Below are 115,343 nucleotides of genomic sequence, written 5' to 3'. Positions count from 1 at the left end.
AATGGGGAAATGGAATCCGTGATGGACAAATTGCCACTGTTGTAGGCGGGTCGTGGCATGACGCCATTATTGAGAATCAATACTCCCCGTCAGATAACGGGAAATGGTCTGTAGCTATGATGCCGAAATGGTCAAAGGATGACAAATACTCAGGTGCAAACCAAGGCGGTTCCAATATGGCCATCAACAAAAATTCCAAGCATCCTGAAGAAGCATGGCAGTTCATTGAATTTATGCTCGGCAGCGAAGAGAACCAGGTGAAAATGATGTCCGAAGCAGGGTTATTCCCAGCCATGATGATCGATAACAACCCTGCTATCGATGAGCCTTCAACATACTTTAACAATCAAGCAATCCGTAAGGTATATGCTGAATCTTTGGCAAACACTTACCCATTGGCATATACTTCTGATTTCCCTATGGCTAATAAGCTGATGACAGACGTATGGGCCAAGGTATTCCTTAACAATGCAAGTCCTGAGCAAGCATTAAAGGATATGGCGGACGAGCTTCGCAGTAAAACAAAGAGAGAATAGCAATATATTTCTGATAGGATTGGAGGGGACGATATGACATCCAGATTAAATAAGCAGTTGAAGATAGCTCCCTATATTTACATCTCGCCTTATTTTATCCTGTTCTTCGTCTTCTCCCTGTATCCCATTCTGTATTCCATCTATATCAGCTTTACGGACTGGAATGGGTCAGGCGAGAAGACGATGGTGGGATTCGAAAATTATATCCGGTTGTTCGGGGACAAAAATTTCTGGCTGTCCTTGTGGAACAGCTCCATGATCTTTCTGATGTACGTACCTTTGATGCTGTTTCTTGGACTAATATTTGCATCTATGCTGAATTCCAACTGGATGGTAGGCAAAGGCTTTTTCCGAATGGCTCTGTTTGTTCCGAATTTCGTATCCGTAGTAGCCGTATCCTTTGTATTTGTTCTGTTATTAAATACGCAAAACGGATTATTTAACAGCGTGCTTCGAAATATCGGCCTCATCGACAATCCGATTCCATGGCTTGAATCGCCTTGGTGGGCTCGTATTTCAGTTGCGATTATGGTTCTGTATCGTTGGCTTGGCTACAATATGCTGCTGCTTATGACAGGATTGCAAAACATTTCAAAGGATTTGTATGAGGCAGCTTATGTGGATGGAGCGACAAAAATTAAAAGCTTCTTTTTCATAACAATTCCTTTGGTTAAAAAAATGCTGTTATTCTGTACGGTACTGTCCACCATAGGAACCTTCTCGTTGTTCACGGAGCCGTTCATTCTGACTCAGGGTGGGCCTCTAAATTCAACCTTGACTCCTGTTCTGATGTTATATACAGAAAGCTTCCAAAACTTTAACTTCGGTTACGCGTCGTCCATTGCAGTCTGCTTCTTTATTCTGATGATGACAATCTCGTTAATCCAGATGCGCGTATTCGATGATAAGGAATAGGAGGTGGAGTGAGATGGAAAAGGCTTTGAAAGTGCAGCGTGTAAAGCATCACGAGGGTAAGCGGGGGCTCCTGTCCGTAACCACCTTTATCATTATGACCGTAGTTTCGCTTGCGACGATGTTCCCATTATTCTGGTTGTTCAGCTCCTCGCTCAAGGATATTAGCGAAATTTTCGTAAATCCGCCGATGTGGGTGCCCAAGGTATTTCATTGGGAGAACTTCACGGAGCTGTTTGTTAACCGTAAATTCGGTATTATTACCTGGAACAGCTTTTTGCTGGCAACCACTTCTACAGTAATTGCTCTCATTTTTTGCAGCTTGGCTGGTTTTGCATTTGCTAAATATCACTTCAAGGGGAAAAACTTTCTCTTCATCATGGTATTGGCTTCACTCATGATTCCGCATGAAGCGACTATGGTTCCTTTGTTCTCCATCTATAAAGGAATGAATCTCATTGATAACATTTGGGGCGTCATTTTACCGGATTTGGCGAATGCATTTGGCATATTCTTTATGCGCCAATATTGTACCGCGCTCCCTGAAGAGATGCTGGAGGCAGCTCGGATTGATGGCTGCAGCGAGTTTAAGCTGTTCCGTCGTATCGTATTGCCTAACCTGAAATCCGGCTTTGCCGGGCTGGGAATTATTTTGTTCGTGAAGCAGTGGAACAACTTCCTGTGGCCTTCTGTCATTCTCAGATCACAGGAGAACATGACCTTGTCTGTTGCGCTTAAGGCGCTTGAGGACAGCAACAATACCCCGTATCATTTGATTATGGCAGGCTCAGTGATTAGTGTCGTGCCGCTGCTGATTATCGTATTGATCTTCCAGAAGCAATTAATTGCAGGAATGATTGAAGGCGCTGTAAAAGGATGATATTATCTGACAGCTAGGTAAAATGATTCTGGAAAAGCGAAGCGGTCGCACGAAATCCGGAAAAGGATGCAATAATACAGTTTTTTTAAATTAGAAAAAAAGAAATGAGCAAAAGGCTGCAAATGTGCAGCCTTTTTTTTCGGCAGGGACTAGTTTTGAAGAGGATTGTAGAAAAAGCCTGCACATATGCAGCAATGTAGCGCATTTTGAGACTTTTGATAATAAATGCCTGCACATTCGCATGAATTTCTACAGCATCTGAATGAATATAATCAGTTTTTACACCCACTCAACAATATCGCTAAGATTTTTTCTCGTTTTGGATCTTGCAGGATCTTCCTTACGATATCCAAAGGCTGCCATTACTGAAGGTTTATAATTTCCGTTGTCTAATAAGCCTTCGCTTTCAAGCAGGGCATTCACATCATCAAAGCTGAAGCCCTCAATAGGTGTAGAGTCGATACCCATTTGCGCAGCGGCCGTCAGCATATTTGCCAATGCAATATAGGTTTGTTTGGAGGACCAATCCAATAAAGCACGATCATTTTCTAGTAGCTTCCATCTGTTTTGGAAACCTTCCAAGGATTGTAGCAGCATTTTGGCTGTTTCATCAGAAGCTTGTTGAACTGTTTTAATATGATTGCTAATGTATTTTGAATCAAATTTAACATCCGTACGAGCAAGAATAATGATGAAATGACTTGCTCCGCGAAGCTGACGGGCTGCTCCTGTTGCTATTTTCATTAAACGTTCTCTGAAGTCAGGATTTTGAATGATCAGAAATTTCCAAGGCTCAAGACCATATGAGCTAGGTGACAGTCTCCCCGCTTCCAGGATGAAATTGAAGTCTTCGTCTGAAATTTTTTTATTCTCATCATATTCTTTTGTTGCAAATCTGAATTGGAATGCATCTAAAATTTGTTGTTTTTTTGCGATTGCGTCTGACATTTATTTAACTTCCCTTCAATATAGATTATTGATCCATACGTTATTATTATTATAGTAATAAATAGTTATTAAACTTTAAACTATTATAGCAGGTCGGTTTCAATATCACCTAAGCCGGCGGCGTTGACTAAGCAGATTGAATGAAGTGAAAAATAAGAGGGGGTAATGGTATGTCGTTAACATCGACTCTTTTAAATGTATTGTTTAAAAAGGGAGATGCTAAAAGAGATAGAGGACTAACTACACCCTTTACAATTGAAAGAAAAGATAACCTGGATTACTATGGGGATCAAACCGATGACCATTTGCTTGATGTCTATTATCCTAAGGGTACGGATAAACCGTTACCCGTTATTATTTCAGTTCATGGCGGCGGCTGGGTATATGGGAACAAGGAATCCTATCAGTTTTACTGTATGAAGTTAGCCCAGCATGGGTTTACGGTAGTAAACTTTAATTACTGTCTTGCACCAAAGTTTAAATTTCCAGCGGCTTTGGTGGATGTAAATGCGGTTTTTCATTGGGTAAAGCAAAACGCGGGAAAATTTAATATTGACCTAAACAATTTGTTCGTTGTAGGCGATTCGGCCGGAGCACAAATTGCAAGTCAATATGCTGCAATCATTACCAATCCAAGGTATGCAAAAATGTTTAGCATCCAAACTCCTGATGTCAGAATTAAAGCATTGGGATTAAATTGCGGAATATTTGACCCACTTGATCGGGTAAAAAACGAGACAAATAAATTTGTAAATGGTCTTTTGAAAAATTTATTAAAAGATTATCTTGGTAAAGAACTTTTTAAATATGAAAAGGAAATGGATGTTCAATCAAACCTTGTTCCATCCTTTCCTCCGTCTTTTGTTGCGTGCAGTGTGAATGATGGTTTGGTGGGCCATAGACCGGTATTCCTTGATAAATTAAAAGAAGCAGAGATAATTCATATCTACAAGGAATACGGTCATAGTGACAAATCCATTAATCATGTATTCCATCTCAACACAAGAAATAACGAGGCCGAAAAACTCAATCGTGAGCAGATTGAGTTTTTCCGGCAGTATATAGATTAGTTTTCCTGATTTATCCCATTGAAGCGTTTTGTTACTGAGGCCCAAATGATAAACGGCACAAGCAGCAGGGATAAATAAGCCCCTATGAACCCTAGAGCAGCATAGCTGGTAAAAGCGACAATGACGCTGGACAACAAGCTGCCTGCTGCACCGCCTATTGCGACCCCGACATCAATGGAACCTTGAATTTTAGCGCGGTTATGGATCGTAGTCGAGTCAACAACGATAGCTGTTCCGCTGATTAAGCCGAAGTTCCACCCTAGTCCAAGTAGAATTAACGCGAGCGTCAGCAGCAGAGTAGATTCTCCTGGAGCAAAAGCTGCCAGTAGGCCAGCAGCAGTAAGTGTAGCAGCCGAAGCGAAAACCATCTTAACCCGGCCGATTTTATCGACAAGTGAGCCTGTAATGATGGAAGGGAGGTACATGGCGGCGATATGCAGTCCAATGACGATACCAACCGCTGATAGTGTACTGCCGTGATGTTTCATATGGACAGGCGTCATAGTCATGATCGCTACCATAACAATTTGCGAAAGAATGAGAACCGAAGCGCCTACGATGACCCCCATTCGTTGCACCAGCCCCTGAGGAGCATGCTCAGTTTCCTTATGGTGAAGATTAGCTTTGTTGTCTTCGATTAATCGTGCAACCAAGAGTGGATCGGGCTTTAACAATAATATTAGGACAAGTCCGGCCGCAAAATAAGCAGCTGCTGCCAACAAAAATGGTCCTGCAAGTGCGGGCATCCCAAACGACTCAGCCACTTTACCCATTGGAGTAACCAAATTAGGCCCGGCAACGGCACCAAATGTCGTTGCAACAAGCGCAATGCTGACGGCTTTGGCTCGCTGATGCTTTTGGGCAAGGTCAACGCCAGCATAACGTGCTTGCAAATTTGTGGATGAACCAGCGCCATAGATGAATAGAGCAATAAACAGCAATATAATGCTGTTCAGATTAGCGGCTAGAACAACACCTAGAGCACCGATCCCTCCAGTAAAGAAGCCAAAGGATAGACCTGATCGTCTGCCGTATGATTGTGTAATTCGTCCAACCACGTACACGGATAGGGCAGATCCTAGCGTGAACAGCGCTGTAGGCAAACCCGACATGCTTTCAATTCCCAGCATTTCCTGCGCAAGAAGCGCTCCGACAGTTATTCCTGCAGCAAGTCCTGCACCGCCCAACGTCTGGGATAGCAGCACAATAAGAAGAGTCCGTTTGTATAGCGCTTGCTGAAGCTCCTTGGATGCTGCAATTTGGTCTATATTGGATGTTCGAAGCTTAAATATGACATATCCCTGCTTTCTTATCACGGTTTCTAATATACCCTGATGGGGTATGTTTAATCCATCATACACTATGAGGTGGAAGGATAACAACCATTAAATCATCAGCTTATTCTCCTATTTTTTTTGATATTCAGCTATATTTATAATATACGACTAAGCAATAGCGTTTTTATAGGAGGAGAAAGACTTGGAAGAGAACAAGAAAAAAACTATAGATGGAACTTTAATTACCGTAAGTACACTCGTTAATGATCTAAGGCGGCTGGGTGTGAAGGAAGGGATGACCCTTCTAGTTCACTCTTCATTTAAGTCATTGGGGAGCTGGGTCTTGGGCGGTCCGGTATCGGTGTTATTAGCACTCGAAGAAGTTATTGGTAGAACGGGAACATTAGTAATGCCAACTCATTCAGGTGATTTGAGCGATCCTGCAGGCTGGAGTAATCCTCCTGTACCGGAAGCGTGGTGGGATGATATTCGTAAGGAAATGCCTCCGTACCATGCAGATTTAACACCGTTATGGGGAATGGGAATTATACCGGATACATTCAGAAGACAGGCGGGGACGCAAAGAAGTGGGCATCCACAGCTTTCCTTTGCTGCTCGAGGTCCGTACACCGATTTTATTGTAGGGCAGCACAGCCTGGAGAACAGCTTGGGTGAAGCGTCTCCTCTAGCACGTATATACGATAACAAGGGCTGGGTATTACTTATCGGCGTATCGCACCAGTCGAACACCTCATTACATTTGGCGGAGTATAGGGCGAGCTTTTCATCGAAAAAGCCAATCACCAATCAGGCCCCCATGCTGGTTGATTCCGAGCGCAAATGGGTTCGGTTCAATGATATAGAATTCAGTACAGATGATTTCGAGCAAATTGGAAGCGATTTTGAGCACGATACGGGACTTGTCATCCGTGGCCGAATTGCTGGTGCAGAAGCCATGCTAATACCACAGGCGGAATTAGTTGATTATGGAACCAAGTGGATGGAGAACAATCGATTTTAACTGAGCCAATTCAGGATTAATGGTAGACTTCACCCTAAAAGGCGCTCGTCTAGAGTAGGAGGATTAAAATTGTTTAAGAAGATTTCAAGCAGTTTAAGTATAAAAGTTTTCCTATACATAGGCTCTCTGCTACTAGCAACCAGTTTAATTATTTACAGCGTCATTATGGTGGTCATGCCCAAAAGCTACAAATCTGAGTTGTCCGGACAATTCTCAAAAAATCTGGGTGAACTTCTTACGCAGTTAGAAAAATCCAAGTATGAAGAAGCCTCGGGGTATATTTACAATTTTTGTGTAGTGAATCATGCCAGTGTCACTCTTGAAAGCAAAACAATTAAAGAGAATTACGGCGCATTCAGGGAATATGGACTCACCGATTCCAAAGACAGTAAGATGATGATTAGTGCTTTTACTACTTTTCAATTTAAAGATTCAAATGAAACGTACTCATTAAGAGTCTCTGTATCTGAACAACCAGTCAACCAAATCACTGCCTTACTGCTTAAAATGTTACCGTGGATTGTAGCATTAATTTTAATTATTTCTTTCATTGGAGCATGGTTTTGCTCCCGTTTTTTAACAAAACCGATTATCAAAATAAGCAGTATCTCTAAAAAAATGTCTACCCTAGAAATGAACTGGCGATGTGATATCCAACGTCCTGATGAAATAGGGGTGCTGGCAAGTAGCTTGAATAGCATGGCGCACAATTTAGAAACGGCTTTAACCGAGTTAAAGTCTGCTAATGAAAAACTGCAGATGGATATTGATCGCGAACGACGTCAGGAGAAGCAAAGACGTGATTTTTTTGCTGCTGTATCTCATGAATTAAAAACACCAATTACTATTATAAAGGGTCAGTTGGAAGGTATGATTCATAACGTAGGAATTTATAAAGATAGAGATCAATATTTGCGACAATCACTTAAAACAGCGGAATCCATGGAACATTTGGTTAAAGAGATTCTTACCACAGCTAAATTAGAAGCAGAAGGGTTTCAGCTCAAATTGATGGAAGTTGATCTAAGTAGTATCATAATTGATTGTTGTCAGCAAATTGCAGGGCTAGCGTTGGACAAAAATATTCAAATCAGCACTGAGTTGGAGGGGGAAATGGTGATTCTTGCAGATAAACGGCTCCTCCACAGAGCTATATCGAATATAATTAATAATGCTGTATTTCATTCTCCTGGTGGTGCTGGTGTATGGGTTGACCTGTTTTTGAGAAATGGTAGAGGCATCCTTACTGTTGAAAATGGCAATATTTCTTTTGAAGATGAAGACATAGAGCGGATTTTTACTCCATTCTACCGGGTAGAGCAATCGCATAATAGGAATTCGGGAGGCAGCGGATTAGGACTTTATATTACAAAAACAATATTTGATTTGCATAAAATAGGTTATAGAATCGAGAATAGTGATCGTGGAGTCAAATTTAGTGCAGAATTTTCTGTTATCTAACATAAATAAATTGATAAAAATAGTCATGACTTGAATAATGATCATTGGAATACGAAATGTATATTAGAAGGTGATCTTTTGTCAAAACGTATTTTGGTTATCGAAGATGAAATTGCGATACAAACAATTTTGCGTGAGTTCTTAGTTGACTCTGGGTATTACGTCGATACCGCGGACGATGGTATTGAAGGGATCAATTTTTTTCATACCCATACATATGATTTGATTTTATTGGATATCATGATGCCTAAAATTGACGGTTATGCCGTTTGTGAGATGATTCGACAGAAATCCAATATTCCAATTGTTATAGTTACTGCAATGGATGAAGAAGATGACCAAATTAAAGCATTTGAAATGCTAGTAGATGACTATATTACAAAACCTTTTTCTATCAAACTAGTTCAAATGCGTGTAGAGGCTGTTTTGCGCCGTGGAGCTGGTGGATTTAAGCACAAAAACCAAGAGGATAATAACATCCAAACTTACAAAAATATTAAACTTGATAAGGAATGTTTACAGGTATTTGTGTCTGATCAAAAAATTGAATTAACTCGCACGGAGTTTGAACTATTACAGTTGCTCATGAGTCATCAAGGATATGTTTTTACAAGAGAAGCTCTGCTAAATCAGGTGTGGGGCTATGACTATTTTGGTGATGAAAAGGTAGTAAATATTCATATTATGAACCTACGCAAGAAATTAGGGATCGATTGCATTGAAACGGTACGAGGGATAGGATACCGAATGGATAAGGAAAATTAAGAGCGACGGCTAAATGCAGGTTAGTAGTATTTTCATATAAATAAAACTAAATCAAATCTATATCAAAACTAAACTCCAAATATACCCATTTCCCGTATCATGTGGCATATGGGTAAAAAAATTTTTTGGAGGATTTGATAAAATGGATGGAAAATTATTCAATAAGGTAGCTGTGATTCTATTGAGTTGTTTCCTTGTTGCAGGTTGTACAGGGGGGAATAGTAAAAATTACGAGGAAACTAAATCAACCCTAAAAGTACTCTATAACACTGAAGGTAACTTTTACCAGCAATATGGAGATGTATTTAGTGTAAATAATAAGAACATTGACTTTGAAGTTATCAGTACCCAAGGGTTGAACAACAATTTAGAGGGCAAGACATATGAGGAAGCATTTGATGAGCTAGTACAAAAAGAGAATCCAGATATTTTGCTATTAAGCACAGGTAATTATGAAAAGTATGTAGCTGATGGCAAGTTAGTAGAATTAGACCCATTTATTGATAAGGACAAATATAACCTTGAAGGTATTTATCCCGGACTTATTGATATGTTAAAGGAAATGGGAGGAAATAAGTTGTATGGACTTGCACCTACTTTTTATGGAAATGCCTTGTTTTACAATAAAGAACTATTCAGTAAATATGGGGTTGAGCTACCGCATGACGGCATGACCTGGCAGGATATCATAGATTTGGCTCGCCGTTTTCCAGTTGATGGAGATGAGAAGTCACGCGTTTACGGTTTTGGTAATGATTTTCCGATCTCTGTAGATCATTTGGTAAGTATAATTTCGAACTCTGAAGGTCTTATGAACGTAAACCCGGGGACGATGAAAGTGACGGTTGATACAGATTCTTGGAAAAAGGTATATCAGTTGGCTATCGATGCCGACAAATCAGGGGCAATATATAACCCTAAAGATGGCGGATTCATGGGCGGAAGTATTGAAGAATATTATCAAAGTCAAGCGTTTTTGATGGGACGAGTCGCAATGATGATCGGTGATCCTTATACTCTTCAAAATTTAAAGTTAGCCCAAGATACAATGAAAGATTACAAGCCGATAGATGTTGGAATCGTTTCAGGTCCAGTGAATTCGACAGATCCTGCAACAACTATGGGGACAAGTATGAACGAAATTTTTGCGATAAATGCAAATTCTCCTAATAAGGAAGCGGCCTGGAAATTTATTAAATTCGTGAATGGTGAAGATTACGCTCGCATAAAGTCAAGAACGATGAATGGTAATTTGCTAACAAGAATGAGCTTCAATAAAGATTTTGAAGGGCAAAGTCTTGATGTGTTTTATGCTTTAAAGCCCAAAGTGAATGGAAACAATACAAGTTCAGATAAAATTCCGAGTGCCTTTAATGAACAATTCCAATCAATTATAAGTAGAGAGATTGCCTTAATTCAAGAGAATAAAAAGTCACTGGATGAGGCAATTAAGACGATTCAGGCTGAAGGACAGGTTGCTTTGGATAATGCATTAATAAATCAAGAAAAAAATAAGGGGAATCCAAATAGTAGCACAGATAATACGAATAAAACGGATCAAGTAATTATTATGAGAGAAGATGAGAAATAAATAGTTAACGATTGCAGGAACACGCACTGCAAAGGTGATTATGGGTATCCTGAAGCAAAACCCCGAATTGTTGCACGTATAAGTGCCAACCACTCGGGGTCTATTTCGTTACCAGAGCTTATTCACCTTTCGCAGCTGTAACATTGTTAGCATGAGTTGCGAGTTTAGAACGTTTTAAGAAGAATGAAAGAATCAGTGCGACCGCTGTGACGCCTGTTGCAACCAAGAACGTATAGTTGATACCGTCCAGCAATGCTTTTTGAGTCACTTGCTGGGTCATTGCAGCGATTTGTTCTTGTGTAGCTGTTGTACCGGAAGCGGCTGCTTGTGCTTTCAAGTCAGCGGCAATTTCAGCAGCACGAGTTTTTGTGTGTGAGTTGAAGATGGTTACTAAAACAGCCGTACCGATTGATCCAGCAACTTGTGAAATGGTGTTGTTAATTGCAGTACCATGTGGATTTAAACGAGCTGGTAAAGCATTTAGACCGTTTGTCATAATAGGCATCATAACTAATGAAATACCGAACATGCGGATCGTGTAAACAGAAATAATATAAGCATAGCTTGAATCCACTTGAAGTTTTGTTAAGAAAAATGTAGCTGCTGTAGTAATTACGAGACCGATTAGTGCCAAAATACGTGGTCCAAATTTATCGAATAGTTTACCAGTGATTGGCGACATGAGACCCATTACTATTGCACCGGGCAGCATCATTAAACCGGCTTCAAACGGGGCAATGCCACGAACGTTTTGTACATAAGCCGGGGTTAAAATCATACCAGAGAACATGGCAACAGATAATACGGCCGAAATTAATGAACATAGTGCAAACATTGGATACTTATAAGCTGCCAAATCTAATAGAGGCTCATCTAATTTGAATTGGCGATAAATAAACAGTGCTATACCGATTACTCCGATGATAATTGTTCCGTATACCGTAATATCAGACCAACCAGCAGTACTTGCGGAACTGCATCCGTACAATAAAGCACCAAAACCAATGGTTGAGTAGACGATTGACAAGTAGTCGATCGACGCCTTTTTGTTAGGCAATACGTTATCAAGTTTCCAAATAGCCAACAATAAGCTGATGATTGCAAATGGAAGGATCATTTCGAATAATACGTTCCATTCATAGTGCTCAACGATGTAACCGGAAAGAGTTGGGCCAATTGCTGGCGCCAATATCATGGCAAGACCGAAAACACCCATTGCCGCCCCGCGTTTTTCAACAGGGAAGCTAAGTAGCATTACGTTCATCAATATTGGAGACATCGATGCAGCACCTGCTGCCTGAACCATGCGACCAACCAATAAAACACCGAATGATGGAGCATAAGCTGCCATTGCAGTTCCGATGATGAAGATGATCATAGATAAAATAAATAAGTTGCGTGTTTTAAAACGAGTAATTAAAAATGCTGTTGTCGGGATCAGAATCCCGCTTACTAACATGTAGCCTGTCGCCAGCCATTGTACAGTGGAGTAATCAGTGATTTTAAAGTCAGCCATTATAGTAGGTAAAGCGACATTTAACAGCGTATTATTTAAAAAAGCTACGAATGCGCCGACGAATAAAACGATGATCATTAAATACGGCGGTTTCTTAGTTGTTGTTGCAGTATTCATTGCTAAAGGACCTCTCAATCTATTTATGGTGTACTTGAGTTATTTTATACCGATGGTTCATTTTTTTCAACATTTTTATACTGGCAATCTAAAACCGTTGAAATAAAAGCGTTTTCGGGATAGAATCATAGTATAATTAAAAACTAGGGGAACAGGAATATGAACAATAGAAAGAGGAAAGTTCTAGAGTCCTCCATGCTGCTTTTTATTGAAAAGGGCTTTCAGAATACTTCAATTCAGGACATCTTAAATCATGCGGGTATTTCCAAAGGTACATTTTATAATTATTTCAATTCAAAAAATGAATGTGTGCTTGCAATTTTGGAACAAGCCAGATATGAGGCCAGTTTACGGCGAAATGAAGTTTTAGTCGGTCGTAATGAAAATGATGTTGAAGTTTTAATCGAACAAATTGCGATATTGGTGTATGTAAATCAAGAAAAAAATATATTTTCACTTTTTGAGGCGGTTTTTAGTTCTCAGGATTGTGAACTGAAAAATATTGTTTCCCAAAATCGGATTTACGAAATAGGATGGTTATCGGGCAGATTTGTTGACGTTTATGGTGAGGAAATTCGCCCGTATGCATTTGAATGTGCAGTGTTATTTTACGGCATGCTACAGCATTTAATGATGACCTGGAAGGATGCACATATAATGGCATTTGATCCACTTAAAATGACAAGATCAGTAATTCAAAATGTCGAAGCCATACTTAAAGGTAAAATGGACCGAAAAGAAATTATTATAGATGATGAAACCGTGCGAATTCTCCAGCAAAAAATTCAAAAACAAGAAATTACTTTCGAAACAGTTATTAAGCAGCTTTCAGGTTTTATAGAAGGCATTAAATTGTCAAATGGTGACTGTAATAAAAAAGGTGAAGAATTTTCCAGTTATTTGCTTGAAGAACTAAATAGAGAGCATCCACGTGTTTATGTATTGGAAAATAATTTAAAGGCATTTCATGAGTCGTTTATAGATACACCTCACTTAGCGGAAGCAAAAGAAATTGCCAGTCGTATATGGTATCTCCTTAAGGTTCAATATTCCCAAAAGAAATGAGAAGAAAACCATTCATGTTTTCTTCTCATTTCTTGTATCATAAAGCCCAGGTACTGCCCTTCTAGTGTTGTTCTAATGAAATTCTAAGAATAATTGATTATATTGATTATTACGTAAAATTTATCAAGTGGATAATGATGTTTGAAGAACTCATTAATGAAGGGAGGCAGAATTATGAGAATTTTGTTAGTAGAAGACGAACAAAGGTTATCTGATGCTTTGGTTTACATCCTAAATAAGCATAATATTCTAGTTGATGTTGCGAGTGATGGCATAGCAGGACAAGATATGGCTGAGACCGATATTTATGATGTCATTGTGTTGGATCGGATGCTTCCAGGTAAGGAAGGAATTGATATTTTAAGGTGCTTGCGAGCGAATCGAATGACAACCCCAATTATTTTCTTGACTGCCAAGGATGCTGTCGAGTCTAGAGTTGAGGGATTGGAAGCTGGTGCTGACGATTATTTAGTAAAGCCTTTTTCGACGGAAGAGTTTATAGCAAGGGTTCGAGCTCTCGGAAGGCGTTCAACTAACAAGTTTATTGGAGATCAGCTTAGAATCGCATCTCTTACTTTTGATCCGCTTCGTTGCGAAGTTATCTGTGGAAATACGTTGATAAAGCTTACATTAAGAGAGGCCCAATTGCTAGAACTCTTCATGCGGAACTATGGGCAGGTACTTACAAGAGAGCAGATACTTGAACGAGTATGGGGGCTTGAAAGCAATGTTGAAATGAATAGTGTAGATATCTATATCTATTATTTACGAAAAAAACTGATCCAGGATGGCGGGGTCACTATACATACTATTCGAGGGGTAGGTTACTGCTTGAAGGAGGAACAGCATGCTTCAAAAGGTTAGATGGAGATTAACACTGATTAATATTTCGGTAATCGGTGGGATATTGATGATCTTTTCACTGGCTATTTTTTGGGGTTCTCCACGTAACGAAGCGGTAATTATGAATCGTCTCTGGCAAGTAGCTGAGAATGACGGTCCCCTTGATACAGAACATGGTTTTTTAAAACGTGCTGATCGGAATGAGGATTTGGTTTATGTCAAAATGGATCTTGCGGGCAATATAAAGGAGCAATCTTCTTCTGACCAATACAGCATTGAACAGATTCGAACAATGATTCAGACCGTCGCTAATTCAGGGGAATATAGTGGAAAGTTGCCGATGAGTAACCATAATATCTTTTATTTTCTAAAAGTGAATTTAGATAAGGAACAAGGGACAGTATGGGTGATGGACAAAGTATCAGGAGGCCTTTCTTCATTTCTATTAGAGTCGATACCGCTTATCCTGCTTATTTTGCTCCTGGTTTTAGTGGGAAGTTTATTTATTTCAGGAAAAGCATTGATCCCCGTAACAAAAGCATGGGAGAAACAGATCAATTTTACGGCTGATGCTTCACATGAATTACGTACCCCCCTCGCTGTTATACAAACCAACTTAGAGATAGTTTTGGGAAACTCTAACGAATCAGTAGAAAGCCAGAGGAAATGGCTGGATCATATTATGATCGAGAATACCCGTCTGACGAATCTAGTGAATGATTTGCTGACCTTATCTCGCGCAGATAGTAGTGAACATACCCTTTCAAAGAATTCAATGTTGCTAGATACAGTCCTGCTGGAAGCTATTGTACCTTTTGAATCCCAAGCAATGAGCAAGGGAATTGATTTATTGTATGATCTTGAACCGGAAATTTATTTTTGGGGAGATTCGAACAGGCTGAAGCAATTGATTGTTATTTTAATTGATAACGCTTTGCAGTATACAAATCGGTCAGGACGAATTCATGTTCATTTAATTAAGAAAGACAAGAAAGTGGAATTATCCGTTTCTGATACGGGTGTTGGGATTGCAGAGGAACATTTGGACAAAATTTTTGATCGGTTCTATAGAGGAGATAAGGCAAGGGTAAGAAACGGTGGGGGATCTGGATTAGGGCTAGCGATAGCCAAGTGGATTGTGGAAGAACATAACGGTTTTATTCGAGTAAAAAGTATTTTAGGGGAAGGAAGTGTATTTTCGGTTCATTTACCTATTGTTGAGTCATAAGCGAGTACGATCATAGAAACGATGTATGCGTACTCGCTTTTGAAAGTGAACATATTTATTGAGAGGTGTTTTAATAAAGGGCTACCGGGATATTCGCATACTTAGTGGACTTTGGCAGATCGACAACTTTAACTACTTTTTGTTCAGCCAGATTAATCCATACTTCAACAATTCCCTCTCGTTCGCGAACCTTTGAAAGGATCGCTTTTCCCTCTGCATTTTTTGATGGTCTTAATACGGCCTTCGTAAATATGATCTTATATGAGTTTCGATCATAGTCTCTTGGTGACTTATGACCGGCTCTATACTTAACGCCATTCATTGGAATCTCTGCAGCAAACCAAGTGGTGGGCAGCACGTAATTTAAGTATTTATCATGGTTATTTTGAACGACTTTTGATTGGACTGTTGTATCAGACAATGCAATTTGAATAATCTGATTTAATGTATCTTGTTCAATTTTACTAATGGAGATGGTAGCGGAATTTGTGCTATAGACAGCATATAAACTATTGATTGTAAGTCGCTGAATGATATTTGCCATCCCGATAGCAAGCGCTATGGTCATAATGTAGGCACAGAGCAGGAAAATCCGTTTTCTGGTCTTGGTTGTAGCCCAAGAGGAGATTGAGTTTCTGGAAAAGATTCGGAATGGCAGAAACATGCCTGTTTTATTTTTATAATCTACATAACTTGCCCCGAATTTAGCCTCACATTCACATTCCTCTGCTCTTGCAAGCAAGTAATACACAAAGAGCATTGTAATAAACATGATCAGCACGATATATCGCGGCCAAAGGATTAGTAGTCCGAAGCTGCAAATGATAAATGAGGAGTATTGTGGATGACGAACATAGTTGTAAATCCCCCCAGTGACGATGCCCTTCTTAGCCAGTTTGTAATAATATATGTGTATGGCGCCGAAGACAAAGCCTAGAAAACCTGTCAATGTCAGAATAGCGCCTATGATCGTGTGAAGATTTATGAAGATAGATGATGTTTCTCGAACGGCATGGGGAAGAAAGAAGCTGATCAACCATGATAATAAAGGAGATTGATTGAAAAACTGTAATGCAGGTTCATAAATGGAGTAGAAATATACTGCAAAGGGACTAGCCATGTACAAAAATTCAAATGCTATAAGAAAATAGAATAACCACGCTCCCCAAAATGACATTTTAACCGACTTGTTTGAATTGACCGATTGCATGCGCAACACTCCTCAATGTTTAATATATAAGCATCATGTCACAGCAATCTTAGAATTGGATTAGAAGAGATAAGTGTAAATTATTGGTCATCCCGTGCAAAAAAATGATTCAAATCCTGGCTTTATGTTCATGTCTGCGGGGGCTACAATAGCATAAAGTAAAGGAGTGGAGAGAATGAATATTCAGGAATTAAGACAGCATAGGCAGTTTCAGGATAATACCGGACAAGAGACGAATCGTGCAACCTATGAACGTGATTACTCCAGGCTCATTCATTCTCCGACCTTTCGCAGGCTGCAAGGGAAATCGCAGGTATTCGGAGCGGGAACCGGAGATTATTATCGCACACGGCTGACGCATTCGCTGGAAGTTGCTCAAATTGCTCGGGAAGCCGCGCGTAGTTTGCTTCGCGCTTATCCGTCAGTAGCCACGGAAGCTGCCGAGCATCCCGGTCTGATCATTGATCCGGAGGTCGTAGAGTGCGCTGCCATCTGTCATGATTTTGGACATCCTCCCTTTGGACATAAAGGGGAAGAGGTGTTAGACGGCATTCTGGACAACCTGATCGAGGAGAAGACGAAGATTGCCCTCAAGGGACAGCATGTGTCAATTGAGAAGGAGGAGCAGACAAGGGAATCGATTCGCAGGAAATACGAGCATTTTGAAGGCAACGCCCATAATTTCCGGTTGATGATGTTTTTAGAGAAGCGCGAGAATCTTGACGGTCTGAATTTATCCGATGCCGTTCTACTCGGAACGAACAAATATCCATATCCGGGAACCGAGAACAAAAAGGGGATGTATCAGCACGAATGGGCATACATTTCCGAGATTCGGGATCGTTGGGGGATGCCAGCGGGCACAAAGACGTTCGAAGCGCAGCTTATGGATTTGTGCGACGATATCGCCTACTCGGCACATGACTTGGAGGACGGAATTAAAGCAGGAAAAATTGAGGTGCATGAGCATTTCTTGTTTGATTCGAACATTCAGCGGTTGATCGTCGAGAAAATTCTGACGCTGGAGGATGTGTTCTGGAGCAATTGGACCCCTGATCTTATTCAGGTTAAAGTGGAAGAGGTGTTAACGTCCTTCTTAAATATCTGGAAAACAAAAATGCCGATCTGTGACCACGATTATTCACGTACCCGTAGAGAGGTCAAGGCTTATTGGGTTAGCCTGTTCGTCGGCAGCCTGGGCGTTATTGAGGATGATGAATGGCATAAGGTGACGTTTGTCCGGGAAGGACATGAAGACGAGGATATGTTGCGAACGGTTAGCGTGCTGAAAAGCTTTGCCTGGGTAACGATGATTCGCGATTTGCGGGTGCAGCGGCTTCAGAAGCGAAGCGCTTGGGTGATCAAACGGCTGTGGGACGCTTTTGTAGACCCTGTCACCTCCAAATCAATCATTCCCGGGGATTGGCTGCGCCGCTTTGATCGGGATCAGCAGAAGGAGCACCCAATCTGGACCTGGGAGCACATGATTATAGATTATATTGCGGGAATGACAGACGCTTACGCCGAAAAAATCTACAATGAGCTGTATGGTCTTAAAGTAGGTACGATCTATGATTTGGATTAGTGCGAGCGATATAGCAGGAAAAGCTGACTCCGATTAACATCGGGGTCAGCTTTTTTGTGCAACCTTATCCCAGAAGCTTAAGCTCCTTGGCCTGAGCTATTGCTTTCGTGCGTCGATTGACCTTTAATTTGGCGAAAATATTTTTTACATGGACCTTCACTGTACCAATTGCAATGATCAAATGATCCGCAATCTCCTTATTGGAGAGCCCGGCGGCTAAGAGTGCGAGCACTTCAAGCTCCCGCTCGGTGAGGGGCTCTTCGATGATGTGATCCGAAACGGCTGCTCCTGCTTCCACAAGATCAGGGCTTAAGGGATTCCCCTCGCTGGAGCCTTGAAGCACACACATTAATATGGCGTTAGAGGCTATTGCTAGAAGAACTGCCTTGTGATCTGAAGCGAATACACCGCTTGCGAGCCTGTTTTCAAGGTAAAGAACACCCAGCATAGCTCCATGTACAGCCACGGGGATGCACAGGGCCGATCCTGGCCGATGCTTTGCGATATACGGGTTATGAATCAGCCAGCTCTCCTCTTCTTCGTAATAATGCACATCCTCATGAGTACGAAAGACATATCTGATCAATCCTTCGGGAAGGAGGGAGCTATCTTTCATTCCCACAGGTGAAGCGAAGGCTGGTGTTTCAGCATCTACGTATGCCTGAATATATAGCTCATCATCATTGCCTGTGAGCAGGGCGCCTTTACTTGCACCAGCATATTTAATGATCGTATTCATGATTTCTGCAAGCATGGCATCGATGGTTGGCTGATTGGAGATGGCTTCAGTTGTTTTTAGGATGGCCGCAAGATCGACACTGTCCAAGGAATTCGTTACTTTTTGGGTATTTGCATATTCAGAAGCCCGCTCTGTCCCGCTCAATGCTAGCCGTATTGCCGGACTTTCAGAGGTTTGACTCGCTTCCTCCCGCTGCCAATGGAGCAGCTGCTCTTCCAATTCAGCTACTTTGGCAGGTATTCCCCATTGCTTATATCCATCAACAGACATTTGCAAATAAAATAATGCCGATTTTCTCTTGCCACGACCCCAATAGTGACTAGCTGCAAGCTCTCCGGTAAGGCTTGTCACCTGAAAGTCGTCTTGCTCTCTTGCTTCTCGAATAGCTGCATCATACATTTGTTCAGCCTTAAAGTACTGGCGGAAGACACGCGCATACTCGGCTTGAAGAAGATGGAATCTGGGCTGATAATTAGTCGGATTCCATTTTACCCATTTACTGTAGTGTCGAAGATCGCGCTCCAGCTTCTTTTTTGAGCGGTCGCGTATTTTTGAATGCGAAGATTCAGCTAATGATAATGTAGCGAGCAATTGATAAAACAGACATTCCGGCAAATGAGGCAAATGAGTCGCGTATATTTTGTATCGTTCCGCTTCTCGCGCCCAGTGAATGGCATCTTCATACCGACCTAGTAAATAACATAGCTGAGTTTTGTACGTGTTGTATTGAAAAAAGGTAGTAGATGAAGTTTCTTCCTTGCGAATCCGATGCAAAAATTCCTCTTCATCAAAGCCTTCACTGTTAAACGAATCCGGAGCATCCGTCATGCCCTGAAGAGCGAGAATAAATTGCTGATATAAATAAAAGTTCTGTTTCACAAATTCATCATTGGTTGTATCCAGCACAGCCATATAATCCGTGATCGTTCTTGATAATTCAACTAACGATGTTCTGGGGTACTGTGAATTTACGTGAGCACCTATCGCGTAGCTGGCGAACACGTAGTCTCCGGAATCCATACCGCAGCGGAGGGCCTTTGACAAATAGTCATCCACTTCCTGGGGATACCCGGCAAATTGGCAGAGTACACCGCCAAACATCGTGTAGGATTTACTTTTGATGGAGTTAATGTTGTACTGCTCGGATAATTCTACTCCGATCTTGCCAATCAGATAGCCTTTATCGTATTTGCCAAGCGCGTTTCCCATAAACATGCCGAAGGCTGAATAGACGGCCGCGGAAACCGGGGTATTTCCATATTTGAGTGTTAATTGTATCGCTCTGCACATCAGCAAAAGGAACACTTTTTTATTGGTGAAAAAGGTAGAGGGAATGATTGCGAGAATTAGATTCATCGCAGTGATTTGCTCTCGATCCGACATTTCCTCCAAATGCTTGAGTTTGTCATATTTATTTCTCAGGAGCAGTTCAATTCGTTTACTTTCAATAAGCAGCATCAAGTTGCTTGGATTGGGTGAAATAAAAATATGGTGTTCCCGCAAGCTTTTTAGACCTAGATCAGTACCCTCCAGATATTTGCCTTGATTAATGAACTGCATAATTTTTATGATATGTATCCTGCTTCGTTCAACTGGATTGCGGGCATGATGCAGCAGAAATGCGATTTCCTGATCACTTTTGGCGTAATTGCCGCACAGATATTCACATTCTGCTTGTTGGGCATGCAGTTCGAAGCTGAGTTCAAAATCACTTTCCCAGTAATCCGCCGGCAGCAGTTCTACTCCTTTTCTGAAATACGCTAAAGCTACATCGTAAGCGGAAGAGGTTTTGGCGCGATTTCCTGCATCCAGATTAAGTTTTATGAGTAGCAATAAGTGCTGCATATCCGTAATTTTCTCCGAGCCTCGATTTAGATGATTTACCACCTCGAAGGAGTTCTCACCCGTTCCATCGTCATTCTCCCTCAAGCACCTGCCTATGCGGCTATGGATGGACTGCTTCGCGTCATCTTCAATTTGGCTGTAGATTAACTTCTGAATACTGTCATGAGTAAAACGGTATTTACCTGATTCAAAGGGCACAATCATTCCTTCTGCTTCAATCAATGACCACTCTGTATTCATGTCCTGTATTCCATAGTTTACAACAACGTTAATCAGCTCCGGGTCAAATGTGCTTCCTGCGCAAGCTGCGGCAAAAAGCAGTTCCTGTGCAATATTGGGTAGACGATACAATCTGTGCTCCATCAAATCATGGATAGAATAGCTGGGCTCCTGTTCGATAATTTGTCCCAGATTCCATTGCCAGCAGCGATTATCACGATTGTACTTCAGAATATCATCGTCCTGCAGGTGAAGCAGGATTTGTTTGAAATGAAACGGATTACCCTCTGATTTATGATACAGCAGCTCGGTCAATGACATTGCAGTATGGGCATCGCTATTTAGCGTCTCGACTACGATTTGGTTCATCTGTTCAAGGCTTAGAGGAGAGAGGTGAATATGTTTAACAGTCGCTTGCTCAGTAACACTTCCGTCCGTTTCATACCCTGGAAGCTTGCTTTGGTCCGTGTCCAAATGGCGGTGAGCACAGACAAACATTAAATATTGGCACTCCGGATCACTTAGCAGAGCATGAATCAATTGGAGAGATGAATCATCGGCCCATTGCAAATCATCAATAAAAAGGACAAGAGGGTGTTCTTTGGAGGTTAGCGCCTGCACAAATTTTCGAAAAACATAAATAAACCGCTTTTTTGATTCATTGGCCGGAAGCTCCTCCTCGAACGGAACCTCGCCTAATAAGAGAGAAACTTCAGGAATAATAGAAGCAATAACATTGGCATTATTTCCTAACGCTTCTTGCAGTTTTAGCCTCCACAGCTCGGACTGGTCTTGTCGTTCCCCCAACAAATGACGCATCAATCCTCGAAATGCCTGAATAATTGGAAGATACGGGCTTTCCTTGGAGATCTGCTCAAACTTCCCGGTGATATAGAAAAAATGCTGCGATTGCTGGATTTTGTGAAAGACTTCATCGATTAAACTGGTTTTGCCTATGCCAGCTTCGCCTGCAACGTACACTATTTCTGTTGAACCGAAGCAGGTCGAATAGAAGGCTTGGGTCAGAACGGATATCTCATAATCTCTCCCATGCAGCTCAGGCTCAATAAAGAGTGTAAGTTGAGATCGACCTACTTTATCAAGATCAGCAATTAATGATCCGATATTCTGATATCGTTTATCCGGATTTTTCTCTAGTAGCTTCAAGATGATGGATTCCAGACCTTCAGGGAGATCTTCTCTATGATTGGTTAGAGGGGAAGGGCTTTGCGCCAAATGCATATACACCCATTCGAGAGGATTATCGGCGAGAAAAGGCAGACGGCCAGTTAACATCTCGTAGAAAATAACGCCCAAGGAATAGAGATCACTGCGTTCATCTATCGTTCGCAGCATTCTGCCTGTATTTTCTGGGGCACAGTAGGGTAGACCTGCTTCCATAATGCCATCGGATGGACGGATATAACCATGCTTCGAGCGATGAATCGCATAGCCGGAATCGATTAATTGAACTGTTCTTTCGTCTGAAAGAATATGTATTAGCTCTGGCCGTAAATCGAGATGAAGAATATGCTGCTGATGCAGCTTACCCACACAGGCAGCAATAGCCCTCGCAAGTGACAGGAAGGTATCAATAGTCCTAATCTGCATGCGAAAGCTCTCATTATTCATGATTTCCCTTAGTGACATACTGCTTTTTTGCTCCAACAAGAACTCAGGCGCGTGATCATCGATAGGATAGTTTTCTTTCATTTTCGAACACCTCAAACATAAACTGACTGGCAACTACCCTTATTGTAATGTAAGAGCTGTATATATTACAGAAAAATCAAAAATCGGATTATTTGATCAGTCGCCAAAGACAGCCATAAGTCCAATACATAGGATCATAATAAGGATCGGAATGGCATTTACGAGATACGTCCATTTGTAGCTTCCCTTTTTGTACATGATCCAAGTTAATACTATGGCACTCAAAACAATAAATGGATAGCTTTTGATTGCGTAATAAAACAGCAAAATAACCCAATTCGTCTCAGAGCCTGGAGCATCGAACAGCATGACTGAGAACATAGATACAAAATACCAGACAGGCAGGGATAAAAGGTACAGGCTTTGGAATACCACGCTGAGGACCAATGCAGTGTTTTTACCCTTGGAGCCAGGGGCGGTGGGCAGGGTTGACATTTTTTTCTCCTTTCAAGCTGAGGACAGCACTAAGACAATATTTACCGACATCATAAAGCCATCAGACCTAAAACACCATACCCATAAAGAGGTAGCGGTGCTGGAGTAGTTCTCATTACCGCTAAGATAAAAGATACTCCTTTGTAGGTATAGAGTAATCCTTGGATTTGCTTTATTTTATGAAGCAAGTCGTTTTTACTTTTGTAGATACAGGGAGGGTCAGACGGAAATATGGATCAGTGGAGCAATATGGAAACTGCATTGTATGCTTCTATTTTTACTGTTGTTCTTGGTTTAATTTTTTATTTTAAATTGTGGTGGGATGGTCCAGGTGTTGGCTGGAAATTTACAAGGTGGTTTTTTGGCATTCTGGTTTTTGTAGTAATCATTGTTGGAATATGCACTTATTTTATGAGCTGATTATTATATAGGGGGATATTAATGCAAGGTATAAAGAGGGGCAAGAGCAAGTCATGGATGGCTGTAATGCTTGTGTTTGCGATGATATTGGGGCTTTCATTTGGTGGAAATGCTATTGCTGCAAGCTCACCAGTTGTGGATCAAGCACAGGAGCTTAGTTCTGGAAATGTGTTTGTTAATGCTGATTTGCAGCGGTATCAGACGTTTACACCTGCCATTAGCGGGAATTTGAGCAAGATAGATTTAAAAATCTTCGATAGCTTCGGTTCCATTGGATATACTCAGGTAAAGCTCTATAAGGAGAGTGATCTGTCGACACCCATTGCAACCGTACAGCACACTTGGTACGGACCGGGCTGGGTATCGTTCGATTTCTCGGGTGATTCGCCTTATTTGATTAGGGAAACTATGTATCGAATGGTGGTGTCCACTGAAAATGGAGGAACTGCTGGCTTTGGATGGTACAGCTACAGCGGAGATGTATATCCAAGGGGATATTCCCCAGCTCAAGGTCATGATTTTACCTTCAGGACGTATATGATTCCGGATTATGCACTGTCCTTGCGGGAGAGTGAGGTATCAAGTACTCATTCCAGTCTTGTAGCGAACGGTACCAGTCAAACGACGGTCAGCGTGCAGTTGAAGGATGCGCAGGGAAATGCGCTGACCAGCGGGGGAGAGGCGGTCGGAATATCTTCAACGTTAGGAACGGTTGGTCCTGTAACGGATCACAATAACGGCACCTATACGGCGACATTAACAGCGCCGACAACGACAGGTACAGCGACCATTAGCGCAAGCGTGGGCGGCAATGCGATAGGAGGGACGAGCAGTGTGAAGTTCGTGCCTGGAGCACCTTCGGAAGCTACAAGCACGATCGCAGTTGCGAACGGCTCTCTGACCGCAAACGGAACAAGCCAAACGACGATAACTGTGAAGCTGAAGGATGCACAAGGGAATGCGCTGACAAGTGGAGGGACGGCAGTAACGATATCGTCCACCTTAGGCATGGTGGTCTCAGTAACGGATCACAATAACGGCACCTATACGGCGACATTAACAGCGCCGACAACGACAGGTACGGCGACCATTAGCGCAAGCGTGAGCGGCAATGCGATTGCAGGGACGAGCAGTGTGCAGTTTGTGCCTGGAGCAGCGTCTGCTGCGACGAGCACGATCGAGGTGGGCAATGCTTCTTTGACTGCCGATGGAGTAAGCCAAACGATGGTTACTGTGAAGCTGAAGGATGCGCATGGAAATGCGTTGACCAGCGGAGGAGCGGCGGTAGTCGTCAAATCAACGTTAGGCACGGTGAGCGCCGTAACGGACAACAATAACGGTACTTATACGGCGATATTAACAGCGCCGACAACGGTGGGTACGGCAACGATCAGCGCGAGCGTAGGAGGTAGTCCTATAGCGAGTACGAGCAGTGTGCAGTTTATAACCGGAGCACCGTCGGCAACGACAAGTACTATTGAGGTGGACGATGCTTCACTGACCGCTGACGGAACAAGTCAAACGCCGATCACTGTGAAGCTGAAGGATGCGCAGGGGAATGCGCTGACGAGTGGAGGAGCGGTCGTAGTCGTCAGCTCAACGTTAGGCACGGTGAGTGCCGTAACGGACAACAATAACGGTACTTATACGGCGATATTAACAGCGCCGACAACGGTGGGTACGGCAACGATCAGCGCGAGCGTAGGAGGTAGTCCTATAGCGAGTACGAGCAGCGTGCAGTTTATAACCGGAGTACCGTCGGCAACGACAAGTACTATTGAGGTGGACGATGCTTCACTGACCGCAGACGGAACAAGTCAAACGCCGATCACTGTGAAGCTGAAGGATGCGCAGGGGAATGCGCTGACGAGTGGAGGAGCGGAGGTAGTCGTCAAATCAACGTTAGGCACGGTGAGTTCCGTAACGGACAACAATAACGGTACTTATACAGCTATATTAACAGCGCCAACAACGGCGGGAACGGCAACGATCAGTGTCTTAGTGGATGCAGTTGCAGTTACTCAGACCAAAACGGTTCAATTTGTTGTAGGTCAGATCAGTTCCTCGCAATCAACGATCACCGCTTCCGATCTGAACGTTCGAGCCGATGGGCTAAACCAATCTACTATATACGTTGTATTAAGAGATGATTTCAATCATCCGATCTCAGGAAAAAGAATACTGCTTCAGGCCGGCAGCGGATCATCTATCATTACTGTAATTAATGATGTAACCGACTCTAACGGGAAGGCAGAATTCTCCGTTAGCAATACGGCAGCGGAAGATGTAATCTATACCGCTGCTGAAGAAATTAGCGGCCAATCCGTTGGTCAGCCTTTAACGATCGGATTTAAATATGACCAGCCGCCCAAGATCACCTTGATCGCTGATCCGATTGCGCCTACCTTCGGTGATGTGAATGTTGCGGTAACCGCATCTGTTTACGGCGATTACAACAGTATTTCTTCAATAAAATGGGCGGCCGGAGCCCAAGCAGAATCCTATTTTGATACACAAGGTATTGAAATAACGGATCAGCGTTTTATTGTGCAAGAGAATGGCATTTATTCCGTCTACGCCATTGATGCGGCGGGTAATGCTAACGTCAGCTTAATAGATATTCAGAATATCATGCCATTAAGCAGCAACGCGGATTTGAGCAATTGGGTGCTTGCAGGACAGGGCGGAACCCTTGCGTTTGATTTTGACCCATTAAAAACGACCTATACTGTAGATGCTAGCTATTCGGTAAGTGGTCTGAAAATGCTGCTGTCAACAGCGGATAACTATTCAACGATCCTTGTCAACGGAATTCAGGTGACTGCTATCACACTTACAAATGAGTATCCTCTTATAGTGGGCAAAAATTCATTCGAGATTACAGTTCAAGCACAAGATGGAACGATCAAAAAATATAGTCTTGACGTAAATCGGAAAGCGGCAAGCTCTATTAGCCCTGATACCGACTCTCCGAGCTCTGGCAGTGGCTCCAGCTCATACAGCTCTCCGAACACTTCGAGCACTCCTTTGCCTGACAATAACGTGGTGATCACAGTCAATGGTAAAAAATTGTCCGGTTTAGCTTTACTGCGAACTGAAACAAATGGAGTAAAGTCGATTGACGCAAGGCTGGATATGGACGCTATAAAGAAAATATTCGGTTCATCATCCACGACAGAGGATTGGAATCTCTTGATTTCTCTTGAGGATGAGGTAGATAAAATAACTCTAAGCCTTCCTGTAGATGTGGCTAGACTTCTTGCGGAGAAGGAAGCGGCAGTAAACTTGATAACTCCACATGGCCAATATCGGCTACCATTAGCCGAAGTAGTGAAAACCGATTCGGAACTAGCGAGTGATGGAGAGGTTCAAATCGCAATCCAGCTTGCTGCTGGTGAAGAGCTGCAAGGTCTGCAGGATGCAGCCACTAAGGGTGGATTCCGTTTAATCTCGAATCCGATTGATTTTAATGTAAATATACTGGATCTTAATAAGACAAAGGAAATTTCCAGCTTCAACAGTTACGTAGAACGGGTTATTTACCTGCCCAAGGATGTGGGCGCTACTTCTACAGTGATCGTCTGGGATCGACAACGTGGTGTACGTCCGGTACCTACGGAGTTTATCCATGTAGACGGACATCAGGCTGCTGTTATTCGTAGTCTGACGAACAGCGTATATGCAGTAGTATCCAAAACATCGCAACTTACAGATATTCAAGGACATTGGGCCGCAACTGAAATCAGTGAGATGAACAGCAGAATGATTGTACAGGGGGTGAATGGACACCGATTTGATCCTGATGCAGTCATTACTCGGGCGGAGCTTGCTGCACTGCTAGCGGGAGCACTTGGTTTGCCTGAAGTTAAAGCTCAGGCAGGTTTCCGGGATGTAAGTGAATCCAGCTGGTACAGCGGAGCTGTAGCAGCGGTTCAAGCTTACGGAATTATGGATGGCTTCGAGGATGGAACATTTGATCCGAATCGAAAGGTGTCCAGACAAGAAGCGATCGTGACGATTGTCCGTGCGCTGCAGTTGACGGGAACTGATATGGCACTAAATAGTGTTGGTGCGCAGGCAGATTCGACTGTCTATGTCGACAGCTATCAGATTGGCGGATGGGCAAGCGATTCGCTGCGATGGGCACTTGATAAAGGGTTATTAAAAGGCTATGGTAACGAGCTTCGTCCGAAGCAGTTATTAACTCGTGCAGAGACGACCGTGCTTTTGCATCGAATGCTGCTACTAGCGGGATTTATTAACGAATAAAGATAAAAGAGACGAGCTCCAATGCTCGTCTTTTTTTCGCATGTTTTTTAGTGTGTGGAACAAATTCGGGTAGATATGCGTCAGAATATAAAAGAGCCGTGCAGGGGGGCGTGTTATGAGAATTTTGATGATCATGATGGGAATCGTTGTATTTTTAAGTGGATGCTCGACAAGTGTAGATCCGAATCCGATTAAGGGGAATTCAACTATTGATTGGGTTGATTTTGTTAAATTAAATGGGGACTCATACACAGGGTTATACGGCCGAGTGCTAAAAAACCCGGATGATGTGACTGATGAGGTAGTGGGCGAAGTGAAATTTAAAGTTGGAGATGTTGTCACAAATCCGAATTACAAGACCAAAGCTGGAGATGCGGCATTTTTGGAAATAGGCACGAAGCTTTATCGGGTCAACGGTTATAAAAGCGAAGAGTTGATCGCTGCAAAGGATGAGAACCAAATTGGAGGATATCGTCTATATGCAGGTGATGATTTTGTCAAAACGCTACAGCTTCATTATAAGGATATGCCTAAAGATAAGGTTGAGCGAGTCGAGCTTTATCATTTTGATCAAGCAACACCGTTTAATACTCTTTTGAATGACGATAAGGAACGGTTCATTGAGCTTCTGGATCATGGCAAGGATACTCCAAATTATCGCCCTCAAAACAAGGATGGAGATCCGGCATATTATCAAATGGTCTTTTACACCGACGGCCCGTTAGGATACGCTTATTCTATAGCGGACGATGGGGTCAACGTATTCTTCTATCCGTGGGACACTAGAGTTGTGGATGATGAAGTTCGCAATTGGTTGAACCCCTGAGGAGGGGGATTCGGGGAATTCCAATTACCTCAGGGTAACTTCTTTAAATCCTGTAAAAGTGCAGTTATTATCGTAGAGAATTGATAAAATGACGAAAAGCCTGCAAAAGTACACTTTTTCTCATCTAAAAGGCGATAGTTGGATATTTTCTGGGAAAAAAGATGCATTTTTGCAGGTATTGATACTTTTCGAAAAAAGCGTGGGTGAAAACCTGCACATTTGCAGCAACTTCCACATGGAAAGCTGTGTTCTTAGCTAATTCAAGCGAAGGACACAGCTTATTTCAGTTTTTCATATTACTACTTAAGCATAAGCCCCAAGAAACATCTCCATATCATCTTCAACATTGGTGATGCCGCCGATGCCAAATTGATCCACCAGTACGTTGGCCACATTCGGAGAGAGGAAAGCAGGCAACGTTGGCCCAAGATGGATGTTTTTAACCCCGAGGTAGAGCAAGGCCAGCAGAACGATAACCGCCTTTTGCTCATACCAGGCGATATTATACGAAATCGGCAGGTCGTTGATGTCTTCAAGTCCGAATATCTCTTTCAGCTTTAAAGCGATGACAACTAAAGAGTAGGAGTCGTTGCATTGACCAGCATCAAGAACGCGCGGAATGCCTCCAATATCGCCGAGATCCAGCTTGTTGTATTTGTATTTCGCGCAGCCTGCTGTCAGAATGACCGTGTCGCGGGGAAGCTGCTGGGCAAATTCGGTGTAATACTGGCGGGATTTCATCCGGCCGTCACATCCGGCCATCACAAAGAAACGTTGAATATCTCCAGTTTTAACAGCCTCAACTACTTGATCCGCGATGCTCGTCACCGTATTATGAGCAAAACCTCCGACAATCTCCCCGGTCTCCAGCTCAATTGGGGGTGCGCATTGCTTGGCGAGAGCAATTATCTCGGAATAATCTTTAGGTTTACCGTCTATGCTCTCCGGAATGTGCTGTACACCAGGATATCCAGTGTTGCCCGTCGTAAAGATGCGACTTAAGTAGCTCGGCTTTGGTGGTACGATGCAGTTGGTAGTCATGAGAATTGGGCCGTTAAAATCAGCGAATTCACTGGCTTGCTTCCACCAGGCATTGCCGTAATTGCCGATAAAATGGTCGTATTTCTTGAAGGCCGGATAATAGTGAGCGGGCAGCATCTCACTGTGTGTATACACATCAACGCCTGTTCCTTCGGTTTGCTGTAGCAGTTCCTCAAGGTCTTTTAGGTCATGACCACTGATTAAGATACCCGGGCGATTGCGTACCCCGATATTGACTTTCGTAATCTCAGGGTGACCATATGTGCTGGTATTTGCCTGGTCAAGCAAGGACATAGCATCCACGCCAAATTTTCCAGTCTCCATTACCAGTGCAACGAGCTGGTCTGCAGTTAAGGAATCATCCAAAGTTGCGGCAAGAGCCTGGCGCATGAACTGATCTACTTCTCGTTTCGTATGGTTCAGCTGAAAAGCGTGGTACGTATAGGCAGCCATGCCTTTGAGTCCGTAAGTGATTAATTCACGCAAGGAACGGATATCGGCATCTTCCGTGGTCAGCACGCCAACTTGCTTCGCTTTGGCATCAAATGCCTCTTCATCGTTGCTGTGCCAAATCGCAGCATCCGGGAGCTTCATTTTGCTGACCGGGTCAGAGTGCTGATGATCCCAATGCAGCTGTACTTGGGTGCGAAGCGCCAGCGCATCTCTTATTTTGGCGACAAACACGTCCCGATCAAAGTTCGCGTTTGTGATCGTGGCGAACAACGAATCCATAATAAAGACGGAGACTCGGCGTTCCAGTGCTTCAGGCAACTCGGTATCGATGCTTAAGAACGATATGCCTTTCAGCACGAAAATGAGCAAATCCTGAAGGTTGGCAACATCATACGTCTTCCCACATACTCCTACGATCGTGCAGCCAACACCTTTTGATGCTTCTTGGCACTGAAAACAAAACATAGGCACCTGCTGATCTGGTTGATTTAACGTATCTTGATCCATCTAATGAACCTCCTAAGTTTATTTGTGCTAACAGATTGTGAATCCATGCACATCACCAAGTATTTAGAAGCATAGCGCAGGTGGAGAGGCGACTGCGTGATCAGGATCACGAAATATAAATTTGATCCAAAATAACCATAATTAGAAAAAAGGTTCTGGGTTCAGCATTTATGAAAACGCTATTTTTGTAACTATTTAAAGATGTGGTATAATTTTTACGTTGTGGTTATTTCAGACATCTGAATGTATATCTGTACATTGCATTAGGAGGTAACTGTGATTAGAAGAAATAGTAGACTTATAAACAGAATTTTTATAGCGTTATTTGTGATGATTCTGCTCTCCGTATCGCCTGTATCGGCTGCTGCTGTGCAAAAGGAAGCAACGGTCATGAATGGGATAATCGTTATGATGAACGGTGAAAAGGTAAAGATGACTGATCCGGTGCTAATGCTGGATGGGAAGCTTTATGTTCCTGTGGCTCGGATGACGGAAATGTTTGGAGCCAAATCTACTTGGGATCAAGATGCTTATGAATTGACGATACATAATGCTTTTGGAGATAAAATGGTACTTGGTGATGGAGTTCCGGTCGTTTACTTTAATGGGAGTCGTTATTTCATGGATACCGCATCTTTTATGGTGGACGGCAAGACTTATGCTCCATTACGTGATCTAACGGAGATGCTTCATGGAACGGTCAAATGGAACGCGGATGAACAAGTGATTGAGCTGCAAGCGGTACAGCCGGCAGTCGTGACAGAAGAGACAAATTTGACTGAAATCAGCAGGCAGTACCAAGTTAGTGAATCCGATCTTGTAGAGCGTAACGGGCTTAAAAGTGCTGACGACATCAAAACAGGAACAACTCTGCGGGTTATAATTCCATCCATTCTGGATAACGATGCCAAGCCGTTTACTGATAAAGATTATATGCTCTTAGCGAAGCTTACTCAGGTTGAGGCGGGCTATGAATCGTATGAAGGGCAGTTGGCGGTAGCTAACGTTATTCTTAATAGGGTAGCAGATTCGCGGTTTCCAAATGCGATCCGCGATGTTATTTATTCCGGCAAGCAATTTCCGGTTGCACATAATGGAATACTGGACAAAAGCGTGCCAAATGCAAGTGTGCTGCGTGCAGCAAAGGATGCACTGAATGGCAAAAATAACGTGGAGGATGCGATCTATTTTTTTAATCCTGATGTATCCAAGGGAGCATATTGGTCAAGTCTTGAAGTCATAACGACAATTGGCAATCATAGCTTTGCAAAATAATAGGCTTCTTTAAAGTCTGCTAACCCTAATTGGGGGCAGGCTTTTTTAATATATCATCATTAAAACCTATGTTACTATGGAGGTGTACATAACTATTAGTTAGGAAAGTTAAATTTAGGATGGGGGTACATAATGGAGAGCATTTACCCGGAAAATAGGCCAAGCTACGGAGTAGATCGATACGGTTTCGCAATAACCTCTTTTATTGCAGGTATGATAGGTTTTTTAACACTTTTATTTATTCTGACAAATGATCCGGACAATTACTCGGATGGTACAGCAGTCATCGCAATCTTATTGATAATAATATCATCAATTTTAGGTGTGATATTTGGTTCGCTGGCATTTAGCTCTAAGAGAGGTAAAGGCTTGGGTATTGCCGGATTCGTAATAAGCATAATATCCCTGGTGTTTTTTATTTTCTTACTGATTGTAGGTATTCTGGTATCGTAATAATCAACCATTGGAGGAATAGAGTATGCGTATATTGGTGTTAGGAGCTGGCGGAGTTGGCGGTTATTTTGGTGGTCGTTTGGTGGAAAAAGGAGAGGACGTTACTTTTCTTGTACGAAATCAGCGTAAAGAGCAGCTTGAGCAGGAAGATCTGGTCATACGCAGCGTAAATGGAGATTTCAAATTTCAGCCTAAACTGATCACAGCGGAAGATGCTAATTCGACGGGTTCCTATGATCTTATATTATTTTCGACAAAATCATATCATTTGCAAGCAGCAATGCAGGATCTAAAACCGTTTGTTGGTGACCAGACCGTAATACTGCCGCTCTTGAATGGTGTAGCTCATTTTCCGTTGTTGAAAAGTGAGTTTGGAGCGGACAACGTAATTGGCGGGCTTTGCTTTATTGAAACGACCTTGAATCCAGAGGGTCATATTGTACAGACGAGTAAGGCGCATTTTGTTAAGTTTGGCGAGTTTGAAAATAAGAATACAGAAAGAATACAGCGTATTGAGGACGTATTGAGCGGAACGGTGTCTTCTTTTATACGAAGCGACTTTATTGAACGAGATATTTGGCATAAATATTTATATATTGCTACGATTGCAGGCGTCACTACATTGATGCGGGCTCCCATTGGCCCAATTCGGGAGAGTAAGCAGGGTAGAGAATTCATTCGTCATTTATTTCAAGAAATTGAAGCGATTATGCTTGAGCATGGTGCTCCATTAGATCATGATATCGTAGCCAAACATATGGAAACGATGGAGAATTCGTCGTATGAAATGAAATCCTCTATGCTTCGGGATATGGAAAAAGGTCTATCCATTGAGGGAGAGCACCTGCACGGATATTTGCTGCAATTAGCACGGGATTACAGTATTGAAGCTCCGCTGCTTCAGGCTGTTTATCAGAACTTGCTAGTATACGAGGTGTCAAAAGGGTGAATGGATACGGATTCGGAGGGATGCAATATGCTGCCACAAGGCAATTCGAAAAATAATATCGAACGGTTTTCTGGATTTGCGGATGTGTATGATCAATATCGTCCTGAAGCTCCAGAATTTGTAGTGAATATTTTGACAGGTTATCTAGAGAGAAAGCCTAACCTAGTTATGGATGTAGGGTGCGGCACAGGGCTCTCCACCTTGATCTGGAAGGATCATGCGGAGCAAGTTATAGGCGTTGAGCCTAATGATGACATGAGAAGCAAGGCAGAGGATAAACTGCGAATGGCAGCGAATGCGGATCATATTACTTTTGTATCAGGATATTCTAATCAATTGAATACTTCAGATGACTCTGTCGATATCATCACCTGTTCTCAGTCGTTTCACTGGATGGAACCGATAAGTACGTTAAATGAAGCGTATCGCGTTCTACAACGAGGTGGGATTTTTGCAGTTTATGACTGTGATTGGCCTCCTGTTGTGAATTGGCGGCTAGAGCAGGAGTATCTTCAATTAATTGATCACGCGGACGCTCTTGTTGCACAGTGTACAGATAAAGAGATACAAGCAGTAAAACGAAATAAAAATGAGCATTTACAGGTCATTCAGGAAAGTGAGAAGTTTCGTTACACGAGAGAAATCGTATTTCATCATTCAGAAGCTTGTGATGCTGAACGATTTGTTGGTCTTGCCTTGAGCCAGGGAGGAATTCAAACGGTTTTCAAACTCGGAATAGAAGGTTTAGATCTAGCAATCGAATCTTTTCGATCGAGTGTAACTGAACATTTTAAAGGTAATTCGATGGACATTGTTTTTAGTTACAGATTAAGGCTAGGGATTAAGTGAAGCTTTCGTAACTGCTAACATCTTGTCTGAAAATAGGGAGAGCTAAATCCAACATGAGTTGGGGGTAGCTCTTTTTTAATCCCGATCAGTATGGCTGAGAGCATGCATTGGAATACTCATCAGTAGGTTGGGTACAAGCTTGAGTAGATGATCTCTATTGAAATTTGTCTCAAGTTCCATGAATTCTCATCTCCTTCTTTGTAAATACTATGACTGGAATAGGATATATTGCCCAGTGATTGGAGAATGTATCTGATCCAGGGATTTTATTGTGCATTTGAACAATGAAATTCGTCCCTTTATCAATATCTATGTATGGAGAGGGATTATATAATGAAAGCGTATTCAATATAACAAATTTCACTATTTACTTACTTAGGGGGAAGACATATGGAAGGATTAACAATCAGTTGGATTGGTGCACTTGCAGGACTGGCAATTGCAATTATCCTGATATTGAGAAAGCTGAATCCGGTTTATGCATTGTTTTTGGGTGCTATTGTAGGTGCAATAATCGGCGGAGCTAATTTGGAACAGACTGTTAGTGTTCTGGTTAGCGGTACGCAAAGTGTAATGGGTACGGTTCTTCGGGTGCTCGCTGCTGGTGTACTCGCAGGTGTAATGATGGAATCAGGAGCAGCCGAGACGATAGCCCAGGCCATCGTTAGGAAATTTGGTGGCGGTAAAGCGATTCTAGCTCTAGCCCTGGCAACGATGATTATTACAGCCGTTGGCGTATTTATTCCAGTTGCCGTGTTAATCGTAGCACCGATTGCATTGTCTGTAGGGAACAAGATGGGGATTTCAAAGCTTGCACTCCTCGTTGCTTTATCAGGTGGGGGTAAGGCTGGAAATATCATTTCTCCTAACCCGAATACAATTGCAGCCGCACGTGGCTTTGAATTGGATTTGAGCAACGTGATGATAGCTGGTTTTATTCCTGCTATATGTGGTCTGATTATGACCGTTGTTATTGCTTCTCTCATTAAAAATAAAGGCGATAAAGTATCCGATTCAGAAGCGGTTGAGCATGAAATGGATACCTCGAAATATCCACCGTTAGGCAAAGCAATTGTAGCACCTCTTGTCGCTGTAATATTGCTCATGATTACCCCAGTTGGTTCTATTCTAGGAATAGATGCATTAGCTAGCTTGAAAATAGATGCTTTGTATGTTTTGCCAATTGCCGGTGTTGTCGGTATGCTTGCAATGGGGAGAGCTAATAGAATTTTGGAATACTCTACAGCAGGCTTAAATAGAATGACCGCAACCGTCCTGATTCTGATTGGAGCGGGTGGTATTGCAGGTTTGATCTCGGCATCAGATTTATCTGTTCAGGTCGTAAACATCATTGAAGCTTCGGGAATTTCAGGAACCTTCCTGGCACCGATCGCAGGTATCTTGATGGCAGCTGCAACAGCATCTACATCAACAGGTGTTATTTTGACAACAGGTTCCTTCGGACAAGCTATTCTCGATATGGGTACAGCTCCATTGGCTGCAGCAGTTATGGCTCATACAGGGGCAACTGTTATCGACTCCTTGCCACAAGGTAACTACTTCCACGTAACTGGTGGCGCAATGAAGATGAGTATCAAGCAACGTATGGGAGTTATCCCTTATGAAGCACTCGTCGGTTTAACAATGACAATTGTAGCAACGATTCTCTATGGATTTATCCTGTAGGCATAGAAATGAGAAAATCCATTATTGATCACGAACTATAAAATATATGGGGTGAAGACATCATGGGAGAAAAAACATTCGTATTGGCTCCGGACTCTTTTAAAGAAAGCATGACGGCAAAAGAAGTATGTATAGCCATGGAGAAAGGCCTGAAGAAAGTGTATCCTTCAGCAAACTTTATCCATGTTCCAATGGCCGACGGTGGTGAAGGAACTGTACAATCCCTTGTCGATGCGTCCGGTGGACAAATATATGAGAAAGAAGTTATGGGCCCGTTAGGCGGTACAGTTACTGCAAATTATGGCATTCTTGGGGATGGTAAAACAGCAGCGATTGAAATGGCTTCAGCAAGTGGAATAGCTTACGTGACCAAGGAAACGAAAAATCCATTGATCACAACAACTTACGGTACCGGTGAACTGATTCTGGAATGCCTAAATAAAGGGATCAAAAAGATCATCATCGGGATTGGCGGTAGTGCAACTAACGATGGCGGTACAGGGATGGCAGAAGCGCTTGGCGCAAGATTCCTTGATGAACAAGGACATGTTCTTCCACGTGGTGGCGGAAGTCTTGGCAAGCTGGCAACCGTGGATGTTTCCTCCCTTGACCCTCGACTGCAGGAAGTGGAAATGATCGTTGCATGTGATGTAACGAATCCGTTGTGCGGTGAGACTGGGGCTTCTCGAGTTTTTGGTCCGCAAAAAGGTGCAACACCTGAAATGATTGAACAACTCGACGCAGCTCTTGCTCATTACGCGGAAATCGTGAAGGAGCAGCTGCATAAGGATGTACGTGATATTCCAGGCGCGGGCGCGGCTGGAGGCTTGGGCGCAGGGCTGTTGATTTTTACTAATGCCGTCTTGCAGCGCGGAATTGAAATTGTTATTAAGTACACGGAATTAAAAGAAAAGCTAGCTAGTGCAGATTTGGTATTTACAGGCGAAGGCGGTATGGATTTTCAGACCAAGTTTGGTAAAACTCCATACGGCGTAGCAAAGGCTGCAAAAGAAGAAGGTAAAAAAGTAATTGCTATTGCAGGTTATATTGGCGAAGGCATTGAAATGCTCTATGGGGAAGGGATTGACGCAATTATTGGTATCGTCCCAGGGGCAGCTGAGATCGACAAATTGCTCATTGAAGGTCCAAAAAATGTGGAACGGACTTGTGAGAACATTGCAAGAATCCTCAAATTTAACGAATAGAATAGATCGAGTTTAGTGAAAAACTGCCTGGTGATGCCGGGCAGTTTTTTTGTTGTGAAAAGAAAAAATTCCTGCAAAAATGCATCTTTTGTTCAGAGGGAGGGGGGGAGAAGGCAAAAAACTGCAAAAGTGCAGGAATTTCTTATTGCTGAGCCTGAATCATGGCATTTCGGTTCAAAAGCCTGCACTTTTGCAGGAATTTTCTCAAAATCGGGTTGATCCTGCATAAAAAACTGCATTTTTGCAGGAGTTTCATTTTGTTCAAATGCATAAATACCGTGAAGCAATAGGAGCAAGTGTGCTCAAATAGTACTTAAATAGTTCTTAAGAAGGTAGGGTTGCTTATAGATATTAGGTATTATTTAACTTATAGAGCTAGTATCATAGTCGTGGTTATACTGCGTTATTAACTGAAGCAGGAGGGAATTCGTTTGATTGAGATTACAGAGGTATGGGTAGATTCATTGGCTCCCAATAGTGCTGCGATAAAAAATGGGCATGATCTCGTCAAGAAAGGGAAGTTTGTTGAGCTTCATCAGTCTGAGGATCAACAGGTGTTGTTTGGATCATGTGCAGGTAGTGGTAAAACGCCATATATGCCTTCTGCGGATTTTGTTCATCCGGATAAGCCAGTCATGCGCTGTACTTGCCCAAGCAGGCAGTTTCCATGCAAGCATGTACTTGGTCTGCTGTATGCATATGTAGAAGGAAAACTTTTTACATCATCGGCGGTACCTGATGAGCTTGTGTCCAAACGTGAAAAGGCAGAGAAAAGGGAAGAGAAGAAGGCAAAGGAAATATCTGAAGGAGCTGTTGCCAAGCCTAAGAAAGTAAATAAATCGGCATTAAAGAAGAAGATAATGGCGCAGCTTGAAGGGTTGGAGGTGCTGGAGAAGCTCACTCATTCCTTGATACGCCGAGGTTTAGGGTCTTTGGATACTAAAGAACTCAAGGTCATTCAGGATCATGTGAAACAAATGGGGAGTTATTATTTAAGCGGAGCCCAAATTCAGCTGCGTAAGCTGTATCTAATTTTGTCATCGGATGGGGACGCGGAAAATACATATACCGTTGCTGCTGAGCAATTTGCTATCATTCATGCATTTATTAAGAAGGGACGGACACATCTGAATCAGAAGCTAGAAGATTCCGAGCTTGCGTTGGACCATGAATCTACTATAGAAGAGTGGCTTGGCCATGCATGGCAGCTGTCAGAGTTGAAAGAAGCGGGCTTGGTAATTTCTCAGGCGGAATTGATCCAATTGTCATTTATCAGCTACGACGATGTCTCACGTCAAGAGTTTGTGGATGTTGGCTACTGGATTCAAATGGATAACGGGGAGATTCACTGTACAGTGCAGTATCGTCCATATAAAGCGGCAAAGCTGATGCGTGAGGAGGATAGTTTTTTTGAGGTGGCTGTTGTGCCGGAACTCTACCTTTATCCTGGTGATATGAACCGTCGTGTTCGTTACGAATCATTTGCTGCAAGATCGGTGGAGGACCAGGATCTGTCCCAAATACGCGAGTATGCGGCTGTTTCCTATGCCGACGCTGTTAAAAAAGTGAAAAATCAGCTTAAAAATCCGCTGGGTGATCCAACCCCAATTATGCTGCTGCATGTTGACAAAATATGCACGAATGAGGATGATCGGCTGTTCATCACCGACTCACAAGGTGAGACGCTTGAGCTACAGGACATAATGGAAGACTCCACGGTATCACTGTTGAGATATTTATCTGAAGAGAACTTGAGCGACGTCGTCATGCTAGTGGTGTTCGGGCATCAATCGCAGAGTGGACGATTGCGTGTTCAGCCTTTAAGTATAGTAAACAGAAAAGAAATCATACGTCTGCTTTATTAATAGATGAGTCTGTAAAAGGAGGAAACGCGAGAAATGAGCAATACATTGCTGATGGAGCTAAATGAAGAAATCAGACGCCTATATATTGCGGGAAGTGATCTTGCTGCGGGAGATTACAGACTCAAGAGATTGCTGCCGTCGTTTCAGCAGTTGGGAGAACGGGCTCCGGTATTCAAAAAGCTTGGCGAGGGGATTCATGCATTGATCGAAACGGGTAACTGCAGTGGTGCAGATTCCGCTTTGCAACTCCAGGATGTGAACCTGCTCCTGCAGTCGGTTTTACGTACCCAAGGAAAGGGTGCTGCAGAGGGAGAGACGCTTCCGATTAGAACTGAGCCTCTTTTACTCCAGACCCGATTGTCCTACCGCAAGCTATCTGCAGTTCGTGCTGCGCTTACGACTCGTGGTGGAGGGCGTTATGAGGTAATTCAGGACGCATACCGGGAGGGATTATTCCAGGATTTGCGGCTTGTTCCTCTTGCTATTGGGGCCCTTAACGACCCTTATGCTGAAATAGCTGAGTTAGCCATGAACGAAATTTTGCCGTCTTATGGAGGGACAATTGTACCTCATTTGTTGAATAGTTTTCAGCCTGAAGGTGGGAAGCTCGAATCGCGTAAGCTGACCGTCATTGCAAAGAGCGGAGGCGATGATGTACTTAACGTGATTTATAAGGCTGCCGTCTCGGGCTCGGATGAGGTGCGCACAACAGCGATCAGGCTGCTTGGAGGTCATCTGGAATACGAGCAAGCTCTGCTGGACTGGAGCCGCGATAAGAAAAAAGGCATCCGTGAAGCAGCATATGAAGCTTTGGCGGATAGCGGTTGGAACAGTGCAGCAGGTCGTTTGTATGAAGCATCTTTAGGCAAAGACAGTGATCTTGTGAACCCGTCACTGGCCCGATGCCATTCGGTGCTGCTTACTGAGAAGCTTACAGAGGATTTCTCATCACTTTTGAAATCACAGCAGGAGGCATTGGGAGATAAGCAGCAAAGAGATGAGCTTTGGACTCAAGTCAAGCGTTATCTTTGGTCGCTTCATCATAAAGAAAGCCCTGAACTAGAGGCGCTCTATTTAGATGTGCTGCGGCATTATGATCTCTATATGTTCAAATTAGACTGGGTGTTTGTGGCCAATGAAGCGATGAACTATATGAAAAAAGTCGATTCTGAGGAAATACGCCGCCTCATTGAAGCTTGTGCGGAGCTAGATTTGATACATTATGCCAAAAGCAGTTCGTACACACGGGAGACATTTATTAAAGTTCGTCCAATATTATCCGCAAAACGATTATATGAAGAGTACGTCAAGGTATTGGTAGAAGGTGCTAATGCTTCGGCATTAAGCAACAGCTCCAAAAATGGCAAACGTCTGCTTGAGACGATTGAGGACCAGGTGGTTTCCCGGAATTATAGGGCCTACACCCAAGTATGGGCTTATGGAGAGAAGACAGGATATAACTATCATGTGAAGATGCTGCCACAGGAGGAAATTGCGGCAAGCTGGGATTCACGGTGGCTCGATCATTTTATCGAATGGGATCACTTGGCGCTAGTAAGCGCGTTTGCCCGTCCCGATCATCCGCAGGCTGCTTCTTATTTGCTTGGCAAGCTGCAGACCTCACCGGAATTTCGCAATCGTTTTGCCAATTTGACGGTGATGGGACTGGTTCGTGCGGGAGTCAAGGAGGATGTTCTGCAAGAGGCTATAGTTCGTGCAATGGAGGATGAACGGAATACGGAGTGCACCGAGATTGAGCCGTATCTTTTTGAGCAGCTGTGTAGATTGCCTGCGAGCTATGCCGAGCGAATTTCCGCGGTTTTGCCTAAGTTCAAGGCCAATGCGGAAGAACAAATCGAATACATTTTAAAGAACATGCGATAAATCTATTCAAAAGGGAGTGTTACATATATGAGCACGGAGCAAAATTTGCAAGATATTATGCGCCTTCCGGCTGAGCTATTATATCAGGATGAGTTAAAGGCGTTAATTGATGATGATCAGGGAAAAATTCCGGCAGGATGGCAGATGTCTCCACAATCTGTATTGAAATTTATCGTTGGTGGTAAAGCGGGGAACAAGATCATTACTCCTAAATATATCGGGAATTCGCGCATTGTTGAAATGGCAATAGCAACGCTGGTTACAGATCGGGCGCTGCTGCTCATCGGGGAACCGGGAACGGCCAAATCATGGCTGTCTGAAAATTTGGCTGCGGCCATTTACGGCAATTCCGGCTTAGTTGTTCAGGGGACGGCTGGAACTACAGAGGAACAGGTTCGTTATTCATGGAACTACGCCATGCTTTTGGCTCAGGGGCCTACACCGGAGGCTCTTGTGCAAAGTCCTGTAATGAGAGGGATGGAGGCTGGAGGTATTGCGCGTTTTGAAGAAATATCACGCTGCGCCTCGGAGGTTCAGGATGCCTTGATTTCGATTTTGTCGGAAAAGACGATTTCTATACCAGAGCTTGGCAAAGAAATGAATGCACGTAAAGGCTTCAGCATTATTGCGACTGCCAACACCCGTGACCGCGGAGTAAATGAAATGTCGACTGCATTGAAGCGCCGCTTCAATATTATCGTATTACCTGCTCCGGCGGATTTGGAAACCGAAGTGGAAATCGTGAAGAAGCGCGTTGCGGAAATCGCTGCCTCCTACGATCTGCAGGCCGCAGTTCCAGCGGATGAAGCGTTGCACAAGGTTGTAACTATTTTTAGAGAGCTGAGAAGTGGTATGACTCTTGATAAAAAGGAGAAGGTCAAATCCCCTGCAGGTGTCATCTCAACTGCTGAGGCCATTTCACTGCTCACGAACAGTATGGCGCTGGCAGCAAGCTTTGGTAATGGGGAAATGACGGAAGAGGATTTGGCAGCAGGGCTCCAAGGGGCCATCGTCAAGGATGATGATAAGGATCGGCTGGTATGGAAGGAGTACCTGGACAATGTGATGAAAAAACGCGGGGCCAGCTGGCGTGGGCTATATAATGCTTGCAAGGAGATCAATCAATGAATGTAGACCGCGGCGCTGGAGTACATGTTTTTGGCGTCCGGCATCTGTCGCCGGCTGGCGCTTATCATGTTGCTGATTTTTTAGAGCAGATACAGCCTACGGCAGTGCTGATTGAAGGCCCTTCTGATGCGACATCAGAAATCGTTCACCTGACGAACAGCTCAACGAAACCACCTGTTGCTATACTTGCTTTTACAGAGGAGCTGCCGGTCCGAACCGTTTTATGGCCTTTCGCTGTCTATTCGCCGGAATATCAGGCCATGCTCTGGGCACGTAAAAAGGGTGCATATTGCGCCTTTATCGATCTTCCCTCATCTTCCGCAGTCTGCTTGCAGGATGTAAGAAGGGAAGGCGCGGAGACAGCAGATGCTCCGGGATCAGAGGGGGAAAAGGTAGCGGCCAATCTCTATCATCGAATTGCAGAAATTTCTGGAGAATTTGATTACGACACCTATTGGGAGCGAAGTTTCGAGCATAACCTGAGCCCTGATGCATATCATCAGTCGATTTTGGCTTATTCGAGTCAGATGCGAGAGCTTTCGGAAGAGCGGGAGCGTAAGCATGAAAGACTGGAATATGCTTATAATGCTGTACGCGAAGCTTATATGTGCCGACAAATTGCGGAGACCATTGCGGCAGGCCATAAGCTGCACAACATCGTAGTGATCTGCGGTGCTTACCATGCTGCGGCCTTGGCTGATCTGTCTGCTGCTATGAATGATGATGAACTGAAGCAGTTGCCGTCCCGTCAAACCAAGTTGACCCTTATGCCATATTCTTATTTGAAGCTGTCGTCTCTCTCGGGCTACGGCGCAGGTAATATCGCTCCTTATTATTTTGAAATGATGTGGGAGCACATGGCTCGTGGAGCGCTCGGAGATTTGCCGTATCACTATCTGTCCTCCATCGCGAGAGATTTGAGAGCAATGGGGACACATCGTTCAACAGCAGAGGTGATTGAGGCGGTAAGGCTGGCGGAGTCTCTCGCTGCACTGCATGATGGCCTTGCTCCGACCCTCAGGGATTTAAGAGATGCAGCGAAAACGCTCCTTGGTCGAGGGGAGATTTCCGTCATTGCGGAATCATTGGCACGTACGGAGGTTGGCACTGCGATCGGGGAGCTTGCGGAGGGCGTTAGCCAGACACCCATTCAGGATGATATGAATCGTCAGCTGAAGCGGCTGAAGCTTGAGAAATACAAAACAACGGTTGCTAACGATTTGGTGCTTGATCTGCGCGAGAATCGCAGAGTGTCCTCGGAGGATGCAGCTTATCTGGACCTGAATCGTTCGCTCTGGTTTCACCGTCTGAAGCTGCTTGGTATTCATTTTGTCAAAGAAAAAGGTAGAGCCCATAATCAGGCTGAATGGGCGGAGCACTGGATCGTGCAGTGGTCGCCTGAAGTGGAGATCGAAATTGTTGAATCGACGCTTCTCGGCGAGACTGTGGAAATCGCAGCTGGTTTTGTTTTTCAGCAGCGGCTGGAGGGGTGTGGCTCCATGGAAGAGGCATCTGTCCTTATTACCATTGCTTATGAATGTGGAATGATTCATCAGATGGAGGCAGGCCGTCAGGCTTTACAGAGATTGGCGGTTGAAAGTCAAAATGTAGTACAGATTGCCTCAGCAGCCAGAAATCTGTCACAGCTCATACGATATGGAGGCATCCGCAGGATAGATACTACTCCGCTTGTTCCGCTGCTTCAGCAGCTGTTCATGCGTGCCTGCCTGTTTCTGTACGATGCCAGCCAATGCAATGACGAAGCAGCGCAGGCGATGGCATCGGCTATGAATGAGCTGAACTATATGGCAGCAGAACACAGCGAAGAAGTGGATGAGCCGCTGTGGATTCAAGAGCTCACCCGTTTATCTGATCGGGATGATGCCCACCCTCGTCTTTCCGGGCTTGCTTGTGCCATTCTGCTGGAACGAAATGATATTTCTGCGCAGCAATGCACGGCAGAAGTGTCCCGGCGGCTGTCACCGGGTATTCCGGCTGACCTCGGAGCGGGATGGTTTGAAGGCTTGGCTATGCGCAATCGGTATGCTCTCTTATCAAGGATGAGCCTGTGGGAACAGTTAAACGAGTATATTTGCACGCTCGAAGATGAAGAGTTTGTACGCGCATTGGTGTTTTTACGGCGTGCCTTCAGTGCTTTCAGTCCTAAGGAAAAGACGATGGTTGCCGAGCTCCTTGGTGAGCTTTGGGGAACGGATAAGGAGCAGGTGGCGGAAATACTCATGGATGATCTTAAGGAGGACGAGGCCCAGATGCTGAATGAATTGAATGATTTTGATTTTGAGGACTTTTAAATATGGATAATACATTGGAACGTCAGGCTTTGTCCCGTTGGCGGCTTATTCTGGGCGCGGCAGCTGAAGAGGAACTTAGTCGTCATACTGGTAATGGTCAGATGGAGTTGTCCGATGAAGAGCTGATTATGGACCGAGCACTTGCTGCAATCTATGATCAGACCGATGGATCAGGAGAAGGTGACGGGGCCTCCGGATCTAGAAGCAGAGGGGCAGGACAAGGTAAATCTGCACCACGGCTTGCGCAATGGCTTGGTGATGTGAGAACCTTCTTCCCCGAGGACGTTGTTTCAGTTATTCAGAATGATGCTATGGAGCGTAAGGGCTGGAAGCAGCTCCTGTTCGAGCCTGAGGTTCTGGCAACCGTTAAGCCGGACATTCAGCTGGTGGGAACGCTGCTATCGCTTAAAGGCAAAATTCCAGAGAAAACGAAGGACACTGCGCGAATGCTTGTTCAGACCGTGGTGGATGAACTGATCAAGCGGATGGAACAGGATATTCAAAGGGCAGTTATCGGTGCATTGAACCGCAGACAGCATACGCCGCTCTCTTCGCTTAGCGGTATCGACTGGAAACGTACGATCCAGCGCAATTTGAAAAATTATGATGCCGGTCTGCAGCGGATCATTCCAGAAAGATTTTATTTCTTTGATCGAGCAAAACGGAACAAGGAATGGACGGTCATCGTAGATATCGACCAGAGTGGCTCCATGGCGGAGTCCATTATTTGGGCTTCGGTTGTCGGGTCTATCTTTGCCAGCATTCCTGCACTCGACACCCGTGTCGTTGTGTTTGATACAGAAGTGGTCGATTTGACCGAGCAGTGTGCAAATGACCCCGTGGAAATGCTGTTCGGGATTCAGCTTGGCGGCGGAACGAACATCGATAAATCGGTTGCGTACTGTGAACAGTTCATTGAGGAGCCACGTAAAACGTTGTTTATCATCATATCTGATCTCTATGAGGGAGGCAATCAGTCAAGGCTGATCCGTCGTATGCGAGAGATGAAGGAGTCTGGCGTCAAAACGCTCTGCCTGCTCGCTTTATCCGATGAAGGCAAGCCTTTTTATGATGAACAGCTGGCCAAGGCTTTATCGAAGGATGGTACGCCTTGCTTTGCATGTACTCCCGCATTGCTTCCGCAGTTAGTAGAGGGAGCGCTGAAAGGGCAGGATTTAGCGGAGCTGGCCAAGAGGCTGGGGACCAAAGGAATCTAAGCATATAAAAGATAAAAACCTGCGATATGCAGTTTTTACTACGAATTCACTTGATTTCAATGTAAAAACTTTGTATTCGCAGGTTTTTTACGTCATGAATGAACAGAACAATTTTGGCGGAAAGGAGAGACTCTATTTGCTAGAAATAACACGAAATTGGCTTGTTAACGGACAAGAGAGACTATATTGAGTATACTGAGCATAAAATGGGTGAAATCAGAGTCAAAATGGATGAATAAGTGCGGCTGTGTCCGTTAAAATTTGTAGATACAGGTTTTAGTGGAAATAAGGTCCCTGGTGTCCGTCAGATTTTGAAATGGCTCTTAAACTCATCACGAATCATGATATGATAATACAATGTGCAAAGAGTAATGATGTGATGTGGAAGGAAGCAACGAGAATGAGCATAGATTTGAAATTAGAGCCGTTTTTTGCTCGGAAAAAGAAAGAAATCGGCGTGGAGCTTAATGAGGTTCAGCAGAGGGCAGTGCTTCAAACAGAAGGCGCGATGCTGCTGCTCGCTACTCCGGGTTCTGGTAAAACGACAACAATTATTATGAAAATCGGGTATTTGATTCAAGAAAAGGGTGTCGATCCGGCAAGAATCAAGGCGGTGACGTTTAGTCGTGCTTCGGCTAACGATATGAAGACGCGATTTTCTAAATTTTTCCCTGAGTTGCCCTCCGTACATTTCTCCACGATTCATAGTCTGGCTTATGAGCTGGTAAGGGATCATTTTCGTAAGATCAGAACGAATTATCAGATCATTGAAGGGTCAGCAGAGCACGAAGTAGTCATAAGCGGAAGCGGACAGATTGACGAGATGAGAAACGGGCTACCTTTGCATAAGAAAATCATCCTGCGCGAAATGTATCATTCTCTTCATGGCGATAACATAACAGACGATCAGATGGACGAGTTGACGACATATATCAGCTATATCAAAAATAAAATGATTCCTCGCGAAAAATGGTCAGAAGTGAAGGTAAGTGTACCGCTTGCTGAACGCATATTGGAGGAATACGAAAGATTCAAGCAGCAGGACCGTGAGAAGCTTCTGATTGATTTTGACGACATGCTGACAATTGGGTGCAAGGTGATGGAGAGCGACCTTGAGCTACTTCATAAATACCAGCGAAAATATGATTACGTGCTGACGGATGAGAGTCAGGATACCTCGATGGTTCAGCATGTCATTATTGAAAAGCTGGCATCTGCGCATGGCAATCTATGCGTTGTTGCGGACGATGATCAGTCGATCTATAGCTGGAGAGGTGCAGAGCCTTCTTATTTGCTTCAGTTCTCCGATACACATCCTGGAGCGGTCACTCTTTTTATGGAACAGAATTACCGTTCATCGCAAAATATTGTGGATACAGCGAATCAGTTCATTCGGCGCAACAAGCATCGGTATGAGAAAAATATGTTTACGTGTAATGCGGAGAGCGATCCCATTCAAATTCGGACGATGGCGAAATATAGTGATCAGACCAAATATTTGGTGCAGGATATTCAGAAAGTGACGGATCTTTCGGAGGTAGCTGTGCTGTATCGAAACAATGCCTCATCCATTTCGTTAATGAACGAGTTTGATCGGGCGGGTATTCCGTTTTATATGAAGGATGTGGACAATCGTTTCTTTTCCCATTGGGTTGTAGAGGATATCCTCAATTTTATGCGGATGACGTATACTGATAAACGGCCGGATATTCTGGAGAAAATCCATCTGAAATTTAACGGATACATTAGCAAGCAGCAAATGGCCGTGCTTAAGGAGCTTCATAATAATGAGTCCGTATTTGATAACCTGCTAAATGGAGTGCCGCTTCATGATTACCAAATCAAGCCGATCACAGCAAGCAAGGAGACGTTTCAGGAAATGAGAGGAATGCCTCCACTGCATGCTATAAGGGTGATTCGGGATCGATTGGGATATGAAAAGGCGCTTGACAAAATGTGTGAACGTCTCGGATTTCGCAGAGAATATTTGATCGGAATCCTGAACACGCTGGAGGAAATTGCGGACTCGCTTGAAACGATGGAGGATTTTGCTCATCGACTGAAGTATCTGGAATCCGCCCTCAAAACTTCAAAATCAAAACGTGGGCAGAATGCAGTTACTTTTTCTACTTTTCATAGTGCTAAGGGTTTAGAGTTTGAGCGGGTGTACATGATCGATTTAATAGAAGGCATTATACCGTCTTCCGAGGATATCAAGCAGCATGGAATTGGCCGTGAAGAGGCTATGGAGGAAGCAGTACGTTTGTTTTACGTAGGCATGACTCGTGCGAAACGGCATCTGGACCTGATCACGTATCGAGAACGAGATGATGAACAAGTAACTCCGTCTTCATTTGTAACAAATGTGCGAACGATTATGGAACCCTCGAACAAAGAAAGCTTAGCAGGCGCTTCGGCTGGATTGGAGCTCAAAGCAGGGGATGTAATCTATCATACTTTGTTTGGTCAAGGAAATATCGTGAACATTAACGGGGATTTGCTTGAAATATCGTTCAGCAGTGGAATCAAAACCTTGTCACTGACAACATGTCTGGAAAAAGGATTAATCACAAACTAGCAATATAACAGGAGTAATTGACAACAGTTTCAAATAATTGTAGGATATCTCTGAAAATGGAATGCGTCAGCTATTGCACCGACATTTTACTGTTTTATGAACACGCTTGAATACTTTCCGTAGCTAATCTGTCTTCAAGGAGAATCGAAAGATATGGGCGATAACTTGTTTAAAGGATTTAGTCAGTACGGTCTTGATTTTCTGGAAAATGTTAGATTGAACAACAGCAAGGAGTGGTACGAGGAGCATCGCAACGATTATCAGGAATTGCTTCTAAGGCCGTTTCAATATTTAGTTAGTGACTTAAGTGCAGATATTTTACAAATAGATTCATTGTTCGTGGTAACTCCATCGGTTAACAAAACTATATCCAGGCTTTTCAGAGATACTAGGTTTTCCAAGGATAAATCACTCTATCGATCAACAATGTGGCTAACTTTCAAACGTCCGAAAGTGGAGTGGAGAGATGCCCCTGCCTTTTTCTTTGAGATATCGCCAGAGGGCTATCGCTATGGGATGGGTTATTACAGTGCTACACGAGAATCCATGGATGTATTTCGAGAAATGATGGTAGAGGATACTCCAAAATTTATGGAGGCCATTTCGTTTTACGATAATCAGGACATCTACGTGATCGAAGGGGATATGTACAAGAAACCTCTTAACCCATCAATATCGCCGGAGCTTCGTCAATGGCATGATAGAAAAAATATTTATTTAGTTCATAACGAGAGTAATGTGGACAAGCTTTTTTCTCAGGATATCGCTGATGAAGTGCTTAGGGGATTTAAGCTTCTTGAGCCTATCTATCACTATTTGTGTAGGGTAGAGGAGAGGAAACGGACTGCTGCTTCTCCATTCAAATTATGAGTTCATGAGGTGCCTCTCTATGAAAGAGACGAGGATTTATAAGGAATTGGGAGATTGCCAAATTAAAGCGGATGTATATGATCAGGGTATCGGATCTCCTGTGCTCATTTACATTCACGGTGGCGGATTTGTGTTTGGCTCCAGAAGCTGGCTGCCGTCTCAGCAAATTCAATGGTATATGAATGCGGGGTTTTCCATTATTAGCATTGATTACAGACTGGCTCCGGGTACAAAGCTGCCTGAAATTGTGCAGGATGTTAAAGATGCGATTTATTGGGTTCGTCAGCAGGCGGTTCAATATTACAGTTTTGATCCAAACAAAATGGTGCTGGTAGGAAGCTCAGCAGGAGGATATATGAGTTTGCTGGCAGGAACCATTGAGGAAATCAAGCCAAAGGCAATAGTATCTTTTTACGGCTATGGAGATCTAATTGGAGACTGGATCACGAAGCCAAGCAGATTTTATTGTCAGCGGAAAAGGATAACTGCTGCAAAGGCTCAGGTCTCTATCGAAAAAGATATTGTATCTGAAGGATCATGGGATCGTTATGATTACTATATATACTGCCGTCAAACTGGAAAATGGGTCGAGGAGGTTACAGGTTTGGATCGCGTCAAGGATTTGGAGGCTTTGCAATTATTCAGTCCGATCCTCCATTTGACCCAAGATTACCCACCGACAATGCTCCTGCATGGTAATCGGGATACCGATGTAGCCTATGAGCAGTCCGTAATGATGTATGAGAAACTGCAGCAAGTCGGGGTCCCGAGTGAGCTCATTACAATTGACGGAGGGGACCATGTATTTGACCAAAATTTCTATTGTCCGGCAGTTCAGGATGCTTTTCAGAAAGTGAACACATTTTTACGTCATTTTGTGTAATGAACGGCTATACAATTATTGACATATCTCAACAGAGAAATTATACTACATATTGATAATAACTTTCTAAATTAAGGGCAATGACTGACTTATTCATTCACTGGCGAATGAAGAGCACAACCCCGATGCAGCCTGCTAGGGGGGATGTGCTCTTTTTTATTTTCAAATTATTAGGAGGTAAAGATTATGATTAAAGAAGCTGTGTATCATCGTCCAAAAAACAACTATGCCTATGCCTATGATACTAAGACATTGCATCTAAGACTCAGAAGCAAAAAAGAAGATATTTCGATAGTTAATTTGATTTATGGCGATCCATATCGTTGGGCGGAAGACCGTATGATTTCGGACGCTATTCCGATGCAAAAGTTAACTTCAGATGAGCTGTTTGATTATTGGTTTATCGCTATTTCACCGGAAAATAACAGATTTGTGTACATGTTTGAGCTCCATGATGGTGATGAGACTACCGTATACGGAGAGAAAGGTTTTACGTCTAGCGTGGATGATAATCGCTTTTTCCGTTTTCCTTACTTGAATGCTATCGATGTTTTTGATGCTCCGGCATGGGTAAAGGACACCGTTTGGTATCAAATTTTTCCTGAGAGATTTGCTAACGGAAATCCGGGACGTAAAACGAATGTGAATGGAGCATGGGGGGATACCCCGAAACCGGATAGCTTCTTCGGCGGCGATCTGGAAGGAATTACTCAGCATCTAGACTATCTAGTCGACTTGGGCATTACAGGAATTTATTTAAACCCGATTTTTGAGTCTCCAACAAACCATAAATACGATACAACAGATTATTTAAAGATAGATCCGCAGTTTGGCGATGAAGAGACGTTCAAAACGATGGTGAAGGAATGCCATGCTCGTGGTATTCGCGTAATGCTGGATGCAGTATTTAATCATTCAGGTTATGGATTTGCACCGTTCCAGGATGTGCTGAAGCATGGATCAAAATCACGTTATGCTGATTGGTTCCATATTACAAGCTTTGGCGATGGACAAGGGGATCAACCGTCTTATGAGACATTTGCTTTTGTTCCTGAGATGCCGAAGCTGAATACGACTAATCCTGAAGTTAAAGAATATCTCTTGAAAGTGTCGAAGTATTGGATTGAGGAATTCGATATCGATGGCTGGCGGCTTGATGTAGCAAACGAGATTGATCATAAGTTCTGGCGGCAGTTTAGAAATACAGTAAGATCAGTTAAGGACGACCTCTACATCGTAGCTGAGGTGTGGAACGATGCAATGCCTTGGCTGCAAGGAGACCAATTTGATGCAGTCATGAATTATCCGTTCACGGAGTCTGTTATCGATTTTGTAGCTAAACGTAAGATCGGTGCAGAGAAATTCGCTAATGAAGTCATTAGTCATCTTGAGCTTTACCCGGACAACGTTACAGAAGTTCTGTTTAATCTGCTCGGAAGTCATGATACAGCGCGAATTCTAACAGAGTGCCAAGACGATAAGGGACGATTGAAGCTTGCTTTCCTGCTGCTGCTTACTTATCCAGGAAGCCCAAGTATTTACTATGGTGATGAGATTGGTTTGACCGGAGATGGTGATGATTTTGCATACTATCGCAAATGTATGGAATGGGAGGAAGAGAAACAAGATCAAGATTTGCTGTCGTTTATGAAACGGCTAATCAAGATCAGAAAAACATACAGTGCATTTACCGACAATGCCCGTTTCGGCTTGCTTGAGGCCAACAATGATTCTGGCCTGCTAGTATTTACAAGAGGGCAAGGAGCTCAGCAAATGATCGTCGCACTTAACAATGGAGAGGCTCCGGTTAATGTCATTGTGCCAGCTACTTATAATAACAGCACCATTCGAGATGCTTGGAGTGAAAGCAATGAGGTATTGGGACAAAAGGCGTTGAGCTTTACGCTAGAACCACAGCAATTCAGAATTTACAGCGTGGAATCATAATCATTATTCACTTATCATATTCTCATACTAGCGAATTCAGGCGAGTTTTCCTGAGTTCGCTTTTTTTGGCTGGAGAAAAGAAAAACAATACTGGCATTAGGATATTGTATAATACTCTATATTGTTATTTTATGGCTCGAAAGCTTGGAGGGAGTGACATAGATGGGAAGCGGAGTAGATAAAAGTGTGCTGAGAAGATTGCCTAAGATCGATTTGCATCTTCATTTGGATGGAAGCGTTAGGCCGCAAACTTTGCTGGAGTTGGCTGAGGCAGAGGGATTGACGCTGCCTGCAGCTGACGTTGATCGTTTGTTGCCGTTTATGCGGGTGGAGGGAGATTGCCCGAGTCTGGTAGATTATTTGAGTAAATTTGATTTGGTGCTGCCTGCGATGCAGACGGCTTATTCATTAGAACGGATAGCTTATGAAGTTGTGGAGCAGGCGGCGGAGCATAACTGCAAATATATTGAGGTACGGATGGGTGCGCGGCTTCATCTTCAAAAGGGCCTTAGCCTGGATGAGGTGATAGAATCCTTTGTGACAGGCCTAAGTCGAGGCGAGGCAACGTATGGTGTTAAGGCTCGAGGTATCATTATCTGTATGCGGAACCATGCACCTCAAGACAATCTGGAGGTTATTGAGGCGGCTGCTCGTTTTATGGAACGTGGAGTGGTTGCTGTTGATTTAGCCGGACCAGAGGACGGATATCCGCCTGAACTGCATCAGGAGGTATTCGATCTGGCTAAAAAACATGGGCTTCCGTTTACCATTCATGCAGGTGAAGCGGCAGGGGCGGATAGTATTTATGGAGCAGTGGTTAAGCTCGGTACCAATCGGATCGGGCATGGAGTTCGTTTGAAGGAAGACAGGGACCTGCTGGAGCGGGTACGAGCAGAGCGTATTCCATTGGAGTTCTGTCCGATTAGTAATATTCAGACAAAAGCTTCAACGAACTGGGAGACGTATCCGATTCGTGAATATTTTGATCAAGGCTTGCTCATCACAGTGAACACTGACAATTTGACCGTATCTGATACGAATATGACGAAGGAGCTCGCGGTTCTGACAGATCATTTTCAATTTACGCTTCCTGAAATGGAGCAGATTATGTTGAACAGTGTCGAGGCTGCTTTTCTGGAGAAAGAGGAGAAGCGGCAATTGCACGAAGAAATAGTAAAGTCTTTTGCTGAATTATTATAGACATAATGATATAACAATAGAGACTGGTATCAGGAGAATTTTGTCTTGAGCCAGTCTTTTTTTGATGTTAATAAACGGAAAATTATGGGTAAAAGAAAAGAGAATTAAAATAATTTTTAAATGTATACTTGATGCAGGAATAGATTAATTTAACAGGGAATAATTAGTAAATTAAGGTTGTAGATTTGATACATTAAGGGGCCATTTTGGGTGCGAATTATTTACATTTTGATGTTTTTATCGTTGTGGTCGTTAGGATTATTTATTCTATTTCATCGAACAAGGTCTAACATATGGATAGGGTTGACCATATTACTGGGAGGATCAGCAAGCTTTGCTTTCGCGATGCATTTGTCCATCATGCCGGTGTTTGAGCACGCAGTGTGGATGCATCCTGTATTGAGTCTACTATTTTACAAATCTACTGTGATTGCTATGAATATCTATTTTTTTATTTTGCCGTATGTCTTCTGTATGGGAGGACTCTGGATCAATGAGAAAATGTCATACTGGATTAAATGGACATGGACCGTGCTGCTGTTTCCCGGGTTTGTACTGCTGCTTGTCGAGCATCTGATGTCCGAAGGGTGGAACCACTTTGATGTTAGTAGATTTCGGTGGTGGGATGGAGCATACATAGCGCTCGGATGTATTTTTTATGTATACGCGTATGTTAAGGAAAAGAACGGTCTTAAGAGGCACAGTCAACGAAGAACGCTGTTATTCCCACTTGTTATGATCTGGGCGTTCATGTCCGACTATGTAGGTTTTGATTCACTTACGCTGGGGCAATGGTCGTTTGATCTTAGAAGCAACGGGATGTGGCAGACCAATTTTATCGTCATTCTAGCTACGGTCATTATAGTGTTATTTTTTACGATCCGGTATGGATTTTTAGGGATTAAACTGAAAATAGAGCGGGAGCGCATCGACTACTCGATCAGAACTTTAACGATGGGAGTGTCGATACTGAACCATTCCATTAAGAATGAAATCCAGAAAATTGATTACTTGGCTGAGAAAAGCAGTCATCTTGTTCAAGGAGGCCAATCTGATAAGGCAGTACAAACGATTGAACAGGTACATGGACTGACTTCTCATTTACTTAAAATGGTGAACCGTATTAAGGAAAAAGCAGAGGATGTCCATCTTGACGAGAGTTCCCATGATATTAAGAGGCTGCTGGAATCCGTTATTAAATCTGCTGGATCGCTTACAGAACATAAACAGGTTTCCCTGTCCGTTTTTTACACTACTGAAGGAGAACTCATATGCGACGAAGTCCATGTAAAAGAAACCTTATCCAATCTGATCCGCAATTCGATAGATGCCCTGCCGTCTAAAGGTGGAGTCATTGAACTCCGAACCTCTGCAACCAGACGTGAGTTTCGAATTGAGGTGAAGGATAACGGGGCAGGAATCCCGCAAGAAAATTTGTCTAAAATATTTGAGCCGTTCTTCACTACGAAAAAAAATGCTCTCAACTACGGGCTCGGACTATCCTATTGCTTGAGCGTAATGTCCAAGCATGGAGGCAAGCTGTCGGTAGCCGAGAGTGTGCCAGAAGAAGGGACAACGATCGTACTTCATTTTCCAGCGTATAAATATAAATCGAAGCTCCGTTCCCCCAATTATGCAGTCAGGACTAGGAGCTTTGACCACACTCACTCATCTATTTTGAAATGAGTCAGTTTATTTTTAATACTGCGAAGCTGGGTTTTAATCGTATTTGTAGATTTATGGAGCTTTTCGGAAATTTCCCGTTTACTTAATCCCGTTTTGCGAAGATCGAACACCTCGCGTTCAGTAGGGGACAATTCCATAAGCTGCACTTCATTTCGCATGACCTTAGCTGCGTCTGAATGAATGGAAGCTTTTCCGCTATATGCATCACGTATCGCATTAAGGATGTCTTGATAACTGGATTTATTAATATAATTTAATGCGCCCAGTCGAAATGATTTCATTACAATTTCAGCCTCTGTGATTGAAGTAAGCATGATGATCTTGGTATCATGCTTGGTTTGTTGACGAAGTATATGTTCAGCGGCTTCAAGGCCGTCCAAATTGTTACCGGTCAGATTAATGTCCATCAGAATGACGTCAATATTAATGCGAGAAGCCATGTCTATGGCTTCTTCTTTTGTAGTGGCTACTCCGACTACCTCGATATCTGCCTCGTCCGTGAGGTCTGCACTAATATGATCCCTCCAGAATGGATCGTCCTCAACGAGCATGATTCGGATAGATGTCATATACAACCCTCCTGAGACTTGGTTCATTTACAATTAAACCCAGTATACCAATGATGCTAGATAAACGGTAGGATGAATTCCCTTCACCCCCAGGTGAAGAAAGTTCATCCTATTCGCATTTTCACTTTTAAACTTATAATCCAAACTGCGGAAATCAAATGCGGGAAGGAGTGATCTACTATGTCTATTGCCGAGGAAGTGAACGGTATTGGAGAGTTAATACGTACAAAGTTTCCTGACAGTCAGGTTCATCGGTTCCAGGAGCCTGATCTTCCAATGGCGAGAGAATTTGCGATTCATTTGAAGCAGGAAATTCGTCGCAGCGAAGCGCGGAGTCATACCGTAATCGAACGACAATACAGAGTTCATTACTATAGCGAACTTGCTGAAGATGCGGTTGTTAGCATGGGAGCGTTTAGCCGCTATGTCATGAATGAAACCACCAGCATACCTGTACCGGACGGCACAGGTATAGTTCGGCCAGAGTCTTTTACTATCGATTTAGCTGAGAAGCTGGAAAGTGGACTGCTTAGATGCAGCGGCACGATGGTGGTATTCAGTCGTGAAGCTGTGGTGATGGCGGAGTATCAGAAGATCGACAAGGTAGAAATACGTACGACAATTAACTAAATTATAACGATTAGAAGGGTGGCTTTATTAATGAGTGGAACATGGGATCCGATTAGCTTGCCGGTTCGTCCGGGTCTATATATTAATTTTGTGGAGGCTGCAGCAGCACAGATCAAAGGTGGCGCCAGAGGTACGGTAGGCTTGCCATTGCTTCAATATGGGAATGCAGCATCAGATAAATTTTACACGATTGAGAAAGAATCGGAAGCTATTGAATTGTTCGGTGCTGACAATGTAACGGCTATCTCACTCATTCTACAGGGCGGGGCAAAGGAAGTGCTAGTGTATACAGTTCCAGTTGGCGAAGGTGGAAAGGTAAGCTATACGTTACTTCGAGATGCATTCTCTACACGTCTATTCAATGTGTTCGTATTTCCTGAAGAAATTACAGAAGAAGAGCAAAAGGCAACTCAAGTCTGGTGTAAACAGAATCGTGAAGATGAAGGGAAACATTTTATCACGGTATTTGGTGGATCTCTTGAAGATGATCTTGATCCGGCGGTTGGTAACAAGCGGACTACCCAACTGGCAGATGACTACACGGTCAATCTCATTACGGGTGTAGAAATTAACGACGTGAGCTATAGCTCTGCACAATATGCTCCATACATTGCAGGGTTAATCGCAGGAACCGGTATTAATAAGTCAATCACTTATTCCCCGGTTCGCGGAACAGATGTTGTGAAAAGGTTGAAGAACAGCGAAATTACGACTGCTCTGCAAAAAGGTTCGCTTGTGCTCGTTCATGATGGGGAAAAAGTAAAGGTCGAGCAAGGACTCGTTACGAGTAAGAAAAAAATCAGAGCGATGCGTGCCCGTCAAGCGGTTGCAACGGATATTCCAAAGGCGGCAACTGAAGCTTACATAGGTAAGCTCGACAACAATGCTGATGGGCAAGCGGCGCTGATCTCCGCAGTGAAAGCGTATCTGGAGCGTTTGGAGCTTAACAATGTACTTACTGATATCGTAGTAACGCTTGATCCAGAGCGTAAATCAGAGGGGGACACCGTCTTCTTGCTAATCGGATTCACAGAGATCGACAGTATGGAACGGATTTTCTTAACCATTAAGGTTTAGTTAGAGATTTGAGTTTCAATTATTACAAATTATTGGAGGGATTCATTTGCTAGATTCAACCCGCGTTATTAATGGAACTTTTGGATATGTATATCACGATGGAAAATGGCTGACCAATATTAAATCTGCTGAGGCGAACGTTGAAATAACTAAGGAAGAAATCAAGAGATCAGGTTCCCGATGGACGGCTCACAAAGTTACGGGACTAAGTGGAACAGGTACTATTTCAGGCTATAAAGTAACGTCTGAATTCGTAGAGTTAATCGGAAAAATCGCTGATGACAGTCAGGGTACTTTTATCACCGAGCTTATTTTGAAGCTTGAAGATCCCGAGTCCTATGGGGCGTATCGTGTTCGTTTGAAGGGCGTAACCTTCGATAAAATCCCGCTGATGCACTTTGAAGTCGGCTCGATCGTCGAGGAAGAACTGCCTTTTAACTTTACGGGCTACGAGCTTATGGATAAATTGACGGCGGAGTAATCGTAGAACGATTATATCCAGTATAACAACAATCAAATATTAGGAGATGAATGGACAATGGCTATTACAGATAACAGACAAAGCAGTGTGCTTCAGGCTTTGCTCAGTGCAGACAGCAAACCGCAAAAGGATGTTCCAATGAAACGTCTCGGTGTGGACTTTCAAATTCAAGCGCTCGACGGCAAGACGATTAACAAAATTCAGGAGCAATGTACCCATTACACAGGGAAAGGCCAGAAGCGCGAAAAAGTGATGGATGAAGAACAGTTTGGCGCGTTAGTCATTCAAAAAGCATGCCTGATTCCGGATTGGTCTGCTAGAGAGCTGATCGATAAGTACGGATCGCCCACTGAGGCGATCCTCGGTTTGCTGTTAGCGGGAGAAATAGCTAAACTGTCCGCAGAAATTTTAGGAATCAGCGGTTTTGACAGCGATGAAGAAGAAATAAAAAACTGATCAAAGCGGGCGGTGAGGCTTTTCTTATACATCTTATTTTCCAGCGGCATCATATTCCTCCAGATGAAATGTACAACAAGGATGAGAGTGTGAAGCGATTCATGTATGCCTCGATGATGCTGCAGCTGGAGGAGGAGGAAAAGGTGAGGAAAGAACAGGAGAGAGCTGCCCGCAGGATGAGGACGTAAAGTCGGCTTAGCCAAGGAGGTGAGGAGATTGAGCTCGTCTGGAAGCGGGGGTTTAATCGATATCACAAAGGAACAACTGAACAATATAAATAAGCTCAGTAAAATGATGAATCAGGTGCAAAAAACAACGGTTCAGATAGAGCAAGTGAATGTTTTTTCCAAGATGAGTAAGGATTTGGAGGGAACGGGAATCACTGCTGCAAAAGTAGAAAAGAAGCTCACATCCCTGCAACTGATGGCAGGCGCTGTAGCCGCTAGGGCGATGAAGAAGGGTTCGGAAGCTGGCAAAGGGCTCAAGAGCCAGGCATCTTCAGGTCTTAAGGTCATGGGCAAACCTTTTAAAGCGCTCTGGGAGAAAAATCAGGCGAGAAAGGCTGCAGCGGCTAAGAAAAAGGCAGATGATGCTATGGCCGCGTCTTTAGGATTCCCGGTAGGCAAAAATGCCCCTAAGGTAGGAAGGATAAAGCGGCTGCAAAATATCGTAGGTGACAAGCCGATTGAACTCTCGGACGATAACAAAGAGAAGCTGTCATCGGTTGCTTCAACAGCAGGCAGTATGCTACTTGCTATTAAGGATAGTTCGATAGAGGCAGCGAAGGCGTTCAGTTCCGCTTTCGGGGTTCTCCGTTCTACTTCCGGTGCCTCAGAAGAGGCTATGAGCAAACTCTCCCAATCGTTTCGAACAGTAGGGGGGCAAGTCCCTGAAAGTTTGGATGTAGTGGCTAAGACTATGGGTACATTAAGTCGGGAAACTTCCTTGACAGGAACCGATCTGGAGAGATTGACCAAGGTGATGTTGGATGCGTCCAGACTGACAGGATCGGATAGCGCGGTTGCTGCGGAGTCTGCGGCCAAGGCCATGTCTACGTGGGGGATTGCCGCTACGGATGGGGAAGCTATGCTGGAGCAATTTTTTGCTGTAAGCCGAGCAGGGAAAGTGAATATGGGCGATCTGATGAAACAAATGGCCCAATTTGGTGAACCGCTTAAGGAAATGGGGATAGGGTTCGATCAATCTATGGTATTGCTAGCCAAGTGGCAAAAGGAAGGTATTAACCCCGTCGAAGAGCTGCTCAAGAAAAAGCTCCCCGATGGAGGAATAGCTGAAATTGCAGGTAATGTAAGAAATGCACATGATGCTACCATGGCTGCGGCATATGCTACTGAGTTTTTTGGCGATAAGGTAACTGGAGAAATGGTGACCGCTTTACGGGGAGGAAAAGTAGAGTTTGATGGAATCCTTGGGGCTATGAATCAGTCGAAGAATGGGATTATCAGCCAGACTCAAAGCTTACAGAGTTTTGGAGATCAGTGGAGCACGCTTCAGAACAGAATTACGATCGCCATGGCTCCATTAGGCGAGGCATTACTCCCACTAGCAAATGCCCTAGTGTCTGTAATCGAGGTATTGGCTGAACATTCAGGTATCATTCTGATCACGCTCGGTACAGTTGCTGCATTTTTACTGACGGTATTTGCACCTGCTCTTATGGCCACGGCTGTAGCAGCATGGGCTACAGTAGCTCCGTTTGCTCCGATTATTGCTGCTGCATTGTTGCTTGGAGTGGTTGTAGGGGGAGTTGCTTATCTTATCAAAAAACATATGGATTTCATTTTGGGCTGCATTAATTCAGTCAAGGATGGATTCAACTCTTTCCTAGAGTCTGTTGGTCTTGCCGATGGTGCAAAGGCAACGATTGAGATGGACACTACAGCGGCGTCTGAGCAGTTGACCTCAAATGGCGGACCTCCACCGGCAAAATACCACGGAATGGACTATGTTCCTTATGACGGGATGATGGCCCGGCTCCATAAAGGAGAACGCATCATGACTGCCAGTGAGAACCGTGAATTTTCTCAAGGTGGCGGGGGTGGCTCCATCTCTATTACAGGGAACACATTCAACGTGCGTCAAGAATCTGATATCGATGCGATTGCCAGAGCGCTCGCCCGTGAGATCAAAGTAGCGGGAGGCTTGATGGCATAATGGCATCTCTTGAATTCTGGCTAAAAACAGTGGATGGGAAAGAATCGCTACAGTTGCCCGTAAATCCCGAGCAGATTTCTGTAAAAAAATGGCATGGCTATGAGGATGTTCAGGTTACCCAACTCGGTGAGTATACGATCATTGGAGAAGCGGCGCTGAAGGAATACTCGTTGGGTTCCTTTTTTCCGCGAGACTATCATCCCGGTTATTGTGAGTACGAGGATCTCCCAGATCCGTGGGACACAGTTGAAAAGATTGAAAAGTGGATGGAGAGAAGAAAGCCTGTTCGTCTAGTCATTACCGGTACTCCGATTGAAGGCTTGGTCACGATTCGATCCTTCCAGTATAGCGAGCGTGCAGGAAACCCGGGCGACGTGTTCTTTGAGCTGGAGCTTAAAGAATACAAGGATGTGCAGTTCCGTCAGGTTGAGACCTCAGGATCGGGTAAGGCGATGGTGATTACGGGCGATTATCGCCCTGACACCAAAGCTCCACCGGCTTTTTATGTCGTTATTCCACGGGACACCTTGTGGAAAATTGCCCAACGAACGCTTGGTAACGGGGACAGCTGGAAGGAAGTTTATGAGGCGAATAAAGCTGTGATCGGAAAAAATCCGAACAAGATATATCCTGGCCAGAAGCTGGTGATTCCTTCATGAGCTGGAGTGTGACGTACAAGGATCGTGAGCAGAACATTTTTTTGGATCCGATCGTGAAGTCGATCAACTGGTCAGGAGATATTAAGCAGGCTGCCCGCAAGCTAGTCGTTGAAATATCAAATACAGGCGATCTTCGCGACCTGTACATGAAGTTCGAGAAGGGCGGAGAGCTGCGGCTGCTCCTGAATGAGAAGCAGGAGCTGTTTCGCGGCGTTTTGTTTGCGGATCAGATTAACTCCAAAGGCCAAATGACATTGACGGCTTACGATGAAAATATATATTTGACCAAAAGTAAGGATACAAAAATATTCCGTAACCAATCGGCATCGGCGGTAGTGAAGAGGCTGTGCAATGAGTTCTCCATTCCAGTCGGTGAGATTCACGATACGGGATATGTCATTCCTAAGCTCGTTTTTCGTGATAAAACACTGTTTGAAATGATGGTAATGGCGTTGACTGAAACCCGGAAACAAAATGGACAGAGGTTCTTTATTACCTCAAGGGAAGGTAAGCTGCAGCTGCTGGCGCGTAAGGAGCAGAAAGGAAAATGGGTGCTGGAAAACGGGGTGAACCTGATCAATGCCAGCTATTCTCAATCGATTGAGGAGACGCGTACCCAGATCAAAGTAGTTGGCGGAGATGCAAAAAAGAAGGAACTATCGGCCAGCGCCAAGGATGGAGAGTTGATCCAACGATTTGGTATCATGCAGCATTTGGAGAAGCCTGAGCAGGGGATGACCAAATCGCAAATGGATCAGCGAGCGAAGCAATTGCTGAAGGATTTGGCAACGATCGAGGATCAGGCTCGGATTGAATGTCTTGGTATCCCTGATGTCGTTTCTGGTTCCTGTGTGTATGTCAAGGAATCGATAACAGGTATTCTTGGCGGCTACTATGTGTCAGCCGATGAACATAAGTTCGAAAACGGAAGTCATACGATGTCGCTGACACTGTCGGCGACCGATGACATTCCGAAGATGGAATATAAGGAAGAAAAGGGGAGATAGGTGATGGAACGTATTGAAGGTTCGGGAGCGAGCCAACTCGTGCAGTTGATACGGGCTATCGGATATAACTCGGATATCACCATCGAGTTGGCCACTGTTACAGCCGAGCCTCCCGAACTGAAAATCAAGGTAGATCATATGAATGTGGAGCTTGAGAAGGATGATCTGATCGTAGCCCAATCGCTGACAAAGTATAAACGGAAGGTGAATTTGAAAAGTGAGGGTGGGACTGAAATTTCCGTAACCAATTTAAACCCGATGGCGCCCCCTTTTAAATTCGACCCGGGAGCTATCTTTGTCGGGCAAGGGACAATAAACTTCAGCGGAATTAATATAAACTCGGCGAATCAAACGATTAAGGAAGCAGAGCTGGAATTTATCGACGAACTTAAGAAAGATGACCGTGTCATCGTTGTTGGAATTAACCAAGGGCAAACCTACATTATTTTAGATCGGGCGGTGATGTATTAATGGCATTGTCTCCGCTGCAGAACCGTGAAGAACGATTCGTGGAAGTGAAGCCGATTCCGCTGCCTTCGCGAACCTACTGCCTCGATTTTGAGACGGGTAAAATAGTCGAGCGAATAATCGATGGCAAAGATGCAGTTATTCAATTTATCCATAAAGCAATTATATCGGCACGTTATCGATACTTAATTTATAACAGCCAATACGGCTGCGAGATTGAGAGCTTGTTAGGGCAGGATATTTCACCCCAGTTATTAAAAAGCGAGATTACTAGAGTTATTACTGAGGCACTTCTAGAGGATGACCGTATTCATGCCGTGGAGCAGTTTCAAATTGTACGGGAGAGTGACAAATTGTTTGTCACGTTCACTGTGTTGACTACGGAAGGAGCTATTGAACAGGAGGTGAGTATTTAACGTGTTTGAAAATCAAACCAAAGAGGCTATATTGGAGCGAATGCGCAAAGCTTCACCAGAGGGAATAGACACGCGGCAGGGTTCGATAACCTATGATTTGTTGTCGCCAGCAGCCATTGAACTGGCACATGCCTATATTGCTCTCGATCAAGTTTTGAAGTTCGGCTTCGCCAGCTCCGAGCAGCCGTCTGAATTTCTGGATTTAAGGGCAGGGGAATTTGGAATTACACGCCGTCCCAGTGTGCAAGCGGAAGGGAAAATCATTTTTACCGGTGATGAGGAAACGATCTTACGAAAAGGGATTCTTGTATCTACGGATGAAGAGGAAGCGATCGTATTCGTAACAACTGAAGACGGTACGATTAAGCAGGGAACGGCCACGATCAAGGCAACTGCTGTTTTAGGGGGCAGTCGTGGCAACGTGGACGCAGGACGCATCAAGCTCGTGCTCGGAAATTTATCCGGGGTAATATCCGTTACTAATCCCGAAGAATTCAAGAATGGTGCTGAAACCGAATCTGATGAGTCACTGCTTGTTCGATATTTTGACCGGGTGCGAAGACCTGCTACAAGCGGAAATGTATGGCATTATCGTCAGTGGGCTATGGAGGTTCGCGGGGTAGGTGATGTTAAAGTGTTCCCCACATGGAACGGAGGGGGCACTGTCAAGCTATCGATTTTGTCAGAAGATAAACGGGAGCCCAATGAAGAGATTATAGAAGCTGTAAAAAAAGCAGTGGATGAGCGCCGGCCGGTAGGAGCAAACGTCACGGTAAGTCCTGCGAAAGAAGTGAAAATCAACGTCTCGGCTCGTGTTACTCTGACGTCTGGAACTAAATTGGATGATGTGAAGGTGCAGTTTGCAAGCAAACTTGAGCATTTCTTGGCCGATTTAGCCTTTAAAACAAACATTGTTTCCTACAATCGCATATTTGGCTTGTTGCTTGATATTGAAGTGGTGACGGATTTTAAAGAATTCTCGATTAATGGGGTTTCTAACCAGAATCTGATCATCGGCGAGGATCAGGTAGCCGTGGCCGGGGCGGTGAATTTCGTTGTCTAGCAAGGAATTTGAGCTGGATCGTCTGATTGAAAAGGATATGTTTGATTATTTACCTAAATATTACGCTCCTAAGGATGACGAGGATAGTAAACCTGGAATTGTCGTCAACCTGATTAATCAGGAGGTAGAAGAACTTATTCACCTTAATCTCCAGATTAAGGACGTTTTGAAGCAGTTTTTTATTGATCATGCAACCTGGGGACTTGCAAGCTGGGAAACGATCTGCGGGATTCCTGTGGATAACAATAAGCCTGATGAGCAGCGCCGTTCCGTTATTAAGTCGAAAATCCGGGGAGCCGGGACGGTAACACTCTCTGTAATCAAAAACGTTGCCGATTCGTTTCAGAACGGAGAGATAAATGTTGAGGAAAATTTTGCGGATTATGAAGTAGTCATTACCTTTATCGGCAAACGCGGAGTTCCACCCAATGAGAACGATGTCAGAACAGCACTACGTGAAATCGTCCCAGCCCACTTGAATCTTAAGTTTAAGTATACCTATTTATTATGGGATGAGCTGGATGCTGCAAAACTGACATGGGATGAGCTTGATGCACTGAATATGACTTGGGATCAATTAGAAGTATGGAAGCCTTAGGAAAGGGGATAGGGATATATGCCTAAATTGCCCAGTGGGTTAAAAACATTTGAGGCGAGCGATACGGTTAGGCGTATTGCACAAAATGAAAATATTGAGGTGATTGATGCTCTTTTTCATGGATCAAAAGGGCACCGTCATACAGGTAAGGGAGGCGATGCTCCGCAAATTGGTAGTGAGGGTATTGTTGATGGTGCCATCGTTGCGAATAAGATTGCGGATGGAGCTATCGTATCGGATAAGCTGCCTGATGGTGCTGTGAACGGATCCAAAATTGCTCATAGCAGTATCGAACGCAAGCATCTTGTAAATAGCAGTCTTACTTCCAATATTGCTAAATTTAAACGGGTTAGCGTGACTGAGGGAGTGTTGATGGGGAATCCGACCAGCCCATATACATTCGAAGGGGGAAATGCAGGAGATAGCCATTATTGGAGTCTTAGCCATAGTACAACGCTCCCTCATTCACTTACGATTGATCTAGGCAAGGAATTTCAATCGATCGAGGGAATGTCATTTGGCTCTAAAACAGGCATGGGTGCAAAGACGCTCCCTAAAGGGTTTTATGTGGAAATAAGTAGTGATTACTTAATGTGGACGCGGGTATACACACAAACCGAAGGATTATATGAACCGTTTTCGTATTTTCCGTTTTCTACGTTTATTGCAAACTCACGTTATGTTCGAATCACAATAACCGAGCACAACATTTTTGGAACAGAAAGTGCCATTTCTTGTATATCGGTTTATAGCAGTTATCACGGCAATGTTGATGATCCGCTGGATGATGAGCGCCCTTGGGGACTTAATGCGAGACTGCAGGGATTGATGATTGTTCCAGAAGGGAAAATTACGGATAACGGCGCAGGAGCCTTGACTTTAGGCGGGGCCATTACGATTATGAATCCGGCATCTGGTACTTATTTCCAGGTCAAAGCGGGAACGTATCAATTGTCTGAGTGGGGATATCTGTTTGTGGAAATTCCTAATCAATATGGTGTTCAGGTAAGTCCTTATCCGTCAAGGTGGAATCCAGGTGTAAGGTCTTACGATCATAAGGACCGGATCATATTAGCGCAAAGGTACGGTGGTAACAGCGAAATATTTGTTCACTCAGCATTGCGATCTAAACTGGCTGGTACGAGTCCAGATGCAGATAAGGTAGACGGTATCGATTTTCAAACAAAGAACGGATTTTTGGAATTTAACGACGGATCGGGGTGGAAAGGCGTGGGAATCAAAAGTGTGCAGCGGGGAGCGACAAGCATTTCATTTTTTGCTCCTAATGGAAATGGCTCATTGATGAAAGATATAACGATCACGGCGGTTAATACGCAGAAGTCATTTATTAATATTTCTACTAGTGGATTAGCTCATTGGTCCCAAGGTTCAACAATGATGGACGGATCTGTATGCGCAAGGTTTATTGCTCCAGATAAGCTACGGTTCAATTTCATGGATGGATTCTTTGAAGCGTACGCTGAAATCTCATGGGAGGTGATTGAGTATGCCTAATTACTATGCCCAAATTGAACAAGATGGTAGAGTTTTTGCGTTAAGTGAATTAGCTGGGGAAGTAACGGCAAGTGATATGATTCCGATCAATGAGGAGCTATATCAAAATAATCGGCTGCTGTACACTCGTTATGTTGATGGAGAGTTCAAGGGTTTGTTTGCTCAAATGGAGAGTGATAAATCCGTGATTAAACCGGATGGTGAGGAGATGTTAACCGTAACCATCACTATGACGGATTTGCTGGGAAAAGTCCAGAGCGAGTTCAATGAAGAGCTGGATATAGAGCTGAATGGCATGAAGCAGACAGTAAAGCCAACCAAAGGTGTTGCTGAAATTACGATCAGTAGTGATGAGCCAGGTGATTTTCTAATGAAAACAATTGGACTTGACCGGAACGCTGAGTTAAAGGTGGTGGTTTCAGATGGCAACTAAAAAGCCGCTTCCTAAAAAGACGCATTTTCATATTCCTGCTGACCCATTAAGAGTCAGATCAGAAGAGATCAAGGCAAGACACAATAGTAGAAAAGAGAATGAACTTCAGAGTTTAAAAGCCTCCGTTGCGACGAATGTAACCAATGAGATGCTGTTTGAAATGCTTAATGATGTGCTCGAACGGCAGGAAATTCTCGAAAATAGGCTGCAAAGTATAATCAAATTGACGAGTAATCGGTAATTGAACTTTGATGTCCATATCGTTAACATGATAGCCCCCTTGTTCTATTTATAGAGCAGGCAGGGGCTTTTTGTTAATTAACAAAAGGACCTATATTCACTTGACACCTTATCAGTTTAGTTATAAACTGATATCAACCAAAAGAGATGAGGTGAACGCATGAATGAAGAAAATCATGAAATCATCGCAAATGAAGTTGACATAGAAGAGGAAATTCAATTGAAATCTGGGTCTGATGCAAAGGATGAGCGTTTAGGGGTACTAATATGGTTTCGCATTTCCCGCATTTTTAACCAGAGTCTTCGCGCAACCAATCAACACCTGAAACAATGGGATTTATCAGCGGCCCAATTTGATGTACTTGTACAAATAGGTGCCCATAAGCGGCTGACTCAGCAGGAACTTGCTAACAAATTATTTGTAACTAAAGGGAATATCACTCAGCTGCTCGTTAAGATGGAAGAGCTTGGGCTGATCAAGAGAGAGCAGGAATGGAAGAAGAAATGGCTGTCTTTAACTGAACAAGGATGGGAATTATATAACAATGTGGTTCCTAAGCAAGAGGCATTTCAAGCTTCTCATTTTGCTGGACTTAACCGTGAAGAGAAACAACAACTGCTTGGCCTGTTAAGAAAAATACAAAAAAACAATGTTGAAGATTGAACATAAACTCAAACTCAAACTAACTATATGGAGGGAAACAAAATGGAATTCAAAGGCATTCACCACGTATCCGCAATTACGAAAACAGCGTCGGAGAACTTTAAATTTTACACAAAGGTATTAGGACTTCGTCTGATTAAAAAAACGGTCAACCAAGATGATGTTAAGGTATATCACTTGTTCTACGGTGATGAAGTGGGTAATCCGGGCACAGAGCTTACGTTCTTCGAAATTCCAAACGCAGGACACAATGTGGACGGAAATAACAGTATTTCCGCGATCTCGCTTCGTGTTGCAAACGATCGGGCGCTGGAATATTGGGCGCAACGTTTCGATGAATTTGGAGTAGAACATGAGGAAGTGAAGCAGCGGGCGGGTCGGGCAACACTCTTTTTCAAGGACCCTGAAGGACAACGTCTAATTCTGGTTTCTGACGAAAATAATACGGGTGTAGCAGGCGGTAAGCCGTGGGATCGTAGTCCGGTTCCAGCTGAATTCGCTATCCTCGGATTGGGTCCGGTTCAACTGACAGTAAGCCAGCCAGAGTTCACCATTGCGGTGTTGACTGAGCTAATGGGCTTCCGCAAGAAAGGGCAATATCCTTCATTTGTACCAGGGCAACCGGATATTATTGTGTTTGAGACTGGAGAGGGAGGTACAGGTGCTGAGATCCATGTAGAAGAAAGAACCGATCTGGAGCAGGAGCATCTTGGACGCGGTGGTGTACACCATGTGGCTTTCCGCGTAGATAATGAAGAAGAGCTTCGAGCATGGATCAATCGTGTTCGTGCGGTACGGTTCCCGAATTCCGGATTTGTTGATCGTTTCTATTTCCGCTCATTATACTTCAGAGAACCAAATGGCATTTTGTTCGAACTAGCCACGGATGGACCGGGCTTTGCAACGGATGAAGATGTCGAGCATTTGGGTGAATCTCTCGCATTGCCTCCATTCCTTGAGCCAAAACGTGAGCAAATCGAAGCTTACTTGAAACCTCTGGATACAGTGCAATAATGCGAACACGAGCGTGATCATGTGGAGTATAGCGAGCAAATAGCCGCTGCCTCAGCAATGATATGCTCGCGAAGCTCAAATGGCGTAAGCACCTGGGCATCTCGACCGCAGGATAAAAGGATTTCACCAGCTGATTCCAGGGTGTGAAATTCCAGATCAGCCACAACAAATCCAGGACTATCCTGCTTAGTATGAAGAATCTTGACGTAACGCTCTTGTTTGAGCCGGATCAGCCTTGCTTCTGTTAGCCGAACCCGAGCGGGATATTTGGGAAGATTGGACTTGAACTCCAACGTGGATTGCTCCCAAAACTGGGCTAGATTGAAATGATCAGGACGTTCAAAAGTTTCATTCAGTAATCGGGCTTCAATTATGCGTGAAATGCGGTAGGTCCGGGGGTTTCCTTCGGACTCCGCAACCATATACCACACATTTCGTTTGGCAACTAAGCCTAATGGATGGACGATCCGCGTAACCGCGGCATCGTCTTTTTTATATACAACCTCTAGCTTCTGCCCACTCCATACAGCTTCTTGCACGGTGGATAGCCATGGAAAGGCTTCCTCTGATTTATGCCAGCCAACCCCATCGATATGAATTCTTTGTCTTGTTATATCGGCGTCCCTGCGGATAACATCAGGGGTGGATGACAACAATTTTTGATAGGCAGAGTCAAAATGTTTCTGGATTCCAAGATCATCTAACAGTGAGCTGTAATTTGAAATTAGCAAGGAACTGATTTCATGTTCACTCATACCTGTTAAGTTAGTGCGATAGCTTTCTGCAAGCACCCAGCCTCCTTGAGATCCACGTTCTGCATGGATAGGTATGCCTGCTGAGCACAATGATTCGATGTCTCGAAAAATCGTTCGTTCCGACACCTCAAGTTTTTCAGCGAGCTGACGCGAGCTCATTTTGCGGTTGTTTTGCAGAAGCAACAGGATGGACAGCAGCCGATCTGCTCTCATAGCGTAATTCCCCTTTGATCTAACGAATTTGGTGATGAAATAATTATAGCATTCATATAAGACAGAGGATGTCATATTTGATTGGGTAATCTAAAAAAAGAAAAAAGAGGAGGAATAAATATGTTTAATAACGATGAGAACAAGCCATTAAAAGGAGTCGTCACTGTTGTAGCCGGAGCCACAAGAGGAGCTGGACGAGGAATCGCCGTGATGTTAGGTTCCGCGGGAGCTACGGTTTATTGCACAGGGCGTAGTGTGCGCGGTAACGCATCCGATTTGAACCGGGGGGAGACGATCGAAGAAACGGCAGAAATGGTAACGGTCCGAGGTGGGATTGGTATTCCTGTTCGCACAGATCATACAGAAGAAGAGGAAGTAAGGGCGTTGTTTGAAAGGGTCAGAGAAGAACAACAAGGCAGGCTGGATTTACTGGTCAACGATATTTGGGGCGGAGAGAAATTGACGCATTGGGGAACTCCCTTTTGGGAGCAGCCTCTTCATGACGGTCTTTTGATGCAGGAGAGAGCGATAAGAACACATCTGATTACAAGCTATTATGCTGTTCCTCTCATGATTGAATGTGGCAAGGGACTTATCATTGAAGTTACCGACGGCTCTACCTACAATTACAGAGGCAATTTATACTACAGCCTAGCGAAAATATCCCAGATTCACCTGGCAGCATCGATGGCGGAGGAACTGCGTCCTCATCACATTACGGCAGTCTCTCTATCTCCAGGATTTTTGCGTTCAGAGCAAATGCTGGAGTATTTTGGAGTCGATGAAGCACACTGGCGGGATGCGATGAAGCAGGAGCCTCATTATATTGAGTCGGAGACTCCGTATTTTGTGGGAAAAGCTGTAGCGGCTTTAGCGGCCGATCCTCATGTCAGTCTTAAATCCGGCCAAGCTCTGACCAGCTGGGATTTATCTGATGAATACGGGTATTGTGATGAGGATGGACGCAAGCCGCATTGGGGTAACTATGCGAAAAAACAGGGTCTACCCATTAGTTAGCTGCTTAGAAAGAAGCGAGCTGATTATTATCATTAGAACTGCACGCCACCGCTTGGATGATGTCCAGGACTGCGTTCAAAAGCAACAATCCAGTCCCCTTGAGTTGCCGCATAACCGGAATCGCCCTCTCGTACAAGACCATAAATATTTTTGACATCTAAATACTCACGACGCTCTCCGTTGTCAAACTCAAGCGTGATATAGTAATACGTTCTGGAGGAAGAGGAGTGTGCAAAGTTGTCATTGTGGTGAGTTGTGTGATGCCTCACATCCATACGCTTGGAGCTGATTGTGGCAAATCTGGATTCTCTTGGAGAGCTTGAATTTTTAACATAACGAGCCCCGCTGCTGATGATGCCAACAATAACAACAATAAATATAATGACGATAAAAATAGGGATTAATGTAAATAAAAAATTGAATCCGCCGTCAAAGGGACTAAACCCCATACTCATATTCCTCCTTAAACAACAATGAGTTGTATGTATGTATTTATTTTACGCATGAAAAGCAGTTTTTGTTTCATTCTGGACAGACGGTAAAGGATCCATATATCTATTCATTCCGTTGTAGTGCGATTAAAATCATGCTAATATGGAATTAATATGAAAAGAACGGAGGGTTCCCTGTGCGTTATATCAAATTCCGTTTCACCACTTTGCGCGACTAATTGAATAGTGCTCAAAGGCTCTGCTCCTGTGCAGGGCAAACGGGATAGGTATGCTATGATAAAGGGAACTTTTGAATAGAATATGCCGTTGTATGAGGACGCCGCTTGCGGGATACGTTTGTATCCACAGGCGGTTGTCTGCTCATTTCCGTTTGTATGAAGCACAGGTGAAATGCCTGTGTTTTTATTTTTTCTCGAGGGGGAATTCAGCTTATGGAACAATTGCAGCAATTGGAACAAAGAGCGGTATTAGTTGGGGTCAATCTGAATCATCAAAATGATTTTGAATATTCCATGGAAGAGCTCGTCAATCTGGCGGAAGCTTGTGATATAGAGGTGGTGGGCAGCCTTACTCAGAATTTGTTGAAGGTAAATCCATCTCATTACATCGGAACAGGTAAAATTCAGGAGGTCATAGCACTTCTTGAAGCTCATGAAGGCAATCTCGTCATTTTCAATGATGAGCTGTCCCCATCCCAGATTCGTAATTTGGAGAAGGATTTACAATGTAAGGTCATAGACAGAACGATTCTGATTCTGGACATTTTTGCGCAAAGGGCAAAAACGAGAGAGGCGCAGCTTCAGGTTGAAGTGGCACAGCTCAAGTATATGCTGCCTCGCCTAGTTGGACTGCGTGAATCACTTGGACGGCAGAGCGGTGGAGTTGGAACGAAAAACCGCGGGGTAGGGGAAACCAAGCTGGAACTGGATCGCCGGCGAATTGAAGAAAAGATTAATGTCCTAACCAAGGAGCTTGATTTGCTGGTAGCTCATCGTCAGACTCAGCGCAAACAGCGGAAAAAGAATGATGTTCCGGTTGTATCGCTTGTAGGGTACACGAATGCCGGAAAATCGACGATTATGAACGCAATGATGGAGGTATATAACCCGTCGCAGTTGGAAGAAAAGCAAGTGTTTGAGAAGAACATGCTGTTCGCTACGTTAGAAACTTCGGTGCGGAGCATTCCTTTAGCGGATAATAAATCCTTTTTGCTTACAGATACGGTCGGTTTTGTCAGCAAGCTGCCTCATCATCTGGTCAAAGCCTTCCGGTCAACCTTAGAGGAAGTAGCGGAGGCGGATTTGCTCATCCATGTAGTTGATTATTCCAATCCCGAATATGATCGGCAGATTGAGATTACGAACCAGACGCTGAAGGAAATCGGCATTACGGATATTCCGACATTGTATGCATATAACAAATCAGATCTCACCCAACGACAAATTCCAGAAATTCAGGGAGATACCGTATATCTTGCAGCCAAAAAACGTGTTGGCATTACTGAACTGGTTGGGCAAATTCGGGAACGGGTATTTAAAGACTATATCAAATGCGATATGCTGATCCCTTACGATCAAGGTGCTGTTGTATCTTATTTCAATGAGAGAGCTAATATTTCTTCCACCAGCTATGAAGCTGAAGGAACGGTACTGTCTATGGAATGCAAATTGAGCGACTATGGTAAATACAAACAGTTTGTTATTACCCAGCCCATTGATCATTCAGAATAATTAAGAAAACCGGGACAATCGCGTACATAAGGTACGTGCGTCCCGGTTTTTTTGTCTGAAGCACTTTTGCTATATCGAAGGGAGTATAACTTCAAAGATTGTTCCTTTTCCTACTTCACTTTGAACTCTGATCTTACCGCCGTGTACTTCCACGATCGATTGCGATATGGCAAGACCGAGTCCGGCACCTCCATGCTTGCGCGTACGGGACACATCGCTTCGATAGAAGCGTTCAAAGACATGCGATAGATGCTCAGTCGGGATGCCAGGGCCGTTATCCTTGACGCTGATTAAGGAGTGATTTGGGTCATGTGCGGATAAAGTTACCACAATGCTTCCTTTTACTGGATCGGTGTGCTGGACAGCATTATGGAACAAGTTGAGAATTACCTGTTTGATTTTATCGCAATCATACATTCCTCGAATATTTGAGGTGATGTCGAACTGAACGTTCCGGTCACCTGCAAGAATACGCAGATGCGGCTCCATCTCCAGGATCAGGGTGTCTAATCGGGTTTCCATTCTGGATACGACAGGCGCACGATCCAGCTTAGCGAGGGTGAGCAGGTCTTCAACCAATTTTTTCATCCGGGTAGATTCGCCAAGCATACTGTTTAATGCGTTCTTCAGCTGATCAGGATTGTTAGCTGCACCGCGAAGAAGTACCTCAAGAAATCCGTGAATCGATGTCAGTGGCGTCCGTAGCTCATGGGAAGCGTCGGCAATAAAACGTCTCATTTGCTCCTTTGCTTCTCTCTCAGCATCGAAGGAACGCTCGAGCCTCCCCATCATCCCGTTGAAGGCTACTGCGAGTCTATCAATTTCTGTCTGCCCAAGAGTTGAAGGAAAGCGATTGTTCAAATTGCCGGCATTGGTGTCCTCCACCGTCTGGACCATTTGATCGAGCGGCTTAAGCGTTCGGCGAAGAACAGGCAAATAGAGCATAAGACCACCCGCTAGAGCCAGTATGGACAAGCCAACAAAAATAAGCAGCTGTCGCATGGCTATCGATTTGAGCGGTGCGGTAGCCATACCCATTTGAACGAGTCCCCCTTCACCAGAAGGGCCGCCCGTCTTACTAAACACGAGAAGCTGCTCATTTCCATTTCCATCATGTGCAATGATGTAACCCTTGTTGAAGCTATCTCCTTTGATGCTGCTCTTGATAGCAGCATATTTTTCATCCGAGAGTTGCGGTGCAGATAAACCCGTTTCATTTGAACGATCAATAAATCCAGTATCAGTATCGATGTAGGCTAGAGATGTATCCGGGAGAAATAGAAAGGGTCGGCGATCAAAATCGGTTGATATCGACGGAGGTTCAGTCCCATCACCATTGTTTGGCGGATTGAAATTAGGGTTATCCTTCCCATCGCGAAATCCAGGAGAAGGTATGCCATAAGTTCCTTCAAATAAATTTTTTGGAAGACTATGAATTTGGGAGACCAAAGATTCAGCCTGGTTGTGGTACAGAAAGTTTTTCATCAGAACATATTGCAATCCACCGATCAATAATAGAAGTGCAGCAATAATAAATAAGGAGCGGTACAGAAGCTGGGAACGCAGGGAGTGGGGAACGAGAAAACCTCCGACCCTATCCTTTAATGTTTTTTTCATGGCAGATCAACTCGATATCCCGCACCACGGAGCGTACGAATTAAGCGATGCTCTTTATCGTTAAGCTTTTCCCGTAAGGAACGAATATAAACTTCGACAATATTCTCCTCACCACCGAAATCATATCCCCATACTTGATCCAAAATCGTAGTTTTGCTAAGAACGATACCGTGATTGATCACTAAATATTTTAAGAGTTCATATTCTGTTGGAGATAATTCCAGGACTTGCTCAAAAAATATGATTTCCTTTCTACGATCATCAATCTTGAAAGGTCCGAATGAAACCTCGCTGAAGAGTGCAGGAAACTGATTGCGAAGACGGGCCCCAATCCGCGCGAGTAATTCTTCAAAGCTAAAAGGCTTCACGACGTAATCATCTGCGCCAATGGTAAGTCCCTTAACGCGATCGTCTACTTCGTCTTTGGCTGTTAGCATTATGATGGCTACATTATTGAGATTCTTCTTTAGCAGCCGGCATACTTCCCATCCGTCCATACCAGGCATCATAACATCGAGTACGACGATATGGGGGTGGAAATCGATAGCCAGATTCACGGCGCTCATACCGTCATTAGCAACAGCTACTTCAAAGCCTTCATTAGTAAGTCCAAGCTCCAAAAACTGTGTAATATGTGGTTCATCATCAACGAGCAAAATTTTTACACCTTTGACATTCTTCATTGTATTCGTCCTCCAAGTCACGGCTTTACGTCTTATTATGATTATTATCGGCTAATCCGCTGAGTGTTAGCTGAATGCCACCTGAGAAGTGACTTAAATCTGACAATGATTCATTTAGTTCATTATTACTCAATACCCTTGATTGTCAATCTGCTTCTGAGATATACTTTTCTAAGCGAAATTATAAAGGAGAGTAAAGAAATGGACAAAGTATTGATTTTCGGACATAAAAATCCGGATACGGACACAATCTGTTCTGCAATTGCGTACGCAGACTTGAAATCGAAGCTCGGCTGGAATGTTGAAGCGGTAGCTTTAGGTACTCCTAACGGTGAAACTAAATTTGCACTCGATCGTTTTGGCTTTGAAGCGCCGCGTGTAGTTGAGGCGGTAGCAGCAGAAGTAAAAAGCGTAATTCTCGTTGACCACAATGAACGTCAGCAAAGCGCTGCAGATATTGAACAAGTAACTGTAGCTGAAGTAATTGACCATCATCGTATTGCCAACTTTGAGACAAGTGGTCCATTGTATTACCGTGCAGAGCCGGTTGGATGTACGGCAACAATACTTAACAAAATATACAAAGAGAACGGCATCGCAGTTCCAGCAAACATTGCGGGTCTGATGCTGTCCGCTATCATTTCTGATTCTCTTCTGTTTAAATCCCCAACTTGCACAGAGCAAGATGTAGCAGCAGCACGCGAGCTTGCTGATATCGCAGGCGTTAATGCTGCAGAATACGGATTGGACATGCTTAAAGCAGGTGCTGATCTTAGCGACAAAACCATTGAACAGCTGATTTCCCTTGATGCCAAAGAATTCGAAATGGGCGGCTCCAAAGTAGAAATCGCTCAAGTGAACGCTGTGGACGTCAATGACGTACTTTCCCGTCAAGCTGAACTGGAAGCCGCATTGAATAGTATCGTGGACAGTAAAGGACTTGATCTATTCCTGTTGGTAGTTACTGACATTTTGAATAACGATTCTGTTGGACTTGCTCTTGGTAAAGCAGCAAATGCAGTGGAAGATGCTTATAACGTAAAGCTGGAAAATAACACAGCTGTACTGAAAGGCGTCGTATCGCGCAAATCGCAAATCGTTCCGGTTCTTACGGATATTTTCAACAAACGCTAAGAGCAGGTTTTGATCAAAAAATCTGTTGCCAATTTAAAATCCTGATGCAGCTTATGGATAGCTGTATCAGGATTTTTTTGTGCTTTTGCAGAGCTCCTGTTTGATGAACAACCCACCATTTCTACGTCACTATTGACGTTCATGCTCCTGTTAGATGCAAAGCTGCAATGATTAGCAGACAGAGAGGACGTTATTTGTGTTATATGCTGTTTATTGGGAATTATCGGACACCAGCGCCATTTTTTTGCAAGATTACTGTCAGCATTGCCAGCAGTGCCTCATTTTGACTAAATAGCTTCTCCTATGTCCGCACATCATCGCAAAAAGAGAGTTTCGGGGAAATAGCGGCTTTCATGTCCGCTAACGTGAAGAGTGCGGTATCTGTGCGGTCCAATAAAAAATCAAAAGAACCTCACACCATGGTGAGGTCCTTGATTTAAATAGGTTTATGTCGTCGTTTCCGGATTGCCACCGGATACAGTGGCCAGTGCTGGTGAAGGCTTATGTTTGAAGATTGGGATCAGAATGATGGCTCCGATCAACATAATGATGCCGGATACGGAATAGATACCTACAAGCGGGAAGAATTTTTTGAATATTCCGGCCAAAGACATCATAATAACCATCATGCCCATGAACATTGGGCTAAGTACACCATTTACCCGTCCTACATACTCTTGCTCTGTCCATTGCATAATCATTGTGTTGATGCCAATTTGAATGCAAGGGAAGGTGAGACCATTAAGAAACTGAAGAGCCAGTGTTAATGGAATACTTGTGGAAAAACCCATTCCTACTATACATATTGCACTTACTGTGATTCCGAATGCCAATAGCACTTGTGGAGGGATTTTTTTGGCAAGGGCCATAACTGCAATACCACCGATGAGCATGGCAACACCATTTACCATAAGTAAAAACTGCAAAAATTCCTTCGTTTGGCCCAGTCGTTCTGTAACGACGAACAGCCCAAGCGTCTGGATCGTACCCACTGCAAAGCCAGCGATTGCAAAAGTAGCACCTAGCACGCGGAGGACAGGACTACGCCATACATAACGGAAGCCGTCTGCCAGCTCTTGGCGGATATTTGTTTTTGCAGCTGTCTCGTTAGCCTCCGGCTCTTTGTCAGCAGGTAAACGGAACAACACGATCGCAGACAGCAGAAAGGCTACGCCCATCACGCCAATTGAAATGTAAATTCCAAAATGGTGATAAGAGAAAATACCAAGGGATGGACCCAGAACCATAAAGATGGCCATCAATGATTGAAACATAGCCATGCCTTGCTGCATTTTTTCAGGGTGGATATGCTGCTTGAACAGCTTCATAACCGACGGCTGTGAAAACTGTGATAGGATCGCTGAGATAAAAGTGGCGAAATAGACCATTTCCCATGAACCATACATTAAAGTGATTAGTACGGCAAATACCGATGCGGCTGACAGAAAATCACACCAAATCATCGTTCGTTTCGGCTTCCAGCGATCGGCAAAAGCACCTCCGATGAAGGAAAACACAAAGATAGGTGCAAACTCAACGACAGAGATGAGTGAGATGGCCAGAGGGTCGCTATTCGTCTGATCGGTTACGAACATAAGAATCGCGAAATTTCTGACCCAGATACCGATCTGCAAAAAAATGTTGGAGATCAGCACAGTTTGGAAAAATCGGTTGCTGAACAAGCTTTGTGATGCTGGTGAATCTGGAGAAGCTGTGGTAGACATTGCGATTATCACCTCAATATGGTTTCTCTATATTAATACATTAGTTTAAAACGTTCTATCTGATCCCAAAGTTTCTCTTTTTGCAAGATTTCTACCTGTTTTTTACCTAAAAGGTCAAAGTGGGGGAATTTGGCGCGATTATGAATATACTTTGGATGGAGGTCGTGCTGCAGGCACCATTCAGTAAGTCGATTCAAATCGGCACAGCCTACTTTGGTTACGGTTTTGATTCCTGGGAAACGGGGGTCCAGCCAATAATGAGTTAAATATGCGATTTTCCCTTCAGCGACTTCCCGTTTCCAGTTGCTTAATTCGTCTCTGGTAATTCCAAAAGCCATATATATTCCTTCCTTGTCGCAATACTAATAAGTTATTAATGCACCTTTGTTTGTATAAATATTAAAGTATTACGTATGAATACCTCTCCACAGAAAGGAGACGATGGTTGCGGCAGCTTCCTGTTCAGTGGTAAAAAGCTTCTGATCGACATCATATTGGCGCTGCCCGGCTCTCAGCATTGCTACATAAATATATGCAGTGATCTTGGTATCCTCACAATAAATTTCATGGTTTGCAACTGCCTGATCAAAGCCAACCTGAAGAGTGTCATAGAGAGCATTTTCACTTTGGATTAACTGTTGCTGCTGTTCAGGTGTAAGGTGGTGCTTGACCTTCTCAAACATACCGTTCACATGAACCTGAGGTATTTTTAAATACTTCTCCGTAATCAAAGTCAGTCGTTCCTTAAAAGACCCTGATTGATCGAGAATATCCTGGATACGGTTCTTAACCTGGACTAAAGTTTCAACCATAGACGAGACAAATAAATCATTTTTGGTTGGGTAGTAGTAGTAGATCGTTGCTTTAGTAACGCCGCAGTGCTCAGCAACCTCGTTCATGGAGACAGCGTCGTAGCCTTTTTCCATAAAAAGAAGGGAAGCTGTGACAAGAATTTGTTTATGAGTTGGCATGCTGTCATGCTGCAGAACGGGGCGACCAAGCGGTTTTTTGTTCGGTGTGTTCATCATATCACCTCAACACCTTATTCTGAGCAATGATTATACCATAAGCAAATTGTTGAAGAAAATTTAATTCAAAAAATATTGATAATTAACCTTCCAGTATATATAATTAATATGACAAATGTCACAGAGAAATTTAAATGAGAACCGGGGGATGGAGGAGTGAATGGAGATATTTTTTGAACGAATGGGCCGCTTAGTTGCTGGAAAAAGAACAAAATGGATTACGCTGCTCGTTTGGATTTTGCTTGCAGCTGTGCTTAGCATCGTTTGGCCAGGCGTAAAATTAATGGAACAAAATAATGCGCCTAACTTAAGTAACGACAAGCCTTCTGTTCAAGCCAGCCTGCTGGCTGAGCAAGAGTTTCCAAATGATAGCGGCATACCTGCTCTGCTGGTCTGGAATAGAGAGGGTGGGCTTAATGATGAAGATTTTGGCAATATCCAAAAGCTGACCGCTTATTTCACGGAAAATCCGGTGGGAGGTCAAGAATTGGTGCCGCCATTTGATCGCATACCATTGCCTGCACTGAAGGCGGAGGCATCAGAGGATGGTACTGCGTTTGTACTGCCGTTTTTCTTTGAAAAAACTTCAGATTCCGAAATTATGGAATCGGGAGTAGAAGAGATAAGAAAACAAGCCGAGGTTTTATTCGGCTATGATCCTTTTGCTGTAAAACAAGGAGACGTAAATGAAATATCGGCCAGAGTATCTGGTCCGGCAGGAATATCTATCGATGCTGTCGGGTTATTCTCCCAAGCAGACGTATCCCTGATGATTGCCACGGTTCTTATTGTTCTAATATTGCTGCTGTTGATTTACCGTTCGCCAATTTTGGCTATTATTCCGATTATTGCAGTAGGCTTCGCTTATGGGGTATCGAGTCCCATTTTGGGCAAAATGGCCGAGCTGGGCTGGATTACATTTGACTCTCAAGCTATTTCGATTATGACCGTATTGCTGTTTGGTGCAGGAACGGATTATTGCCTGTTCTTGATTTCGCATTTCCGCCAGTATTTGACGGAAGAGAGCAGCAAAGCTAAAGCGCTGCTTAAATCCTTGAAGGACTCGTCAGGCGCCATTGCAATGAGTGGATTTACAGTCGTTATCGCGCTGCTTGTTCTATTGGTAGCTGAATATGGGGCGCTGCATCGTTTTGCCGTTCCATTTAGCTTGTCGATCCTGATCATGGCATTTGCCAGCTTAACACTGGTTCCTGCGTTGCTTGCTATTTTGGGCCGGGCTTCATTCTATCCGTTCGTTCCGCGAACACCAGAAATGCAGGAGGAACGTGCAAGAAAGAAAGGCAAGAAGCTCAAAGCAACGAATAAAAAACCTATTGGAGGCTGGATTGGTCGGGTCGTAACGAAAAGACCATGGGCCGTCGTATCCATTACGGTCGTTATACTTGGGGCCTTGGCTCTTAACGCTACAAGAATTGAATATACGGTTGACCTGTTATCTTCGTTTCCTGAGGACACTCCATCCCGTGAGGGCTTTGCTGTAATTGGAGAAAAATTCACACCTGGAGAGCTTGCGCCAGTCAAATTGATGGTAGATACCGAAGGGAAAGAGGTAGCATTACAGGACAGCTTCAAGGATCTTCCGTACATTAGCAAAGTGTCTGACCCTGCACAAGGGGCAACGAATACTAACATCCAGGCAATAGATTTAGAGTTTAATATTAACCCTTACACGAATGAAGCAATGAATCATATTCCTGATATTCGAGCAGAGGCAGAAAAATCGCTGCAAGACGCGGGTGTTTCTTCTCCAGAAAATAAAGTATGGATCAGTGGTCAGACGGCAACTCAATATGATACTGAAATGACGGATAGCAGAGATGCGAAGGTCATTATTCCGATCGTTATCGGACTCATTGGGCTGTTGCTGTTAGTTTATCTGAGATCAATCGTTGCGATGATTTACTTGATTTTGACCGTTGTATTATCTTATTTTTCAGCGCTCGGTCTAGGCTGGATCGTCATTCATGATTTTATGGGAGATGCTGCTATTCAGGGCTTGATCCCTGTCTATGCTTTCGTGTTCCTTGTAGCGCTCGGCGAGGATTATAACATCTTCCTGATCTCAAGCATTTGGAAGAAAAGAAAAGAGATGCCTCTGAAGCAGGCGATTCAGGAAGGGGTAACAGAGACTGGCGGGGTTATTACATCGGCTGGCCTGATTCTCGCAGGGACGTTCGCTGTACTGGCTACTCTGCCAATTCAAGTTCTGGTACAGTTCGGGATCATTACGGCAATCGGCGTGCTTCTTGATACCTTTGTCGTAAGACCATTCCTAGTTCCAGCGATCACGATGCTGCTTGGTAAATGGGCATTCTGGCCAGGACGTCATATGGAAAAGGCTAGTGGTAAAAAATCATTATCGGGTTGAGACACTAAGTAAATAACGGAATAAAGTTTGCAATAAAAAAGATGGGGTAGTTGATAATGACTATTCCATCTTTATTTACATACAAAGGTTGAAAAACTAATGGTATTAGTTTATTATTTAACTAATACCATTAGTTAAAAGAGGGGAAGTCCCATATGAGAATTATTCGTAAAGGAAAGCTGTCACAATTGACGACTATGCCAAGGCTGTTTCCAGTCAATTGTTACTTAGTTGAAGAAGATGAGGGAGTTACACTTATTGATGCCGGGTTGGCTATCAGTGCAAAAGGAATTATGGATGCTATTGATGATAAAGAGGGTTCAAAGCCGTTAACACGAATTATTCTAACGCATGCTCATGGAGATCATGTAGGTGCGCTTGATATCTTGAAATCAGCTTATCCCGAGGCCACTGTTTTCATATCGTCCCGTGATGACCGTTTGCTTCGTGGAGATGTATCACTGGATATAGATGAACCGCAATCTCCAATTCGCGGAGATATCCCTAAAAAAATATGTACCAGAGCGGATGTGCTGCTTGAAGACGGAGACCTTGTAGGTTCACTGCGGGTAATATCTACTCCAGGACATACGCCAGGTTCCATTTCGCTAATGGATACCCGAAGTGGAGCGCTAATAGCAGGGGATGCTTTTCAAGTTCGAGGTGGTGTCGCTGTTAGCGGGGTAATGTCACTACGGTTTCCTTTTCCTGCTCTAGCAACCTGGAACAAAGAGAAGGCATTGTGCAGCGCAAAACGTCTCGCTAATCTAAAGCCTACACTTTTGGCTGTTGGACATGGTGAAATGATAGATAATCCACTTGAAATTATGATGAATGCGATAGATAAAGCCGATAGGAAATTGAACGGGAAATGATATGATTAACAACAGTTTATCTAACCACTAGGAGGAGGAGGTTTACTTCATGTCGCCAAGAGCAGGGATTGATATTCATATAGTGATGAAGGTAGTAATTAACATTGCTGATCAACATGGGGCAGGTGCGGTGACGATTGCTTCTGTCGCTAAAGAGCTGGGTATTAAATCTCCCTCTCTTTACAATCATATAAGCGGTCTCGATGAGCTTAAAAAGAAGCTGGCGATTTATGCAATGGATGAATTACACCATTATATCGCTCAAGCTGTAAAAGGAAAGAACGGAGAGGCTGCTATTCACGATTTTGCGATATCTTATATTTCATATGCTCGCGAGCACCCTGGACTTTATGAAGCAACTCAGTTTGCACCTGAAGGTGAAGATGCGGAGATCAATGAGGCTAGCTATCGTATTGTAAGCTTGGTAATGGACTTGCTGCAAAGCTATCATTTACCCCAGAAGCAGGCACTGCATACGATTCGGGGACTTAGAAGCCTTGTGCACGGCTTTGCTACCTTGGAGCGGCAAGGCGGGTTCAGAATCCCTCTGGATCTGCAAGAGAGCCTTGAGTATAATTTGGAGCTTTTTCTTAAAGGACTATCCTATTATAGTTGACAATATTTTTTACTCTGTGATACTTTAGGCTTGAAATCGAGGTGAGACACTATGGCAAAAAAGAAAGGTCGGAGCGTTCCAAAGGCTGAGGTTAGTGATAAACCGGCTACTCTGAAGGACTTGCTAGGTGCAGATACGATAGCCAAACTAAAGGAACAGGCTAACGAATTGAAGAAGGAAGAACAGGAGCGCCGTGAGGCTGAGCAGCTTAAAGCAGAGGAAGCTCGCAAGGCGGAGCAAAAGCGATTGGATAACGATTTTGAACATTTGTTAAGTAAAAGTGATCTGGATTGGCATAAATACAAATAGAAAGTAACATATGTATAATTGTAATGAAGCTCCTAGCTTAAATGGATAGGAGCTTTTAATATGTTTAAGCGAGGTCAGTAGGAAAATGGACCAATTAAAAATCTGGATATTGCTCTGTGCATTCATAATTTTGCTTGTCTTGTTTAACAAAAAGCAAAAAAAGTCGGCTCAGATCCGAGATGCGTACGAGGAGCTTGAGGGATTAGCAAGTCGAACGCGAAGAGGACGCTCTACATTCAATGATATTAAGAGATGGGAGCGATCACTTCAACGCCTTGAAAAATACCCAAAAGAGCTCAATAAATTGGATTATGATATAAAGCTTCGCCAGGCATTTATGGTATACTTGGAACGTCATTATCCAGAGGATGAACGACTTGAACAGCTGCAGGAAACAGCAGGGTATCAGAAGGATATTTTATGGAGTATGAAGAAAGATCGGTAATGCAATCAAAATGCCAAAAAGGTGGATGAGTTATACTTCTATGAGTAAATTCAACAGCGATTATATAATAACTATGGATGATATCGTTAGGGAAGGCGACGATATTCTGAGAGTAGTAACAGCGCCTGTAAACGTACCGCCGAGTCAGGAAGATCGGGAAGAAATGGCCTCTATGATGATGTTTTTGAAAAATAGTCAGGACCCGAAAATGTCAAAAAAATACAAGCTGAGAGCCGGGGTAGGGCTGTCGGCGAATCAAATTGGACTTAACAAGCGGATGTTTGCTGCTTTACTTGGCGATGAGCAAGGACGCAACCGGGAATATGCTTTATTCAATCCGAAAATTATAAGTCATTCAACAGCTATGGTGTATTTGCCTGAAAGTGAAGGCTGTTTATCTGTCGATCGTGATGTACAGGGATTTGTGCCCAGGTATGAGAAGGTACAGATTAAAGCCTATGACACTGAAGGTAATGAATTAAAGCTGCGCTTCAAAGGCTTTGATGCTATCGTAATGCAACATGAGCTAGATCATTTAAATGGCATTATGTTTTATGACAGAATTAATAAAGATCATCCTTTTAAGCTTCCAGAAGGCGTGCAAATTTCAAGCTTGTATTAAGAACGGGGGAATATGTCCATGACTGCAAAATCAATCATTTCCAGAATTGATCACACATTGCTTAAGGCGGATGCTAATAAAGAGAGTATTTTAAAGCTTGTGGAGGAAGCAAAGGAATATCAGTTTGCTTCGGTATGTGTAAATCCGGTTTGGGTTAAAACTGCATCCGAGGTGCTAAGGAGTGCCTCCAACTCCAAGGTGAAAGTATGCACCGTAATCGGTTTTCCTCTTGGGGCATCGGCTCCTGAAGTTAAGGCATTCGAAAGCACGCAGGCTATTCAAGACGGTGCAGACGAGATCGATATGGTTATTAATATCGGAGCTCTTAAAGATGGAAATGATGATTTGGTCGTTCGTGACATGGTCGGCGTGGTTCAGACTGCAGCTGGAAAAGCGTTGGTTAAGGTGATCATCGAGACCTGCTTGCTGACTCCTGACGAAATCGTTCGGGCTTGTCGCCTTGCGGTATCCGCTGGTGTTGATTTTGTGAAGACATCAACGGGTTTCTCTACAGGCGGAGCAACAGTAGAGGCTGTAGCTTTGATGGCGAAGACTGTTGGACCGGGCATCGGTGTTAAGGCTTCAGGCGGTGTGAGATCTCTTGCCGATGCTGAAGCAATGATCGAGGCAGGAGCAACACGGCTTGGCACTAGTGCAGGAGTTGCTATTGCACAAGGCTTAAGCGGAAAAAGCGATTATTAAAGTTTTAGAAGCACTGATTAGCTCGAATCAACATCAAAAGTAACGTTGATTAAGCACCAGAAGCACTAAGGCAGCGCCCAACAGCTTAAATTACTTCTTATCAGAGACGCCATAAGGCGTCTTTCTTATTTCAAAAAAAGGCAGAGTTTAACATTAACTTTTTTTCAGGGTATCCCGTTATAGCTACAGATAGATTTCGCGCGGAGTTGCCAAAACGATAGGGAATGAGGATGGATATGATTCAAATAGACCAGTTATCTAAAAAATATCGACGTGGAAGCTGGGCGCTTCAGGATGTTAATTTAACTCTGAATGAAGGTATGATCGGATTGCTCGGCCCTAATGGAGCTGGAAAATCTTCGCTGATGCGTATTTTGGCTACTCTAGTAACGCCAACTATTGGAGAGGCATATATCCATGGAATACCGCTTAGCAAAGCAGAGGAGATTCGCCAATTGCTTGGATATCTGCCTCAGCAGTTTCAGGTATATCCTCAACTGACGGGAAGAGAATATCTGGATTATGTTGCAACAATGAAAGGGATCAAAGACAGTAAAATGCGCAAAACGGAAGTAGAACGATTATTAGAAGAGGTTAACCTGACGGATAAGGCAGACAAGAAGGTTCGTACGTATTCCGGTGGAATGAAGCGCAGACTGGGTATTGCACAGGCGCTTACAGGCTCACCCTCCGTACTCATTGTGGATGAACCGACAGCCGGACTCGACCCAGAGGAACGCGTGCGGTTCCGTAATTCGCTCACAAGGTTTAGTCTTGGACGGATTGTTCTGCTATCAACACATATCGTTGCAGATATTGAGAGTAATTGCAGGCAAATTGCGGTTCTGGACAAGGGCAGGGTTAAGCTGTCTGGACAATTGCCGGATTTGCAAAAGCGCGGTGAAGGCCAAGTCTGGGAAGGGATTGTAACAGATCAGGAATATGCTGGACTTGATCCCATGTCTATCGTTTCGACCAGACGAACGGATGACGGATTGCTGTGTCGGATTATAGGGGAGGAGCCGCCGCATGGGATTGATGCCATTTCCGTAAGCCCAACGTTAGAGGACGGGTATATGGTATTGCTTCGGTCCAGTCTTGAGGAGGATTGTTGGACATGAACAAATGGTTACGTCAGTTCCGCTTTGAATTGGGAATGATTTTTCGTAATCCGTGGCTGCTTATCCTGTTAGTGCTGTTTGGAGTATTGATTCTCTGGGTGGTACATGATGCGCATGCAAGTCAGGTTTTTCATGCACAGTCATACAACGCCTTAACCTTGGTTCATACGTTGTCACTGGGTCTAGTCATGCTGATGGGAATATTGGCGATCAGGCGGGATATTAGACGCAAAACCTATGAGTGGAGCGATGCTATACCTTTATCTAATACAACAAAAATAACGGCAAAATATGTGGCAACCCTGCTGTATTTTACGCTTTTCACTATCGCTGCTACCGTGATATATGCTTATTATTCAGCAAAAACTGGTGGAGATGCTTCCGTTACTCTGACCCTCAGTAAGTACTATGCAACTACTTTTGAAGTTTCATATGCAGTTACATTGGCTTTGTCGATTCTGCTTGCCATTTGCATTTCAAATCGGATTGTTTATTTGATCGGATTTTGTGCGTGGATGTTTGGTACGTTTTTTATGGAGATTTTCTTAATTGATAGAATGTATTTATTCCCTCTGCGGACGTTTCATCTGAGCCAATTATTTATTTCAATACAAATGGATAACGAAGTTTGGGCGACTGCGCAGATGGATGAAGAACTCATGTATTCACGGTTATTTGTCCTGGCGTTTACCTTGTTACTGTTAGTTGCAGGAATTACGATATTGAACTGTCTTCGTCGAACAAAACATTTATTTCTCGTGTGGGGAACTGCAATTACTGCATTACTGCTTGCCTGCGGGAGCTTCATGCCTTATGGAGGTTTATGGCAGGGGAGATATGCGCAGTACAAGGAGAAATTGGCTGATCCTACGATCCAGACGATGGAGCAATTTACTCCAATTCAGAATCCAACTTACGAGATTACGGATTACGATGTTTCGATGCATAGGAGTCAAAATGATTATCTTGAGACGAAAGCTACTATACAACTGAATGTACCAACCGACGGACATGTAAATGAGCTGCCTTTTACGTTAAATCGTGCATTCTCGGTAAGCCAGGTGAAGGTAAACGGTGTTGGAGTTTCTTTTCAGCATCAAGGTGAACAATTAACCATCAAGTTAAATGAGAATATCAGCGGGCCTGTAAAAGTTGAAATGGACTATGCGGGAGTGATGATGGATTACTATATGCGGTCAAATGGAAACGGGGAGTTTACTGCTTTTGTGAAGGGTGAAAATGTATTTTTGCCCCAATATATTGGTTGGTACCCATTGCCTGGTTATCAGTCGGTGTACGTGAAAGAGGTAGATCATTCTAATGTTAGACTTGCACCAGTGCATTATGAGATGGATAACAGAGCCCCAGCAAATTTTCGCTTAACCTTAACCGGGTTTAAATCACCGTTGTATACGAGCATACCGGAACACGAACGTTCTGAAGATCGCCAAATCTTCGCGGGACCTGTCAATAATAAAATTACGTTGTTTGGTGGGGAGCTTAAGGAGATGAAGCGTTCCGGTTTACCTGTTACCGTGGTAACTTCTCCGTATAATGCTTCTGCGGTGAACGTCATTTTGGATCATTTGAGTAAAATGAATGATTATTATAGCTCATGGCTGCAAAATTACAAACCTAATATCAATCAGTTCATATATTTTCCAATCAATAACTATATGCCGTTTACATCGGAAAATCAGACTTACGTGGTCACTCATGGGTATTGGGACAATAAGTATATGTCCGAGATTCTAATGAATGCAATGGTGGTCGGAAGCAGGAATGGAGGTTACTTGATTGAAAATACAGAAGACGATGTCCGTCTGCAAATTCGGGCGTTGCTGTGGTATGTGTACTACCGCGAGCAGGAGGACATTACAGACAAGGAGCTAAAGGATGGTTGGGGAAATAGCATGCTTTGGGAGCTATATGATTCCAATAATAGTATAGATCCCGCACGACTAGGGCTCCGAATGTCAGAGCAAGTGGGCAAAGCTATTGATGAAGGAAAATCGAAACAAGTGAAAGAGGTGCTGAGCTTCTTTTATAATCAGAATCTTGAAATAGTCGATGACACTGGGGGGGATTCTCCCTCCGGCAATAGGATCTCTTATGCACAATGGGAGAAGGAATGGAAGAGGGTGATGGAAAGTGAGAGCGGCAGCTGAGCTTTTTCGCCGGGGAGCTATATATGATCTGAAAATACACAAAGGAGGAGGAATGGAGACGATCGCTACCTATCCGGTATCGCTTCGCTTTATGGCTGTGCGTAAATGGCTCGAGGCCATACTCCTGTCTCTTATGGCTAGTGCCGGGTGGATTGCCGTGGAGAAAGAAGGTGAAGAGAGATGATCAGCGACCAAAAGCTGACGCAGCGAATGGCCGATGGAGAGCAGGAAGCATTTGAATTGCTAGTCACCAGATACCATGGGCCTCTTCTAAGCTATGTTACCCAGCAGCTTAAGGATCGCTCAAAAGCGGAAGATATCGTTCAGGAGACGTTTATTCGGTTGATTCGACATTTGCGAAAATATGGGCAATTAGAACAGCTTCGGCCATGGCTTTATAAGGTTGCGCTAAATCTGTGCCGGGATTATTGGAGAAGCGCTGCGTATCGATCAGAACAAATGGCTGTGGATGAATTTCCTGATGATGCAGACCCCTCGTTTGGTGCAGAAGAGCTGCTGGAAAGACAGGAGACCGTCGAGCAAATTTCGAATTCGCTGTCTTGGCTGCCTGATGTACAGCAGGATGTTATCAGGATGCGCTTTTTTCATGACCTCAAGCTCCACGAAATAGCTGAACTGCTAGATATTCCTTTGAGCTCTGTGAAGTCTCATTTATACGGTGCGCTGAGAAAACTCAAGCGTGCCCTTACTAAAAAGAATGATGTAGCATCTTTCGGATCGGGTCGGCGATCCAAATCAAATGAGGAAGCTGAGGTGACATTGCATGAAACACTCCATTGATCAAGAATTGGGGCAGCTCGAACGGGAGCTGAGAGAGCCTCTTCGTCAAGCAGTTTTACCGCCGCCTTCTCCTTCAGAGACATCGGTACTAATCACTGCGCTGCAGCCAGAATTCGATATGCTTAAGGCAGAATCAGCTTCTGCCACACTAGATTTCAATCCTCAAGTAGAAGTGCCATCACTAATGAAGCTGCTTTGGAACCAATTCCGTATATATCGGAAATCACTTGTTTTGATTGGCTCCTTCGTGTTTTTGATGATGATTTTATTGGTTGATCCCAAGCAGCCTATGGATAGTCTTATCATTGTAGGATTTGAGGCGACAAGTCTGTTTCCAGTCATTACACCTCTTTTGATCATGGCTTCAATGCTGTTCAGCAGCCGTACCTCTGATCGTGGGATGAGAAATGTTGAGAGCATTACGCCGTATCCTCCGGCATTGGTCATGTATAGCAGAATGTTGATGGTGATCGGACTTGTTGTCGGCTGGGCTCTGATCAGCTCCATTGTTGTGGGGATGCGTGTATCGGCTGAAGGTGCGGTCACCCTGCCATTCATACCGTTTTTGCTGCGGTGGCTCGGGATATCTCTTTTGGTCGGCGGTGTACTCATGTATGTCATGTTTCGAAAAGGAATAAAAATGGCGTTGTTTTTTTCTGCGGGGATTTATGTAGGCTGGATACTTATTGAAAATTTCATGATACTCTGGTCCGTGCAGTCCAAAACAGCTCTTGATACGTTAATGTTAATTTCCGGGGCACTTCTGATGCTGAGATCTTATTATCGAAGTCGTAATATGCGGGTAAGCAGTCCTGACAGGAGAAAATAACGCATGATAACCATTGATGGATTGCACCAGCCGCAGGGTGATTTTTCGCTGAAAGTAAATCGTTTGAGGATCAGCCAGGGGTTGACGCTTCTCGTCGGGGCAAATGGGGCAGGAAAGTCAACGCTGCTTGAGTTGCTGGCGACGATTCAGATGCCTGCCCAAGGCAGTATATTATATCGTCAACGTTATGCATCCGGGCATCTTCCTCTTCTTCGAAGTCAAATTGGTTATGTTCCTTCGGAAATTGAGCTGTATGAAGAGATGACGGCCTATAAGCTCCTATGTTATTTGGCAGAACTTAAGGGTGTATATCGTAAGGAACAGGTGGAAGGCATAATGCGGGAATTTCGTCTAGAACCATACCGGAAAGTTAAAATCAAGTCTCTCTCACAGGGCATCTGTCGCAGAATCGCTATCGCTCAGGCACTGCTGGCTAATCCGTATTATTTATTCCTCGATGAGCCGCTGAATGCTATGGACATTAGCGAGCGAAAATTGACAATCACATTTCTGACTCGTTATGCGATCGGAAGAACAGTAGTTGCCGCTGTGCATGAATTAAATGAGTGGGAGGCTGCTGCGGATGATGTGCTCTGGTTAGATCGGGGGCGGATTGCTTTTTCAGGTGACCGGGGGCAGTGGACTGAAGATTTACCTTGCCGAGTATGGGAAGGGCCTGTCACAAATGATCAATTTACGAGCTGCTCAGAGAAAACGCTGATTCTTTTTCGGGAGCTTCCGGATGAAGGTATGTTTGTGAGAATTATCTCTGACAAGAGACCGTTCCAAAGTATGAGCGAAGCTGATCCGACGATGGAGGATGCATATTTTGTTCGGAAATATAACCTCAAGGGCTCTATATAATTAAGGACATGACAAAGAATCGATGGAGTAATGTATCCAACGATTTTTTGTTTTTATAAAAAAAACCAAGAATTTATATCGGTTTACTATTTTCAAATTCGAAAATTTATGAGACAATAGGTAAAATAAAATGAATATATTTAATCTTTAAATATTAAGGGAGGAATTATCCATGTCAGAAGAGCGCCAATTTGCACCCGAAACGTTAGCCGTTCATGCAGGTCAAGAAATCGATCCAACAACATATTCACGTGCAGTACCACTGTACCAGACGACATCCTACGGCTTCCGTGATACAGAGCATGCTGCCAACTTGTTTGGTCTGAAAGAATTCGGCAACATCTACTCCCGTATTATGAATCCTACGAATGATGTGTTTGAGAAGCGGGTTGCAGCGCTCGAAGGAGGCGTAGGAGCACTTGCTACAGCTTCGGGTCAGGCAGCGATTACTTTCTCCATTCTGAATATTGCCGGAGCTGGTGATGAAATTGTAGCTTCCAGCACTCTGTATGGCGGAACTTACAATTTGTTCTCGACGACACTTTCTAAGCTGGGCATTAACGTGAAATTTATCGATTCCTCGAATCCGGAAAATTTCCGTGCTGCCATTACAGATAAGACTAAAGCACTTTATGCTGAAACGATCGGAAATCCTAAGGGAGACATTCTCGATATTGAAGCAGTAGCAGCTATCGCTCATGAAAACGGAATTCCGCTCATCGTAGATAATACGTTCCCAAGCCCGTACTTGCTTCGTCCGATTGACTTCGGCGCGGACATCGTGGTTCATTCCGCTACGAAATTCATCGGGGGTCATGGTACGTCGATTGGCGGTATCATTGTAGATAGCGGCAAATTTGACTGGAAGGCAAGCGGGAAGTTCCCAGGGCTGATTGAACCAGATCCAAGCTATAACGGGGTAGTTTATACCGATGCAGTTGGACCACTTGCTTACATTATTAAAGCGCGTGTTCAGCTTCAACGTGACTTGGGCGCATCCTTGTCACCGTTTAACGCATGGCTTTTGCTTCAAGGACTTGAGACGCTTCATCTGCGCGTAGAACGCCATAGTCAAAATGCATTGAAAGTAGCCCAATTTCTTGAAGCTCATGACAAGGTAGAATGGGTAAGCTATGCTGGTCTTCCTAGTCATGAATCCTATGAGCTTGCGCAGAAGTACCTGCCAAAAGGTCAAGGCGCGATCCTGACTTTTGAGATCAAGGGCGGTGTCGAATCCGGTCGTAAACTGATCGAAAACGTGAAGCTGTTCTCGCACCTTGCCAATGTCGGCGATTCCAAATCATTGATTATTCATCCGGCCAGCACGACACATCAACAGCTTACTGAAGAAGCACAAAAAGCTGCAGGTGTTACACCAGGCTTGATTCGTTTGTCTGTAGGTACAGAGTCGATCGATGACATCCTGTATGATCTGGAGCAAGCAATCATCGCCAGCCAAGCGTAACAACGTCAGTATCACTATAATGTGTTAATTGGATAAAGTCATTATATTTACTATAATACAAAGAACCGTTGTTCGGATAGTCTGGACAGCGGTTCTTTTTTTAAGTTTATTTATCCAATAAAATCGCTTCTCAATTGCCTCTATTCAAAATATCCAGATTGAATATAGTTCGTTGAGATAAACTGTACTTTTACAATAATTTTGGCCAGACCTATTTACAAGGATCGCCAAAAGGATTAAACTTTAATTAAAGTTTCTCAAAGGAAAAATTATTGTACTAAACCAAAAATGATTATCGTTCTCAATTACATGCTGCTCCGGGATATCCCGGGGCGGCATGTGTCATTTTAAGGGCATTAAAAATGGTACTCATTCTCAATTACAAGCTCTTAGAGGTCGACTTTTTGAACTCTAACTATATTAAGGAGGAAATTTATATGCAAGCCATACAAAAAACGATGCCGGTTAAGCAAAATTCCGCCAATTTACCAACTCCAGGTCCACGTCGCCGCAAATCCCTTGGTAGACTACTTCGTCATAAAGAAATGATGTTTGCGATCATAAGTGGTGTGTTGATGTTAGCAGGTTGGGGATTCGGCTCATGGTCCCAAGTGTTATCGATCATTCTTTATATCGCAGCTTATGCCATTGGTGGATTCATGAAAGCGAAGGAAGGGCTTGAAACGCTGTTTAAAGAGCGCGATCTTGACGTGAATTTGTTGATGATTGCCGCAGCGCTAGGGGCAGCCTCGATTGGTTACTGGAATGAAGGTGCGATGCTGATCTTTATTTTTGCACTGAGCGGCGCGCTTGAATCCTTTGCAAGTGAGCAGAGCCTTAGAGATATTTCAGCGCTTATTGCGCTTAGACCGGAAAAGGCTCTCAAAGTAGATGACAATGGTGTGAGCTTGGTGAATGTTGAAGAACTGGCTGTAGGAGATCTTGTACTGGTGAAACCAGGAGAGGTTATTCCAACGGATGGTCTCATTCGTAGTGGTAGTTCAGCTATTGATCAGGCGACGATCACAGGGGAATCTATCCCGGTCGATAAAGCACTAGGCGACGATGTTTATGCTGGTACAATTAACGGAGAGGGAGCACTCTATGTTGAGGTCACTAGTCCTGCTGAAGGGACGCTGTTCTCCAAAATTATAGCCATGGTTGAGCAGGCTCAGAACGAGGCTCCTCAAACGCAGCGTTTTATAAAACGACTTGAAGGACTCTATGCAAAAGGTGTTGTCATAACAACGGTAGCTCTTATTGTGCTGGCTCCACTGCTTCTGGACTGGTCATGGTCATTTACTTTTTATAAAGCGATGGTATTTCTAGTTGTTGCTTCTCCGTGTGCATTGGTCTCATCAGTGATGCCGGCTATTTTGTCAGCTATGTCCAAGAGTGCGAGGAAAGGTGTATTGTTCAAGGGCGGAGCGCATATGGATCATTTGGGAGGAGCTAAAGCTGTAGCTTTTGATAAGACGGGGACACTTACGGCTGGAGAACCTATTGTTACAGAGCTGTATGTTACGGAAAAGTATGATCGTCTGGATGTATTGGCTGCTTGCGCATCGGCTGAAAATCTGTCTCAGCATCCTCTGGCTCGTGCAATTGTACGCAAAGCTGAAGAGGAGGGCGTTATTTTACAAGGAGCGGACGACCTTAAGGCTCTGCCCGGCTGGGGAATTGAGGCATCCATCGGTGGAGTGATTTGGCGGATCGGTAAAGCAGATGAGAATGATCCAGAGCTGCCATCTGTGCTTAGAGAACGTCTGCAAAAGCTGGCTGAGGAAGGTAATACTGTATCGGTTATTCAACAAGGTGAAGAGTATGCAGGAATCATTGCACTTCGTGATCATGTTCGTCCGCAGTCCAAGGTTGCTATTCAGCGTCTTCATGATATGGGGATCGTTACGGTTATGCTGACGGGTGATCGCAGCGGAACGGCTGAGGCGATCGCAAGAGAGGCGGGAATTGATCTGGTGTACAGCGATCTGCTGCCACAGGATAAAGTGAAGTATATCAGTGAGCTTCGTGAAGCGTATGGAAATGTAGTTATGGTAGGTGATGGTGTGAATGATGCACCGGCACTCGCTGCAGCAACTGTAGGTATTGCAATGGGCGGCGGTGGAAGTGGCGCTGCTCTTGATGTAGCTGATGTCGTGCTGATGAATGATAATCTTGAGAGGGTTGCGGAGACTATAGGATTAGCGCGCAGAGCGAGAGTGATTACGAAGCAAAATCTAGTTTTTGCTGGGGCTGTCATCTTGCTGCTTATATCTAGTAACTTCATACAAGGAATTCCTCTACCTCTTGGTGTAGTGGGTCATGAAGGAAGCACAATTCTTGTGATACTCAATGGATTGCGTTTGTTGAGATAGAGATATAAAATTAATCTATTTCATCATTCCTTCATTCAAAATTCACTGAACTACTACGCTACTATTATTGACACTCATTCGACGATTTACCATAATTAGTGATAGGTAAATAAAAGCACATTACGAGCTGTTTTTTCCTGCCATTATAAATTGCCTGTGAAGGAGGATTTTATATATGTATAAATCTATTATTATCGGTACTGGACCAGCAGGGTTAACGGCAGCTATCTATTTGGCTCGCGCTAATATGAAGCCCCTCATTATTGAAGGACCACAGCCTGGCGGCCAATTGACGACTACAACTGAGGTTGAGAACTTTCCAGGGTTTCCTGAGGGAATTATGGGACCAGAATTAATGGACAATATGCGTCAGCAAGCGGAGCGCTTCGGTGCGGAATTCCGTACTGGCTGGGTAAATAGTGTAGATATGAGCAACCGTCCCTTCAAGCTTCAAGTGGAAGGTATTGGCGAACTGATCACGGATACAATCGTGCTTTCTACAGGTGCGAGTGCAAAATATTTGGGCATTCCAGGGGAGCAAGATAATGTAGGTCGCGGCGTTAGCACTTGTGCAACTTGTGACGGGTTCTTCTTCCGCGGTAAAGAAATTATCGTAGTAGGCGGTGGAGATTCCGCTTTGGAGGAAGCTGGATTCCTGACTCGCTTTGCATCCAAAGTAACGCTTGTACACCGTCGTGATGAGCTTCGTGCATCCAAGATCATGCAGGATCGCGTGCGTAGCAACGAAAAAGTAGAATGGGCCTTAAACCGTACGCCGGTTGAGGTTGTTACGAATGACGCAGGTGTAACTGGCCTTCAGGTTCGCAACAATGAGACTGGTGAAGAGGAGCTGCTTACAGCTTCCGGCGTATTCGTAGCGATCGGTCATCATCCGAATACAGGCTTCCTTGACGGACAAATCGATACTGACGAGAATGGTTACATTATCGTGAAGCCGGGAACCAGTGAAACTAATGTACCAGGCGTATTTGCTTGTGGTGATGTTCAGGATACACGTTATCGCCAGGCGATTACCGCGGCTGGTAGCGGATGTATGGCTGCTATCGATTGTGAGAAATATATTGAAAATATTGAACATGAAACAGCAGCAGCTGTTAAATAAGAAGGGAAGGATAGATTTATGGACAACGTGATCGTCTATACAAGCACAAACTGCCCTCATTGCCGTCAAGTGAAGAGCTTTCTTAGCGAAAAAGGTATTTCTTATGAAGAACGTAACATTGAGCAAAATGACGAATACGCGCAACAAGTGTGGGATATGGGCTTGCGTGCAGTTCCTGTTACATTGATTGGTGAACATCGCATTATAGGAATGAACAAGCTGCAATTTGAAAAAGCTTTGACTTAGTAGGCTCGGTAGCTGTTATCATTTAATGAAAAAGAACCTTCAATTTCATCGTTAGGTGAATTGAAGGTTCTTTTTTCAAGTTCAATCAGTGCTGGATTCATATTTATACTTTAATCAAGTAAGTTTACAACAAGTTGAAAAACCAAATAAGTTGCGATGCTGCCGCCAATTAGACTGAAACCGATTCTTTTTTTGCCCTGAAACAGTCGCAGTACTCCAAGACTCACAAGCGGGGCAATGATGAGTAGAAAAACCATAACCGTAATAAACAATTCGATAGAAATATCCGAGATATCGACAATTGTCATAAAATTGAGTCTCGCTCCGTTTCTGTTATGAATGGCGATGCAATGATAAAAGTCATATATTATGGATTTTATTATATCAAAACATTAGTTATATGGTTAAAGTTGAATTAGGAAAATATGTGAAATTCAATCGACAAAACTAGAAACCTTTTGCAGGACAGCCTGTGATACAATGAGCGTGGAATGCAATTTTTGCTGAAGAGGAGTGGGTAACATGAGGCATGGAATTGCTAATCAGTGGTTGAAGATAGGTTTGATAACAGCTCTTTTAACTTTTGCTATTCCTCCAGGCTGGGGGACAATCCCTGCATACGCCATTTCGAATTCGAGTTCAGGCTATGTCATTTCGTCCAAAGAAATTCAGCAAAAATTGATAGAAGGTTTGGAAGCTCGCAAAAATGCGATCACTATAAAGTATAAAGGGAAAACTAAAAATCTCGATAAAATATTAAAGCAAGCCATAGCGGACGCTCTCGATATTGATCCGTATACGAAATATATTGTGGATCGGTATTCATTTTCATGGCGTGGTACGACAGGCACAGCAAAAATAAACTTTCAAGTGTATTATCGTGAGAGTGCCGAGCAATCTGCTTATGTGGACAAGCGAATAGATGGTATTTTAAAGAGCATAATGCAGCCTGGAATGAATCAACATCAGCGTATTAAAGCTATTCATGATTATGTAGTGCTTAACCTTAAATATGATGAGGATCTGCAAAAATATACTGCCTACGAGGGTCTCAGAACAGGAGAAGCGGTTTGTCAGGGATACTCGCTTTTGACTTACAAGCTGCTTAAGACAGCAGGATATACGAGTCACATTGTTGAAGGAACTGCGGGTGGTCAAGCTCATGCATGGAACCTCGTACTGCTGGATGGAGAGTGGTATCATCTGGATACGACTTGGGACGATCCGCTATCTAATGAACCGGGACAGGTTCGATATGAATATTATTTACGCACAGATCATGAGATGAAAGTGGATCATAAATGGACAAAAAAATACCCCGCATCCTCTGCGCTGTATAGAGAAATCCTCCGTTCCTTATCAAGCAAGGGTGGAACAGAGAAGGGGGTCTACACAGCTTTAGAGGATCAGCTAGGGTATAGTCTCTATTATGCTGATGCAGCTGTCAGCGATGGAGCCGGGCTGCAGGGAAAAGTGAAGCAAAGTATATCGGCTGGTAAAGAGACGGTAACCGTAAGGTATGCAGGTGCTGAAAATCAATTGATTAAAGATTTGAGCGCTCTGTACGATCTCGATATCGAAGATATTCGTTACTCTGCGAAATCCCTGGAAGGTACTGAGGATCTGCGGGTTGAAATATTCTGGAGAAATATCATTTAATTATTCGGCAGGTTTGACTGTAGGACTCAAATCACATTCATTTAATGGAATCAGCTTTGTTCGTTTGGTCCACTTATATCCTAGCCATAGAATGAGAAATAATGGGATGCTGATATAGGTGACGACAAAGCCGTACCAGTCCATTTTTTCTCCTGTAAATACAGCTGTGTTTTGGCCTAGAATAACGACGATACAGAGCACAAATGCAAAGATCGGTCCGAATGGGAACCATCTTGCTTTGTAAGGAAGCTCGTTCAAATCGCGACCTTGGGCTTGGAAAGCCCGACGGAAACGGAAGTGACTGATTGCGATTCCCAGCCATGTAATAAAGCCGCACATTCCGGATGCATTCAGAAGCCATGTGTAAACAATGCCATCCCCAAACATGGAGGCAAAAAAGGCAGTCATTCCGACAAGAGTCGTAAGAAGCACGGCATTGATCGGTACCCCGCGAGAATTCAGCTTGGCAAGAGCTTTAGGCGCTTTTCCTCGCTTAGCCAGAGAATAGAGTACACGAGAAGAGGCATACATTCCTGAGTTCCCTGCCGATAGTACGGAAGTCAGAATGACAGCATTCATGACGGAAGCAGCAAAGGCAAGCCCGGCTTTTTCAAATACAAGAGTAAACGGACTGACGCCGATATTTTCAATACCGCCCTTCAGAAGATTTGGATCAGTATACGGAATCAGAAGGCCGATAACGAAAATCGCTAGTATATAGAAAATCATAATACGCCAGAATACTTGGCGAATGGCACGCGGTACATGCTCCCGGGGGTTGTTGCTTTCTCCTGCAGCTACCCCGATCATCTCGGTTCCTTGGAACGAGAAGCCTGCTGCCATAAATACACCAAGGAAGGCAAAAAAGCCGCCATGAAAAGGTGCATCTCCTGCTGTGAAGTTTTTGAAGCCGACAGCTTCTCCTCCCATAATGCCCAGAATAATGAGTAGACCGACAATGAGGAAGATGATAACAACGGTTACTTTTATTGTAGCAAACCAATACTCCGATTCCCCATAGCCTTTAACGGATAGTACGTTAAGACCGAGAATGAGAGCAAGGAACAGTAAACTCCATAAGAAAGATGAGCTTTCCGGAAACCAGTACTTGATAATAAGAGTGGCTGCTGACAATTCGGCAGCGATGGTAATCGCCCAGTTGTACCAGAAGTTCCATCCCATAGCAAAGCCTAACGATGGATCAACGAAACGGGAAGCATAGGTCTCAAAAGATCCAGAGTCAGGTACATATGTTGCGAGTTCTCCAAGACTGGTCATCAGAAAATATACCATAATACCTACAGCTATATAGGCGAGCAGAGCTCCACCCGGACCAGCCGAAGCGATAGCGCCACCACTGGCGAGGAACAGCCCAGTACCGATGGAACCGCCAAGAGCGATCATCGTCATATGCCTGGCTTGAAGTCCAGGCTTCAGTGACTTTGCGCCCTGGTAGTTTGTTTTGTTGTTCTTGCTCATATTGCAACACTCCTTAAGTTTTCCTTCTAGGAGAATGACGTGAATGACAAAAAGACCGCGGAAAGGACTCCGCGGTCTTTAATTCTACCGTGTATCCGCACCATTCTTCCTGAAGATAGCTCAACACGAATGTCCCTGATACAGGATCAAACGTGACAGTTCTGTCCCTTTCGGTAACAGTCCCAGCATGCTTGGTGATTGAAGCGAACCAAGCAAACTTCGGCGACGGTGCCTTTTCACGAAATTCCTCGGCGGCTTCAAGCGCCTCCTTCCGTGTACTCTTCACAATCGCGACCTCTACCTCATCTTTGTGAATGATGAGGCTTATTTAGTTGTTTTAGCTGTTCAAAGTATATAGCAAGTCCTGGAGCAGAACAATGTCTAAATAATGACAAATGCAGCTTGCATCAGCCTGATAAGACCACATCATTCCGAAGTAGGAGTACGATCACGTTTCGCCATTTGCTGCCATACTGTGCCTGCTGCAGCTTCACCTGATTCAATTCGTTCGACAGCCATTCTTGCCTGAAGACTCACTTCAAATTCGGGATCATCAGATGCTATTCGCAGCGGGTCGAGAGCGTCGTCAGTACCGGCTTCATACAGGAAGCGGGCAGCGCGCCAACGCACGAGCTTGCTGCTATCTTGCAGTGCAGCGATCATCGGACCCGTTGCGGCTGGATCTCCGATATCAGAGAGAGTATCACCAGCTGTGCGGCGAACAGCGGCTGAAGAATCTCGTAAAGCATTGTAGAGTAATTCCATTGCTTCAGGTGTTCGAAGGTCACCCAAATAGACGATTGCAAGACGGCGAATTTGCATTTGGCGGTCTTTCAAGGCATCAGCAAGAAGAGGAAGTGCATATTCGTCTATTTGCTGCAACGCTTCGAGTCCCGCATAACGCTCATGCCAGTCTTCAGCGCTGAAATATTCGCGGACTTCGTCAAGACTGAGCTTCCGGCGCTGCTCGATGAACTCCACCTCACTTTTGCCATGAGCGATCGCTTGCTTGATAATGTCCTGCAAACGATCATGAGGGAAGGCCGCTTCAAGCTCCTGCTCAACTTCACGAGCGATGTCGGGAAGCTCACCGTAGCGAACGCCGTAATCTACAAGCTTGCGCTCCTTGATGAGTGTAGCGCTGGCTACTTCAGTAACAGCCGAGACAAAGCGTTGAGAGAGTGAAATACGTTCCTCATGAGTTCTCGCTTTTACCCGAATTTGCATCGGAATGCCACGGAAAAATTGCACAAATACTTGTGCCTCCCCATATCCGCTAATTTCAAAATTCTCCGAGTCCCATATGGATTCTACATGGTCTTGTCCAAATTGCTCCTGAACCTCGGATAGAATGGCCGCCCAATCTGAGCTGGATTTGCGGTCTAATGCGATAAAATCTGCGGTGTGGAAAATACTCTTAACGCCGGAGATGTGGAGCATTTTACGAATCCAGACAGGGGCTGATCGTTCGTTTTCCAGTGTATATGTTTTTCGAATACCCGGTTCCAAAGATTCATCAAGGTGAAGCTTCATGGAATTGGGGCTCGGTGTTGGTTCAATAAATACAATTTTCATAGTTTGTTCACATCTCCTTCAAACATTATTTTACCGTAATCGCTTAGGAATAAAAAGGAATCCGTTCGGCACAATAAGCATGATGCTTGAAAAAGGTGGGTGGAAGATGTTCAGAAGACAAGAAAGGATTTTGATCATCGTCTGTTTCGTGGTAGCAGTAATCATGCTGTATGCCTTAATAAAAAGTGTAGCTCGAATGATGAACTATTATTAGAGGCTAGAAAAGTTCATAAGGAGATGATCATCAAATGGTTGATTTGGACCCCGTAACTCTAAGCCGGATGCTGACCGGCCTTACATTAATAGTACATATTGTATTCGCGTCAATCGGGGTTGGTGTTCCTCTTATGATCGCTCTCGCAGAATGGAGAGGAATCCGCAAAAATGACCCTCATTACACGCTTTTAGCCCGCAGGTGGGCACGAGGGTTTGTTATTTCTGTGGCAGTAGGCGTAGTAACTGGTACGTCTATTGGATTACAGCTTAGCTTGCTATGGCCAACATTTATGAGAGTAGCCGGGCAAGCCATTGCGCTCCCATTGTTCATGGAGACGTTCGCTTTTTTTGTAGAGGCGATATTTCTTGGGATTTATTTGTACACTTGGGAGAGATTCAAGAAGCCAATGATTCATTTGCTCTTGTTGATTCCTGTAGTGTTGGGGTCTTCGGCGTCTGCATTTTTTATAACCTCACTAAATGCATTTATGAATGCGCCTCAGGGATTTACGCTGAAGAACGGGGTTTTTGCCGAATTCAAACCATTAGTGGCGATGTTCAATCCGGCGACTCCGACTAAAGTATCTCATGTACTTGCATCCTCATATACTGCCAGTGCGGGTTTGCTTGCGGGTATAGCAGCTTATAGTCTGCTTAGAGGGAGAAAGGAAGCATATTTCAAAAAGGCACTGAAACTAACCGTTATCTCAACATTTGTTTTTGCTGTATCGACAGCGATTATCGGAGACTTTTCAGGCAAATTTCTTGCCAAGTATCAACCGGAGAAACTAGCAGCAGGGGAATGGCATTTTGAGACAACTGATAGGGCACCATTAATATATGGTGGTGTTATGGATGAGAGCGGCAGCATTAAATATGCAATCAAAATTCCGTATGCGCTGAGCATATTGGCGGGGAATTCTCCTAATACGGAAGTCATTGGGTTAAATGAGTTTCCTGTGGATGAACGACCTTCATTAAAGATCCATTATTTGTTCGACACGATGGTGACCATTGGTGGTTTGCTTGTATTAATTCCACTGATCTATATGTTTAGACACAGGTTATCCAGGAAAGGGAACAAACGAGGATATCCCAAATGGCTGTTGGTTTGTCTCGTTCTGCTTGGACCTTTAGCTATGGCCGCTACTGAACTAGGATGGTTGTATGCAGAATTTGGACGTCAGCCTTGGATCGTTCGAGGTTATATGAAAGTAGCGCATGCGGCTACAACGCAAGATACTGTCGGTTACATGATTATTCTGTTCCTCGCGTTGTACATTGTACTATGTCTATCCTGCGTGAAGGTATTAGCCAAACTGTTCCGTAACAAAGACGTAGTAGAGGAGATGCGTGAGCTTGGTATCCATGCTAAGGGAGGGATGAAGCCGTGAGTTATGAAGTTGTGGGGATTACGATACTGTGGACGTTTTTGTTCGGATATCTGATTGTTGCGTCAGTAGATTTCGGAGCAGGCTTCTTCAGTTACTATACTGCGGTTGTTACAAGGCATGAAAATAAAGTGCATAACATTATTCAGCGATATCTGACTCCAGTGTGGGAAGTGACAAACGTATTTTTGATTTTCTTTGTGGTCGGTTTGGTCGGTTTTTTTCCAGATACCGCTTATTTTTACGGCACAGCACTGCTGGTTCCAGGTAGCCTCGCAATTGTCCTACTGGCACTTCGGGGGGCTTATTACGCTTATAATACTTACGGCAGCAGCAAGGAAAACGACAAAATTTATATGACGATTTACGGGGCAACGGGTTTGTTGCTTCCTGCAGCGCTATCGACGATATTGGCTCTTTCGGAGGGCGGGATCATTACAGAAACGAATGGCAAGGTCAGGTTGGATTGGATACAGTTTTTTAGCAATCCGTATACTTGGTCTGTTGTCATACTCGCGCTGGTATCGGTGCTTTACATTTCAGCGATGTTTCTAAGCTATTATGCGAAAAGAGCAGAAGATCAGCATTCGTTTGAATTACTCCGCAGGTATGCGCTATTTTGGAGTGGACCAACGATTCTGGCCTGTGTATTCGCCTTTTTTCAAATTAACCGTCAAAATCCAGAGCATTTCGAGAATATGTTAAATATGTCTTGGATGTTTATCGCTTCACTGATTTGCTTTCTAATTGCCGTTTATTTTGTATGGAAAAAGGTGAATTTAGGGTGGGCGTTTGTTCTCGTCATGCTGCAATTTGCTTTTGCTTGGTACGGATATGGACGATCTCATCTACCGTACATTCTGTATAATCAGATTAGCATTTACGAAAGCTTTACGAATGAGACGATGGCAATCGCGCTTATTATAGCTTTCATTGCAGGATTGTTCATTTTGATCCCATCTCTAATTTTGCTGTTGAGGTTGTTTCTGTTCGATTCTAAATATGTACGTGGACATTCGCCAAAGAAGGGGTGACGGGATGGAGGAATTTCTCATTATGATAGCGCCGCAGGCTGTTATTGTGATTACAGTGCTGTTTTTATTTCTGTATGCAAGCAAATACAGGGACCCGGCAGACTGAGTTTATAAAAATTTGGAATAACGTAGCGGTTGTTTTAAAATGAAAGAGTTAACGGGATTTGGAAGGAGGTATCCTCACTATGCCAAGAACACGCTACAACAATTTGGATAACGTAAATACAGACCGATCGTTGAAGCAGCTCAGGCAGTGGAGGGAAGAGAGACGGAAAAAGAAGAAGGATTATTCTTATATTATTCCTAACATGCCGCCGCAGCTCGATTTTTTGTCGCAAAATCAAGGAGAAGTGTCCATTACGTGGATTGGCCATTCTACCTTTTTGATTCAGTATGAAGGGTTAAATATTGTTACAGATCCCGTATGGGCAGCCCGAATGGGATTCCAGCGCCGAATTGGCACTCCGGGTATAGCGATTCAAGACATTCCGAATATAGACATTATTCTCATATCCCATTCTCACTATGACCACATGCATCTGGCTTCGATTCGAAAGCTGTACGGTGCTGAAACAAGACTTATTGTTCCGGTTGGGCTTGGACGCAAAATGATTCGAAAGGGATTCCAGCGCACCTACGAGCTTAAGTGGTGGGATGACCTTCAAGTAGGTAATGTAAGGATTTCCTTTGTCCCCACCCAGCATTGGACGCGTCGAACTCTGTTTGATATCAACACCTCTCATTGGGGAGGTTATATATTAGAAGCAGTGGAAGCAAGGGAAGATTATCGTCCACCCACCGTATATTTTGCAGGAGATAGCGGGTATTTTCGTGGATTTGTAGACATTGGCAAAAAATATGAGATCGATGTTGCACTTATGCCCATAGGGGCGTATGAACCTGAGTGGTTCATGAATAGTCAGCATACGACACCTGAGGAGGCTCTTCAGGCGTTTATAGACGTTAATGCCAAAATAATGGTTCCTATGCACTATGGAACATTTCGCCTTGCGGATGACACTGCAAGAGAGGCGCTTGATCGGCTTGAAGCGGATCGGCAGCGTCGCAGCGTTCCGGTGGAGAGTATCCGTGTGCTAATGCATGGGGAGACACTTCGATTTCCAAAAGAATGAGGATGAATAAATTATAACGGGGTTATCCAATCTGAGGGGTAACCTTTTGTTTTTGTATTCATCAGATGTCGCAAGGTGACATTCCGCTTCTCTCAACTTATGCGGCGATCTATGGTATAATATTGTGCCAGTAGCGCTATTAATGAAAAAGGATGGTAATGCCTAATATGATTAGCACAAATGGTGTAACGCTCCGTTATGGAAAACGAGCACTTTTCGAGGATGTGAATATAAAATTTACACCGGGGAACTGCTATGGATTGATCGGAGCAAACGGTGCCGGCAAGTCAACTTTTCTTAAAATTTTGTCTGGTGAAATCGAAGCTAACCAAGGCGAAGTAAGCATGACTCCGGGAGAACGTATGGCAGTACTGAAACAGAATCATTACGAATATGACGAGTTTCAAGCTCTTGAAACGGTTATTATGGGCCATGCAAGACTCTATTCCATTATGAAAGAGAAGGATGCTCTGTACGCCAAAGCCGACTTCACAGAAGCAGACGGTATGCGTGCAGGTGAGTTAGAAGGCGAGTTTGCTGAGCTTAATGGTTGGGATGCTGAGCCGGATGCGGCTGCGCTCTTGATTGGACTTGGTATTCCACGCGAATTGCATGACAAGAAAATGGCTGAACTTAGTGGGAATGAGAAGGTACGTGTACTCCTTGCGCAAGCTCTGTTCGGTCGTCCGAACAATCTGTTGCTCGATGAGCCTACCAACCACTTGGATTTGGAATCTATTCAATGGCTGGAGAACTTCCTCATGGACTACGAGGGAACAGTTATTGTTGTATCCCATGACCGTCACTTCCTGAACAAAGTTTGTACGCACATTGCGGATATTGATTTCGGTAAAATCCAGATGTATGTAGGTAACTATGATTTCTGGTACGAGTCGAGCCAATTGGCGCTCACGTTACAACGTGACGCTAATAAGAAAAAGGAAGAGAAGATTAAGGAATTACAAGCCTTTATTCAACGTTTCTCCGCTAATGCGTCTAAATCGAAGCAAGCGACTTCGCGTAAGAAGCAGCTTGATAAAATTACGCTGGAAGATATTCGTCCTTCGAACCGGAAATATCCGTTCTTGCACTTTAAGGCTGAACGTGAAGCGGGTAAGCAGTTGCTAACTATTGATAGTCTGAATAAGACTGTAGAAGGCGATAAAGTGCTGGATAACGTGAGTTTTGTAGTCAACAAAGGCGATAAGATTGCTTTTGTAGGACCTAACTCGCTGCCGAAGTCTACGTTGTTCCAAGTTGTCATGGGCGAGCTTGAGCCGGACGCTGGCGAATACAGCTGGGGCGTAACGACTTCGCAAGCGTATTTCCCTAAAGATAACTCTGCTTATTTCGATGGAGTAGAGATTAATCTGGTAGACTGGCTGCGTCAATATTCCAACGATCAGGATGAGACATTCCTTCGTGGATTTTTGGGACGTATGCTGTTCTCTGGTGAAGAAGCACTCAAGAAAGCAAGTGTATTGTCCGGGGGAGAAAAGGTACGTTGTATGCTCGCTAAAATGATGCTGAACGGAGCGAATGTTCTCTTGTTCGATGAGCCTACCAACCACCTTGATTTGGAGTCGATTACAGCGCTTAACAACGGGCTTATCGACTTTGATGGAACGATCATGTTTACATCGCATGACCATCAATTTATTCAGACGATTGCTAACCGCATCATTGAGATTACACCTAATGGAATTATCGATCGTGTCATGTCCTATGACGAGTATCTGGAGAACGAAGAAGTTCAAAATTTACGCAAGAGCATGTATCCAGAGGAAGATAAATAATGTATGAACAAGTCGCCAGCTTAATGCTGCGGCTTGTTTTTTTGGACAAAAACAGGAATAGGGAGTGGGGAGGAATCGCGATAAGCTGATTCCTCCTCACTCCCTATGGTCTGTGAACAAGAGTCGATTCTATGAGCCACCAGTACGACGGCGCTGGTTGTTAGGCTTTTTATTGTTTTGACTCTTCAGCATTTTAGTCTGCTGACCACCATTTATTCCTTGCTTGTTACCCGTTTGCTGCTGTTTTTTTTGCTGCAGTTTTTGCCGCATTGCTTCAGCCAAATCGATTTTACGGGGTTCATTTGTTTCCGTCATCGATATCATCTCCTTAAATTAAAAAAAGGGGGTTGTCCCTATTCTATACGTTTTTAAATAACGGTACAACGGGAATAATGTTTAAGGCTCGCTTTAGCCTTGTGCAACACTGTTTCTCTAGACCCACACGGATATTGTTTGCTACGATGATGTAACGATTTGAAATTCTTCAAATAGGGGAGAAACCTGGAGGTGCGCAACATTGAATGTCTACGATGATATTCGAAAGGGAGAACGCGGAGCTTGGGTGAGTATTTCCGCTTATATAATACTATCTGCGTTTAAATTAATTAGTGGATATTTATTTGTATCTAGCGCATTAATAGCGGACGGTTTTAATAATTTGACGGACATCGTTGCGTCGGTAGCAGTATTAATTGGATTAAAAATTTCACAGAAACCACCTGATTCTGATCATGCTTACGGCCATTTCCGCGCGGAGACGATTGCTGCGCTGGTTGCCTCATTTATTATGGCTATGGTAGGGATTCAAGTCATTATTGGAGCGATTCGCTCTCTGATCGAAGGGAATAATACAGAGCCTCATTTATGGTCTGCGGGAGTAGCTGTTGTGTGTGCGGTTGCTATGTGGGGAGTCTACATATATAACAGCAGACTTGCGAAACAAATTAACAATCATGCTCTTATGGCTGCTGCAAAAGATAATTTATCCGATGCTATGGTCAGTGTAGGTGCTGCTGTCGGTATTGTTGGTGCTCAATTCGGACTTCCGTGGCTGGATACAGTTGCTGCCTTCGCAGTAGGCCTGCTGATCTGTAAAACAGCTTGGGACATTTTCAGAGATTCTACACATAATCTTACGGATGGTTTTGACGAGAAGGAGCTTAAGGATTTACGCAGCACGATTGCACGAATTGAGGGAGTCGAGGGAATAAAAGATTTAAAGGCGCGAGTACACGGTAATCACGTTTTGGTTGATGTTGTGATTGAGGTTGATCCTGAATTAACTGTAACGGAAAGTCATCATATCAGTGATCTTGTTGAAGAGCGTATGGTAAAGCGCCAAAATGTAATGCATGTTCATGTACATGTCGAGCCCAAATCTTAACACTGAATTGTTTGCATGGAACCTCGTTATTTGCGGAGATTGCTGCCAAAGTGCATCTTTTTATCGGATACACTGATCAGTAATGAGAATGCGTGCAAAAGTGCATCTTTTTTGTGTCAGAACGTTTGTTTTGACTAAATTAGATTAATAAAAATGTACTTTTGCAGGTTTTCATCATGATTAGTGATATTCATTGTAAAAGCATGTATTTTTGCAGTAATTTGCGTAGGGTAACGGGGTTATTTTTTTGCCTATTTTTATAGATTTGTAGTTCTTTGGTACTACAATTGCAGGCGATGGAATCCCGAATAACTAAATAATGTGAAAATCGACTTATTTAGACAAAGTTCGACAAGAGATATAATGGAAGAGAGTCCAAAGAAAGGAGGGAAGATGTAATACTCACCTAATACATCCAAGATTATCAACATCAAGGAGGCGCATCTATGAAACGCAGTATAGCAATTTTTACAATGAGCGCAATGCTCTTATCTTCCTACATGACCATGCAAGCCCCAGCTTCGGCAGCGGCTTCGACAACGACAGCAATTTCTTCATCCATAGCGAAAGGTCATATCGTTGGCGGCGTTAATTTACGGAATAAGCCATCACTTTCATCAGGCAAAATAATTGGATTTTTGAAGAAGGGCACTAATGTCGCTATTCTGGATAAAAGTAATAAATATTACTATAAAGTAAAAACTTCAGGCGGCCATACTGGCTATGTAAGTAAATCAAGTAAGTATATTAAATTGAGTTCAAATTCCTCACAGAGTAAGCCCGGACAAGGATCAGAGGTTTCTTCGTCATTAACAGAGAAGATTAATTTGGTAATAAAAACGGGTAAAAAATATTTAGGAACTCCATATGAGTTTGGTTCAGATCGAAGCACAACGTATACGTTTGACTGTTCGGACTTCGTGAAACAAGCATATAAGGAGGCATTAGGTATCGTCCTTCCCGCAGATTCCCGCAAACAAGGTGACTGGATCAAGGAACAAGGCACAGCGGTTTATAATATCGGAAGCTTGAAGGCAGGAGATTTGGTCTTTTTTATGAGCTACAAAGGATCATCAGCCTCTGCTTACGCTGGAGTTGACAAGAGTTCGGAAAAAATAACACATGTGGCTATATACCTTGGAAATGGTCAATTGCTTCATACTTACTCCAATAAATCGGGTGGGGTACGTATCGATACGCTTTCCAAGTCGTGGGAACATCGTTTTCTATTTGGAGGCAGTGTGTTGAAATAATGTAATTGAAAGCAATCATTATCATGCTATATATAAGCTTCAACGGGTCGATAGGGAATACATTGATCCGTGAAGCTTTTTTATTATGCAACGGGTGCTAACACAACTAGTGTAAACTTGCTTTGTACTCGAAAGACTAGTATTTTGTAATTGGATAGCGAAAAGGAGGAATGACGGATGGGAAAACGCCGTTTGTTAGTAGGATTGATACTTATGGCACTCGTGCTTCTGCTAGCCGCCTCTTGGCTGTACATCCGGCCATCTAAAACTTTGGATATGAATTATACCGAAATCGCATGGCGGGATAAGCTGCGGCAAATGGCAGAGACTCGTAAACCTGAAATAACCATTACACAGTCTGAGTTGAACCAGTTAGCGAAAAAAGGGCTTGCTGAAAATATCAGCAGCAAGGAGCTGCCATTCGAAGTTTCGGGATCAGAATTTCAATTAAACGCAGACATGCTTCTTGTATATATTAATGGTGCTTGGGGGCCAGTAGAATTTGGAGCAGAAGTGGAATATTCTCTGGTATACAGTGAGGGAAAATTAATTTTACAGCCTGAAAAAATATCGATAAGACATATTTCTGTTCCTCCTCAGCAGGTCGGACTTGAACCCATTGTGATTGATATGACATCTTATTTCCCTGATTTCATAAAAATTGAAGAGGTCGACTTTCCCGGAAAAGCCGTCACTGTTAAATTCGCACTCGACTGGCTGGAGATCGCAAGTTATTTGAATTTATTGTAAAATACAAAAACAGAGATGGCCGGCCAAGGGGATTTCTTGGCAACCACTCTGTTTTTGTATTATTTATGGCTTATTGAGTTTAGCCTTTTCTCCTTATAAGGAACGGCTTCTTCCAGTGAATAGCGAGATGATAAAAATGACCAGAAATAAGAAGAAGAGTACTTTTGCAATGGAAGCGGCTGCCGCTACGATGTTAAAGAAACCGAATATACCAGCTACTAGAGCTATGACAAGAAAAATTAATGACCATCTTAACATGCTAATCATTCTCCCTTCATCGTAAAATATTGTATAGTGGTACTAGGGACTTGTAGAAACTTTAACCAAGACATCTGTGATTGAAACAACAGATCTTCGGGTACAAAGTGACAGAAAGAGAGGGATTTATATGATTTGGCAAATAAGTATAGCACTCATTGCGGTAGCCTTTGTAGTATTAGTCATTTTCCTTATTAAGACGCTAAGGGCAGCTGAGAAGTCGTTACACACTACTGCCCAGACTCTGCAGGACGTACAGAAAACGATCGATGAGCTTAGTGTTGAAGTGAAGCAGGTAGTGAGGCAAGCCAATGAAATAACGAGTGATTTGCAGCATAAGATGGATCAGGTAGATCCTGTACTAGAATCTGTAAAAAATGTAGGCGATGTATTGAATGAAGTAACTCTAGCTGCCAAGCAAGTGTCATCTTCACTTATTGGAAGAATCAAAAATTCTCCAAGAAGCTCAAAAGTCACAACCAATGCTTCAGGTGCTCCAGTTGGAATATCTAGTCCTGTACCAAAGTCTCACAATGCAAGCAATGAATCCGCTTCAGATGCTCATAAACAGGGGGGCTGGGTGAAGTGGGTCGACATCGCAGCTACCGTGTGGCAGAAATATCGTACGTGATATGTTGTTTCAAAACTGAAATGATCGGGTAAATATAGTTCAAATTATAGATAAGGAATGGGAATTATTACCCATTCCTTATCTATGTTTTGTAGATGTTGCGACAGCAAAGGGTTGAGCCGGAATTGGAAGGTTTTTGCAAATGTTAAAAAGAGGGATTTTGTTCCTTTTTGACGAAGAAGACGGAGTCGAGATGTAGTCACAGGTCAATTATTAGGATTTCGGCAATTTTGTAGAAACTAAGGAGTACTATTGTATGAGAATATTAATCGTTGACGATAATCCGACAAATGTGATCATTATTCGTGAAATTCTGAAAAAAGAAGACTATTGGGATACTGTCTCGGTATCTTCAGCTTTTGAGATGTTGGAAAGATTGGGAATTACCCATCCGGGAGAAAATCTGAAGGCTGGTCCATCGGATATTGATTTGATATTACTAGATATGATGATGCCAGTAATGGATGGAATTGAAGCTTGTCGTATACTGCAGCTGTACGATAATTTGAGAGATATCCCTATTATTATGGTTACAGCTGTCGGAGATTCTAAGAAGCTCGCTGAAGCTTTGGATGCAGGAGCTGTTGATTATGTAACCAAACCAATCAATAAGGTGGAGCTGATGGCAAGGCTAAGGCTCGCACTCAGGCTTAAACAAGAAAAGGACTGGCATAAGGAACGGGATCAGCGAATCCAGGACGAGCTGAAACTAGCGGCTTTGATTCAAAATGCAGTATTAAGTTCTCCGATTCAGGATCCTCATTTCGAGATTGATGCTCTGTATAAACCCTCATTTGAACTTGCTGGAGATTTGTATTCCTGGTATCCGTTGGGAGACGGGAGGTACGGAATCATCCTGCTAGATATGATGGGTCATGGCTTCTCATCATCCCTGTTCTGTATGTTCATTGCCTCTGTTTTGAAAGACATCGTAAATACCTATGTGGAGCCTGAAAAGGTCATTCAGGAATTAAACCGCAGATTCAATCAATTGCATATTGAGAACCAGCTTGTGCAGTATTATTTTACGGCGATTTATCTTGTGGTGGATACGAAATACAAAAAAATCGATTATGTAAATGCGGGGCATCCTCCGGCGATTTTTTATCATGGAAGTAATCAAGCTATTAAACTGGATGTTGTGTGTCCGCCTGTAGGATTATTCGACAAAATAGATGCTACCACTCAAACGATCCCATATGAAGATGAAGGACATATCGTAATGTATACGGATGGTCTCATGGAAGTGATAGAGGGGGCGCGCGAAGAACAGATGGATATGTTGGACAAGACGTTCAGGGGTAGTCACTTTTTTAATAAAGGAGAAATGCAGGCTATATTTTTCGATGATCAGGTCCTTCAGGAACGTGAAGATGACAAGTGTTTAGTATGGATATCGCTTAAGGATTCATCGATAGATAATATGGTATAAGCGGGAGGATTTCATGGGGGTTGAAGAGCCAATTCATATCTTGCTGGTAGATGACTGTCCCAAGAGCTTGGTAGCCTTGGAAGCGGTTCTGGATAGTGAGCCATATAATTTGGTCAAAGCTGCTTCTGGGGAAGAAGCGTTAAGATTGCTGCACAGGGATAGTTATGCAGTCATTGTACTTGACGTTCAAATGCCTGGAACAAACGGAATTGAAACCGTTAAGCTAATCAAGACCCAGGAGAAGTCGAAGGAAATACCTATCATTTTTACCGTTGATGAATGCACGGAAGCAATGCAATTGTATGCCGGAAGTTCGACGGGTGTCATTGATTATGTAATGAAGCCATTTGTTCCTCAGGTGATTAAATCCAAGATTGATGGGTTTGTCGATATGTATCAGACTAATCAACGCCTTAAGGCACAGAGCATGCTGCTACAGCAAAAAACACAAGAGCTGGAAAGAATTTACGAAGAGCTGATGAGGGCGAGAGAAGCGGCTGAAATTGCAGTTAGAGCAAAAACTGAATTTCTGGCTATGATGAGTCATGAAATTCGTACCCCAATGAACGGGGTGATCGGTATGATTGACGTTTTGATGGAGACTGAGCTTAAGGATGAACAGAAGGAATATGCCCAAATCATTCGGGGCAGTGCTGATACGTTGAGTACGGTAATTAATGATATTCTGGATTTTACGAATATGGAGTCCGGTATTATGGTACTGGAAGAGAGTCCTTTTGAATTACGCGCTGCAATTGAGGATGTAATTGGTATGTTTGTTATGGACGCACGCAATAAGAATCTCGAGCTTGTGTGTGTCATACAAGAGGATGTCCCCGCTATTTTGTATGGGGATATGGGAAGACTTCGGCAAGTGCTGATTCAGCTGATTACGAACGCAATGAAATTCACCGAAGAGGGTGGTATTTACCTCTTTGTTTCTGTCGCAGGTAAAGATGAAGATAAATATGTACTGGAGTTTACCGTCAAGGATACGGGAGTTGGCATAGCTCCTGATAAGATCGATAGTCTGTTTAAGCCTTTCTCTCAGCTTGATTCTCCAATGACTAGAAAGCATGGCGGTACAGGCCTTGGGCTTGCGATTTGCCAGACTCTTGTTCATATGATGGGTGGAGAAATTGGACTTGATGTGGAGAATGAGAACGGGGCAGCATTTAATTTTACAATTTGTGCGTATAGTGTCGAATCTCCCGAAGCGACGGGAGTATATTTTGATTCACGTGTCGAAATGAAGGGTTATGTATAGTGAAAACAACTTTCAGGAGAGATTGTCTATGAATATGAGTAGGAATGAGAAGTTTAATGTTACGTCTCATTTGGAGGATGGCATCTGTACAGTCGCTTTAAGTGGTGAGTTGGATTTGTCCGTTGCACCTGAACTTCGTCAGGTCATGGAGCCTCTGGTTGTCGATGAGACGATTGATTTAGTTATCAATTTGAAGGAATTAAAGTACATCGATAGCACGGGCATAGGAATTCTACTGTCAATTCTAAAGACAAGGCATGGAATGAATTCCGGTTTCCTTGTTGAGGAAGTTCCTGATCAAATACAGAAATTGTTCGATATGACCGGGATCGCGAAGTTTTTTGCTGCTGAGAATTCCCATTAGGAAAGGAAAGATTGATTGTGACAGTGACAGACGAAGCGCAGAAAGTAGTAATCAGTTTGCCTGCAAAGGCTGAATATGTGGATATTGTAAGACTAAATCTCTATGGAGTAGCCTCCAAAATGGGTTTTTCCTTTGAAGAGATTGAAGATATGAAAGTAGCCGTTTCAGAAGCATGTAACAACTCGGTTCTTTACGCTTACAAACATGACCAGGGCAACATGGAAGTCACCTTCGATATCATTGCAGATGAATTGCAAATCACGGTCAGAGATGAAGGGGAGAGCTTTGATGCGTGGGGCAAGGCGGCTGGACGAACCGGACTGCATGATAAGGATCTGGAGGATGCACAGATCGGCGGTTTAGGATTCTATCTCATGCAGGCGCTAATGGACAATGTTAGCGTTGAGAGTGAGTCCGGCAGAGGTACAAAGGTGGTCATGTCACGAAGGCTCATACCAAGCGAGGAGAGAGTATGACCGATAAGTTGACTACTCCCCAGTCGACTAATGAAGCAATAGAACTTATTAGAAAATACCAGCAAACGATGGATAATGAGATTGCTACAGTTCTGATTCAAAAATATGAACCTATGGTCAAGATGGCTGCAGGCAAAATTTCACGTACTCGTACTGACTTGTATGAGGATTTGTATCAGGTTGGCAGTATGGCACTCATTCGTCTTCTTCAGCAATATGATATCGAGCTGGGTATTCCCTTTGAACCGTATGCGATGAAGAGCATGATCGGGCATATGAAAAATTTTCTGCGAGACAAGTCATGGTATATACAAGTGCCCCGAAGAATTAAGGAAAAGGGTGCGCTTGTTCAACAAGCAATCGATGAACTCACTATAAAATTGGAGCGTTCTCCTGATGTAACGGAAATTGCAAATTATTTAGAGTTATCTGTCGAGGAGACGGTTGAGGTTCTTGCCGGGCGAGAGTGCTATCATTATGTATCGCTGGATTCTCCTTTGTCTCAGGAGGAGAGTGCTGCAACTCTCGGTGAGCTCATCAGTTCTGAGGCCAACGACTATGATACGGTAGAGAAAAGAATGGATCTGCAGCAAGCCTTGGGTCAGCTTAAGGAACAAGAGCAGCAGGTACTGATTCTCGCTTTTCAGGAAGGACAGTCTCAACGTGCAATCGCACAGCAGCTAGGTCTTTCTCAGATGAGCGTATCCCGTATTCAGAAGCGGGCGACAGAGAAATTGAAACAAATTATGTCTAATTCTAGTTAAATATATTACTTCGATACGCCACTCTTTGGATGTGGCGTTTTTTTTTTGCTTCGGCTGTACTATACTTTAATGACGGTATCAGTGTGGATTTGGAAGGAGACAGCAATAGAATGGATACGACTTTGATACAAGAGTTTCGCGGGGGATTACTGGAATGTGTCCACCGTGGTCATATATGTGTAGTAGACGAACATGGACAGGTGGTCAAGTATGTTGGCGATCCTCATTACAGAGCTTTCACGAGATCATCAGCCAAACCGATTCAGGCAATTCCGGGAATCCGTGCAGGGCTTATAGAGGAGTTTGGGTTGACTGAGGAAGAGGTTGCCGTAATGACCGCTTCCCATCGAGGTGAACATATCCATGTTCAAGCGCTAGAAAACTTGATCAAGAAGACAAGTCTTCAGGAAGATAACATGGTGTGCGCTCCTAGCTTGCCGCTTAATGAAGAAGCTGCGGAGTGCTTGCTTCGCGAAGGGGGGCATCGCCGTCGACTGTATCATAATTGTGCGGGTAAGCATCTCGGCGTTCTTGCCTACTGTAAAATGCGCAGTCTCCCGCTAGAGGGCTACAATGACCGTCAGCATCCTGTTCAGCAGGAGATTGCCGATACGTTCGCAAATCTGGCGAATATTCCGCAGGAAGAAATCGGCCGTGCAATTGATGGCTGCGGATTTCCAGTCTTTAATCTTCCGTTATCGGCTCTGGCAACAGCATACATGAAGTTGGCTTGCCCGGATTTGATTGAAGATCCAGCGACAGCTAAGGCGGTCTCAACAATAACCTCAGCAATGAATCATTATCCACACTTGGTTGGTGGAAGTGGCAAAGTAGATTCAATTATGCTTGAGGATGACAATCTGATCGCCAAGGGTGGCTTTAAAGGGGTATTCGCTTTTAGTTTACGTAAGGAAAGATTGGGTGTTGCTTTTAAGGTGGCGGATGGCTCTGAAGAGGAATGGGGACTTATTGCGCTTGGCATTCTGGAGCAGCTTGGATATAGCAATCAGAACACAATACAGCAATTACGTGATACCTTCTCTACAGATATCAGAAATGATGAGGGATGGACGGTAGGAAATGTTGAATCGGTGTTCACTCTAGAGTAATAACAATGGGGCTGTCCTAAAAGTAGGGTTAGTGTCAAAACTAGAAATAGCGGTGCAAGGAAGATGATCCCTGCACCGCTTGATCCTGCCACACATTCTATGACCGTATCTCAAGTGTAATAGTG

The 115,343-nt window shown here is 43.7% G+C and carries 103 protein-coding genes, 1 pseudogene and 1 riboswitch (1 of these 105 running past the window's edge); of the genes and pseudogenes, 84 read left to right on the top strand and 20 right to left on the bottom strand.

Annotated features, from left to right (window positions below; all coding sequences use genetic code 11):
* The 3 genes in view from BLS49_RS05825 to BLS49_RS05815 are tightly spaced (at most 33 nt apart) and all read left to right on the top strand, a layout consistent with a single transcriptional unit that may run on beyond the window.
* On the top strand, positions 1-536 hold the 3' end of the coding sequence (locus BLS49_RS05825) for an ABC transporter substrate-binding protein (protein WP_245742282.1). The gene continues 790 nt to the left of window position 1, outside the view; only the last 536 of its 1,326 coding nucleotides appear in the window; the start codon falls outside the window, past its left edge; it ends in the stop codon at positions 534-536.
* Positions 537-569: 33 nt separating this feature from the next.
* Entirely contained in the window at positions 570-1,451 is an 882-nt protein-coding gene (locus BLS49_RS05820) for a carbohydrate ABC transporter permease (protein ID WP_091227491.1), read from the top strand.
* 13 nt (positions 1,452-1,464) lie between these two features.
* The gene (locus BLS49_RS05815) at positions 1,465-2,328 is read left to right on the top strand and encodes a carbohydrate ABC transporter permease (protein WP_091227489.1); all 864 of its coding nucleotides are present in this window, start codon (positions 1,465-1,467) and stop codon (positions 2,326-2,328) included.
* Between the two features lie 279 nt (positions 2,329-2,607).
* On the opposite strand, the gene BLS49_RS05810 is transcribed toward BLS49_RS05815, so the two are convergent.
* Positions 2,608-3,276 (bottom strand): NAD(P)H-dependent oxidoreductase, encoded by a 669-nt coding sequence (locus BLS49_RS05810; RefSeq protein ID WP_091227487.1) that lies wholly within the window; start codon positions 3,274-3,276, stop codon positions 2,608-2,610.
* 170 nt (positions 3,277-3,446) lie between these two features.
* Here BLS49_RS05810 and BLS49_RS05805 point away from each other — a divergent pair, with 170 nt between their 5' ends.
* Complete coding sequence (locus tag BLS49_RS05805; protein WP_091227486.1) at positions 3,447-4,346, top strand: alpha/beta hydrolase; 900 nt, start codon at positions 3,447-3,449, stop codon at positions 4,344-4,346.
* Here BLS49_RS05805 and BLS49_RS05800 read toward each other — a convergent pair.
* The gene (locus BLS49_RS05800; RefSeq protein WP_425432117.1) at positions 4,343-5,638 is read right to left on the bottom strand and encodes an MFS transporter; all 1,296 of its coding nucleotides are present in this window, start codon (positions 5,636-5,638) and stop codon (positions 4,343-4,345) included. The two genes, BLS49_RS05805 and BLS49_RS05800, sit on opposite strands and share 4 nt — an antisense overlap.
* A gap of 187 nt (positions 5,639-5,825) precedes the next feature.
* Here BLS49_RS05800 and BLS49_RS05795 point away from each other — a divergent pair, with 187 nt between their 5' ends.
* From BLS49_RS05795 to BLS49_RS05780, 4 genes are all read left to right on the top strand, one after another.
* Complete coding sequence (locus BLS49_RS05795; RefSeq protein WP_245742281.1) at positions 5,826-6,644, top strand: AAC(3) family N-acetyltransferase; 819 nt, start codon at positions 5,826-5,828, stop codon at positions 6,642-6,644.
* A gap of 69 nt (positions 6,645-6,713) precedes the next feature.
* A complete protein-coding gene (locus tag BLS49_RS05790; RefSeq protein ID WP_091227482.1) occupies positions 6,714-8,105 on the top strand; it encodes a sensor histidine kinase in 1,392 nt (463 codons plus the stop codon).
* A 78-nt stretch (positions 8,106-8,183) separates the two neighbouring features.
* On the top strand, positions 8,184-8,870 hold the full coding sequence (locus BLS49_RS05785) for a response regulator transcription factor (RefSeq protein ID WP_091227480.1): 687 nt from the start codon (positions 8,184-8,186) through the stop codon (positions 8,868-8,870).
* Positions 8,871-9,012: 142 nt separating this feature from the next.
* Positions 9,013-10,461, top strand: a complete 1,449-nt coding sequence (locus BLS49_RS05780) for an ABC transporter substrate-binding protein (protein ID WP_091227478.1) — start codon at positions 9,013-9,015, stop codon at positions 10,459-10,461.
* Between the two features lie 118 nt (positions 10,462-10,579).
* On the opposite strand, the gene BLS49_RS05775 is transcribed toward BLS49_RS05780, so the two are convergent.
* A complete protein-coding gene (locus BLS49_RS05775; protein ID WP_091227476.1) occupies positions 10,580-12,094 on the bottom strand; it encodes a DHA2 family efflux MFS transporter permease subunit in 1,515 nt (504 codons plus the stop codon).
* Between the two features lie 159 nt (positions 12,095-12,253).
* Here BLS49_RS05775 and BLS49_RS05770 point away from each other — a divergent pair, with 159 nt between their 5' ends.
* The 3 genes from BLS49_RS05770 to BLS49_RS05760 all read left to right on the top strand — a co-directional run bounded on the left by BLS49_RS05770 (position 12,254) and on the right by BLS49_RS05760 (position 15,230).
* On the top strand, positions 12,254-13,159 hold the full coding sequence (locus BLS49_RS05770; RefSeq protein WP_091227475.1) for a TetR/AcrR family transcriptional regulator: 906 nt from the start codon (positions 12,254-12,256) through the stop codon (positions 13,157-13,159).
* A 174-nt stretch (positions 13,160-13,333) separates the two neighbouring features.
* Complete coding sequence (locus tag BLS49_RS05765) at positions 13,334-14,023, top strand: response regulator transcription factor (protein ID WP_091227473.1); 690 nt, start codon at positions 13,334-13,336, stop codon at positions 14,021-14,023.
* Positions 14,007-15,230, top strand: coding sequence for a sensor histidine kinase (locus tag BLS49_RS05760; protein WP_091227471.1), 1,224 nt, complete (start codon positions 14,007-14,009; stop codon positions 15,228-15,230). Before BLS49_RS05765 ends, BLS49_RS05760 begins: the two co-directional genes overlap by 17 nt.
* Positions 15,231-15,300: 70 nt before the next feature.
* Here the strand turns inward: BLS49_RS05760 and BLS49_RS05755 are convergent, their stop codons facing one another.
* A complete protein-coding gene (locus tag BLS49_RS05755) occupies positions 15,301-16,440 on the bottom strand; it encodes a methyltransferase family protein (protein ID WP_091227469.1) in 1,140 nt (379 codons plus the stop codon).
* A gap of 175 nt (positions 16,441-16,615) precedes the next feature.
* Between BLS49_RS05755 and BLS49_RS05750 the strand changes: the two genes are divergently transcribed.
* Entirely contained in the window at positions 16,616-18,025 is a 1,410-nt protein-coding gene (locus tag BLS49_RS05750; RefSeq protein ID WP_091227468.1) for a deoxyguanosinetriphosphate triphosphohydrolase family protein, read from the top strand.
* 64 nt (positions 18,026-18,089) lie between these two features.
* Here BLS49_RS05750 and BLS49_RS05745 read toward each other — a convergent pair whose 3' ends face one another.
* Positions 18,090-22,541, bottom strand: coding sequence for a helix-turn-helix transcriptional regulator (locus BLS49_RS05745; RefSeq protein ID WP_091227466.1), 4,452 nt, complete (start codon positions 22,539-22,541; stop codon positions 18,090-18,092).
* Between the two features lie 96 nt (positions 22,542-22,637).
* On the bottom strand, positions 22,638-22,976 hold the full coding sequence (locus tag BLS49_RS05740) for a hypothetical protein (protein WP_091227464.1): 339 nt from the start codon (positions 22,974-22,976) through the stop codon (positions 22,638-22,640).
* Between the two features lie 231 nt (positions 22,977-23,207).
* Here BLS49_RS05740 and BLS49_RS05735 point away from each other — a divergent pair, with 231 nt between their 5' ends.
* The 3 genes from BLS49_RS05735 to BLS49_RS05725 all read left to right on the top strand — a co-directional run bounded on the left by BLS49_RS05735 (position 23,208) and on the right by BLS49_RS05725 (position 28,491).
* Positions 23,208-23,396 (top strand): hypothetical protein, encoded by a 189-nt coding sequence (locus tag BLS49_RS05735; protein ID WP_091227462.1) that lies wholly within the window; start codon positions 23,208-23,210, stop codon positions 23,394-23,396.
* Positions 23,397-23,417: 21 nt separating this feature from the next.
* Positions 23,418-27,665: an invasin domain 3-containing protein gene (locus tag BLS49_RS05730; RefSeq protein ID WP_091227460.1), complete on the top strand. Its 4,248-nt coding sequence runs from the start codon at positions 23,418-23,420 to the stop codon at positions 27,663-27,665.
* Positions 27,666-27,780: 115 nt separating this feature from the next.
* Positions 27,781-28,491, top strand: a complete 711-nt coding sequence (locus tag BLS49_RS05725) for a hypothetical protein (protein ID WP_091227459.1) — start codon at positions 27,781-27,783, stop codon at positions 28,489-28,491.
* A gap of 303 nt (positions 28,492-28,794) precedes the next feature.
* Here the strand turns inward: BLS49_RS05725 and hcp are convergent, their stop codons facing one another.
* Entirely contained in the window at positions 28,795-30,492 is a 1,698-nt protein-coding gene (gene hcp / locus BLS49_RS05720) for a hydroxylamine reductase (protein WP_245742280.1), read from the bottom strand.
* Between the two features lie 276 nt (positions 30,493-30,768).
* Between hcp and BLS49_RS05715 the strand changes: the two genes are divergently transcribed.
* The 17 genes from BLS49_RS05715 to BLS49_RS05635 all read left to right on the top strand — a co-directional run bounded on the left by BLS49_RS05715 (position 30,769) and on the right by BLS49_RS05635 (position 54,479).
* On the top strand, positions 30,769-31,767 hold the full coding sequence (locus tag BLS49_RS05715) for a cell wall hydrolase (RefSeq protein ID WP_245742279.1): 999 nt from the start codon (positions 30,769-30,771) through the stop codon (positions 31,765-31,767).
* 132 nt (positions 31,768-31,899) lie between these two features.
* Positions 31,900-32,220 (top strand): hypothetical protein, encoded by a 321-nt coding sequence (locus tag BLS49_RS05710; RefSeq protein ID WP_091227457.1) that lies wholly within the window; start codon positions 31,900-31,902, stop codon positions 32,218-32,220.
* 25 nt (positions 32,221-32,245) lie between these two features.
* Positions 32,246-33,169 (top strand): ketopantoate reductase family protein, encoded by a 924-nt coding sequence (locus tag BLS49_RS05705; RefSeq protein ID WP_091227455.1) that lies wholly within the window; start codon positions 32,246-32,248, stop codon positions 33,167-33,169.
* A gap of 27 nt (positions 33,170-33,196) precedes the next feature.
* Positions 33,197-34,018, top strand: a complete 822-nt coding sequence (locus BLS49_RS05700; protein ID WP_091227610.1) for a class I SAM-dependent methyltransferase — start codon at positions 33,197-33,199, stop codon at positions 34,016-34,018.
* 390 nt (positions 34,019-34,408) lie between these two features.
* Positions 34,409-35,704: a GntP family permease gene (locus tag BLS49_RS05695; RefSeq protein ID WP_091227453.1), complete on the top strand. Its 1,296-nt coding sequence runs from the start codon at positions 34,409-34,411 to the stop codon at positions 35,702-35,704.
* A gap of 62 nt (positions 35,705-35,766) precedes the next feature.
* Positions 35,767-36,909, top strand: a complete 1,143-nt coding sequence (locus BLS49_RS05690) for a glycerate kinase family protein (RefSeq protein ID WP_091227451.1) — start codon at positions 35,767-35,769, stop codon at positions 36,907-36,909.
* A gap of 431 nt (positions 36,910-37,340) precedes the next feature.
* On the top strand, positions 37,341-38,774 hold the full coding sequence (locus BLS49_RS05685) for an SWIM zinc finger family protein (protein ID WP_091227450.1): 1,434 nt from the start codon (positions 37,341-37,343) through the stop codon (positions 38,772-38,774).
* Positions 38,775-38,807: 33 nt separating this feature from the next.
* The gene (locus tag BLS49_RS05680) at positions 38,808-40,658 is read left to right on the top strand and encodes a HEAT repeat domain-containing protein (RefSeq protein WP_091227448.1); all 1,851 of its coding nucleotides are present in this window, start codon (positions 38,808-38,810) and stop codon (positions 40,656-40,658) included.
* 27 nt (positions 40,659-40,685) lie between these two features.
* A complete protein-coding gene (locus tag BLS49_RS05675) occupies positions 40,686-41,786 on the top strand; it encodes an ATP-binding protein (protein ID WP_091227445.1) in 1,101 nt (366 codons plus the stop codon).
* Positions 41,783-44,098, top strand: coding sequence for a DUF5682 family protein (locus BLS49_RS05670; protein ID WP_091227443.1), 2,316 nt, complete (start codon positions 41,783-41,785; stop codon positions 44,096-44,098). Before BLS49_RS05675 ends, BLS49_RS05670 begins: the two co-directional genes overlap by 4 nt.
* 2 nt (positions 44,099-44,100) lie before the next feature.
* On the top strand, positions 44,101-45,315 hold the full coding sequence (locus tag BLS49_RS05665; protein ID WP_091227441.1) for a VWA domain-containing protein: 1,215 nt from the start codon (positions 44,101-44,103) through the stop codon (positions 45,313-45,315).
* A 400-nt stretch (positions 45,316-45,715) separates the two neighbouring features.
* Positions 45,716-47,893, top strand: a complete 2,178-nt coding sequence (locus BLS49_RS05660) for an ATP-dependent helicase (protein WP_091227439.1) — start codon at positions 45,716-45,718, stop codon at positions 47,891-47,893.
* Between the two features lie 153 nt (positions 47,894-48,046).
* On the top strand, positions 48,047-48,763 hold the full coding sequence (locus tag BLS49_RS05655; protein ID WP_091227437.1) for a DUF2461 domain-containing protein: 717 nt from the start codon (positions 48,047-48,049) through the stop codon (positions 48,761-48,763).
* Positions 48,764-48,782: 19 nt separating this feature from the next.
* The gene (locus tag BLS49_RS05650) at positions 48,783-49,646 is read left to right on the top strand and encodes an alpha/beta hydrolase (RefSeq protein ID WP_091227435.1); all 864 of its coding nucleotides are present in this window, start codon (positions 48,783-48,785) and stop codon (positions 49,644-49,646) included.
* A 186-nt stretch (positions 49,647-49,832) separates the two neighbouring features.
* The gene (locus BLS49_RS05645; protein WP_091227433.1) at positions 49,833-51,593 is read left to right on the top strand and encodes a glycoside hydrolase family 13 protein; all 1,761 of its coding nucleotides are present in this window, start codon (positions 49,833-49,835) and stop codon (positions 51,591-51,593) included.
* Between the two features lie 162 nt (positions 51,594-51,755).
* Positions 51,756-52,793, top strand: a complete 1,038-nt coding sequence (add, locus tag BLS49_RS05640; RefSeq protein WP_091227431.1) for an adenosine deaminase — start codon at positions 51,756-51,758, stop codon at positions 52,791-52,793.
* Between the two features lie 399 nt (positions 52,794-53,192).
* The gene (locus tag BLS49_RS05635) at positions 53,193-54,479 is read left to right on the top strand and encodes a sensor histidine kinase (RefSeq protein ID WP_175471321.1); all 1,287 of its coding nucleotides are present in this window, start codon (positions 53,193-53,195) and stop codon (positions 54,477-54,479) included.
* Here the strand turns inward: BLS49_RS05635 and BLS49_RS05630 are convergent.
* Positions 54,458-55,048, bottom strand: coding sequence for a response regulator transcription factor (locus BLS49_RS05630; protein WP_175471320.1), 591 nt, complete (start codon positions 55,046-55,048; stop codon positions 54,458-54,460). The genes BLS49_RS05635 and BLS49_RS05630 overlap by 22 nt on opposite strands.
* Before the next feature lie 180 nt (positions 55,049-55,228).
* Here BLS49_RS05630 and BLS49_RS05625 point away from each other — a divergent pair, with 180 nt between their 5' ends.
* From BLS49_RS05625 to BLS49_RS05550, 16 genes are all read left to right on the top strand, one after another.
* Positions 55,229-55,678, top strand: coding sequence for a hypothetical protein (locus tag BLS49_RS05625; protein WP_091227425.1), 450 nt, complete (start codon positions 55,229-55,231; stop codon positions 55,676-55,678).
* 30 nt (positions 55,679-55,708) lie between these two features.
* The gene (locus tag BLS49_RS05620) at positions 55,709-56,755 is read left to right on the top strand and encodes a phage tail sheath subtilisin-like domain-containing protein (protein WP_091227423.1); all 1,047 of its coding nucleotides are present in this window, start codon (positions 55,709-55,711) and stop codon (positions 56,753-56,755) included.
* 46 nt (positions 56,756-56,801) lie between these two features.
* Complete coding sequence (locus BLS49_RS05615; RefSeq protein WP_245742278.1) at positions 56,802-57,236, top strand: phage tail tube protein; 435 nt, start codon at positions 56,802-56,804, stop codon at positions 57,234-57,236.
* Positions 57,237-57,293: 57 nt separating this feature from the next.
* Positions 57,294-57,692, top strand: a complete 399-nt coding sequence (locus BLS49_RS05610; RefSeq protein WP_091227420.1) for a phage tail assembly chaperone — start codon at positions 57,294-57,296, stop codon at positions 57,690-57,692.
* A 216-nt stretch (positions 57,693-57,908) separates the two neighbouring features.
* Positions 57,909-59,867, top strand: coding sequence for a phage tail tape measure protein (locus tag BLS49_RS05605; protein WP_091227419.1), 1,959 nt, complete (start codon positions 57,909-57,911; stop codon positions 59,865-59,867).
* Positions 59,867-60,526, top strand: coding sequence for a LysM peptidoglycan-binding domain-containing protein (locus BLS49_RS05600; protein WP_091227417.1), 660 nt, complete (start codon positions 59,867-59,869; stop codon positions 60,524-60,526). The genes BLS49_RS05605 and BLS49_RS05600 overlap by 1 nt, the downstream gene beginning before the upstream one ends.
* Complete coding sequence (locus BLS49_RS05595; protein WP_091227416.1) at positions 60,523-61,533, top strand: XkdQ/YqbQ family protein; 1,011 nt, start codon at positions 60,523-60,525, stop codon at positions 61,531-61,533. The genes BLS49_RS05600 and BLS49_RS05595 overlap by 4 nt, the downstream gene beginning before the upstream one ends.
* Positions 61,534-61,536: 3 nt before the next feature.
* On the top strand, positions 61,537-62,004 hold the full coding sequence (locus BLS49_RS05590; RefSeq protein WP_091227414.1) for a DUF2577 family protein: 468 nt from the start codon (positions 61,537-61,539) through the stop codon (positions 62,002-62,004).
* Complete coding sequence (locus tag BLS49_RS05585; protein WP_091227413.1) at positions 62,004-62,417, top strand: DUF2634 domain-containing protein; 414 nt, start codon at positions 62,004-62,006, stop codon at positions 62,415-62,417. The genes BLS49_RS05590 and BLS49_RS05585 overlap by 1 nt, the downstream gene beginning before the upstream one ends.
* Position 62,418: 1 nt before the next feature.
* A complete protein-coding gene (locus BLS49_RS05580; RefSeq protein WP_091227411.1) occupies positions 62,419-63,480 on the top strand; it encodes a baseplate J/gp47 family protein in 1,062 nt (353 codons plus the stop codon).
* Positions 63,473-64,078, top strand: coding sequence for a putative phage tail protein (locus BLS49_RS05575; protein ID WP_245742277.1), 606 nt, complete (start codon positions 63,473-63,475; stop codon positions 64,076-64,078). Before BLS49_RS05580 ends, BLS49_RS05575 begins: the two co-directional genes overlap by 8 nt.
* An 18-nt stretch (positions 64,079-64,096) precedes the next feature.
* A complete protein-coding gene (locus BLS49_RS05570) occupies positions 64,097-65,593 on the top strand; it encodes a hypothetical protein (protein WP_091227409.1) in 1,497 nt (498 codons plus the stop codon).
* A complete protein-coding gene (locus BLS49_RS05565; RefSeq protein ID WP_091227408.1) occupies positions 65,586-66,026 on the top strand; it encodes a hypothetical protein in 441 nt (146 codons plus the stop codon). Before BLS49_RS05570 ends, BLS49_RS05565 begins: the two co-directional genes overlap by 8 nt.
* Positions 66,016-66,267, top strand: a complete 252-nt coding sequence (locus tag BLS49_RS05560) for a hypothetical protein (protein ID WP_091227406.1) — start codon at positions 66,016-66,018, stop codon at positions 66,265-66,267. Before BLS49_RS05565 ends, BLS49_RS05560 begins: the two co-directional genes overlap by 11 nt.
* Before the next feature lie 159 nt (positions 66,268-66,426).
* A complete protein-coding gene (locus BLS49_RS05555; protein ID WP_091227404.1) occupies positions 66,427-66,930 on the top strand; it encodes a MarR family winged helix-turn-helix transcriptional regulator in 504 nt (167 codons plus the stop codon).
* Positions 66,931-66,972: 42 nt separating this feature from the next.
* Complete coding sequence (locus tag BLS49_RS05550) at positions 66,973-67,944, top strand: ring-cleaving dioxygenase (RefSeq protein ID WP_091227403.1); 972 nt, start codon at positions 66,973-66,975, stop codon at positions 67,942-67,944.
* Positions 67,945-67,961: 17 nt separating this feature from the next.
* On the opposite strand, the gene BLS49_RS05545 is transcribed toward BLS49_RS05550, so the two are convergent.
* On the bottom strand, positions 67,962-68,912 hold the full coding sequence (locus BLS49_RS05545; protein ID WP_091227401.1) for a helix-turn-helix transcriptional regulator: 951 nt from the start codon (positions 68,910-68,912) through the stop codon (positions 67,962-67,964).
* 120 nt (positions 68,913-69,032) lie between these two features.
* Here BLS49_RS05545 and BLS49_RS05540 point away from each other — a divergent pair, with 120 nt between their 5' ends.
* A complete protein-coding gene (locus tag BLS49_RS05540; RefSeq protein WP_091227399.1) occupies positions 69,033-69,929 on the top strand; it encodes an SDR family oxidoreductase in 897 nt (298 codons plus the stop codon).
* A 32-nt stretch (positions 69,930-69,961) separates the two neighbouring features.
* Here the strand turns inward: BLS49_RS05540 and BLS49_RS05535 are convergent, their stop codons facing one another.
* Positions 69,962-70,384: a DUF2500 domain-containing protein gene (locus tag BLS49_RS05535; RefSeq protein WP_091227397.1), complete on the bottom strand. Its 423-nt coding sequence runs from the start codon at positions 70,382-70,384 to the stop codon at positions 69,962-69,964.
* A gap of 428 nt (positions 70,385-70,812) precedes the next feature.
* On the opposite strand from BLS49_RS05535, the gene hflX reads away from it, so the two are divergent.
* Positions 70,813-72,111: a GTPase HflX gene (gene hflX / locus BLS49_RS05530; RefSeq protein ID WP_425432113.1), complete on the top strand. Its 1,299-nt coding sequence runs from the start codon at positions 70,813-70,815 to the stop codon at positions 72,109-72,111.
* 69 nt (positions 72,112-72,180) lie between these two features.
* On the opposite strand, the gene BLS49_RS05525 is transcribed toward hflX, so the two are convergent.
* Together BLS49_RS05525 and BLS49_RS05520 are read right to left on the bottom strand one after the other, a co-directional pair.
* On the bottom strand, positions 72,181-73,728 hold the full coding sequence (locus tag BLS49_RS05525) for a sensor histidine kinase (protein WP_091227395.1): 1,548 nt from the start codon (positions 73,726-73,728) through the stop codon (positions 72,181-72,183).
* Positions 73,725-74,411, bottom strand: coding sequence for a response regulator transcription factor (locus BLS49_RS05520; protein WP_091227393.1), 687 nt, complete (start codon positions 74,409-74,411; stop codon positions 73,725-73,727). The genes BLS49_RS05525 and BLS49_RS05520 overlap by 4 nt, the downstream gene beginning before the upstream one ends.
* Positions 74,412-74,612: 201 nt before the next feature.
* Between BLS49_RS05520 and BLS49_RS05515 the strand changes: the two genes are divergently transcribed.
* Positions 74,613-75,545 carry a manganese-dependent inorganic pyrophosphatase gene (locus BLS49_RS05515; RefSeq protein ID WP_091227392.1) on the top strand — a complete coding sequence of 311 codons (933 nt, stop codon included), beginning with the start codon at positions 74,613-74,615 and terminating at the stop codon, positions 75,543-75,545.
* A 446-nt stretch (positions 75,546-75,991) separates the two neighbouring features.
* Here BLS49_RS05515 and BLS49_RS05510 read toward each other — a convergent pair whose 3' ends face one another.
* The 3 genes from BLS49_RS05510 to BLS49_RS05500 all read right to left on the bottom strand — a co-directional run bounded on the left by BLS49_RS05510 (position 75,992) and on the right by BLS49_RS05500 (position 78,297).
* Entirely contained in the window at positions 75,992-77,269 is a 1,278-nt protein-coding gene (locus tag BLS49_RS05510) for an MFS transporter (protein ID WP_091227390.1), read from the bottom strand.
* A gap of 32 nt (positions 77,270-77,301) precedes the next feature.
* Positions 77,302-77,607, bottom strand: coding sequence for a hypothetical protein (locus BLS49_RS05505; protein ID WP_091227388.1), 306 nt, complete (start codon positions 77,605-77,607; stop codon positions 77,302-77,304).
* A gap of 69 nt (positions 77,608-77,676) precedes the next feature.
* Positions 77,677-78,297 carry a TetR/AcrR family transcriptional regulator gene (locus tag BLS49_RS05500; RefSeq protein WP_245742276.1) on the bottom strand — a complete coding sequence of 207 codons (621 nt, stop codon included), beginning with the start codon at positions 78,295-78,297 and terminating at the stop codon, positions 77,677-77,679.
* A 160-nt stretch (positions 78,298-78,457) separates the two neighbouring features.
* On the opposite strand from BLS49_RS05500, the gene BLS49_RS05495 reads away from it, so the two are divergent.
* The 17 genes from BLS49_RS05495 to BLS49_RS05415 all read left to right on the top strand — a co-directional run bounded on the left by BLS49_RS05495 (position 78,458) and on the right by BLS49_RS05415 (position 95,247).
* Positions 78,458-80,686 carry an MMPL family transporter gene (locus tag BLS49_RS05495; RefSeq protein ID WP_091227387.1) on the top strand — a complete coding sequence of 743 codons (2,229 nt, stop codon included), beginning with the start codon at positions 78,458-78,460 and terminating at the stop codon, positions 80,684-80,686.
* A 155-nt stretch (positions 80,687-80,841) separates the two neighbouring features.
* Entirely contained in the window at positions 80,842-81,561 is a 720-nt protein-coding gene (locus BLS49_RS05490; RefSeq protein WP_091227385.1) for an MBL fold metallo-hydrolase, read from the top strand.
* 49 nt (positions 81,562-81,610) lie between these two features.
* Positions 81,611-82,177 (top strand): TetR-like C-terminal domain-containing protein, encoded by a 567-nt coding sequence (locus BLS49_RS05485; protein WP_091227384.1) that lies wholly within the window; start codon positions 81,611-81,613, stop codon positions 82,175-82,177.
* 51 nt (positions 82,178-82,228) lie between these two features.
* Positions 82,229-82,486: a YqkE family protein gene (locus BLS49_RS05480; protein ID WP_091227382.1), complete on the top strand. Its 258-nt coding sequence runs from the start codon at positions 82,229-82,231 to the stop codon at positions 82,484-82,486.
* 85 nt (positions 82,487-82,571) lie between these two features.
* Positions 82,572-82,931: a hypothetical protein gene (locus tag BLS49_RS05475; protein WP_091227381.1), complete on the top strand. Its 360-nt coding sequence runs from the start codon at positions 82,572-82,574 to the stop codon at positions 82,929-82,931.
* 40 nt (positions 82,932-82,971) lie between these two features.
* Positions 82,972-83,553 carry a peptide deformylase gene (gene def, locus BLS49_RS05470; protein WP_091227379.1) on the top strand — a complete coding sequence of 194 codons (582 nt, stop codon included), beginning with the start codon at positions 82,972-82,974 and terminating at the stop codon, positions 83,551-83,553.
* A gap of 18 nt (positions 83,554-83,571) precedes the next feature.
* Positions 83,572-84,255 carry a deoxyribose-phosphate aldolase gene (gene deoC, locus BLS49_RS05465; protein WP_175471319.1) on the top strand — a complete coding sequence of 228 codons (684 nt, stop codon included), beginning with the start codon at positions 83,572-83,574 and terminating at the stop codon, positions 84,253-84,255.
* 236 nt (positions 84,256-84,491) lie between these two features.
* Complete coding sequence (locus BLS49_RS05460; RefSeq protein ID WP_091227376.1) at positions 84,492-85,376, top strand: ABC transporter ATP-binding protein; 885 nt, start codon at positions 84,492-84,494, stop codon at positions 85,374-85,376.
* The gene (locus BLS49_RS05455) at positions 85,373-87,544 is read left to right on the top strand and encodes an ABC transporter permease/M1 family aminopeptidase (RefSeq protein ID WP_091227374.1); all 2,172 of its coding nucleotides are present in this window, start codon (positions 85,373-85,375) and stop codon (positions 87,542-87,544) included. Before BLS49_RS05460 ends, BLS49_RS05455 begins: the two co-directional genes overlap by 4 nt.
* The gene (locus BLS49_RS05450) at positions 87,528-87,728 is read left to right on the top strand and encodes a hypothetical protein (RefSeq protein ID WP_091227373.1); all 201 of its coding nucleotides are present in this window, start codon (positions 87,528-87,530) and stop codon (positions 87,726-87,728) included. Before BLS49_RS05455 ends, BLS49_RS05450 begins: the two co-directional genes overlap by 17 nt.
* Positions 87,725-88,345, top strand: coding sequence for an RNA polymerase sigma factor (locus BLS49_RS05445; protein ID WP_091227371.1), 621 nt, complete (start codon positions 87,725-87,727; stop codon positions 88,343-88,345). Before BLS49_RS05450 ends, BLS49_RS05445 begins: the two co-directional genes overlap by 4 nt.
* Entirely contained in the window at positions 88,329-89,174 is an 846-nt protein-coding gene (locus tag BLS49_RS05440) for a hypothetical protein (RefSeq protein ID WP_091227369.1), read from the top strand. Before BLS49_RS05445 ends, BLS49_RS05440 begins: the two co-directional genes overlap by 17 nt.
* Before the next feature lie 3 nt (positions 89,175-89,177).
* Positions 89,178-90,038 carry an ATP-binding cassette domain-containing protein gene (locus tag BLS49_RS05435; RefSeq protein WP_091227368.1) on the top strand — a complete coding sequence of 287 codons (861 nt, stop codon included), beginning with the start codon at positions 89,178-89,180 and terminating at the stop codon, positions 90,036-90,038.
* A gap of 172 nt (positions 90,039-90,210) precedes the next feature.
* Positions 90,211-91,503, top strand: coding sequence for a homocysteine synthase (locus BLS49_RS05430; RefSeq protein WP_091227366.1), 1,293 nt, complete (start codon positions 90,211-90,213; stop codon positions 91,501-91,503).
* 437 nt (positions 91,504-91,940) lie between these two features.
* Entirely contained in the window at positions 91,941-93,878 is a 1,938-nt protein-coding gene (locus tag BLS49_RS05425) for a heavy metal translocating P-type ATPase (RefSeq protein ID WP_091227364.1), read from the top strand.
* A 175-nt stretch (positions 93,879-94,053) separates the two neighbouring features.
* Positions 94,054-95,001 carry a thioredoxin-disulfide reductase gene (gene trxB / locus BLS49_RS05420; protein ID WP_091227363.1) on the top strand — a complete coding sequence of 316 codons (948 nt, stop codon included), beginning with the start codon at positions 94,054-94,056 and terminating at the stop codon, positions 94,999-95,001.
* Between the two features lie 18 nt (positions 95,002-95,019).
* A complete protein-coding gene (locus tag BLS49_RS05415) occupies positions 95,020-95,247 on the top strand; it encodes a glutaredoxin family protein (protein ID WP_091227361.1) in 228 nt (75 codons plus the stop codon).
* A 110-nt stretch (positions 95,248-95,357) separates the two neighbouring features.
* On the opposite strand, the gene BLS49_RS05410 is transcribed toward BLS49_RS05415, so the two are convergent.
* Positions 95,358-95,555 carry a hypothetical protein gene (locus tag BLS49_RS05410; protein ID WP_091227359.1) on the bottom strand — a complete coding sequence of 66 codons (198 nt, stop codon included), beginning with the start codon at positions 95,553-95,555 and terminating at the stop codon, positions 95,358-95,360.
* 214 nt (positions 95,556-95,769) lie between these two features.
* Between BLS49_RS05410 and BLS49_RS05405 the strand changes: the two genes are divergently transcribed.
* Positions 95,770-96,906: a transglutaminase domain-containing protein gene (locus BLS49_RS05405; protein ID WP_091227358.1), complete on the top strand. Its 1,137-nt coding sequence runs from the start codon at positions 95,770-95,772 to the stop codon at positions 96,904-96,906.
* Here the strand turns inward: BLS49_RS05405 and BLS49_RS05400 are convergent, their stop codons facing one another.
* Positions 96,907-98,385 (bottom strand): amino acid permease, encoded by a 1,479-nt coding sequence (locus tag BLS49_RS05400; protein ID WP_091227356.1) that lies wholly within the window; start codon positions 98,383-98,385, stop codon positions 96,907-96,909.
* Between the two features lie 108 nt (positions 98,386-98,493).
* Positions 98,494-98,693, bottom strand: a riboswitch (Lysine riboswitch).
* A gap of 118 nt (positions 98,694-98,811) precedes the next feature.
* On the bottom strand, positions 98,812-99,960 hold the full coding sequence (locus tag BLS49_RS05390; protein ID WP_091227353.1) for a conserved virulence factor C family protein: 1,149 nt from the start codon (positions 99,958-99,960) through the stop codon (positions 98,812-98,814).
* Positions 99,961-100,208: 248 nt separating this feature from the next.
* Between BLS49_RS05390 and BLS49_RS05385 the strand changes: the two genes are divergently transcribed.
* The 5 genes from BLS49_RS05385 to BLS49_RS05370 all read left to right on the top strand — a co-directional run bounded on the left by BLS49_RS05385 (position 100,209) and on the right by BLS49_RS05370 (position 105,530).
* Positions 100,209-101,570, top strand: a complete 1,362-nt coding sequence (locus BLS49_RS05385) for a cytochrome ubiquinol oxidase subunit I (protein WP_091227352.1) — start codon at positions 100,209-100,211, stop codon at positions 101,568-101,570.
* On the top strand, positions 101,567-102,601 hold the full coding sequence (locus tag BLS49_RS05380; protein ID WP_091227351.1) for a cytochrome d ubiquinol oxidase subunit II: 1,035 nt from the start codon (positions 101,567-101,569) through the stop codon (positions 102,599-102,601). Before BLS49_RS05385 ends, BLS49_RS05380 begins: the two co-directional genes overlap by 4 nt.
* A 4-nt stretch (positions 102,602-102,605) precedes the next feature.
* On the top strand, positions 102,606-102,707 hold the full coding sequence (gene cydS, locus BLS49_RS25710) for a cytochrome bd oxidase small subunit CydS family protein (RefSeq protein ID WP_376769581.1): 102 nt from the start codon (positions 102,606-102,608) through the stop codon (positions 102,705-102,707).
* A 79-nt stretch (positions 102,708-102,786) separates the two neighbouring features.
* A complete protein-coding gene (locus BLS49_RS05375) occupies positions 102,787-103,734 on the top strand; it encodes an MBL fold metallo-hydrolase (RefSeq protein ID WP_091227349.1) in 948 nt (315 codons plus the stop codon).
* A gap of 167 nt (positions 103,735-103,901) precedes the next feature.
* On the top strand, positions 103,902-105,530 hold the full coding sequence (locus BLS49_RS05370) for an ABC-F family ATP-binding cassette domain-containing protein (RefSeq protein WP_091227348.1): 1,629 nt from the start codon (positions 103,902-103,904) through the stop codon (positions 105,528-105,530).
* A gap of 129 nt (positions 105,531-105,659) precedes the next feature.
* On the opposite strand, the gene BLS49_RS05365 is transcribed toward BLS49_RS05370, so the two are convergent.
* Positions 105,660-105,845 (bottom strand): hypothetical protein, encoded by a 186-nt coding sequence (locus tag BLS49_RS05365; RefSeq protein ID WP_091227346.1) that lies wholly within the window; start codon positions 105,843-105,845, stop codon positions 105,660-105,662.
* Positions 105,846-106,047: 202 nt separating this feature from the next.
* Between BLS49_RS05365 and BLS49_RS05360 the strand changes: the two genes are divergently transcribed.
* From BLS49_RS05360 to BLS49_RS05350, 3 genes are all read left to right on the top strand, one after another.
* Positions 106,048-106,914: a cation diffusion facilitator family transporter gene (locus tag BLS49_RS05360; RefSeq protein ID WP_091227344.1), complete on the top strand. Its 867-nt coding sequence runs from the start codon at positions 106,048-106,050 to the stop codon at positions 106,912-106,914.
* Between the two features lie 446 nt (positions 106,915-107,360).
* Positions 107,361-108,167 carry a C40 family peptidase gene (locus tag BLS49_RS05355; RefSeq protein WP_091227343.1) on the top strand — a complete coding sequence of 269 codons (807 nt, stop codon included), beginning with the start codon at positions 107,361-107,363 and terminating at the stop codon, positions 108,165-108,167.
* A gap of 177 nt (positions 108,168-108,344) precedes the next feature.
* Entirely contained in the window at positions 108,345-108,917 is a 573-nt protein-coding gene (locus BLS49_RS05350) for a hypothetical protein (protein WP_091227341.1), read from the top strand.
* Between the two features lie 93 nt (positions 108,918-109,010).
* Here BLS49_RS05350 and BLS49_RS05345 read toward each other — a convergent pair whose 3' ends face one another.
* Entirely contained in the window at positions 109,011-109,175 is a 165-nt protein-coding gene (locus tag BLS49_RS05345; protein ID WP_091227339.1) for a DUF1328 domain-containing protein, read from the bottom strand.
* Positions 109,176-109,305: 130 nt separating this feature from the next.
* On the opposite strand from BLS49_RS05345, the gene BLS49_RS05340 reads away from it, so the two are divergent.
* The 7 genes and pseudogenes from BLS49_RS05340 (at position 109,306) to BLS49_RS05310 (ending at position 115,218) form a co-directional block, all read left to right on the top strand.
* Positions 109,306-109,806, top strand: a complete 501-nt coding sequence (locus BLS49_RS05340; protein WP_091227338.1) for a DUF948 domain-containing protein — start codon at positions 109,306-109,308, stop codon at positions 109,804-109,806.
* Positions 109,807-110,062: 256 nt separating this feature from the next.
* The gene (locus tag BLS49_RS05335; protein WP_091227336.1) at positions 110,063-111,238 is read left to right on the top strand and encodes a SpoIIE family protein phosphatase; all 1,176 of its coding nucleotides are present in this window, start codon (positions 110,063-110,065) and stop codon (positions 111,236-111,238) included.
* A gap of 13 nt (positions 111,239-111,251) precedes the next feature.
* A pseudogene (locus BLS49_RS05330) lies at positions 111,252-112,427 on the top strand (response regulator); the annotation flags it as partial.
* Positions 112,428-112,533: 106 nt separating this feature from the next.
* A complete protein-coding gene (locus tag BLS49_RS05325; RefSeq protein WP_091227333.1) occupies positions 112,534-112,869 on the top strand; it encodes an STAS domain-containing protein in 336 nt (111 codons plus the stop codon).
* A 23-nt stretch (positions 112,870-112,892) separates the two neighbouring features.
* Entirely contained in the window at positions 112,893-113,345 is a 453-nt protein-coding gene (rsbW, locus tag BLS49_RS05320; protein ID WP_091227604.1) for an anti-sigma B factor RsbW, read from the top strand.
* Positions 113,342-114,109 (top strand): sigma-70 family RNA polymerase sigma factor, encoded by a 768-nt coding sequence (locus BLS49_RS05315; RefSeq protein ID WP_091227331.1) that lies wholly within the window; start codon positions 113,342-113,344, stop codon positions 114,107-114,109. The genes rsbW and BLS49_RS05315 overlap by 4 nt, the downstream gene beginning before the upstream one ends.
* A 110-nt stretch (positions 114,110-114,219) precedes the next feature.
* Positions 114,220-115,218 (top strand): asparaginase, encoded by a 999-nt coding sequence (locus tag BLS49_RS05310; protein WP_091227330.1) that lies wholly within the window; start codon positions 114,220-114,222, stop codon positions 115,216-115,218.
* Positions 115,219-115,343 lie beyond the last annotated feature (125 nt).

This window comes from Fontibacillus panacisegetis (genome assembly GCF_900102215.1).
Lineage (GTDB): Bacteria > Bacillota > Bacilli > Paenibacillales > Paenibacillaceae > Fontibacillus > Fontibacillus panacisegetis.
Note: the sequence above shows the minus strand (reverse complement) of the source record. Positions and strands in the feature narration are given on the sequence as shown.

Bases quoted from the DNA above. Each gene is read 5' to 3' on its own strand.
- BLS49_RS05820 (WP_091227491.1), top strand. From the start codon at position 570: ATGACATCCAGATTAAATAAGCAGTTGAAGATAGCTCCCTATATTTAC.
- BLS49_RS05815 (WP_091227489.1), top strand. From the start codon at position 1,465: ATGGAAAAGGCTTTGAAAGTGCAGCGTGTAAAGCATCACGAGGGTAAG.
- BLS49_RS05810 (WP_091227487.1), bottom strand. From the start codon at position 3,276: ATGTCAGACGCAATCGCAAAAAAACAACAAATTTTAGATGCATTCCAA.
- BLS49_RS05805 (WP_091227486.1), top strand. From the start codon at position 3,447: ATGTCGTTAACATCGACTCTTTTAAATGTATTGTTTAAAAAGGGAGAT.
- BLS49_RS05780 (WP_091227478.1), top strand. From the start codon at position 9,013: ATGGATGGAAAATTATTCAATAAGGTAGCTGTGATTCTATTGAGTTGT.
- BLS49_RS05775 (WP_091227476.1), bottom strand. From the start codon at position 12,094: ATGAATACTGCAACAACAACTAAGAAACCGCCGTATTTAATGATCATC.
- BLS49_RS05770 (WP_091227475.1), top strand. From the start codon at position 12,254: ATGAACAATAGAAAGAGGAAAGTTCTAGAGTCCTCCATGCTGCTTTTT.
- BLS49_RS05765 (WP_091227473.1), top strand. From the start codon at position 13,334: ATGAGAATTTTGTTAGTAGAAGACGAACAAAGGTTATCTGATGCTTTG.
- BLS49_RS05760 (WP_091227471.1), top strand. From the start codon at position 14,007: ATGCTTCAAAAGGTTAGATGGAGATTAACACTGATTAATATTTCGGTA.
- BLS49_RS05755 (WP_091227469.1), bottom strand. From the start codon at position 16,440: ATGCAATCGGTCAATTCAAACAAGTCGGTTAAAATGTCATTTTGGGGA.
- BLS49_RS05750 (WP_091227468.1), top strand. From the start codon at position 16,616: ATGAATATTCAGGAATTAAGACAGCATAGGCAGTTTCAGGATAATACC.
- BLS49_RS05745 (WP_091227466.1), bottom strand. From the start codon at position 22,541: ATGAAAGAAAACTATCCTATCGATGATCACGCGCCTGAGTTCTTGTTG.
- BLS49_RS05740 (WP_091227464.1), bottom strand. From the start codon at position 22,976: ATGTCAACCCTGCCCACCGCCCCTGGCTCCAAGGGTAAAAACACTGCA.
- BLS49_RS05735 (WP_091227462.1), top strand. From the start codon at position 23,208: ATGGATCAGTGGAGCAATATGGAAACTGCATTGTATGCTTCTATTTTT.
- BLS49_RS05730 (WP_091227460.1), top strand. From the start codon at position 23,418: ATGCAAGGTATAAAGAGGGGCAAGAGCAAGTCATGGATGGCTGTAATG.
- BLS49_RS05725 (WP_091227459.1), top strand. From the start codon at position 27,781: ATGAGAATTTTGATGATCATGATGGGAATCGTTGTATTTTTAAGTGGA.
- hcp (WP_245742280.1), bottom strand. From the start codon at position 30,492: ATGGATCAAGATACGTTAAATCAACCAGATCAGCAGGTGCCTATGTTT.
- BLS49_RS05710 (WP_091227457.1), top strand. From the start codon at position 31,900: ATGGAGAGCATTTACCCGGAAAATAGGCCAAGCTACGGAGTAGATCGA.
- BLS49_RS05705 (WP_091227455.1), top strand. From the start codon at position 32,246: ATGCGTATATTGGTGTTAGGAGCTGGCGGAGTTGGCGGTTATTTTGGT.
- BLS49_RS05700 (WP_091227610.1), top strand. From the start codon at position 33,197: ATGCTGCCACAAGGCAATTCGAAAAATAATATCGAACGGTTTTCTGGA.
- BLS49_RS05695 (WP_091227453.1), top strand. From the start codon at position 34,409: ATGGAAGGATTAACAATCAGTTGGATTGGTGCACTTGCAGGACTGGCA.
- BLS49_RS05690 (WP_091227451.1), top strand. From the start codon at position 35,767: ATGGGAGAAAAAACATTCGTATTGGCTCCGGACTCTTTTAAAGAAAGC.
- BLS49_RS05680 (WP_091227448.1), top strand. From the start codon at position 38,808: ATGAGCAATACATTGCTGATGGAGCTAAATGAAGAAATCAGACGCCTA.
- BLS49_RS05675 (WP_091227445.1), top strand. From the start codon at position 40,686: ATGAGCACGGAGCAAAATTTGCAAGATATTATGCGCCTTCCGGCTGAG.
- BLS49_RS05670 (WP_091227443.1), top strand. From the start codon at position 41,783: ATGAATGTAGACCGCGGCGCTGGAGTACATGTTTTTGGCGTCCGGCAT.
- BLS49_RS05665 (WP_091227441.1), top strand. From the start codon at position 44,101: ATGGATAATACATTGGAACGTCAGGCTTTGTCCCGTTGGCGGCTTATT.
- BLS49_RS05660 (WP_091227439.1), top strand. From the start codon at position 45,716: ATGAGCATAGATTTGAAATTAGAGCCGTTTTTTGCTCGGAAAAAGAAA.
- BLS49_RS05655 (WP_091227437.1), top strand. From the start codon at position 48,047: ATGGGCGATAACTTGTTTAAAGGATTTAGTCAGTACGGTCTTGATTTT.
- BLS49_RS05650 (WP_091227435.1), top strand. From the start codon at position 48,783: ATGAAAGAGACGAGGATTTATAAGGAATTGGGAGATTGCCAAATTAAA.
- BLS49_RS05645 (WP_091227433.1), top strand. From the start codon at position 49,833: ATGATTAAAGAAGCTGTGTATCATCGTCCAAAAAACAACTATGCCTAT.
- add (WP_091227431.1), top strand. From the start codon at position 51,756: ATGGGAAGCGGAGTAGATAAAAGTGTGCTGAGAAGATTGCCTAAGATC.
- BLS49_RS05630 (WP_175471320.1), bottom strand. From the start codon at position 55,048: ATGACATCTATCCGAATCATGCTCGTTGAGGACGATCCATTCTGGAGG.
- BLS49_RS05625 (WP_091227425.1), top strand. From the start codon at position 55,229: ATGTCTATTGCCGAGGAAGTGAACGGTATTGGAGAGTTAATACGTACA.
- BLS49_RS05620 (WP_091227423.1), top strand. From the start codon at position 55,709: ATGAGTGGAACATGGGATCCGATTAGCTTGCCGGTTCGTCCGGGTCTA.
- BLS49_RS05610 (WP_091227420.1), top strand. From the start codon at position 57,294: ATGGCTATTACAGATAACAGACAAAGCAGTGTGCTTCAGGCTTTGCTC.
- BLS49_RS05600 (WP_091227417.1), top strand. From the start codon at position 59,867: ATGGCATCTCTTGAATTCTGGCTAAAAACAGTGGATGGGAAAGAATCG.
- BLS49_RS05595 (WP_091227416.1), top strand. From the start codon at position 60,523: ATGAGCTGGAGTGTGACGTACAAGGATCGTGAGCAGAACATTTTTTTG.
- BLS49_RS05590 (WP_091227414.1), top strand. From the start codon at position 61,537: ATGGAACGTATTGAAGGTTCGGGAGCGAGCCAACTCGTGCAGTTGATA.
- BLS49_RS05585 (WP_091227413.1), top strand. From the start codon at position 62,004: ATGGCATTGTCTCCGCTGCAGAACCGTGAAGAACGATTCGTGGAAGTG.
- BLS49_RS05570 (WP_091227409.1), top strand. From the start codon at position 64,097: ATGCCTAAATTGCCCAGTGGGTTAAAAACATTTGAGGCGAGCGATACG.
- BLS49_RS05565 (WP_091227408.1), top strand. From the start codon at position 65,586: ATGCCTAATTACTATGCCCAAATTGAACAAGATGGTAGAGTTTTTGCG.
- BLS49_RS05560 (WP_091227406.1), top strand. From the start codon at position 66,016: ATGGCAACTAAAAAGCCGCTTCCTAAAAAGACGCATTTTCATATTCCT.
- BLS49_RS05555 (WP_091227404.1), top strand. From the start codon at position 66,427: ATGAATGAAGAAAATCATGAAATCATCGCAAATGAAGTTGACATAGAA.
- BLS49_RS05550 (WP_091227403.1), top strand. From the start codon at position 66,973: ATGGAATTCAAAGGCATTCACCACGTATCCGCAATTACGAAAACAGCG.
- BLS49_RS05545 (WP_091227401.1), bottom strand. From the start codon at position 68,912: ATGAGAGCAGATCGGCTGCTGTCCATCCTGTTGCTTCTGCAAAACAAC.
- BLS49_RS05540 (WP_091227399.1), top strand. From the start codon at position 69,033: ATGTTTAATAACGATGAGAACAAGCCATTAAAAGGAGTCGTCACTGTT.
- BLS49_RS05535 (WP_091227397.1), bottom strand. From the start codon at position 70,384: ATGAGTATGGGGTTTAGTCCCTTTGACGGCGGATTCAATTTTTTATTT.
- hflX (WP_425432113.1), top strand. From the start codon at position 70,813: ATGGAACAATTGCAGCAATTGGAACAAAGAGCGGTATTAGTTGGGGTC.
- BLS49_RS05525 (WP_091227395.1), bottom strand. From the start codon at position 73,728: ATGAAAAAAACATTAAAGGATAGGGTCGGAGGTTTTCTCGTTCCCCAC.
- BLS49_RS05520 (WP_091227393.1), bottom strand. From the start codon at position 74,411: ATGAAGAATGTCAAAGGTGTAAAAATTTTGCTCGTTGATGATGAACCA.
- BLS49_RS05515 (WP_091227392.1), top strand. From the start codon at position 74,613: ATGGACAAAGTATTGATTTTCGGACATAAAAATCCGGATACGGACACA.
- BLS49_RS05510 (WP_091227390.1), bottom strand. From the start codon at position 77,269: ATGTCTACCACAGCTTCTCCAGATTCACCAGCATCACAAAGCTTGTTC.
- BLS49_RS05505 (WP_091227388.1), bottom strand. From the start codon at position 77,607: ATGGCTTTTGGAATTACCAGAGACGAATTAAGCAACTGGAAACGGGAA.
- BLS49_RS05500 (WP_245742276.1), bottom strand. From the start codon at position 78,297: ATGATGAACACACCGAACAAAAAACCGCTTGGTCGCCCCGTTCTGCAG.
- BLS49_RS05495 (WP_091227387.1), top strand. From the start codon at position 78,458: ATGGAGATATTTTTTGAACGAATGGGCCGCTTAGTTGCTGGAAAAAGA.
- BLS49_RS05490 (WP_091227385.1), top strand. From the start codon at position 80,842: ATGAGAATTATTCGTAAAGGAAAGCTGTCACAATTGACGACTATGCCA.
- BLS49_RS05485 (WP_091227384.1), top strand. From the start codon at position 81,611: ATGTCGCCAAGAGCAGGGATTGATATTCATATAGTGATGAAGGTAGTA.
- BLS49_RS05480 (WP_091227382.1), top strand. From the start codon at position 82,229: ATGGCAAAAAAGAAAGGTCGGAGCGTTCCAAAGGCTGAGGTTAGTGAT.
- BLS49_RS05475 (WP_091227381.1), top strand. From the start codon at position 82,572: ATGGACCAATTAAAAATCTGGATATTGCTCTGTGCATTCATAATTTTG.
- def (WP_091227379.1), top strand. From the start codon at position 82,972: ATGAGTAAATTCAACAGCGATTATATAATAACTATGGATGATATCGTT.
- deoC (WP_175471319.1), top strand. From the start codon at position 83,572: ATGACTGCAAAATCAATCATTTCCAGAATTGATCACACATTGCTTAAG.
- BLS49_RS05460 (WP_091227376.1), top strand. From the start codon at position 84,492: ATGATTCAAATAGACCAGTTATCTAAAAAATATCGACGTGGAAGCTGG.
- BLS49_RS05455 (WP_091227374.1), top strand. From the start codon at position 85,373: ATGAACAAATGGTTACGTCAGTTCCGCTTTGAATTGGGAATGATTTTT.
- BLS49_RS05445 (WP_091227371.1), top strand. From the start codon at position 87,725: ATGATCAGCGACCAAAAGCTGACGCAGCGAATGGCCGATGGAGAGCAG.
- BLS49_RS05440 (WP_091227369.1), top strand. From the start codon at position 88,329: ATGAAACACTCCATTGATCAAGAATTGGGGCAGCTCGAACGGGAGCTG.
- BLS49_RS05435 (WP_091227368.1), top strand. From the start codon at position 89,178: ATGATAACCATTGATGGATTGCACCAGCCGCAGGGTGATTTTTCGCTG.
- BLS49_RS05430 (WP_091227366.1), top strand. From the start codon at position 90,211: ATGTCAGAAGAGCGCCAATTTGCACCCGAAACGTTAGCCGTTCATGCA.
- BLS49_RS05425 (WP_091227364.1), top strand. From the start codon at position 91,941: ATGCAAGCCATACAAAAAACGATGCCGGTTAAGCAAAATTCCGCCAAT.
- trxB (WP_091227363.1), top strand. From the start codon at position 94,054: ATGTATAAATCTATTATTATCGGTACTGGACCAGCAGGGTTAACGGCA.
- BLS49_RS05415 (WP_091227361.1), top strand. From the start codon at position 95,020: ATGGACAACGTGATCGTCTATACAAGCACAAACTGCCCTCATTGCCGT.
- BLS49_RS05410 (WP_091227359.1), bottom strand. From the start codon at position 95,555: ATGACAATTGTCGATATCTCGGATATTTCTATCGAATTGTTTATTACG.
- BLS49_RS05405 (WP_091227358.1), top strand. From the start codon at position 95,770: ATGAGGCATGGAATTGCTAATCAGTGGTTGAAGATAGGTTTGATAACA.
- BLS49_RS05400 (WP_091227356.1), bottom strand. From the start codon at position 98,385: ATGAGCAAGAACAACAAAACAAACTACCAGGGCGCAAAGTCACTGAAG.
- BLS49_RS05390 (WP_091227353.1), bottom strand. From the start codon at position 99,960: ATGAAAATTGTATTTATTGAACCAACACCGAGCCCCAATTCCATGAAG.
- BLS49_RS05385 (WP_091227352.1), top strand. From the start codon at position 100,209: ATGGTTGATTTGGACCCCGTAACTCTAAGCCGGATGCTGACCGGCCTT.
- cydS (WP_376769581.1), top strand. From the start codon at position 102,606: ATGGAGGAATTTCTCATTATGATAGCGCCGCAGGCTGTTATTGTGATT.
- BLS49_RS05375 (WP_091227349.1), top strand. From the start codon at position 102,787: ATGCCAAGAACACGCTACAACAATTTGGATAACGTAAATACAGACCGA.
- BLS49_RS05370 (WP_091227348.1), top strand. From the start codon at position 103,902: ATGATTAGCACAAATGGTGTAACGCTCCGTTATGGAAAACGAGCACTT.
- BLS49_RS05365 (WP_091227346.1), bottom strand. From the start codon at position 105,845: ATGACGGAAACAAATGAACCCCGTAAAATCGATTTGGCTGAAGCAATG.
- BLS49_RS05355 (WP_091227343.1), top strand. From the start codon at position 107,361: ATGAAACGCAGTATAGCAATTTTTACAATGAGCGCAATGCTCTTATCT.
- BLS49_RS05350 (WP_091227341.1), top strand. From the start codon at position 108,345: ATGGGAAAACGCCGTTTGTTAGTAGGATTGATACTTATGGCACTCGTG.
- BLS49_RS05345 (WP_091227339.1), bottom strand. From the start codon at position 109,175: ATGTTAAGATGGTCATTAATTTTTCTTGTCATAGCTCTAGTAGCTGGT.
- BLS49_RS05340 (WP_091227338.1), top strand. From the start codon at position 109,306: ATGATTTGGCAAATAAGTATAGCACTCATTGCGGTAGCCTTTGTAGTA.
- BLS49_RS05335 (WP_091227336.1), top strand. From the start codon at position 110,063: ATGAGAATATTAATCGTTGACGATAATCCGACAAATGTGATCATTATT.
- BLS49_RS05325 (WP_091227333.1), top strand. From the start codon at position 112,534: ATGAATATGAGTAGGAATGAGAAGTTTAATGTTACGTCTCATTTGGAG.
- BLS49_RS05315 (WP_091227331.1), top strand. From the start codon at position 113,342: ATGACCGATAAGTTGACTACTCCCCAGTCGACTAATGAAGCAATAGAA.
- BLS49_RS05310 (WP_091227330.1), top strand. From the start codon at position 114,220: ATGGATACGACTTTGATACAAGAGTTTCGCGGGGGATTACTGGAATGT.